Origin of the sequence: Bifidobacterium samirii, assembly GCF_003952945.1 — a bacterium.
Classification (GTDB): Bacteria; Actinomycetota; Actinomycetes; order Actinomycetales; family Bifidobacteriaceae; genus Bifidobacterium; species Bifidobacterium samirii.
In genome coordinates, this window is sequence record NZ_QXGK01000002.1 from 1 (window position 1) to 115,343 (window position 115,343).

At 65.3% G+C, this 115,343-nt stretch carries 90 protein-coding genes, 7 tRNA genes and 6 pseudogenes; 43 read left to right on the forward strand and 60 right to left on the reverse strand.

Annotated features, from left to right (window positions below):
* Positions 1-158 precede the first annotated feature (158 nt).
* From D2E24_RS01255 to D2E24_RS01265, 3 genes are all read left to right on the forward strand, one after another.
* Positions 159-1,583, forward strand: a complete 1,425-nt coding sequence (locus tag D2E24_RS01255; RefSeq protein WP_125967518.1) for an MFS transporter — start codon at positions 159-161, stop codon at positions 1,581-1,583.
* A gap of 101 nt (positions 1,584-1,684) precedes the next feature.
* Positions 1,685-1,984 (forward strand): FitA-like ribbon-helix-helix domain-containing protein, encoded by a 300-nt coding sequence (locus D2E24_RS01260; RefSeq protein ID WP_125967519.1) that lies wholly within the window; start codon positions 1,685-1,687, stop codon positions 1,982-1,984.
* Positions 1,981-2,421, forward strand: coding sequence for a type II toxin-antitoxin system VapC family toxin (locus tag D2E24_RS01265; RefSeq protein WP_125967520.1), 441 nt, complete (start codon positions 1,981-1,983; stop codon positions 2,419-2,421). Before D2E24_RS01260 ends, D2E24_RS01265 begins: the two co-directional genes overlap by 4 nt.
* 89 nt (positions 2,422-2,510) lie before the next feature.
* Here D2E24_RS01265 and D2E24_RS10760 read toward each other — a convergent pair.
* From D2E24_RS10760 to D2E24_RS01275, 3 genes and pseudogenes are all read right to left on the reverse strand, one after another.
* A pseudogene (locus D2E24_RS10760) lies at positions 2,511-2,744 on the reverse strand (ABC transporter C-terminal domain-containing protein); the annotation flags it as partial.
* Between the two features lie 161 nt (positions 2,745-2,905).
* Positions 2,906-4,700: pseudogene (locus D2E24_RS01270) on the reverse strand (ABC-F family ATP-binding cassette domain-containing protein); the annotation flags it as partial.
* A 51-nt stretch (positions 4,701-4,751) separates the two neighbouring features.
* A complete protein-coding gene (locus D2E24_RS01275) occupies positions 4,752-5,477 on the reverse strand; it encodes a type 1 glutamine amidotransferase (RefSeq protein ID WP_125967522.1) in 726 nt (241 codons plus the stop codon).
* 116 nt (positions 5,478-5,593) lie between these two features.
* On the opposite strand from D2E24_RS01275, the gene cysS reads away from it, so the two are divergent.
* Positions 5,594-7,225, forward strand: coding sequence for a cysteine--tRNA ligase (cysS, locus tag D2E24_RS01280; protein WP_125967523.1), 1,632 nt, complete (start codon positions 5,594-5,596; stop codon positions 7,223-7,225).
* A 118-nt stretch (positions 7,226-7,343) separates the two neighbouring features.
* On the opposite strand, the gene D2E24_RS01285 is transcribed toward cysS, so the two are convergent.
* Positions 7,344-8,249 (reverse strand): cation transporter, encoded by a 906-nt coding sequence (locus D2E24_RS01285; protein ID WP_125967524.1) that lies wholly within the window; start codon positions 8,247-8,249, stop codon positions 7,344-7,346.
* Positions 8,250-8,495: 246 nt separating this feature from the next.
* Between D2E24_RS01285 and ffh the strand changes: the two genes are divergently transcribed.
* The 10 genes from ffh (at position 8,496) to D2E24_RS01335 (ending at position 17,944) form a co-directional block, all read left to right on the forward strand.
* Positions 8,496-10,139, forward strand: a complete 1,644-nt coding sequence (ffh, locus tag D2E24_RS01290) for a signal recognition particle protein (RefSeq protein ID WP_125967525.1) — start codon at positions 8,496-8,498, stop codon at positions 10,137-10,139.
* Positions 10,140-10,412: 273 nt separating this feature from the next.
* Positions 10,413-11,345, forward strand: a complete 933-nt coding sequence (locus D2E24_RS01295; protein ID WP_125967526.1) for a CPBP family intramembrane glutamic endopeptidase — start codon at positions 10,413-10,415, stop codon at positions 11,343-11,345.
* A 9-nt stretch (positions 11,346-11,354) separates the two neighbouring features.
* A complete protein-coding gene (locus D2E24_RS01300; RefSeq protein WP_125967527.1) occupies positions 11,355-12,551 on the forward strand; it encodes an endonuclease/exonuclease/phosphatase family protein in 1,197 nt (398 codons plus the stop codon).
* Positions 12,552-12,810: 259 nt separating this feature from the next.
* On the forward strand, positions 12,811-13,446 hold the full coding sequence (locus D2E24_RS10235; RefSeq protein WP_164520950.1) for a hypothetical protein: 636 nt from the start codon (positions 12,811-12,813) through the stop codon (positions 13,444-13,446).
* 205 nt (positions 13,447-13,651) lie between these two features.
* Positions 13,652-14,098 (forward strand): 30S ribosomal protein S16, encoded by a 447-nt coding sequence (gene rpsP, locus D2E24_RS01310; protein WP_125967528.1) that lies wholly within the window; start codon positions 13,652-13,654, stop codon positions 14,096-14,098.
* Positions 14,099-14,100: 2 nt separating this feature from the next.
* Positions 14,101-14,334 (forward strand): RNA-binding protein, encoded by a 234-nt coding sequence (locus tag D2E24_RS01315; RefSeq protein ID WP_125967529.1) that lies wholly within the window; start codon positions 14,101-14,103, stop codon positions 14,332-14,334.
* 8 nt (positions 14,335-14,342) lie between these two features.
* Positions 14,343-14,945, forward strand: a complete 603-nt coding sequence (gene rimM / locus D2E24_RS01320) for a ribosome maturation factor RimM (protein ID WP_125967530.1) — start codon at positions 14,343-14,345, stop codon at positions 14,943-14,945.
* A gap of 169 nt (positions 14,946-15,114) precedes the next feature.
* Positions 15,115-15,996, forward strand: a complete 882-nt coding sequence (gene trmD / locus D2E24_RS01325; protein ID WP_125967531.1) for a tRNA (guanosine(37)-N1)-methyltransferase TrmD — start codon at positions 15,115-15,117, stop codon at positions 15,994-15,996.
* A gap of 340 nt (positions 15,997-16,336) precedes the next feature.
* Entirely contained in the window at positions 16,337-16,639 is a 303-nt protein-coding gene (locus tag D2E24_RS01330; protein ID WP_206430901.1) for an ArsR/SmtB family transcription factor, read from the forward strand.
* A 111-nt stretch (positions 16,640-16,750) separates the two neighbouring features.
* Positions 16,751-17,944, forward strand: coding sequence for an NADH-dependent flavin oxidoreductase (locus D2E24_RS01335; protein ID WP_125967532.1), 1,194 nt, complete (start codon positions 16,751-16,753; stop codon positions 17,942-17,944).
* Between the two features lie 601 nt (positions 17,945-18,545).
* Here the strand turns inward: D2E24_RS01335 and D2E24_RS01340 are convergent.
* The 4 genes from D2E24_RS01340 to rpmB all read right to left on the reverse strand — a co-directional run bounded on the left by D2E24_RS01340 (position 18,546) and on the right by rpmB (position 23,805).
* The gene (locus D2E24_RS01340) at positions 18,546-19,148 is read right to left on the reverse strand and encodes a nitroreductase family protein (RefSeq protein WP_125967533.1); all 603 of its coding nucleotides are present in this window, start codon (positions 19,146-19,148) and stop codon (positions 18,546-18,548) included.
* A 763-nt stretch (positions 19,149-19,911) separates the two neighbouring features.
* Complete coding sequence (gene rsmD, locus D2E24_RS01345) at positions 19,912-20,520, reverse strand: 16S rRNA (guanine(966)-N(2))-methyltransferase RsmD (RefSeq protein ID WP_125967534.1); 609 nt, start codon at positions 20,518-20,520, stop codon at positions 19,912-19,914.
* A 10-nt stretch (positions 20,521-20,530) separates the two neighbouring features.
* Positions 20,531-23,119: an ATP-dependent DNA helicase RecG gene (locus D2E24_RS01350; RefSeq protein ID WP_125967535.1), complete on the reverse strand. Its 2,589-nt coding sequence runs from the start codon at positions 23,117-23,119 to the stop codon at positions 20,531-20,533.
* 491 nt (positions 23,120-23,610) lie between these two features.
* On the reverse strand, positions 23,611-23,805 hold the full coding sequence (gene rpmB, locus D2E24_RS01355; RefSeq protein ID WP_033494579.1) for a 50S ribosomal protein L28: 195 nt from the start codon (positions 23,803-23,805) through the stop codon (positions 23,611-23,613).
* Between the two features lie 296 nt (positions 23,806-24,101).
* Here rpmB and D2E24_RS01360 point away from each other — a divergent pair, with 296 nt between their 5' ends.
* Positions 24,102-25,172: a PfkB family carbohydrate kinase gene (locus D2E24_RS01360; RefSeq protein ID WP_125967536.1), complete on the forward strand. Its 1,071-nt coding sequence runs from the start codon at positions 24,102-24,104 to the stop codon at positions 25,170-25,172.
* 155 nt (positions 25,173-25,327) lie between these two features.
* Here the strand turns inward: D2E24_RS01360 and D2E24_RS01365 are convergent, their stop codons facing one another.
* The 7 genes from D2E24_RS01365 to D2E24_RS01395 form a co-directional block, all read right to left on the reverse strand.
* The gene (locus tag D2E24_RS01365) at positions 25,328-26,476 is read right to left on the reverse strand and encodes a helix-turn-helix transcriptional regulator (protein WP_125967537.1); all 1,149 of its coding nucleotides are present in this window, start codon (positions 26,474-26,476) and stop codon (positions 25,328-25,330) included.
* 560 nt (positions 26,477-27,036) lie between these two features.
* Entirely contained in the window at positions 27,037-28,332 is a 1,296-nt protein-coding gene (locus D2E24_RS01370) for an MFS transporter (protein ID WP_125967538.1), read from the reverse strand.
* A 603-nt stretch (positions 28,333-28,935) separates the two neighbouring features.
* A tRNA-Ala gene (locus tag D2E24_RS01375) sits at positions 28,936-29,008 on the reverse strand.
* 33 nt (positions 29,009-29,041) lie between these two features.
* Positions 29,042-29,114: transfer RNA gene (locus D2E24_RS01380), tRNA-Val, on the reverse strand.
* Positions 29,115-29,157: 43 nt separating this feature from the next.
* Positions 29,158-29,229 (reverse strand) — tRNA-Val (locus tag D2E24_RS01385).
* Positions 29,230-29,274: 45 nt separating this feature from the next.
* Positions 29,275-29,347: transfer RNA gene (locus D2E24_RS01390), tRNA-Gly, on the reverse strand.
* Positions 29,348-30,037: 690 nt separating this feature from the next.
* Positions 30,038-31,228, reverse strand: coding sequence for a pyridoxal phosphate-dependent aminotransferase (locus tag D2E24_RS01395; protein ID WP_125967539.1), 1,191 nt, complete (start codon positions 31,226-31,228; stop codon positions 30,038-30,040).
* A 295-nt stretch (positions 31,229-31,523) separates the two neighbouring features.
* On the opposite strand from D2E24_RS01395, the gene D2E24_RS01400 reads away from it, so the two are divergent.
* The 3 genes from D2E24_RS01400 (at position 31,524) to D2E24_RS01410 (ending at position 34,512) form a co-directional block, all read left to right on the forward strand.
* A complete protein-coding gene (locus D2E24_RS01400; protein ID WP_125967540.1) occupies positions 31,524-32,729 on the forward strand; it encodes a DUF2974 domain-containing protein in 1,206 nt (401 codons plus the stop codon).
* Positions 32,730-32,893: 164 nt separating this feature from the next.
* A complete protein-coding gene (locus tag D2E24_RS01405) occupies positions 32,894-33,604 on the forward strand; it encodes a TetR/AcrR family transcriptional regulator (protein ID WP_125967541.1) in 711 nt (236 codons plus the stop codon).
* A gap of 116 nt (positions 33,605-33,720) precedes the next feature.
* Positions 33,721-34,512: a mechanosensitive ion channel family protein gene (locus D2E24_RS01410; protein ID WP_420897461.1), complete on the forward strand. Its 792-nt coding sequence runs from the start codon at positions 33,721-33,723 to the stop codon at positions 34,510-34,512.
* 95 nt (positions 34,513-34,607) lie between these two features.
* Here the strand turns inward: D2E24_RS01410 and D2E24_RS01415 are convergent, their stop codons facing one another.
* From D2E24_RS01415 to murA, 11 genes are all read right to left on the reverse strand, one after another.
* Positions 34,608-35,744, reverse strand: coding sequence for a D-alanine--D-alanine ligase family protein (locus D2E24_RS01415; protein ID WP_125967542.1), 1,137 nt, complete (start codon positions 35,742-35,744; stop codon positions 34,608-34,610).
* Between the two features lie 67 nt (positions 35,745-35,811).
* Positions 35,812-36,807, reverse strand: a complete 996-nt coding sequence (locus D2E24_RS01420) for an NAD(P)H-dependent glycerol-3-phosphate dehydrogenase (protein ID WP_125967543.1) — start codon at positions 36,805-36,807, stop codon at positions 35,812-35,814.
* Between the two features lie 122 nt (positions 36,808-36,929).
* Positions 36,930-37,814 (reverse strand): lysophospholipid acyltransferase family protein, encoded by an 885-nt coding sequence (locus D2E24_RS01425; RefSeq protein WP_125967544.1) that lies wholly within the window; start codon positions 37,812-37,814, stop codon positions 36,930-36,932.
* 82 nt (positions 37,815-37,896) lie between these two features.
* The gene (locus D2E24_RS01430) at positions 37,897-38,730 is read right to left on the reverse strand and encodes an inositol monophosphatase family protein (RefSeq protein ID WP_125967545.1); all 834 of its coding nucleotides are present in this window, start codon (positions 38,728-38,730) and stop codon (positions 37,897-37,899) included.
* Positions 38,715-39,554: an ABC transporter permease gene (locus D2E24_RS01435; protein ID WP_125967546.1), complete on the reverse strand. Its 840-nt coding sequence runs from the start codon at positions 39,552-39,554 to the stop codon at positions 38,715-38,717. Before D2E24_RS01435 ends, D2E24_RS01430 begins: the two co-directional genes overlap by 16 nt.
* A gap of 139 nt (positions 39,555-39,693) precedes the next feature.
* Complete coding sequence (locus D2E24_RS01440; RefSeq protein ID WP_125967547.1) at positions 39,694-40,851, reverse strand: extracellular solute-binding protein; 1,158 nt, start codon at positions 40,849-40,851, stop codon at positions 39,694-39,696.
* Positions 40,852-40,947: 96 nt separating this feature from the next.
* Entirely contained in the window at positions 40,948-41,922 is a 975-nt protein-coding gene (locus D2E24_RS01445) for an ABC transporter ATP-binding protein (RefSeq protein WP_125967548.1), read from the reverse strand.
* 30 nt (positions 41,923-41,952) lie between these two features.
* Positions 41,953-42,795 (reverse strand): ABC transporter permease, encoded by an 843-nt coding sequence (locus D2E24_RS01450; protein WP_206430902.1) that lies wholly within the window; start codon positions 42,793-42,795, stop codon positions 41,953-41,955.
* Positions 42,789-43,550 carry a glycerophosphodiester phosphodiesterase gene (locus D2E24_RS01455; protein ID WP_125967550.1) on the reverse strand — a complete coding sequence of 254 codons (762 nt, stop codon included), beginning with the start codon at positions 43,548-43,550 and terminating at the stop codon, positions 42,789-42,791. The genes D2E24_RS01450 and D2E24_RS01455 overlap by 7 nt, the downstream gene beginning before the upstream one ends.
* Before the next feature lie 307 nt (positions 43,551-43,857).
* Complete coding sequence (locus D2E24_RS01460) at positions 43,858-44,136, reverse strand: Lrp/AsnC ligand binding domain-containing protein (protein ID WP_125967551.1); 279 nt, start codon at positions 44,134-44,136, stop codon at positions 43,858-43,860.
* Positions 44,137-44,333: 197 nt separating this feature from the next.
* On the reverse strand, positions 44,334-45,680 hold the full coding sequence (murA, locus tag D2E24_RS01465) for a UDP-N-acetylglucosamine 1-carboxyvinyltransferase (protein WP_125967552.1): 1,347 nt from the start codon (positions 45,678-45,680) through the stop codon (positions 44,334-44,336).
* Between the two features lie 260 nt (positions 45,681-45,940).
* On the opposite strand from murA, the gene D2E24_RS01470 reads away from it, so the two are divergent.
* A complete protein-coding gene (locus D2E24_RS01470; RefSeq protein WP_125967553.1) occupies positions 45,941-46,501 on the forward strand; it encodes a manganese efflux pump MntP in 561 nt (186 codons plus the stop codon).
* Between the two features lie 314 nt (positions 46,502-46,815).
* Positions 46,816-47,880, forward strand: a complete 1,065-nt coding sequence (locus D2E24_RS10425) for a hypothetical protein (protein WP_206430904.1) — start codon at positions 46,816-46,818, stop codon at positions 47,878-47,880.
* 12 nt (positions 47,881-47,892) lie between these two features.
* Here the strand turns inward: D2E24_RS10425 and D2E24_RS01480 are convergent, their stop codons facing one another.
* A complete protein-coding gene (locus tag D2E24_RS01480) occupies positions 47,893-48,624 on the reverse strand; it encodes a hypothetical protein (RefSeq protein WP_125967554.1) in 732 nt (243 codons plus the stop codon).
* Between the two features lie 275 nt (positions 48,625-48,899).
* On the opposite strand from D2E24_RS01480, the gene D2E24_RS01485 reads away from it, so the two are divergent.
* From D2E24_RS01485 to valS, 4 genes are all read left to right on the forward strand, one after another.
* Complete coding sequence (locus D2E24_RS01485) at positions 48,900-49,664, forward strand: winged helix-turn-helix transcriptional regulator (RefSeq protein WP_125967555.1); 765 nt, start codon at positions 48,900-48,902, stop codon at positions 49,662-49,664.
* A gap of 58 nt (positions 49,665-49,722) precedes the next feature.
* Positions 49,723-50,346: an endonuclease III gene (nth, locus tag D2E24_RS01490; RefSeq protein ID WP_125967671.1), complete on the forward strand. Its 624-nt coding sequence runs from the start codon at positions 49,723-49,725 to the stop codon at positions 50,344-50,346.
* A gap of 254 nt (positions 50,347-50,600) precedes the next feature.
* Positions 50,601-52,181: an ABC transporter substrate-binding protein gene (locus D2E24_RS01495; RefSeq protein WP_125967556.1), complete on the forward strand. Its 1,581-nt coding sequence runs from the start codon at positions 50,601-50,603 to the stop codon at positions 52,179-52,181.
* Between the two features lie 120 nt (positions 52,182-52,301).
* Positions 52,302-55,031, forward strand: a complete 2,730-nt coding sequence (valS, locus tag D2E24_RS01500; protein ID WP_125967557.1) for a valine--tRNA ligase — start codon at positions 52,302-52,304, stop codon at positions 55,029-55,031.
* A 127-nt stretch (positions 55,032-55,158) separates the two neighbouring features.
* On the opposite strand, the gene D2E24_RS01505 is transcribed toward valS, so the two are convergent.
* From D2E24_RS01505 to gatC, 8 genes are all read right to left on the reverse strand, one after another.
* Positions 55,159-55,554, reverse strand: coding sequence for a chorismate mutase (locus D2E24_RS01505; protein WP_125967558.1), 396 nt, complete (start codon positions 55,552-55,554; stop codon positions 55,159-55,161).
* A gap of 169 nt (positions 55,555-55,723) precedes the next feature.
* Positions 55,724-57,871, reverse strand: coding sequence for a transcription termination factor Rho (gene rho, locus D2E24_RS01510; RefSeq protein ID WP_125967559.1), 2,148 nt, complete (start codon positions 57,869-57,871; stop codon positions 55,724-55,726).
* Positions 57,872-58,301: 430 nt separating this feature from the next.
* On the reverse strand, positions 58,302-59,930 hold the full coding sequence (locus D2E24_RS01515; protein ID WP_125967560.1) for an NAD(P)/FAD-dependent oxidoreductase: 1,629 nt from the start codon (positions 59,928-59,930) through the stop codon (positions 58,302-58,304).
* A gap of 263 nt (positions 59,931-60,193) precedes the next feature.
* Positions 60,194-60,508 (reverse strand): DUF2469 domain-containing protein, encoded by a 315-nt coding sequence (locus tag D2E24_RS01520; protein ID WP_033494454.1) that lies wholly within the window; start codon positions 60,506-60,508, stop codon positions 60,194-60,196.
* A gap of 8 nt (positions 60,509-60,516) precedes the next feature.
* Positions 60,517-61,575: a GNAT family N-acetyltransferase gene (locus D2E24_RS01525; RefSeq protein WP_125967561.1), complete on the reverse strand. Its 1,059-nt coding sequence runs from the start codon at positions 61,573-61,575 to the stop codon at positions 60,517-60,519.
* A gap of 235 nt (positions 61,576-61,810) precedes the next feature.
* A complete protein-coding gene (gatB, locus tag D2E24_RS01530; protein WP_125967562.1) occupies positions 61,811-63,310 on the reverse strand; it encodes an Asp-tRNA(Asn)/Glu-tRNA(Gln) amidotransferase subunit GatB in 1,500 nt (499 codons plus the stop codon).
* A 27-nt stretch (positions 63,311-63,337) separates the two neighbouring features.
* Positions 63,338-64,870 carry an Asp-tRNA(Asn)/Glu-tRNA(Gln) amidotransferase subunit GatA gene (gene gatA / locus D2E24_RS01535; protein WP_125967563.1) on the reverse strand — a complete coding sequence of 511 codons (1,533 nt, stop codon included), beginning with the start codon at positions 64,868-64,870 and terminating at the stop codon, positions 63,338-63,340.
* A gap of 5 nt (positions 64,871-64,875) precedes the next feature.
* On the reverse strand, positions 64,876-65,172 hold the full coding sequence (gene gatC / locus D2E24_RS01540; protein WP_125967564.1) for an Asp-tRNA(Asn)/Glu-tRNA(Gln) amidotransferase subunit GatC: 297 nt from the start codon (positions 65,170-65,172) through the stop codon (positions 64,876-64,878).
* 986 nt (positions 65,173-66,158) lie between these two features.
* Between gatC and D2E24_RS01545 the strand changes: the two genes are divergently transcribed.
* Positions 66,159-66,974, forward strand: a complete 816-nt coding sequence (locus D2E24_RS01545; RefSeq protein WP_241222793.1) for a hypothetical protein — start codon at positions 66,159-66,161, stop codon at positions 66,972-66,974.
* Positions 66,975-67,238: 264 nt separating this feature from the next.
* On the opposite strand, the pseudogene D2E24_RS10765 reads toward D2E24_RS01545, so the two are convergent.
* The 5 genes and pseudogenes from D2E24_RS10765 to D2E24_RS01565 all read right to left on the reverse strand — a co-directional run.
* Positions 67,239-67,523 (reverse strand): annotated as a pseudogene (locus tag D2E24_RS10765) (TrmH family RNA methyltransferase); the annotation flags it as partial.
* A 101-nt stretch (positions 67,524-67,624) separates the two neighbouring features.
* Positions 67,625-68,135, reverse strand: a pseudogene (locus D2E24_RS10770) (RNA methyltransferase); the annotation flags it as partial.
* 113 nt (positions 68,136-68,248) lie between these two features.
* Complete coding sequence (locus D2E24_RS01555) at positions 68,249-68,962, reverse strand: type I phosphoribosyltransferase (protein WP_241222794.1); 714 nt, start codon at positions 68,960-68,962, stop codon at positions 68,249-68,251.
* Positions 68,963-70,315, reverse strand: a complete 1,353-nt coding sequence (locus D2E24_RS01560; protein ID WP_125967567.1) for a DNA recombination protein RmuC — start codon at positions 70,313-70,315, stop codon at positions 68,963-68,965. It abuts the gene before it with no gap.
* Between the two features lie 94 nt (positions 70,316-70,409).
* Positions 70,410-70,691: a metal-sensitive transcriptional regulator gene (locus D2E24_RS01565; RefSeq protein ID WP_125967568.1), complete on the reverse strand. Its 282-nt coding sequence runs from the start codon at positions 70,689-70,691 to the stop codon at positions 70,410-70,412.
* A 200-nt stretch (positions 70,692-70,891) separates the two neighbouring features.
* Here D2E24_RS01565 and D2E24_RS01570 point away from each other — a divergent pair, with 200 nt between their 5' ends.
* Positions 70,892-73,579: an HAD-IC family P-type ATPase gene (locus D2E24_RS01570; protein ID WP_125967569.1), complete on the forward strand. Its 2,688-nt coding sequence runs from the start codon at positions 70,892-70,894 to the stop codon at positions 73,577-73,579.
* Positions 73,580-73,695: 116 nt separating this feature from the next.
* On the opposite strand, the gene clpB is transcribed toward D2E24_RS01570, so the two are convergent.
* From clpB to rpsF, 11 genes are all read right to left on the reverse strand, one after another.
* The gene (clpB, locus tag D2E24_RS01575; RefSeq protein WP_125967570.1) at positions 73,696-76,365 is read right to left on the reverse strand and encodes an ATP-dependent chaperone ClpB; all 2,670 of its coding nucleotides are present in this window, start codon (positions 76,363-76,365) and stop codon (positions 73,696-73,698) included.
* Between the two features lie 502 nt (positions 76,366-76,867).
* Entirely contained in the window at positions 76,868-77,689 is an 822-nt protein-coding gene (locus tag D2E24_RS01580; protein WP_125967571.1) for a fumarylacetoacetate hydrolase family protein, read from the reverse strand.
* A gap of 76 nt (positions 77,690-77,765) precedes the next feature.
* Positions 77,766-78,581 (reverse strand): YggS family pyridoxal phosphate-dependent enzyme, encoded by an 816-nt coding sequence (locus D2E24_RS01585; RefSeq protein ID WP_125967572.1) that lies wholly within the window; start codon positions 78,579-78,581, stop codon positions 77,766-77,768.
* Positions 78,582-78,686: 105 nt separating this feature from the next.
* Positions 78,687-79,727 (reverse strand): glutamyl-Q tRNA(Asp) synthetase, encoded by a 1,041-nt coding sequence (locus tag D2E24_RS01590; RefSeq protein WP_125967673.1) that lies wholly within the window; start codon positions 79,725-79,727, stop codon positions 78,687-78,689.
* Between the two features lie 65 nt (positions 79,728-79,792).
* Positions 79,793-80,719, reverse strand: coding sequence for a DUF3152 domain-containing protein (locus D2E24_RS01595; protein ID WP_125967573.1), 927 nt, complete (start codon positions 80,717-80,719; stop codon positions 79,793-79,795).
* Positions 80,720-80,835: 116 nt separating this feature from the next.
* Positions 80,836-81,567: an MIP/aquaporin family protein gene (locus D2E24_RS01600; protein WP_125967574.1), complete on the reverse strand. Its 732-nt coding sequence runs from the start codon at positions 81,565-81,567 to the stop codon at positions 80,836-80,838.
* Between the two features lie 156 nt (positions 81,568-81,723).
* Positions 81,724-81,797, reverse strand: a tRNA-Lys gene (locus D2E24_RS01605).
* Between the two features lie 668 nt (positions 81,798-82,465).
* Entirely contained in the window at positions 82,466-82,912 is a 447-nt protein-coding gene (gene rplI / locus D2E24_RS01610) for a 50S ribosomal protein L9 (RefSeq protein ID WP_125967575.1), read from the reverse strand.
* A gap of 19 nt (positions 82,913-82,931) precedes the next feature.
* The gene (gene rpsR / locus D2E24_RS01615) at positions 82,932-83,180 is read right to left on the reverse strand and encodes a 30S ribosomal protein S18 (protein ID WP_125967576.1); all 249 of its coding nucleotides are present in this window, start codon (positions 83,178-83,180) and stop codon (positions 82,932-82,934) included.
* 107 nt (positions 83,181-83,287) lie between these two features.
* On the reverse strand, positions 83,288-83,929 hold the full coding sequence (locus D2E24_RS01620; protein WP_125967577.1) for a single-stranded DNA-binding protein: 642 nt from the start codon (positions 83,927-83,929) through the stop codon (positions 83,288-83,290).
* Positions 83,930-84,009: 80 nt separating this feature from the next.
* Positions 84,010-84,306: a 30S ribosomal protein S6 gene (rpsF, locus tag D2E24_RS01625; RefSeq protein WP_125967578.1), complete on the reverse strand. Its 297-nt coding sequence runs from the start codon at positions 84,304-84,306 to the stop codon at positions 84,010-84,012.
* Positions 84,307-84,528: 222 nt separating this feature from the next.
* Here rpsF and D2E24_RS01630 point away from each other — a divergent pair, with 222 nt between their 5' ends.
* The 3 genes from D2E24_RS01630 (at position 84,529) to rlmH (ending at position 87,420) form a co-directional block, all read left to right on the forward strand.
* Entirely contained in the window at positions 84,529-85,542 is a 1,014-nt protein-coding gene (locus tag D2E24_RS01630; protein ID WP_125967579.1) for a ribose-phosphate diphosphokinase, read from the forward strand.
* 186 nt (positions 85,543-85,728) lie between these two features.
* Positions 85,729-86,907, forward strand: coding sequence for a UDP-galactopyranose mutase (gene glf / locus D2E24_RS01635; RefSeq protein WP_125967580.1), 1,179 nt, complete (start codon positions 85,729-85,731; stop codon positions 86,905-86,907).
* Between the two features lie 33 nt (positions 86,908-86,940).
* A complete protein-coding gene (gene rlmH / locus D2E24_RS01640) occupies positions 86,941-87,420 on the forward strand; it encodes a 23S rRNA (pseudouridine(1915)-N(3))-methyltransferase RlmH (RefSeq protein ID WP_125967581.1) in 480 nt (159 codons plus the stop codon).
* A 162-nt stretch (positions 87,421-87,582) separates the two neighbouring features.
* Here rlmH and D2E24_RS01645 read toward each other — a convergent pair whose 3' ends face one another.
* The gene (locus D2E24_RS01645; RefSeq protein ID WP_125967582.1) at positions 87,583-88,224 is read right to left on the reverse strand and encodes a hypothetical protein; all 642 of its coding nucleotides are present in this window, start codon (positions 88,222-88,224) and stop codon (positions 87,583-87,585) included.
* A gap of 512 nt (positions 88,225-88,736) precedes the next feature.
* On the opposite strand from D2E24_RS01645, the gene D2E24_RS01650 reads away from it, so the two are divergent.
* The 6 genes from D2E24_RS01650 (at position 88,737) to D2E24_RS01675 (ending at position 96,350) form a co-directional block, all read left to right on the forward strand.
* A complete protein-coding gene (locus D2E24_RS01650; RefSeq protein ID WP_125967583.1) occupies positions 88,737-89,153 on the forward strand; it encodes a glycerophosphodiester phosphodiesterase in 417 nt (138 codons plus the stop codon).
* A 313-nt stretch (positions 89,154-89,466) separates the two neighbouring features.
* Positions 89,467-89,554: transfer RNA gene (locus D2E24_RS01655), tRNA-Ser, on the forward strand.
* 122 nt (positions 89,555-89,676) lie between these two features.
* On the forward strand, positions 89,677-90,216 hold the full coding sequence (locus D2E24_RS01660; RefSeq protein WP_125967584.1) for an AlbA family DNA-binding domain-containing protein: 540 nt from the start codon (positions 89,677-89,679) through the stop codon (positions 90,214-90,216).
* A gap of 15 nt (positions 90,217-90,231) precedes the next feature.
* Positions 90,232-91,233 (forward strand): winged helix-turn-helix transcriptional regulator, encoded by a 1,002-nt coding sequence (locus D2E24_RS01665; RefSeq protein WP_164520951.1) that lies wholly within the window; start codon positions 90,232-90,234, stop codon positions 91,231-91,233.
* Between the two features lie 593 nt (positions 91,234-91,826).
* On the forward strand, positions 91,827-94,148 hold the full coding sequence (locus D2E24_RS01670; protein ID WP_164520960.1) for an LTA synthase family protein: 2,322 nt from the start codon (positions 91,827-91,829) through the stop codon (positions 94,146-94,148).
* 72 nt (positions 94,149-94,220) lie between these two features.
* Positions 94,221-96,350, forward strand: a complete 2,130-nt coding sequence (locus D2E24_RS01675) for a glycosyltransferase (protein ID WP_241222795.1) — start codon at positions 94,221-94,223, stop codon at positions 96,348-96,350.
* 91 nt (positions 96,351-96,441) lie between these two features.
* Here D2E24_RS01675 and D2E24_RS01680 read toward each other — a convergent pair.
* From D2E24_RS01680 to D2E24_RS01690, 4 genes and pseudogenes are all read right to left on the reverse strand, one after another.
* Positions 96,442-96,924 (reverse strand): annotated as a pseudogene (locus D2E24_RS01680) (ABC transporter ATP-binding protein); the annotation flags it as partial.
* A complete protein-coding gene (locus D2E24_RS10775) occupies positions 96,866-97,066 on the reverse strand; it encodes a hypothetical protein (RefSeq protein WP_420897462.1) in 201 nt (66 codons plus the stop codon). The gene D2E24_RS10775 and the pseudogene D2E24_RS01680, both read right to left, overlap by 59 nt.
* A 296-nt stretch (positions 97,067-97,362) precedes the next feature.
* Positions 97,363-98,739 carry an ABC transporter ATP-binding protein gene (locus D2E24_RS01685; RefSeq protein WP_241222796.1) on the reverse strand — a complete coding sequence of 459 codons (1,377 nt, stop codon included), beginning with the start codon at positions 98,737-98,739 and terminating at the stop codon, positions 97,363-97,365.
* The gene (locus tag D2E24_RS01690) at positions 98,736-99,560 is read right to left on the reverse strand and encodes an ABC transporter permease (RefSeq protein WP_206430907.1); all 825 of its coding nucleotides are present in this window, start codon (positions 99,558-99,560) and stop codon (positions 98,736-98,738) included. The genes D2E24_RS01685 and D2E24_RS01690 overlap by 4 nt, the downstream gene beginning before the upstream one ends.
* A gap of 308 nt (positions 99,561-99,868) precedes the next feature.
* Between D2E24_RS01690 and D2E24_RS01695 the strand changes: the two genes are divergently transcribed.
* The gene (locus D2E24_RS01695; protein WP_125967588.1) at positions 99,869-102,094 is read left to right on the forward strand and encodes a glycosyltransferase; all 2,226 of its coding nucleotides are present in this window, start codon (positions 99,869-99,871) and stop codon (positions 102,092-102,094) included.
* 289 nt (positions 102,095-102,383) lie between these two features.
* On the opposite strand, the pseudogene D2E24_RS01700 reads toward D2E24_RS01695, so the two are convergent.
* Both D2E24_RS01700 and D2E24_RS01705 read right to left on the reverse strand, forming a co-directional pair.
* Positions 102,384-103,659 (reverse strand): annotated as a pseudogene (locus D2E24_RS01700) (IS3 family transposase); the annotation flags it as partial.
* 180 nt (positions 103,660-103,839) lie between these two features.
* Positions 103,840-105,900, reverse strand: a complete 2,061-nt coding sequence (locus D2E24_RS01705; RefSeq protein WP_125967590.1) for a hypothetical protein — start codon at positions 105,898-105,900, stop codon at positions 103,840-103,842.
* A 961-nt stretch (positions 105,901-106,861) separates the two neighbouring features.
* Between D2E24_RS01705 and D2E24_RS01710 the strand changes: the two genes are divergently transcribed.
* Positions 106,862-107,806 (forward strand): glycosyltransferase family 2 protein, encoded by a 945-nt coding sequence (locus D2E24_RS01710; RefSeq protein ID WP_125967591.1) that lies wholly within the window; start codon positions 106,862-106,864, stop codon positions 107,804-107,806.
* A gap of 75 nt (positions 107,807-107,881) precedes the next feature.
* Here the strand turns inward: D2E24_RS01710 and D2E24_RS01715 are convergent, their stop codons facing one another.
* Together D2E24_RS01715 and D2E24_RS01720 are read right to left on the reverse strand one after the other, a co-directional pair.
* The gene (locus tag D2E24_RS01715) at positions 107,882-108,451 is read right to left on the reverse strand and encodes a PIN domain-containing protein (RefSeq protein WP_125967592.1); all 570 of its coding nucleotides are present in this window, start codon (positions 108,449-108,451) and stop codon (positions 107,882-107,884) included.
* A gap of 29 nt (positions 108,452-108,480) precedes the next feature.
* On the reverse strand, positions 108,481-108,990 hold the full coding sequence (locus D2E24_RS01720) for a helix-turn-helix domain-containing protein (RefSeq protein ID WP_125967593.1): 510 nt from the start codon (positions 108,988-108,990) through the stop codon (positions 108,481-108,483).
* 346 nt (positions 108,991-109,336) lie between these two features.
* Here D2E24_RS01720 and D2E24_RS01725 point away from each other — a divergent pair.
* From D2E24_RS01725 to D2E24_RS01750, 6 genes are all read left to right on the forward strand, one after another.
* Positions 109,337-109,412: transfer RNA gene (locus D2E24_RS01725), tRNA-Lys, on the forward strand.
* Positions 109,413-109,775: 363 nt separating this feature from the next.
* Entirely contained in the window at positions 109,776-110,054 is a 279-nt protein-coding gene (locus tag D2E24_RS01730; protein WP_125967594.1) for a glutaredoxin family protein, read from the forward strand.
* Between the two features lie 487 nt (positions 110,055-110,541).
* Positions 110,542-111,267, forward strand: a complete 726-nt coding sequence (locus D2E24_RS01735) for an MptD family putative ECF transporter S component (protein WP_125967595.1) — start codon at positions 110,542-110,544, stop codon at positions 111,265-111,267.
* Between the two features lie 238 nt (positions 111,268-111,505).
* Positions 111,506-112,261 (forward strand): energy-coupling factor transporter transmembrane component T family protein, encoded by a 756-nt coding sequence (locus D2E24_RS01740; protein WP_125967596.1) that lies wholly within the window; start codon positions 111,506-111,508, stop codon positions 112,259-112,261.
* The gene (locus D2E24_RS01745; RefSeq protein WP_241222797.1) at positions 112,258-113,907 is read left to right on the forward strand and encodes an ABC transporter ATP-binding protein; all 1,650 of its coding nucleotides are present in this window, start codon (positions 112,258-112,260) and stop codon (positions 113,905-113,907) included. The genes D2E24_RS01740 and D2E24_RS01745 overlap by 4 nt, the downstream gene beginning before the upstream one ends.
* 566 nt (positions 113,908-114,473) lie before the next feature.
* The gene (locus D2E24_RS01750; RefSeq protein ID WP_125967597.1) at positions 114,474-115,235 is read left to right on the forward strand and encodes a hypothetical protein; all 762 of its coding nucleotides are present in this window, start codon (positions 114,474-114,476) and stop codon (positions 115,233-115,235) included.
* Positions 115,236-115,343: the final 108 nt, after the last annotated feature.

Genomic DNA, 115,343 nt, shown 5'->3' on the forward strand with positions numbered 1-115,343 from the left:
CTGCCGCTTCGTCGCCATGCTGATCCTGTCTTCCATAAGACAAGCCAAACAGGACCGATACCGTTCGCGCTCATTCCCGATGAGGCACCACCACACCCTACGCGCTCAAAAAACGTGAGGCACGTCGATCACCCTGTACCCGCAAAGAAAGGCGTATCATGACCGCATCATCTACATCATCCGCACCATCCTCATCATCCATCCAATCCACCACCCAATCCGCGGATGCCGACACCCCCACCGCCGCACGCGCATCCCTGTGGCGCAACGGCCGCTATCGCGCGTGGTTCGCCGCGGACACCGCGTCGGCCGTGGGCGCGGCGATGAAGGGCTTCGCGATCTCCCTGACCGCATTCGCACTCAGCGGGTCGCTGCCCGCCGCGGGATGGCTCGGCACCGCCGCCGTGATCGTCTCGCAGGTCGCGCAGACGGTCGGCGGTACGCTCGTCGACCGGCATGAGCGCCGTCGGCTCGTCATCGTCAACGCGCTGTGCGGCGTCGTCCTGTGGGGTGCGGCGGCCGCGCTCATGACGGCCGGGCTGATTACGTTCCCGCTGTTCGCCGCGATCGCGCTCGCAGCGTCGACCGTCAACGGCCTGCTGGGCAATGCGACCGATGCGATGCTGCGCTCCCTGCTGCCGATCGAGGATTATCCGCGTGCGCAGGCGCTCAATCAGGGGCGTGATTCCGTGGTCGCACTGGCGGGTTCGCCACTCGGCGGCATGCTGTACGCGGTCGCCGCGTGGATGCCGTTCGCCGCCGCGTCGCTTCTGTACGCGGTCTCCGGCGCGGCCGCCATCCGGATGCAACGGGACGATCCGCGACGCGCCGGCCTCCCGGATTCGCGCCCGACCGCCAGCTGCGACCGCGCGCCGTCCGGTGCACCCGATTCCGGTACACCCGATTCCGGTACACCCACCGACGAGGAGGCTCCGGCGCCGACCGCCGCCCGCACGTCGTTCCTCGCCGATTTTCTCGACGGCTGGCGGTGGACGCTGCGCCGGCGCACGCTGATGCTCATGTGCGTCATCGTCGCGCTGCTCAATTTCGGCGTCAACGGCGTGCTCGCCACGATCGAACTGCAACTGGTGGGCGACGGCGTCGTCCCGGTGCGCATCGGTTTCGTCAGCACGGCGATCGGCGGCGGCATGCTCGCCGGCGCGGCGCTGGCCGGACTGATCGCCGACCGCGTGCCGGTGGGCCGCGGCCTGATCGTCACGTCGGCGCTGTGTTTGGCAGCGTTGGCGCCGATGATGGCCACGCACGCATATCCGGCCATCCTTGCGTCCACGATCGCGCTCGCACTGCCGATGCCGACGATGAACGCGCTGCTGGTGGGGTTCGTGTTCGCGAAGGTGCCGGCCGACATGCAGGGCCGCGTCGGTTCGGCGAGCGACCTGCTGTCGATGCTGCCGACGCTGTTCTGCTCGGCGATCGTCGGTTCGCTGCTGCCGGCCGTCGGATTCCGTACGACGACCGGCGTGTTCCTCGCCGCGCTCGCCTGCAATCTGGCGATCGTGCTGGCGGACCGTTCCGTCCGGCGGATTCCCGCGGCCGACCGATGGCCGCAGGTCGATCTGTAGGATGTGCCGGCCTCGCCGACGATGGCCGCCTGGCGACGTTCCGACTGTTGTGCTAGCATAATGCTAGCACAATTGACGCGATACAGCCGAAGGGGGTTGCGATGAGCGCGGAAGAGACGACCGGCACCATCACCATCAGGAAGGTGCCCGCGGATTGCATAGCCAAGCTCAAGGAGACGGCGAAGAGCCACAACCGTTCGATGGAGTCGGAGGTGCGGTCGGTGCTGGAGGATTACGCAGCAGGCGTCCTCGCACGGCATGAGATCAGGACCACGAACTTCTACGAACGACTGCGCACGTTCATGGAGGAGGAGTCCATCGAAGGGTTCTCCGAAGAGGAGTTCCCCACGCCCGCACGCGGCGACGAACCCGAACGCGACCGGGAGGTGTTCGGCGCATGACCGGGATCATCCTCGACACCAACGTCATCAGCGAACTGGTACGTCCCCGACCGTCGGCTTCGGTGCTCGACTGGTTCTCGCACACGGATTCCCGTCAGCTGGCGACCACATCCATCACCGTCGCGGAACTGTTCTCCGGCATCCGGCGCATGCCGGAGGGACAGCGCCGACGCCAACTGGCGAAGGCCATCGACTTCGCATTGCTGCCGCTGCTCGACAGCATCCACCCGTTCAACGCCACCGCCGCGATCGAATACGCCGAGGTCCGGGATATCCGGGAACGGGCGGGCCGTCCGATCGGCGTGCAGGATGCGATGATCGCAGCGATCGCACGCTCGCAGGACGCGGCGCTTGCGACGCGCAACGTCAGGGATTTCGAGGGCACCGGCGTCACCGTCGTCGACCCGTGGCATCGCACGGATGCCGACGCGCGGTGACGGATGCGGACTCCGACTCCGTCGTCGTAGCCCGCATTCCGATCCCGGCGAACCGGCGACCCGCGCCGATCCGCCGTCGATCCGCCCGATCAGCCGAGCTGTTCGGACAGCTCCATCCACTCCATCTCCAGTTCGTCGGATTCGTCGGCGACGGCCTGGAGCTGCTGGTTGAGGTCGTTGAGGCCGGCGTAGTCGCTTGGATCGTGCGCAGCCATGCGTGCCTCCAGTTCGGCCTTGCTCTCCTCCAGTCGGGCGAGCTTGCGTTCGATGGCGGCGACGCGCTTGCTCGCGTCGTGGAACGCCTTGCCGGTCAGCTTCGGTTCGCCGGCCGACGCCGCCGACGCCGAAGCACCCGAAGCGCCAGCCGACGCGGCACCCGAAGCAGCCCCGCCACTGTTGCCCCGACCGCCCGCAGCCGACGCCGACCCGCCCGCACCCGTGGACGGCGAGTACGTCATCTCCGGCAGCGGCTTGCCGGCCTTGATCATCTCGGTCATGTCGAGATAGTCCTGCACGCCGCCGGGCAGGTGGCGCACCTTGCCGCCGATGAGTGCGAACTGCTGGTCGGTGACGCGTTCGAGCAGGTAGCGGTCGTGCGACACGACGATCAGCGTGCCGGGCCACGTGTCGAGCAGGTCCTCCATGACGGCCAGCATGTCGGTGTCGAGGTCGTTGCCGGGCTCGTCCATGATGAGCACGTTCGGCTCGTCGAGGAGGATGAGCAGCAGCTGCATGCGGCGCTTCTGTCCGCCGGACAGGTCGCGGATCGGCGTCATGAGCTGCGCGGATTCGAAGCCGAGCCGTTCCATGAGCTGGCCGGGCGTCACCTCCTTGCCGTCCACGATGTAGCTCGGCTTGTAGCGCGACAATACTTCCTTGATCTTGTACTTGCCGAGCTTCTCGAGTTCGTCCAGCCGCTGCGAGAGCACGGCGAACTTCACGGTCTTGCCGATGTTGACGCGCCCCTGGGTGGGGGTGATGGTCCCGTCGAGCAGTTTGAGCAGCGTCGACTTGCCGGCGCCGTTCGCGCCGACGATGCCGAACCGGTCGCCCGGGCCGATCAGCCACGTCACGTCGTCGAGGATCGTGCGGCCGGATACGGTGACGCGCCGCGCCGCCGACGTGACCTCCGGTTCGACGGACTCCTCGGTCACGCCCTGCCGGCGCGCCCGCTCCTCGGCTTCGCGGCGCGCCTGTTCGGCCGCCTCGATCGCCTCGGGGATGCCCGCGTCGACGAGGCGCGGGTCGGCCATCGTGTCGACGGCCACCTCGATCGAACCGTGGATCTGCGGTTCGGCGTACATCGCGTGCACGACGTCGACGCGCGACGCGGAGTCCTCGAGCGCGGCCGCGTCCGGGTCGACGGCGGCCATACCCTGCGTGCGGGTGAAGATCTGGGTCACGTCGACCAAGTCGACGACCTGCTTGCCGAGGCGCGACGTGGCCATCTGGCGCAGTTCGATCGAGTTGCGCACCGGCGGCACGTCGGCGATGAGCGCCTTGGCGGCCTTGACGTGGAACTTCTGCTTGGTGGAGCGTGCGCGGGCGCCGCGCGTCAGCCATGCGAGCTCCTTGCGGGCGAGGTTGCGCCGCTTCGTCTCGCGCACGTCGGCCTGACGGTCGCGTTCGACGCGCTGGAGCATGTACGCCGAATAGCCGCCTTCGAACGGGTCGATGACGCCGTCGTGCACCTCCCACATCGACTCGCACACCTCGTCGAGGAACCAGCGGTCGTGGGTGACGAGCAGCAGCGCGCCCTGCCCCTTCGACCAGCGGTTCTTGAGATGTTCGGCGAGCCAGTGGATCGTCACGACGTCCAGATGGTTGGTGGGCTCGTCGAGCGCGAGGATGTCCCAGTCGCGCAGCAGCAGCCGCGCCAGGTCGGCGCGTCGGCGCTGGCCGCCGGACAGGGAGCCGATGGTCGCGTCGAGCGAGATGCCGCCGAGCAGCGCCTCGACGATCTCGCGCGAACGCGTCTCGGCCGCCCACTCGTAGTCGGCACGGCCCTCCAACGCCGCCTGACGCACCGTCGCGTCGTCGTCGAGCGGGTCACGCTGGTCGAGCATGCCGAAGGTGAGGCCGTTGCGTTTGGTCACGCGCCCCGAATCGGGTTCCTGCGTGCCGTTGAACAGGTGCAGCAGCGTCGACTTGCCGTCGCCGTTGCGGCCGACGATGCCGATGCGGTCGCCTTCGAAGACGCCTTGCGTGACGTCGGTGAAGATGGTCTTCGTGGCGAAGGCGAGCGAGACGTGTTCGAATCCAATATCGTAAGTCGGCATAGGGCACTAACTTAGCGCCACCACCGGGCATCGCCGGCGTCGCGCCGACCGTCAGCCGAGCGTGCGCGCGTACGAGCTGCAGCGGGCGGCGAATCCGGAGAACACCTGGTCGGCGAGCGGCTGCAGCGCGGCGTCGTGTTCGGCGAACGCGTCGCGCAGCTGCGACTTGGATCCGCCGGCGGCCTTGAGCTCCTTGACCATCGACGGCTCGTCGAGCCACTCCTCGAGGATCGCGCGCGTCACCTCCAGATGGAACTGGACGCCCAGCGCCGATCCGAAGCGGAACGCCTGCACCTTGGTCGACTGCGAGCGCGCGAGCAGCTGCGCATCCGACGGCAGGCCCACCACGTCGTTATGCCAGTGGAGCACGTCGAGCTGCTTGTCCCACATGGACAGGAAGTCGTGCTTGTCGACGCGTTTGATCGGGCCGAAGCCGATCTCCGGCGCCTCGCCGCGACACAGCTTCGCGCCCAGCGCCGTGGCGACGATCTGATGGCCCAGGCACACGCCCAGCACCGGCTTGCCGACGCTGATGGCGGCCTTGGCGAGCTTCGCCTCCGCCTTGAGGCCCGGATACTTGTCGTAGTCGAGCGCGCCCATCGGCCCGCCCATGATGACCACGCCCGCCACTTCGTCGAAATCGGGCAGGTCGGGTTTCTTCTTCTTCGCGATCTCGAGCGTCTGCGTCGCCAGCCCGTACTCCTCGAGGTTCGTCAGAATACGCCCCGGCTTCTCCCACGGGACGTGCTGCAGAATCAACACTTGCGGCTGCGTCATGGGGTCCATTGTGTCACCACCCGCGTAATTCGGGCAAAACCGCGCTTCACCGTACGGTCCCGGCCACGCGGCCGGCGGCGGCCGGCTTTGTCGTGCAACGCTTCTACGCTTGCCCTATGACGCAAGCCCAAGAACCGCAGAATTCCAACACTTTCGCAAGCCGTCAGGTCGCGCGCGCGGCCGCCGGCCTGCGCCTGTACGATACGGCAAGCCACACGGTCGAGCCGTTCGCGCCGATCCGTCCCGGCCAGGTCGGCATGTACGTGTGCGGCGCGACCGTGCAGTCGTCGCCGCATATCGGCCACATCCGCGCCGCCGTCGCGTTCGACGTGGTGCGCCGCTGGTTCGAACGGCTCGGCTACCGCGTCACGTTCGTGCGCAACGTGACCGACATCGACGACAAGATCCTCGACAAGGCCGCCGCGGCCGGCCAGCGCTGGTGGGAGCGCGCCTACCTGTACGAGCGCGAGTTCACCGCGTCGTACGATACGCTCGGCGTGCTGCCGCCCGCCTACGAGCCGCGCGCCACCGGCCACATCATGGACATGGTCGCGCTGATCGAACGCATCATCGCCAACGGCCACGGCTACGTCGTGCGCGGCGAGGACGGCGAACCGACCGGCAACGTGTACTTCGACGTGGCCAGCTGGCCGCACTACGGCGACCTCACGCACCAGAAGCAGACCGCCGCGGCCGGGGACGAGGCGGCCGCCGTCGCCGACCGCATGGGTCCGAGCGTCGACGCCGCCGGCGACGACAAGTACAATCCGGTCGACCCGGCCGACCTGTCGCCCGACAAGCACGACCCGCGCGACTTCGCCCTGTGGAAGGCGCCGAAGGACACCGATCCGCTCGACGCGCGCTGGAGCACCCCGTTCGGAGTCGGCCGTCCCGGCTGGCACATCGAATGCTCGGCGATGAGCCACCGTTATCTCGAAGGCATGTTCGACATCCACGGCGGCGGCCTCGACCTGCGTTTCCCCCACCATGAGAACGAGATGGCGCAGACGCGCGCCGCCGGCTACGATTCGGCCGCGCACTGGATGCATTCGGCGTGGGTGACCGCCAAGGGCGAGAAGATGTCGAAGTCGCTGGGCACCGGCCTGTCCGTGCCGAGCGTCCTCGCCGGCAATCCGGCGTGGGTGGTGCGCTACGCGCTCGGCTCGGTCCAGTACCGTTCGATGCTCGAATGGTCCGATCAGGCGCTCGTGGAGGCGCGCGCCGCCTACGACCGCGTCACGAACTTCGTGGACCGTGCCGGCGCCGCGCTGAGCGGCCAGCCGTCGCGCGACGAGATCGTCGCCGTGGGCGCGGACGATCTGCCGGCCGACTTCGTCGCCGCGATGAACGACGACTTCAACGTGTCGGGGGCGAACGCGGCGGTCTTCTCCGCCGTGCGCGCCGGCAACACGCTGCTGTCGCAGCTGGCCGACCGCGCCGACGCCGACGCGGCGCGCGCCGAACTGCGCGATGCGCTCGTGGCCGTGCGTGCGATGCTCGATACGCTCGGTCTCGACCCGCTGGCCGAACCGTGGACCGCCGGCGGTTCCGGCGCCGGCGCGTCCGGCGACGACGGCGGCCGCGAGCATGAAGTGCTGGACGCGCTGATCGGCGAGCAGCTGACCGCCCGCGCCGAAGCGCGCAAGGCGCGCGACTTCGCCAGGGCCGACGCGATCCGCGACGCCCTGAACGCCGCAGGCATCGCCATCGAGGACGGCCCCCAGGGCAGCACCTGGAGCCTCAAGTAAGGACCCGCAACCCCCGCGAACCCCGCGGACGGCATGATCCGATCGGATGAAGGCCGTGGTCCGTATGTCGCTTTCCGGCATCCGGACCACGGCCTTCATCATTGCGGTCGCCGGACCGTCAGTCGAAGACGAAGTCGACGTCGACGATGTGGAGGCGGTGGCGCAGCTCCGCCTCCAGCGCGCGCTTGCGGTCGACCAGGTCGGCCACGTCGATCGTGGCGCCGGTGCCGGCCAGATACACGTCGACCGTGTAGTTCATGCCGGTCTTGAAGATCAGCGTCCGCTCGTACTCGGTGTCGGCGGGCAGGTGGCGCAGCGCGGCGGCTTCGACGAACGCGTTCGTCTCGTCGTCGTCATGGACGCCGCCGACGAGCTCCACGAACGCGTCGCGCAGCACGCCGATCGGCTCGCGGATCGTGCACGCCACCAGCGCGACGGTGATGAAGAAGTCGCCGGTGTAATGCAGGAACGCGAGCGCCCCGTCGTCGGGCAGGATCATCAGCGCGACGGCGACCGCGCCGATGCCGAACGACATCGCGCCGTCGACGAGCGTGCTGTTGCATTCGGCGGTGAGCATGGTGCTGGAGTTGCGGATGGTCCGGTTCTCGCGCGCGTAGTACAGGTACAGGCCGAGGCAGATGGCGACGGTGGCGATCTCGTAGACGACGACGGGGCCGGTTTCGATGCGGGTGCCTTCGCCCAGCACGAACCAGTCGTAGGCGACCTGGCTGACGTCGACGAGCGAGAACGTGAGGAGTGCCATCGTGAACATGGCCTTGGCGATCGCGTAGATCGGTTCGAGGGCGAACATGCCGTTGGGGAAGCGTTCGGTGACGCGCACGGTGCGCGTGGACAGGTAGACGGCGATGAGGCCGGAGGCGACGGATATCGCGGTGAACGAGAAGTCGAGGAACATGGCCTTGAGGCCGGTCATGAAGAACACGGCCATGCCGGCCGCGACCTGGATGGTGTTGACGATGATGCCCACGGTGAGGGCTTGGCGTTCGATGCGTTTGTGCTGCATGGGCGGGCCTTCCGTATTGCACGGCATGTCTGCGTCGGTCCGGTGGGAGCGCACGGCAGTCTGCGTATAGGTGGTGTCCAGGAATCCGAGATGGTGTGGCTACGATGTCAGAATCCGCGGAATCGTTTGCGTCTCCCATCCTACCGGATGCGCGGCGCGTCCGCCCCGCCGCTTCCGCCGCTTCCGCCGACGGCATAGCCGGCGGAAGGCCCGGTTTTCCCGCGTGGCGGCTAGACTCTGGGCATTATGGCAGCATTTAGTTCTCTTACCGACCGGTTCTCGAATGCGTTCAAGCATCTCAAGAGCAAAGGCAAGCTTTCCGAAGCGGATATCGACGGTACGATCCGTGAGATCCGCCGCGCGCTGCTCGACGCCGACGTGGCGCTCGACGTGGTGCGCTCCTTCACCTCCCGCGTGCGCGAGCGTGCGCTCGGCGCCGAGGTGTCCGATGCGCTCAACCCGGCCCAGCAGGTCGTCAAGATCGTCAACGACGAGCTGACCGACGTGCTCGGCGCCGGCGTGGACCGTCCGCTCAACTTCGCGAAGAACCCGCCGACGATCATCATGCTCGCCGGCCTGCAGGGCGCCGGCAAGACCACGCTGGCCGGCAAGCTCGGCTACTGGCTGAAGGATTCCGGCCATACGCCGCTGCTGGTCGCCGCCGACCTGCAGCGTCCGAACGCCGTCACCCAGCTGCAGGTCGTGGGCGAGCGCGCCGGCGTGCCGGTGTACGCGCCGGAGAAGGGCGTGCAGTCCGACGGCGGCGACGCCGTGTCGATCCCGGGCCTGACGACCGGTGATCCGGTGAAGGTGGCGCGCGATTCGATCGCGCTCGCCAAGCAGAAGCTGTACGACACGGTCATCATCGATACCGCCGGCCGTCTGGGCGTCGACGAGGAGCTGATGAAGCAGGCGCGCGACATCCGCGACGCCGTGCAGCCCGACGAGATCCTGTTCGTCATCGACGCGATGATCGGCCAGGATGCGGTGCAGACCGCGAAGGCGTTCGACGAGGGCGTGGACTTCACCGGCGTGGTGCTGTCCAAGCTCGACGGCGACGCGCGCGGCGGCGCGGCCCTGTCGGTCGCGTCGGTGACCGGCAAGCCGATCCTGTTCGCGTCCAACGGCGAGGGATTGAAGGATTTCGAGGTCTTCCACCCGGATCGCATGGCCTCGCGCATCCTCGACATGGGCGACATCCTCACCCTGATCGAGCAGGCGCAGAAGCAGTTCGACGAGGAGAAGGCGCGTGAGGCCGCGGCGAAGATGGCCGAGGGCGAGTTCGGTCTCGACGATTTCCTGGAGCAGCTGCAGCAGGTGCGCAAGCTCGGTTCGATGAAGTCGCTGCTGGGCATGATCCCCGGCATGGCGGCCCATCGCAAGGAGCTGGAGCAGTTCGACGAGCGTGAGATCGACCGCACCGAGGCGATCATCCGTTCGATGACGCCCGAGGAGCGTCGCAATCCGAAGATCATCGACGGTTCGCGCCGCGCCCGCATCGCCTACGGTTCGGGCAACACCGTGTCGGCCGTCAACGGTCTGCTGCAGCGGTTCGAGCAGGCCGCGAAGATGATGAAGCGCATGTCGAACAAGGCCGGCATGGGCGGCATCCCCGGCTTCGGCGGCCCGGCGATGGGCGGCGGCAAGAAGGGCAAGGGCAAGAACAAGAAGAAGGGCTCGTCCAAGTCCGGCAATCCGATGAAGCGCGAGGCCGAGGAGAGGGCGCTGCGCGACAAGCTCGCCGGCAAGTCCGGTTCGACCGGCGGCTCCGCGTTCGCGAAGAAGCCGCAGAATCCGGCGCTTCCGGCCGGCCTGCAGCAGGCGCTCGACGCGAACGGCGGCGAACTGCCGCCGAACTTCGGCGCCGGCCTGGGCGGTCTGCTCGGCTGACGGACACGTCTGTGCGCCCGATGTCGTAAGCAGGTGCACAGACGTGTCCGAAACGTCACGATGCTCGCGCAATCCAGCGGTGTGCGCGAGCATCGTGACGTTTCGGACACCGTAACCCTCACATTCCTCGCGCACACCATGCGATCGCGCGAGCGTTGTGAGCCTGCGAAGCAGTCTTCGGAACCGATTCATCGGCGCGTAATATTCCCGCGATACATTGCACCCGGTCTAGGGGAACGCCGCATCATGCGGCGACAATGAACGGGGGTAACAATGGCAATCGAACACGAGCATCATCGTGAGCATCACGGAGCGGTCGCGACGGCCGATACCGGGCTGCAGCGCCTCCGATCGGCCGTCATCGACGAGCTGCGGATCGACCGTACCGGGCTGAAACAGGCGGACCGACCGCTTCGGGCCGCGGCGGTCATCGTGCCGCTGATCATCCTGTTGTTCGCAGCCGGCCTCGGACATGCTGTCGTCGCGTCCATCGAACAGCTCCTGTCCTATACGCCGGACGACACCTTGCAGTACACGACCGTCGACATCAACACGCAGACGGAATATCTCGTCGGCTATCTGCTCCGCTACAACATCCCCGGCCTGCTCGGATGCGTCGCCATGATGCTGCTGCGCCGCCATCCCAAGCCCGCCTGTCCGCTCCGGATCCCCGCCTGGACCACCGAGGTGAAGACGTTCTTCGTCGCGTTCGCCGCCATGATGGCCGGCACGACCATGATGACGTGGGCCGCGACCGTCCTCCACGTCCAGATGGTCAACCAGGCCACCGTTCCCATCGGCGACACCGCCACGATGCTGGTATTGCTCGGCAGCGCGACCGCCGGCCTCATGGAGGAGCCGATCGCACTCGGCGTGGTCGCCGTCGGCCTGCGCCGATGCCGCGTCCCGTGGCCGGCCGTCGCCGCCATCGCGGCGCTCATGCGCGTCAGCTACCACCTGTACTACGGGTGGGCGGCGCTCGCCATCGCGATCTGGCCGGTCCTGTTCGTCATGATCTACCGTCGCACCGGTGCGATCATGCCGTTGATCGTCGCGCACGGCGTCTACGACGTAATCCTGACGGGACAGCAGCTGCACCCCTACACGCTGTTCGCCGAGCCGCTGCTCGACGCGCTCGCCGTCATCGGCGTCGCGATCGCCGTGGTCACGGTGCTTCGCAAGGCGTTCACACCGGTCACGGCATAATAGGGGCTTGTGACTGTTGTGCTGATCGTACTGATGATCCTGACCGCCGTATGCGCGGCGTGGGCGGCGCTCGCGTGGCTGCCCGCCGGCGCCGACCTGCATATGCCGCTGCCGTATCTGATCGCCCTGATCCCGTTCCTGTGGATTCCGATGGTCGTCGTCGCCGTCGCGGCGGCCGTCGCCGGTTGCCCGGCGTGGGCCGTCGTCGCGCCGATCGTCGTCGCCGTCGCGTCGCGGGCACGGCAGGCGCGCTATCTGGCACGATGGCGCGGATTCGGCGGATCGCCGTCACGTCGCCGCCGGCGCGTCGATGACGATGCGATGGGCGACGACGATCGGTTGTCCGGTGTCGACGATGGTGTCGGCGGCGATAGTGCGGCCGATGCGGCCGTATCCGGCGACGATGCGCGCGCCGCGGCTGCGCTCCGCGCACGCATTCGTGAAACACTGCGTGAAAACGCCGTCCATGAGCGGGAGACCGCGCAGGACGTGCTCGGCCAGCGCGCGTCGGCAGCCGCGTCGTTCAACGTCATGACCGTCAATTGCCGGTTCGGCCGGGCCGACGCGAAATCCATCGTCGGCGCGGTGCTCGCCCGCGACATCTCCGTCCTCGCCCTGCAGGAGCTCACGCAGGAGCTCGTCGACGCGCTCGACGCCAACGGACTCGACCTGCTGCTCCCCTACCGTCGCCTCGGCAAGGCGCGCGACAGCGACAACGGCGGATTCAACGGCATCTGGATGCGCGTCGACCCGAAGGAATCCACGTCGTCGATCATCGACATCCCCGCCGCCGACCTGCCGGCCGCAACCATCCAGATCGACCCGCAGCGCGACATCACATTCGTCTCCGCCCACCCCAAGTCGCCGATGCGCAGCCTGCAGGACTGGTCCGCCGGCATCATCGGACTGGGCGGGCTCGCCCGGCGCGACGGGCGGCGCGAACGCGACATCACCGTCATCCTCGGCGACCTCAACTCCGGCATCGACCATCCGAGCTTCCGCACGCTGCTCGACGCCGGATTCCGCGACGCGAACCTGACCGTCGCACGCGGCCCCCAGCCCACGTTCCCCCGCTGGCTGCGCTGGCCGCGCATCATCCTCGACCACATCCTCGCCGACGGCGACGCCACGTTCGGCGACGTCGAATCCTTTGAAATCAAGGACACCGACCACCTCGCGCTGGCCGCCACGCTCGTCATCGACTGACAGATGCCGCAGCCAGCCGCCGCGGCCACACGGCAACACCTGATATACTTGGGCGCGGCGGCACAGTGCAGTCCAACGGAGGACATCCCCGTCACCGGGGCCGAGCATCCGGATCCTCAATAGGGGTGGGGGCCGCACGCATTGCGCGCGCCGTGAACCACCAACCTCGGGGAAGAGGCCCACCATGCATCACCACCATCCCACTGACCGCGCCGGACGGTTTCGCCGCATAGGGGGAACGCTCGCCATCGCGGCCCTGTTGCCGCTGCTGCTGGGAGGCTGCGGAACCCGGCAGACGGCCGACCCGGACGCCACCGGGGAACGCCTCGCGTCATCGCTGTCCGAATACGCGCAGCAGCTGCTCGACGAAGGCGGCGACGACATCGGCGAGACCCAACGGGCAGCCATCCAACGCGTCATCGACACCGGCGAGGTATCCAGAAGCGACTACGAAGCCGCCTACGACGGCTATACCACCTGCATGACCGACCGCGGGCACAGCAAACCCGAATTCTATACCACGTCCAACGGCGTCAAGCAGCCCTATGCCCGGGTGTCCGACGGCGAGGATACCTCCACCGAGGAGGGAATTCACAATGATGAAATCGCGTGCACAGCCATGCACATCAGTGTGATCAGCGTGCTCTATCAGGCGCAGGTCGGCAACCCCAACCTGTACTCCGACCACGACGAAGGCGCGGTCGACTGCCTCAAACGCGCCGGACTCGTCCCCAAGGACTACACCATCGCCCAATACCGCGACGACGTCAACACCATGAACCACGTCGACCCCGGCGAAACCCCCGACACCACACTCGACAGGGACGACCCCGGCGTGCAATCCTGCATGGTCACCAACGGACACATCCTCATCGGAGACCCCGCCGACCTGTAAAACAACAGCCGAGGAACCCGTCGCACGGCGTGTTCCGACAGACGCGACACGACGCGCGGAAATCCATACCGGCAGGTACAATTGCCGACGTTATTCGTGGCGATCGGAGCCCTCTAATCCCGGGCGTCACGAGGAACGAGTGGGCCGGCAAGCTGTGCCCCACACTGCAAACCGAACCACACCCCTAGTTACAAGGAGAGCCATCTTGGCAACCAAGATTCGTCTGAAGCGCATGGGTAAGAAGTTCTACGCGTTCTACCGCGTGGTCATCATGGATTCGCGTACCAAGCGCGATGGCCGTGCCATCGAGGAGATCGGTACCTACAACCCGAACACCCAGCCTTCGACCATCCAGATCGACTCCGAGCGCGCCCAGTACTGGCTGGGTGTCGGCGCTCAGCCGACCGAGCAGGTCCTCAACCTGCTGAAGATCACCGGCGACTGGCAGAAGTTCAAGGGCCTTGAGGGCGCCGAGGGCACCCTGAAGACCGTTGAGGCCGGCCCGGACGCCGCCGCCCGCGTCGAGGCCGTCGAGGCCCAGGCCCAGAAGCTGAAGGCCGCCAAGTCCGAGGCCGAGGCGAAGGCCAAGGCCGAGGCCGAAGCCGCCGCTGCCGCCGAGGAAGCCCCGGCCGAGGAAGCGCAGGCTGAGTGATCATGCTCGCACAGGCTGTGGAACACCTCGTCAAGAACATCGTCGATTTCCCCGATGATGTCTCGGTCAAGTCCCATGAGAACCCGCGCGGCGAACTGCTTCGCGTGCGCGTGAACCCGGAGGACATCGGCCGCGTGATCGGACGCAACGGACGCACCGCGAACGCGATTCGCACCGTGATCCAGGCGCTGTCCGACCACAAGGTGCGCGTCGACATCATGGACGTGCGTAGGTGACACCCGGCGTGGCGAGTCAACAACACTCTGACGGCCCTCAGCAGCGCGAGTTGCTGAGGGTCTGTCGTATCGGCCGCGCCCAAGGGCTCAAGGGCGAAGTCACCGTCCTCCCCTTCACCGACGAACCGGACTACCGGTTCGCCCCCGGCTCCGTGCTCTACACGCGCGACGGCGCCGACGAATACGTCGTCGAACGCTCCCGCACGTTCAAGAACCGTTGGATCGTCAAATTCGAAGGAATCGACGACCGCGACGCCTCCGAGGCGGCCAACGGCATCGAACTGTACGGCGAGGCCGACGACCCCGAATACATGCTCGAAGAGGACGCCTGGTATCCCAAGGACCTCGTCGGACTCGACGTGCGCCTCGCGGACGGCAACATGCTCGGACTGCCCGCCGGACAGAGCGTCGGCAAGGTCGTCGACGTGCTCGACGGCTTCCAGTCGCTGCTCAAGGTGCGGCTGGCGAACCCGGTGCGCGACCCCGACACCGGCAAGGTGACCGAGAACAGCGCGCTCGTGCCGTTCGTCGATGCCGTCGTGCCCGACATCGACCTCGACGGCGGCTATCTCACCCTCGACCCGCCCGGAGGACTGATTCCGGGACTGTGACGGACCGTGGCCGCGTGAGGTTATGGAATGCCGCAAAACCGCTGCGAAACGGTATGCCCGCCGATTCGCAGCGGTTTTCCGTATCTGATACGAGTCTTCACGTTCCCGTCGCGGGCGGCGGGGACGTGTTCGTGGGGATCCGTCTGACTTGCACTCTATAAATGCAGGTATGAAGATCGACATCGTTTCCGTATTCCCCGAATACTTCGACGTGCTCGGGCTGAGCCTGTTCGGCAAGGCGCAGGCCAAGGGCCTGGTCGAAGTCGCCGCGCACAACCTGCGCGACTGGACCCACGACGTGCATCATTCCGTCGACGACACGCCCGTCGGCGGCGGCGCCGGCATGGTCATGAAACCCGTCGTCTGGTCCGAATGCCTCGACGAACTGCTCGGCCTCGACGCGCGTGACATCAGCGAGATCATCACCGACGACGCTGCCGCGGCGGCTGCGGACGGCGAGCCGGTCATCGACGATACCGGCGACGTGGCCGCGGCACCGCGTACGGTGCTCATCTTCCCGAATCCGTCGGCGCCGCTGTTCACCCAGCAGGACGCGACGGAACTGTCGCACGCCGACCGGCTCGTGTTCGGCTGCGGACGCTACGAGGGCTACGACGCGCGCATCCCCGAGTACTACCGGGCGCAGGGCGTCGACGTGCGCGAATATTCGATCGGCGACTACGTGCTCAACGGCGGCGAGGTCGCCGTGTCCGTGATGCTCGAGGCGATCACGCGGCTGCTGCCCGGCTTCATGGGCAACGCGGAATCGATCGTCACCGAATCGTATACCGGCGAGAACGCGCTGCTGGAACACCGGCAGTACACGAAGCCGGCCACGTGGCGCGGCATCGGCGTGCCGGACGTGCTCCTGAGCGGCGACCACGGCAAGGTCGACCGGTTCCGCCGCGACGAATCGCTCGCCAAGACCGACCGGCTGCGCCCTGACCTGATCGAACGGCTCGACTGCAAGGCGCTCGACAAGGCCGACCGCAAGACCCTCATGGGTCTCGGCTGGGAGGTCTCCGGCGCGCATCCGCGTCGCCTCTCGTAGGTTTTCCGGTCTCCCCCTCTCCGTACGGATTGCGACGCAAACCGATCCCCCGGCGTCGCAACTTGCATATGAACCGGAGCGACGTTGCGGATTGCGACGCAAGCCGGGGTCGTTGCGTCGTAATCCGTACGTGAATCGGGCAGATCCTACAGATTACGACCCAAGCCGCTCCCCCGGCGTCGCAATCCGCATAGGAACCAGACAGACCTAACGGATTGCGACGCGAACCTCCCTCTCAGCGTCGCGATTCGTATGTGAATCGGGCGGGGTGGGCGGATTGCGACACAAATCCACCACACTACACATTGACATATCGAAGATTGTCGATATAATAGGAGGCGTGAATCCGACAGAAGCGCTCAAGGCACTGGCGAACGAGCATCGCCTCCGCATCATGCAGTGGCTGAAGGAGCCCAAGCGGCACTTCCACCACGATTCAGACGTCGATATGGAGCAGGTCGGGGTCTGCGTGGGCGAGATCCAGCGCGTGCTGGAACTCACGCAGTCGACCACCTCCCAGTATCTGTCCATCCTGCAGAAGGCGAACCTCGTCACGTCCACCCGCATCGGCAAGTGGACGTACTACCGACGCAACGAAGCGGCCATCGAGGAGCTCCGCGACTTCATCGACACGGAACTCTGACGGCCGCTCCCCAGACGACGCAGGTCGGTACACCACAACAGAACGACATATCGCAATATCTCAACATATTTTCGGCGCAAGCCGAACCACCATCCGAGGAAGGAACCGGACATGACCAGAACACTCACCGAACCCGTGACGCTGCGCCATGGCGCCGTCATCACCAACCGCATCGCGATGGCGCCCATGCAGACCTCCTCCGGCCGCCGCAACGGCTTCGTCTCCGACGAAACCATCGACTACTACGCGGCACGCTCGCAGGCGGCCGGCCTGCTCATCACCGAATTCCACTACGTGAGCGAGAACGGCGGCCCCTGCTACAACCCCGGCTATCCCGAGCAGCTCGCCGCCTACTCCGACGCGCACCTCGACGGACTGCGCCGCCTCGCCGCCGCGCTCAAGAAGGACGGCAACAAGGCGGTGCTGCAGATCCACCACGGCGGCTACCAGGCCGTCGGCCGCGCGCTCAGCGGCGAGGACGTGCTCGCGGTCAGCGGCGGCGACTACCCGTTCCTGCGCTACCCGGTGCGCGAAATGACCGAAGTCGAGATCGAAGACGTCATCGCCGACTTCGGCCGCGCCACCCGACGCGCCATCGAGGCCGGATTCGACGGCGTCGAGATCCACGGTGCCAACCATTATCTGCTCCAGCAGTTCTTCTCCGCCACATCCAACCGACGCACCGACCGTTGGGGCGGCTCGCTCGAGGCGCGCATGCGCTTCCCGCTCGCCGTGGTCGACGAGGTCATGCGCGTCGTGGACGAGCAGGCGCCGGACGGGTTCATCGTCGGCTACCGCATCAGCCCGGAGGAGCTGCACGACGACCAGGCCGGCTACACGTACCGCGAGTCCATGCAGCTCGTCGCCGAGATCGTCAGGCGCGGACTCGACTACATCCACCTGTCGCTGTGGCACGGCTACGCGTCCGGCCCTGCCGACACGGACGAATCATACGCCGCACTGTTCCGCCGCGTGCTGGACGACGAGACGAAGCTCATCGTCGTCGGCAACGTGTTCTCCGAGGAAGCGGCCGCCGACGCGATCGCCAACTACGGCGACCTCATCGCGGTGGGACGCGGCACGCTCGTCGACCCGCGGTTCGCCGCCAAGGTGATGGACGGCCGCGGCGACGAGATCCGCCACGAGATCACGCCGGAGGCGCTGGCGGAGACGGCGTGGACGAGCGGCCTGCACGAGGCGTTCACGCGCGGCGACGCGCTGGGCCTGCAGCCGCTGCCCGGCGGCGAGTCGATCCGTCACCTGCACACGGGCCGATACGACATGAAGGGCCTGTTCCGCAAGTAGTCGCCGGACGGGGCGCAGGGACAGATCCGCGGACGGCTGTGGGAAGATTCGCACATTGGGAGTCTTCCCACAGCCGTAACTCGTACGCGAACCGTACGAACCTTACGAATTGCGACGCGAATCCACGGTCCAGCGTCGCAATCCGTAACAGACCGGTTGACGACATACAGATTGCGACGCGAACAGGTTCCGCCACGTCGCAATCTGCATACAAACGGGGCGACTCGTACGGATTGCGACGGATTGCGACGCAAACCGGCCTCCCCGCGTCGCAATCCGTACAGGCTGATGAACGGCATACAAGTCATAACAAGTCACGACTCAAAACGGTCTCTCCGCGTCGCAATCCGTATGCGAATCGAGTGGAACTTACTGATTGCGACGTAAACCGGCCTCCCAGCGTCGCAATCTGCAACAAACTGATTGATGGCATACAAGTCACGACGCAAACCGGCTGTCCAGCGTCGCAACCCGTCGCAACCCGTATGGAATCGGCCCAAAATATGCAGAATGCGACGCACGGGGAGACTCACCTCACCCGATGCGTCGCACGCTGCTGCCGTCATGGTCGCGACTCACGCGAACCGCGACCGGCGCCGGCTTACAGGCCGAAGACCTTGACGCGGTCCTCGACCGGCTGCTTGTCGACCGGACCGGCGGGCTGGGCGACGGTGCCGAACGGCATCTGGGCGAGCAGCGTCCAGTTCGACGGGATGCCGAACGCGGTGGCGACGGCCTCGTCGATCAGCGGGTTGTAGTGCTGAATCGTGGCGCCCAGACCCTGCTCGGCGAGCGCGGTCCACACGGCCAGCTGGAGCATGCCGGCGGCCTCGGACGCGAAGCGCGGGAACGCGGCGGCGTAGGTCGGATAGTCGGCCTGCAGCTGGGCGGTCACGTCGACGTCGTCGAAGAAGAGGACGGTGCCGTGGCCGGCGGCGAACGAGTCGATCTTGGCGGACGTGGCCTTGAATGCCTCCTCGTCGGCGACGACCTTGCGCAGCGCGTCCTTGACGATGCCCCACAGCTTCTGGTTCTCGTCGCCGAACAGGACGACGGCGCGCTGCGGCTGCGAGTTGAAGGCGCTCGGCACTTCGCGCACGACGTCCTGGACGAGCGTGACGATCGCCTCGTCGGCGATCGGCGAGTCGGCGGTCAGCGCGTACTGCGAACGACGGGCCTTGAGCTGGTCGATGAACTGGGTCATGATGTCCCTCCCGGTGAGGTGGCCGCCGCGCGGACGGCCGGTACAGATGTCCTACCGCAGGTATCGAAGCGCAGCGATATTGCTTGCCTGAAATATCTCAGCACTGCAATATCTCACTTCGATATATGCGTTGGATTCACTCTAAGCCCGCCTCCACCCGGCAACACCCAGATTTCACCCAACGAAAAATGTGACCAACGCCACGTCGTTCGCTCGCGCCGCCTTCGACCCGGTGAACGTGCAGATTGCATCCAACGGAAAAGCGCCCAACGCGCCACACTACGTCTACCGGACCCCATCCGGGACATCCACATGGCGGTGCCTGCGACGCGACTCCGCCCCGCAGGTGCCGGGCGTCATCCCATCGGCGGATCCTCACCCGACTTTCTTGCATACTGAGGGCAGATTCCCGGCCTTGCACAGTGCTATACGGCGGACTGAGGGCACTTGCACTTCCCCTACACCTGCCATACCCCTTGGCCCTTGGCCGAATGTCGCGCCGTATGTGACGGTTGCGGAGAGTATGCCTGCCCTCAGTTTGCCGTATAGCACTGCGCAAACCTCGGAATCTGCCCTCAACTCGCGAAATACCCTCAGCACGGATTGGCAATGGCGTTCCAGCCACACCGATATGATCCGGCAAGAACTCATGACCACAAACGCCGCTCCCCGCTCCCGTAAGTGTTGAACGTCCATGTCAGACGTTCGCCGCTGAGATGTCCGACATCCGGCTGCCCAAGTCCGGACATCCTTACTCCGCCATCTACTCCGACACCTCGCCCGGCGTTTCGGACTCCTCCTCGCCGCGTTCGATGTAGAACACGGCGGTCTCGCCGTAGTCGCGGCGTTCGGAGATCTCCCAGCCTTCCGGCGGGGTCGGGTCGTCGGAGCGTACGGAGCGTTCCAGCATGATCACCGTGCCGTCGCCGGCCAGTCCGCCGGAGGCGAGTCCGGCGAGCAGCGCGTCGCAGGCGTCGGTGGCGAACGCGTACGGCGGGTCGATGAGGATCACGTCGAACGGTCGCGCGTCGCCCGCGTCCACGTAGCGTTCCGCCTTGGCGCGGATCACGCGCGCGCTCATGCCCGTCTCCCACGCGCGATGGTGCTTGAGCGCGGTGAGGGTCTTGGCGACGAGCGCGGCGGCCGGCCCGTTGGCTTCCACGGCGACGAGTTCGCGCGCGCCGCGGCTGAGCGCTTCGACGCCGAGAGCGCCGGTGCCGGCGAACAGGTCGAGTACGCGCGCGTCGTCGAGGACGCCCCACGAGTCGAATCGGGAGAAGATCGCCTCCTTGGTGCGGTCGGTGGTGGGGCGGGTCACCGACTTGGGGGTGGTCAGCGCCACGCCTTTGAATCGTCCTGAAATCACTCGCATGGGCTTGACTCTAGTTGGACGTGAGGAACGTCTCGTTGCCGCGCGTGAAGTCGAGGACCGCGCCGGCGAGCTGCGTCTCGCCGTGCAGGTCGGGGTCGGCGGCGAGCAGTGCGGCGGCCCGCGTGCGCGCGTCGGCGATCAGGTCGGCGTCCTTGACTACGCGCAGCAGTTTGAGGCTGCTCTTGCCGCCGGACTGCGCGTCGCCGAGCACGTCGCCGGCGCCGCGGAATTCGAGGTCGGCCTGAGCGATTTCGGCGCCGTCGAGCGTGCCTTGGATGACGCCCAGTCGTGCTTCGGCGGGTGTGGCGGGTTCGGCGCGCGAGATGAGGAACGCCCAGCTGTTGGTGCCGCCGCGGCCGACGCGTCCGCGCAGCTGGTGGAGTTGGGACAGGCCGTAGCGGTCGGCGTCGAAGATGACGATGCAGCTCGCTTCGGGCACGTCCACGCCGACTTCGATGACGGTGGTGGCGACGAGCACTGGCGTGTCGCCGTCGGCGAACGACGCCATGACCTGCTGTTTGGTCGCGTCATCGTCGCGTCCGGTGAGCGTGGCGAAGCGGATGCCGGCGAACTGCGGCAAGGATTGCAGTCGGGCGGCGATCTCACTGACGGCGTGCAGCGGCGGGCGGGTCGGCTGGTCGGTGACGCCGGCTTCGAGTCCGGCGTACGCGTCGGATTCGTCGTACACGCCGATGCCGTCCGCCGTGCCGTCGTCGGCGGCTGCCGCGCGTCCGTCGGGGGCGTCGTCGGCATCGGGGTCGGTGTCCGGGTCGATGCGCGGGCACACGATGTACGCCCGCTCCCCCGCGTCGATGCGCCGGCGCAGGTGCGCGAACATGCGGCCCATCGTATGCGAGTCGGCTTCAGGTACGACGACCGTGCGGATCGGTTTGCGTCCGCCGGGCAGTTCGGTCAGCCAGGAGATGTCGAGGTCGCCGAACCAGGTCATCGCGGCGGTGCGCGGGATGGGGGTCGCGGTCATGACCAGCAGGTGCGGGCTGCGGTCGCTTTTCGCGCGCAGCGATTCGCGCTGTTCGACGCCGAACCGGTGCTGTTCGTCGATCACGGCGAGCGCGAGGTTGGGTGCCTGGAACGTCTTGGAGAACGCGGCGTGCGTGGCGACGACGATGCACGGCGTGCCGCTGGCGGTCTGGGCGAGCGCGCGGCGGCGTGCGGCGAGCTTCATGCCGCCGGTGAGCAGGATGACGGGGATGTCGGGGATGTCGCGCGCGTGCGGGTCGGCGGCGCGGCCGGTCCGGCCGGCGGCGCGGGTGCCGGCGGAGACAACGGTGTCGCCGCCTTCTCCCCCGTCGGCGGGCGCGCCGAGTGCGGCGATCATGCGGCAGATGGTCGCGTGATGCTGTTCGGCGAGCACCTGCGTGGGCGCGACGAGCACGGCCTGCCGGCCCGATCCGACGGCCTGGAGCATCGCGGCGAGCGCGACGACGGTCTTGCCGGAGCCGACCTCGCCCTGCAGGAGGCGCTGCATGGGCCGGTCGGCAGCCATGTCGGCGGCGATGTCGTCGACGACGGCACGCTGGCCGGCGGTCAGGTCGAACGGGAGGGAGGCGATGAACCGGTCGCGCAGCGCGGTGTCGGCGCACGGTTCGGCGGCGCTGTCCTGCGCGTCGCGGCGGGCGCGCAGGAGCGCGGTCTGGCAGATGAACGCCTCCTCGTAGCGCATCGTGGCGATCGCACGGTCGAATTCGGCGGTCGTGTCGGGGTCGTGGATCGCTGCGAACGCGTCGGAGCGGTGCATGAGCCCGCGTTCGGCGCGCACCCGTTCCGGCAGGATGTCGGGCAGGACGGCCGCGGATGGGACGGGACGCGGCCGCAGCGCGTCGTCGTCGGCGAAGCCGGCGGCGGCAGACGCGCCGGGCGCGGACGGGCCGGCCGGATCAGCCGGGCCGGCCGGACCGGCGCCGTCGTCCGCACCGTTACCGTCGGCGAGCGCCCGCAGGAAGCCGACGATGGTCTCGTGGATGTGGTCGCTGGAGATGCGGGACGTGGCGTGGTAGACGGGTCGCGGGCGACAGACGCGTTCCAGGCCGGTGCGCACGTCGTCGGCATCGTGGCGCAGCGACGAGGTGGCGGGGATGAACATCGCCGACTCGCCGCCGGCGGCGTCGGCTCCGCCCACGGATTGGGGTGCGACGGTCACGATCTGCGGGTGGGTGAACTGGAGTCGTCCGTTGTATTCGCTCGGCTGGCCGGCGATGACGACGGTCGCGCCGACGCGCAGTCGCATGGCGGTCCAGTCGATGAACGATTTGCGGCCGGAGAAGAACACGAGTTCGGCGCTCGATCCGGGGATGCGGCGGCTCGCGGCGAACGCGGCGTCGTCGACGGTGGCGACGAGGCGGAATCCGCGGCGGCCGTTCATCGGGATGACGCGCGATTCGCGTACGACGGCGGCGAACGCCATCGCCTCGCCGACGCGTGCCTCGCGCAGCGCGCGGGCGGGGACGGGCGGGCTGACGCGGAACGGATAGTAGGTCAGGGCGTCGCCTACGGTGACGATGCCCAGTGCCTTGAGCGCGCCGACGCGCCTTTTGTTCGTCAGGAGCGACGATACGGAGGTGTCCATCGTAATGCCCATGGGGCACCATTGTGGCCGTTCGCGCCGACAGCGGCCGCAGCGGTGACGTAGTGGGGCGCTGCCACGAGGCAATCGGCCTTGTGAGGGGAAGAATCAGGCCTTGCATGCTTCTTTCGGTCTTCTGAGGGGATGGTCCGTCCGGAGATCTTTGGCCGTATCGGGTCTTTTTGGGTCTTTTCGGCTGGAAACCCTTGGCTTTCGGCTCTCGGCCCGGGAGAGGCTTTCCCCTCAGATGGCCGGAAGAAGCGTGCAAGGCCCTCATTTCTCCCCTCAGATCGGGAATTCATGCTGATTCGACCGGCAGAAGGAACAGCATGGCCCTCACACGCCGTAATGCGAGGAGCCGCGTCAGAACGCGTGCAGACCGCAGTCCGATCGGGCCGTCGTTGCGGATGAAGCATGCCGACGGCATGATGCAGTCGACCGGTCCCGGAAACACAAAACCCCGGGAATCTTGCGATTCCCGGGGTTTAAGCTTGCTATCTCGCGATTCACGCGGCCACGCGCTGAACCTTGCCAGCCTTCAGGCACTTGACGCACACGCGAAGGCGGACGTTCTGGCCGTCGACCGTGGTGCGAACCGGCTGCAGGTTCGGGCGGAAGGTGCGCTTATTGCGGATATGCGAATGCGAAACGGTGAAACCGGTCTGCGGTCCCTTGCCGCACACTGCGCAACGAGCTGCCATGTTGGACTCCCTATAATGTTCTTTGACTTGCAAGTCTTGCATTCGGACGCACCTGGTATGGCATGCCCGAACACACAACTTCCCCACTATACCGCGAGGCCGCGGACAATGCAAACGTCACCCGGATCCCGCCGCCCTTCCGACCCTGCGCACGCCGCCCCTGCACGTCCGGCTCCCATACGCTCCCATACGGAATCATCCCCAGTGACCATTGCCGCGTTCAGGAAACGTCCATACACTTGTCGTACAACGTGAACGGGCCATCAGGCCCGACGGGGGCAATCAAGGAGGATGCCATGCTCAGTCGCATCGCGGAACGGTTCGCACGCCAGTTCGAGGAGCTCGACGGACGGCCCGACCATGCGGTCATCTCGCTCGGCCACGTGTGGGTCGACATCATGATGGGAGTCGACAGCGTACCCAAGCCGGGCGGATTCGCCGTGTCGCACGGCACCGCGGCGGCCGTCGGCGGCAGCTACCGCATCCTGCAGGCGGTCACCGGCATGGGCGTCAGGGCGCGGCATGCCGGCATCATCGGCACCGGACCGTGGGCCGACATCATCCGCCGCGACTTCGAGCGCGAAGGCATCGTGCACATCGGCCAGGACCGCATCGACGCGGATTCCGGCTTCCGGCTCGTCCTGGGCGACGAGGACGGCCGCAAGACGTTCATCGCCACGTACGGCGCCGAAGCGCAGGGCGACCATACGACGTTCGACTGCGTGGAGCCGGCCGACGGCGACGTGGTGCACATCAGCGGCAACACGCTGATGGACCATACGGCGGCCGGCGTCGACGAGTTCGTGCAGCGCGCCGGCACCGATCCGAAGGCGCGCGGCTACCAGATCGTGCTCAACCCGACCAACACGCTCTCGCTCGTCAACGACCAGCTGCTCGAGGATCTGGTGCTGGCGCGGCCCATCTGGTCGTGCAACCGTCAGGAGGCGCGCACGCTGGCCGACCGGCTGGGCGCGCCGGTCGACCCGAACGCGGGTCTGACCGTCGGCGGCGGGTTCGACCGGGCGATGACCGACCTGTGCGGCGCGCTCGGCGAGACGCTGCGGGCGCCGCTGATCGTGCGGGCCGGCGCGCGCGGCGCGTGGGTGCGCACGCCCGGCGGCGACGTCATCCACGTCGAGGGCTATCCGACGAAGGCGACGCACAAACGGTCCGCCGGTTCGTGCCATACGGGCGTGACGTGCGCGATGCTGGCGCGCGGATGGTCGCTCGTCGACGCGGTGCGCATCGCCAACGCGGCCGCGTCGCTGGCGATCCGGCGCGCGGTCGACGGCGTGCCCGTCTGCCCCGACTACGAGGAGGCGATCGAGCTGGTCGAACGCGAGGATCCGCGTCCTGCGAAGGACTGACCGTCGCGGCCGGTTCGCGCGCCGACGGTTCGCGCGAACCGGCCGAACCGGCCGAACCGTACGTATATGCGTGACGGGTGCGATCCCCATCGGATCGCACCCGTCACGCATATTCGCCGTCTCGCCGCAGGACTGCGCGCCGGCTTCGGTCCGGCCTACCGGTCGCCGCGCCGCCGGACGACCTGGATGATCAGCACCGCGATGCCGCACAGCAGGCCACCGATCGGCCACGGCAGCCAGAACAGGTTCGTGGCCGCCGTGTCTCCGGCGGCGTCCCAGTCCATCCGGCCGTCCGCGCCGATCGCGCCGGTGAACAGCAGCCACAGTCCCGCGATGGTCGCGACGAGCATGATCACGCCGCACACCGCGCCGGTCAGCACGTCGTAGAAGTCGGCGCGCCCCTCGCGTTCGTGTGCCTCCTTCTCCGCCTCCCTGTTGTAGCCGCCGATGTCCAGCATCGCGTGCAGGACGCCGCCCCATACGAACAGCGTCACACCGATCGCGCACGCCAGCAGCATGACGGCGGCCGGCCAGCCATCATCCTGTCCCAGCATGCCGTCCGCCCAGGTGGTGACGCCCACGCCGGTCATGATGGCCGCGATGCCGGCGACGACCGCGACGGCGAGACGCCGCGCGCCCGTCTCGTGATCGCGCATCGTGTAGAAGTCCTCGACGTACGGGTGGGCACGCCGGAACGCGGCGTGGCCCATGCAGGCGGGGACGATGAGGGCGAGGCCGGCGACCACGCCGACGGCGATGCATGCGAAGGTCAGCAGGTCGTTGAGCGGGCTGTCGCCCAGGATCGACGCCGTGTCGTCGAACAGGGCGGCCGCGGCCGTGCCGGCGATGATCGCGCCGACGCCGACGGCGAGACGCATCGCGAACGAGCGGCGATGCTCGTCGTAGCCGGTCACGTCCTGCGCGGCCGGCGACCCGAATGGGATGGCCGGCGTTGCCGGGCCGACGATGGTCGGATCGTCCGCATCATCATTCGCAGCATCCGCATCATCCGGCGACCCGCCACCGGATTCGCCCGCCGTCGCATCGGCTCCGGCGTCCCGACCTGAAGTGCCGGACGCCGCCGTGGACGCGCCGGACGGGCGGCTCACGTCGCCCATGACCAGGTCGTCGAGCGTGCAGCCGAACAGGTCGCAGATCATGAGCAGCTTGTCCATCTCCGGATACGCCTTCTCCGACTCCCATTTGGAGACCGCCTGCCGCGAGACGCCCAGCAGCATCGCCAGCCGCTCCTGGGTGAGGTTGCGCCGGGTGCGCAGGTATTGCAGATTCGTGCGGAAGCTCATGATGCCGTCCTTTGCTTGGGCCGGCCGCCCGGTCAGGCGCGGCCGGCCGCACCGTCGTTCCGGCGCGATGCCGTCCCGACGATGCCGTTCTCCGTGGTCGATGCTCCCATCATGCACGGCGCGCCGTGGCTGCGCCACCATCTTGTGGTTGCAGTCGGCGATGCGCCCGGAAATCGCATGCAACCAACGGTTGCATCCGCGTGATTCCAACGATATCGGGGCATTGTCAGCCGTATCGTCCACCGCAATGCCGGCCGCGCCATCAGCCGCGACGACGAACCTTCGCAACGGACGCGCGATCGCACGACCCTCGTGTCCGTTGTGAAGTCTCGCCATGCCGGAACTTCACAACGGGCACGCACGCATCTCAATTGCGTGCCGAAAAGGACGTTTGAGGGATTCCGCCGCTCACGTTCCTCGCGCAATCGGCATGCCTGCGCGAGGAACATGAGTCTTCAGGACGCCCGGATGTCACTTTGCTCGCGCAGACGTGCCGATTGCGCTGGGAACATGACGCTTTGAACGCAACGGCGGCCACGTCGCTGGCGGACCGCCGCCGCTCAGGCGCGGGTCGGGTCCTTCTGGAGCAGCAGGAAGACGAGCGCGGCGACGAGCAGCAGCGCGATCGACAGGACGCCGAGCGACGCGCTGCCGGACAGCGTCGTCGTGGTGGCCACGAGGAACGTGCCGATGATCGACGCGGTCTTGCCGAAGATGTCGTAGAAGCCGTAGTACTCGTTGGCGTGCGACTTGGGGATCAGCCTGCCGTAGTAGGAGCGCGACAGCGCCTGGATGCCGCCCTGGAACATGCCCACCAGGATCGCCAGGATCCAGAACTCGGTGGCCGAACGCAGGAAGAACGCGGCGAAGAACACGATGCACATGTACGCGACGACCGCGACGACGATCATCGGCTTGCACCCGTAGCGGCCGGCGAGACGACCGTACAGGATCGCGCACGGGAACGCGACGAACTGGGTGACGAGCAGCGCCACGACCAGCTGCGTCGAATCGATGCCCAGCTGCGTGCCGTACGACGTGCTCATCGAGATGACCGTGTTCACCGCGTCGATGTAGAAGAAGAACGCGATCATGAACATCCACAGCGGCTTGTTGCGCCGGATCGAGCCGAATGTGGAGCCGAGCTCGCGGAACGTGCCGCGCACCGCCTCGCCGAGCCGGTCGCGCGTGGCGCGGTAGTGGACCTGACGGTAGCCGGTGAGCAGCGGGATCGTGAACAGCACCCACCAGAGGGCGGTGACGACGAACGACGCGCGCGTGCACGCCTCGGTCGACCAGCCGAGCAGCGACGGGCCGCCGAAGATCAGCGCGATGCAGCCGATGAACGGGATCGTCGACCCGATGTACCCCCAGCCGTAGCCGTGCGACGACACCTTGTCCATCCGCTCGTTCGTGGTCGTGTCGACGAGCATCGAATCGTAGAACGTGAGCGAACCGTTCAAGCCGATCGTGGCGAGGATGTAGACGACGAGGAACGGCAGCCACGCCAGCGGCAGCGCCATCGCCGCGCATGCGATCGCGCCGGTGCCGAAGAATCCGATGAAGAACCGCACCTTCATGCCCTGCACGTCGGCGATCGAGCCGAGCAGCGGCATGAGCAGCGCGATCACCAGCGAGGCGATCGTCTGCGCGTAGCCCCACGCGGACACGATGTCGCCGTCGTCGGGCATGAGCGAGCTGGCGTAGATCGGCGTGACCGCGGTCGACAGCAGCACGAACGCGGAGTTGCCCACGTCGTACAGGATCCAGCGCTTCTCGCGGGCCGTGAGCCGCGCGCCGGGCGCGGGGGTCTCGACCGCCTCCGTGGGCGTCGTGCTGCGTTCGGATTGCGTCATACCACTCCTGACCTTCGTTCGTTCCATCGTAGCGGGCGACGGCTTGCGTCCGTCCGCGGGTCGGATGAACGCCGGATGAACGTTCCGCGGCGGGCTGCCGACAATCCGCCGACGGTCCGACGACAATCCGTCGACGGTCCGACAGCAGTCCACCGGCAATCCGACAACAGTCTGCCGATAGCTCGCCGACGGTCCGTCAACACCGACCCATACTTGACTAATGTACGCCGATAGTCAATTGTGGTGCTCGCCGCCGACGATGAACCCTACTACAGGCCCCTTCCCCATGTCGCAATCCACACATGAACCGCATCGATCATACGGGTTGCGACGCAGACCGGCTCCCCGCGTCGCAACTTGTACACGAGTCGGGCGACTCTTACGGATTGCGACGCGACACACGCCCGTAGCGTCGCAATCCGTATGGACATGGGATGAATGCTACGGATTGCGACGCAAAACGACGGATCAGCGTCGCAATCCGTAAGAGACGGATGATCCCACGCAACGATAGACTCGCCGACTCACGATGTCGGCCGGTCGTTGGGGAATATCGGCGGATATACGAAAGTGGCCAGTCGTTTCCGACCGGCCACTTGTCTGTGGAGCTAAGGGGATTCGAACCCCTGACCCTCTCCATGCCATGGAGATGCGCTACCAGCTGCGCCATAGCCCCAGAATTGAACCCATCACGGCGAACCGCAGGTCGTGGGCGATGTAGGAATCGAACCTACGACCCCTTCGGTGTGAACGAAGTGCGCTAGCCGCTGCGCCAATCGCCCGAGCGATGTTCAATTTGGAGACGCCGAATCACTTCGGCATCCGTGGGCGATACAAGATTCGAACTTGTGACCCCTTCCGTGTCAGGGAAGTGCGCTACCACTGCGCCAACCGCCCGGGCCTGCGCGACCGACCAAATCTCTCCGGTCAGTCGAACAATCGAGCGGACAACGGGACTCGAACCCGCGGTCTCAACCTTGGCAAGGTTGCGCTTTACCAACTAAGCTATGTCCGCAATCTGTCACCCCGTGGGGCAACGAGTGATTAATATACGCGAACCCCCACCATCACGCAAATCACGGCGTGTCGCCTGCAATTCCAACGGTTTCTCCCAGCTTTCACCGGCGTCGGACACCAACTCAATCCTCCGTTTTTCAGCCCGAACACCGGCCGAATCCTCATTTTCCCAGCGCAATCGACACGTGTGCGCGAGCAAAGTGACATCCGGACGGCCTGAACGCTCACGTTCCCAGCGCAGGCATGCCGATTGCGCGAGGAACGTGAGCGGCGGAACCGCCCAAACATCCTTTTCGGCACGCGATCGAGACACATGCGCGCCCGTTGCGAAGTTCCGGAGCGGTGAAACCTCGCAACGGACACGCAGGCCGTACGATCGCGCGCCCGCTGCGAGAATTCAGAGGAGGGAGGGCGGGATTCAGTTGCAGCCGCCGATGACGGCATCGAGCAACAACCGAATCCTCCTTTTCGGCACGCAATCGAGACGCGTGCGCGCCCGTTGCGAAGTTCCGGAGCGGTCAAACCTCACAACGGACACGCAGGCCGCGCGATTGCGCGTCCGTTGCGAAGGTTCGGCGCCGCGGAGTCGGGGCGTGGCCGGTTTCCCACCAGGATCCCCGGCGAGACCACCGGAAGGAACCGCCGGAAGGCACCACCCCGCACCCCTACAGCTACGTCCCTACACCCCCTACAGCCCGTACACCTCGTGCGCGAACCGCTCCAGCACCGGGATCGACCGCTTCACCTTCTCGGTGTCGATGCAGTAGGCCATGCGGAAGTGGCCGGGCACGCCGAAGCTGTCGGACGGCACGAGGATCAGGTCGTATTCCTTGGCCTTCATGCAGAACGCGGTCGCGTCGTCCTCGAGCGCCTTGGGGAAGATGTAGAACGTGCCGCCGGGGCGCACCACGTCGAAGCCGATGCCGGTGAGCGCGTCGTACAGCAGGTTCATGTTCGTCTCGTACACGCTCAGGTCGCTGGTCATGTCGACGACCTGCGCGACGGCGAGCTGCACGCTGGACGCGGGGCAGTTGTGGCCGGTGCCGCGGCTGATCTGCCCGCACATCGGCACGATGAGCTCGGCGTCGGTGGCGCGCGGGTTGACGGCCACGTAGCCGATGCGCTCGCCGGGCAGGCTGAGCGACTTGGACCACGAGTAGCAGCTGAGCGTGTTGTCGTAGTAGCGGCTCGGGTACGGCTGCGTGCCGCCGTCGAAGACGATCTCGCGGTATGGTTCGTCGCTGATGAGGAAGATGTCGTGCCCGTATTCGGCCTGCTTGGCGGTCAGGACCGCCGCGAGCCGTTCGAGCGTGGCGGCCGAGTAGACGGCGCCGGACGGGTTGTTGGGCGTGTTGATGAGCACGGCGGTCACGGCCGGGTTCATCGCCTGTTCGAACGCGTTGAAGTTGATCTGGAACGTGTCCGTGTCGGCGGGCACGACGGTCAGCCGCGCGCCGCAGCCGGCCACGTACGGCTGGTATTCGGGGAAGTAGGGCGCGAACGTGATGACCTCGTCGCCGGGCGCGGTGACGCAGCGCAGCGCGTGGGCGAGCGCCCCGGCGGCGCCGGTGGTCGGGAAGATGTGGTCGGCGGTGTAGTCCATGCCGAAGCGTCGGTCGAGGCTGTCGGCGATGGCCTTGCGCACGGACGGGATGCCGAGGGACGGGCTGTAGCCGTGGAGGGCGACGGGGTCGGCGTCGCGGTAGAGGGCCATGGTCGCGTCGGTGTAGGCGGGCGGGCAGGGCACGCTCGGGTTGCCGAGGGAATAGTCGTAGACGTTGTCGTAGCCGATTTCGGCGCCGCGCGCGGTGGCGTATTCGCTCAGGCTGCGGATGACGGATTTGCCGCCGAGCATGGCTTTGTAGTGTTCGTTGATCATCGGTCCTCCTTTGGCGGGTATGGTTCGTTTCTACCACCGTCGCCGCATAATCGCGCGTATCGTCCCGCCGCCGCGCATCCGGCATCGTCGGCGTCCTCGTCGGCGGCGCCGTCGCCCCCGAAACGTATGTCGGCCGCACGTCCGTCGCATGTCCGCCGCCGACGTTCGCCGTGGGCATGACGTCGCGGACGGCGTCACGGCCCCGCCGCGGCCGGTCGTTATGATGGGGTGGAATGCGCGCGCCGCCGTGATCGGCCGCCGCGCGCTGACGGGCATCTGACGAAGGGGGCCGGTGATGGGCAATATCGTCGATTACGTGCGTACGGAGACGCGCCGGTTCGCCACGGTGCCGTTCGGCGCGGCCGACGCGCTGGTCCTGTCGCTGCTGGTGTACGACGACGTGCCCGACGAGGTGCCGCGTCTGGATAATCTGTCGGCCCGCTACGGGTCGCTGCCGCGCCGGCTGCGCGCGTTCGACGTGCGTCGGCCGCTCGCGTCGCTGCGCGCGCTGCGCCGGCCGCCGTATGCGGGGATGACGCTCGAATCGGCGGACGACCTGCTGCATCAGGGCGTGGTGACGCGCGACCATGACGTGAACGTGGTGAGCATCGTCGATCCGCAGGTCACGCATGACTTCTACCGTGCGGCCGCGGCGAATCCGCGGTTCGCGTCAGTGGAGATGAACGCGTTCTACGAGCGTTTCGACCCGCGGGCGCAGACGCAGTTCGCGGCGCTCACCTACCGGCTGCCGGACGGCACGCTGGCGATCGCGTTCCGCGGCACGGATGATTCGCTGGTCGGCTGGAAGGAGGATTTCAACATGGCCTTCCAGTATCCGGTGCCGGGGCAGGTGTCGGCGGCGGATTATCTGACGCGCGTGGCGGCCCTGTGGGACGGGCCGATCGTGCTCATGGGCCATTCGAAGGGCGGCAATCTGGCGGTGTATGCGGCGATGAACGCGCCGGATGAGGTGCGCGAACGCGTGCGCACGGTCTATTCGCTGGACGGTCCGGGGTTTCCGGCGGACGTGGTGCATGGCTGCGAGTATGCGCGCGTGCGCGACCGGATCGTCAAGATCGTGCCGGATTCGTCGGTGATCGGCATGGTGCTGGAGACGCCGGAGCGCTGCACGGTCGTCAAGTCGGACGTGGAGGGGCTGATGCAGCATTTCGCGTTCTCGTGGCAGATGCGCGGCGGCGAGTTCGTACAGGTGGAGGATCTGGCGGCCAGCTCGCACCTGTTCAACGAGTCGTTGAACCGTTGGATGGCGGATCTGACGCAGGAGCAGCGCGAGCATGCGGTGGATGCGATGTTCTCGGTGATGGCCGCAAGCGGCGCCGACAACATCGGCGACATGGTCGAGGCGGGTCCGAAGGCGATTCCGGAGATGCTGGGCGCGTTCGTCGGGTTGAGCGGCGAGGACCGGCGCAACATCACGCAGGCGATGATGATCCTGCTGACGGCGGCGTTGGCGCGCAATACGAAGGTGTCGCGCCGCTGACGGCCGCGTCGGCGACCGTCGCGCCGGCATACGTCACGGCGTCACTGCGCCGTTGACGGCCGCGGCGTCCACGCCGGCGGCGTAATTGCGACATCATGTCGAATATCCGACTATCATAGGTGGGCGGATAGCCGACCCCGGCACGTACGGAAAGGAGCGCCGCCATGCCACGCCCACGCAACGATTCGGAGCTGCTGCCCGCCAAGGACCGTATGGAGAACGCGTTCTGGGAGCTGCTCGCCGACCGCGAATACCGCAGGATCACCGTCACCGACATCGTGCGCGAGGCCGGCGTCAACCGCAATTCGTTCTACTACCATTACAGCGGCCTGCCGGAGCTCGCCGATTCGGCCATCATGCATCTCATGCAGCAGGCGCGGCCTGCGATCCCCGGCCCGGATTCCGACCCGGGCGAGACGTGGCGCGCCAACATGGACGAGGCGATGCGCGACCCGGCCGCACGACAGCGCATCGGTCGTCTCGCGCTCATCGCCGGCCCGCACAGTTCGCCCGAGCTCGTCGACTCGCTGCGCGACTTCGGCCGGCTCACGCTCGTCGACACGCTGCAGGTCGACCCGGAGCGCGTCGACCTGAAGACCGAACTCATGCTCGACTTCACCGTCGGCGGCCTGCTCGCCGTGCTGCGGCGCTGGCCGGAGCTGTCGGACCGGATCGAACCCGAGGACCTGCTCAACGAGGATCTGGCGATGCTCGCGATGGGCCTGTGCCTGTCGATGTCGAAGGCCGACATGCTCTCCTCGTGGCGGCGCATCTTCCGCGACGACGTCGCCGGAGCGGCCGGCCCGTCCGCCGTCATCGACACAGCCGACGCCGACACCGCCGCCGTCCGACCGCAGAAAGGCACCGACGCATGACCGTCCTCCCCCACGCCGTCATCAGCGGCGCCATCAACAGCGCCATCGTCAACGCCGCCGCGGCTCTCGCCGACGGCGACGACTCCACCGACGTGACGGCCGACGTCACCGACGCGATGACCGGCGAGATGAGCGCCGCGATGCGCTGGCTGACCGCCAACGCCGGCCGCATCATCTTCCTGCTGGTCGTCGCGTTCGCCGCGTGGGCGGTGACGCGCGTGCTGGGCCGTCTGCTGCGCAAGGCGCTCGACCGCACCAGCATCCCCAGCGCGTCGATCTTCGTGAACATCATGCGCGTGCTCGTGTGGGCGTTCGCCGTGTCGACCGTGCTGCAGCCGGTGTTCGGCATCAACCCGACGTCGCTGATGACCGCCCTCGGTGTCGGCGGCATCGCCGTGTCGCTGGGTCTGAAGGACACGATCGCGAACGTGATCGGCGGCTTCACGATGATGTTCGGCAACGTCATCCAGCCCGGCGACCGGGTGACCGTCGCCGGCACGACCGGCGTCGTCAAGGACATCACCTGGCGGCAGACCGTCGTGCGCGAGCGCAACGGCAACGAGATGGTCATCCCCAACGCGGTGATGAACTCGGCGTCGCTCGCCAAGCTCGACCCGAGCAACGAGTGTCTGGTGACGGTCCCGTTCACCGCGAAGGGCGGCGGCGATGCGGACGCGATCGCCGCGCGCATCGTCGATGCGGTGCAGCGGGCGACCGACGAACGCGGCCTCGCCCTGCCGGGGTCGACGCCGGTGGTCAAGTTCACCGGCTTCTCCCCGTACGGCATCGAAGGCCAGGTGCTCGTGTTCGCCGCCGACGGCGTGCTCCATTCGACCGTGCGTGACTGCGCGGCCCGCGCGATCGCCGGCGCCGACTTCCTGGAGCAGCGCGCCGCCGTCGGCGCCTGACCGCCGACGCCCTCCTGAATGTCAGTGGGCCCCTCCGGAATCTCCGGAGGGGCCCACTGCGTTACGTGCATAACGTGCGTGACGTACGCGCCTGACTACTCGGTCACGCCGTCGATGAGCGTGGTGATGAGCGTCGTGTAGTCGATGCCGGTCGCATCCCACGCCTTCGGATACATGGAGATCGGCGTGAAGCCGGGCATCGTGTTGATCTCGTTGACCATGATCTCGCCGTCGGGCGTGACGAACGAGTCGACGCGGCTCAGACCCATGCCGTCGACCGCCTCGAACGCGCGCACCGCGATGTCGCGCACGCGTTCGAGCACGTCGGCGGGCGCGTCGGCCGGCACTTCGACATGGCTGGCGTCGGCGTCCATGTACTTGCTGTCGAAGTCGTAGAACTGGTCGTCGCCGCCGGCGCGACGGTCGAGCACGATCTCGCCGGGCAGGCTGGCGCGCGGCGTCTCTCCGGCCTTGTCGCGCAGCACCGCGCATTCGATCTCGCGCGCGTCGATGCCCTGTTCGATGAGGATGCGCCAGTCGTGGCGGCTCGCCTCGAGCACGGCTGCGGCGAGTTCGGCCGCGTCGCCCTCATGCTCGACCTTGGTCACGCCGAAGCTGGAGCCGGCGCGCGACGGCTTGACGAACAGCGGGTACGCGAGTCCCGCCTCGGCGATGCGCGCCATCAGCGCAGGCATGTCGGCGGCGAATCCGGACGCCTCGTCGTAGCCGCGCGCGTCGATGGTGATGCCGGGGGCGACGGGGATGCCGGCGGCGGCCAGCAGCGTCTTCGTGTAGTGCTTGTCCATGCACGCGGCGGAGGCGAGCACGCCGCAGCCCACGTACGGCACGCCCATCATCTCGAACAGGCCCTGGATGGTGCCGTCCTCGCCGTACGGGCCGTGCAGCACGGGGAACACGGCGTCGATGTGGCCGAGCGATTCGAGTGTGCCGTCGGCGTTACGGGCGAGGAAGCCGTCCTTGCCGAGCGCGATGTCGAGCACCACGCGGCGGCTGCCTTCGGTCGCCTCGACGACGGGCAGTCCGTCCGCGAGGTTCCATTCGCGCGGGTCCTCGCCGTCGACGATCCACTCACCGGTCTTGGTGATGCCGACCGGCACCGCTTCGAACCGGTCGGCGTCGAGCGCGCGCAGCACGCCCGCGGTCGAGATGCAGGAGATCGAATGCTCGTCGGCCTTGCCGCCGTACATCACCACAATGCGCTTCCTGGCCATAAGGGTCCTTGCCCATCCTTCCTTCCGTCGCGCCCGCCGTCCCGGCGGACCGTTTCCGTCAGTCAGACTACTCCTCGGTGACGTCGCCGTCGAACAGCAGGGCGAGCATCTCCTGGCAGGAGATGCCGTCGGACAGGACGCGGCTCATCGCGGAGGCGAGCGGCGTGGCGACGCCCAGCTCGCGGCCCAGCGCGACGACCGCGTCGGTGGTCGGCACGCCTTCGGCGACGCCGTTGCTCGCGGCGGTCGCCTCCTCGACGCTCATGCCGCGGCCCAGGTTCGCGCCGAACGTGTAGTTGCGGCTCAGCGGGGAGCCGCACGTGGCGATCAGGTCGCCCACGCCGGCCAGTCCGCGGAACGTCTTCGGGTCGGCGCCCGCCGCCTCGCCCAGCGCGGTCAGTTCGGCCAGGCCTCGCGTCTCGATCATCGCGGCCGTGTTCTCGCCGTAGCCGGCGCCGCGCGCCATGCCGACGGCCAGCGCGACCACGTTCTTGAGCGAGCCGCACATCTCCAGGCCGATCACGTCGGTCGTGACGAACGCCTTGAAATAGTCGGTGGTGCAGGCGGCGGCGACCATGCGCGCATTGTCGAGGTCCGCGCATGCGACGACCGTGGCGGCCGGCTGACGGTCGGCGATCTCCTTGCTCAGGTTCGGTCCGGACACGGCGGCGAAGCGGTCGGCCGGCAGGTCGAGCGCCTCGCGCACCGCCTCGTCCATACGCTTGCCGGTGGTGCGTTCGATGCCCTTCATCAGGCTCACGACGACCGCGTCGTCCGGGATCAGACCCTTGAATTCGGCGAGGGCGACGCGCGCGAACTGCGCGGCGATCGCCACGACGACGATCTTCGCGCCGGCGACGGCCTCGGCACGGTCGCCGGTGGCGGTCATGTTGTCCGGAAGACGGTCCACGCTGGGCAGGCGCACCGCATTGTGGTGACGGTCGCGGATGCCCTCGACGATCTCCGGTTCGATGGCCCACATCGTCACGTCGTTGCCGGCGTCGGCCAGGACCTGGCCGAAGGCGGTACCCCATGCGCCTGCACCGAGCACTGCGATTTTCATATGACTCTCCTTACTTCAGACCCGCATGGGGTGCTGTGTTCCTGCCTCACGACCGCCGTCGCACGGCGTCGCCCGGCCGGCGGCCCCACCGGACCGTCGTCCTTGTATTCGTCTACGTTCCGCTACGCCTTGACGCGCTTCATCTGACGGTAGTCCCACACGCCGTCGGGCGCGTCCTCGCCGCGGATCTCGGCCATGATCTCGGTCATGCGCACGCGGATGCGTTCGGTGAGTTCGTCGGCGAGCGCCGCGGGCGGCTCGTCGCCCCACTGGTCCTGATCGGCCAGCAGGTCGGCGTAGTCGAGGCGCGTGTCGTAGCACATGACGACGTTCTTGCGCGGCCACGGCCACCAGTGGTTGATGCTGGCGGCACCCCAGGTGACGGCGCAGAACAGCGGCACCTGGTGGCCGAGTCGGCGTGATGCTTCGAGGGCGATGACGCCGACGCCGTTCTTCATGCTCATCGGCCACTTCTTCGGGTCGCGGGTGACGGTGCCTTCGGGCCAGACGGTGAGCGGCCGGCCGGAGGTGAGGATGGAGATGGACGTCTCCTCGATCTGGCGGGCCTTGCCGCTGCGGCGCGGCACGGGCTGCATGCCCACGAGCCGGAACCATTTTCCGATGAGCGGCCATGAGGCCATTTCGGCCTTGGCCATGTAGCGGGGGCGGCGGCCCATGTGGAAGAGGCTGGCCATGGGCACGAACACGTCGAACATGGTGACGTGCGTGGCTGCGGTGATGAACGGCCCGTCTTCGGGGATGTTCTCCAGGCCCCAGGCGCGGGTGCGGCAGCTGGCGTTGAAGACGACGTCGACGCCTGTGAGGAGGCGGCGGGTGGCCTTGGGGTTCTGCGCGTCGATCTCGGCCTGGTTGAACCGGCGGTCGGCGCCGGTGGGCCGGTCGCGCATCGGGTCGACGAGCCGGTGGCGTTGCGCGAGCGCGACGACCTGCGCGTCGGACAGTGGTTCGACCGCGGAGCGCGGCGACGGTTTTCCTTTGGATGCCATGCGCCCCATTGTAGCGGCGTCCGCCGTCGCCGCCGCCCTTACGCGCCGCTCGGACGGTGAGGTGCCGCTCCGGATTACGCGCTCACTTCAAATGGGGCGCCTTGAGATTCAGCAGAGCCTGCACCACCGACGCGGAACCGGCGATCACGCCGGTATTCATCTGATGGGCGATCGGCCTGCCCTGATAGTCGACCATGATGCCGCCGGCCTCGGTGATCAGCAGTTTCGCGGCGGCATAATCCCACAGTTTGACGTTGTTCTCGCAATATGCGTCAACACGCCCGGCAGCCACCCACGCCATATCCAACGTAGCCGATCCGCTGCGGCGGATATCAGCGCAATGGTCGAACACCGAACGCAGAACCGCGAAATTCCTGTCCACATCCGCGGGTTCACGGTCATACGGCGACGTGCCGACCGCCACCAGCGATTCGCTCAGCTCGCGGTCTTTCGCCACGGACAACGCACGGTCGCCGAGAAATGCGCCGCATCCGAGGCACGCCGTGAACATCTCCCCCGAGAACGGCTGAAACACCACGGCCATCACCGGCTCGCCGCCGTCCAACAGCGCCAACGAGATGGCGCTGAATCGATAGTCGTGAATCAGATTGGTGGTGCCGTCGATGGGGTCCACCACCCAGCAGGGCCGGCCGAGGTCCGCATCCTGCTCGTGGCGTTCCTCGCCGAGGAACTGCACTTGCGGGTACATATGGGCCAGCTCCGTGCGCAGAAACGTCTGAATGCCAAGATCGACGCGCGTCGCATAGTCCGCCCGACCTTTGACGACGATCTCGTGCGCACCGGCCACCGTAATGAGGTCCGCCGCGCGATGAACCAAATGGCATAGAGCACGCAGCGACACCGTGCCGCCGCCCACGATCATTTCACGGTCGAGACAACTCACTTCTTCTCCCATTCGCTGTCTTTCATGTTGGTATAGATGTACACGACCGCCGAAGCCGCGCACAGCAGGAACATAATGGTCGAGAGAGCCGCCGCCTTGGGATAATCGCCATAGCTGTTGAACTGGTTGAACAGGTCCACGCCGAGCAGTTTGGGCGCGTTGGGGCCCATAAGGTACGGGGTGGTGAACGAGCCGACGTTCGTCATGAACACGAACGTGGATGCGACAAGCGCGTCCTTATAGGTCAATGGCAGAATAATCGTCCGGAAGATCGTCCATCTGCCGGCACCGACATCGCGCGCGCTTTCGATGATCGAATCCCGCACGCCGCCAAGTGAAGCCGCAATGATCATCGCCGCAAACGGGATGTTGAACCACAGGTTCATCAGAACGACGCCGTTGGCGCTGTACATCAAACCCGGCTTGGCGTTGATGCCGAACAGCAGCATCAGACGGTTGATGAACCCGGAATCCCGCACGACGGCGATCATCGCATACACGGCCACCATGCTCGGCACGAAACGCGGCAGCAGATACAGGAATCCGATCGCCCGCGAAAACCAGCTATGTGTGAAACGCAGGTACAGGGCCAGCAGATAGGCCGAAACCACCGCCAACACGACCGTAACCAGGCAGATCACCAGCGTGAACCCGATGTTGGCGAGCTCGTTGCGATCGGTGAAGAAGTACACGTAGTTGCTCAGCGTGAACCCGCCGTCCTCCCCTTCAAAACTCTGCGCGACGCCGTTGACGATCGGGTAAGCGACGGTAAGCATGGCCACGAGGAACGCCGGAATGACCAGCAGGTACGGAAACCATTGTTTGGTGTTTTTCATTGTTGCTCCGATTGGATTGCATACGGATACATACGTGCACGCCCGCGGCCCGGCGTAGCTTCAGCTCGGAACACAGCGGGCATGCGCATCACGATGGCCGTCGAATCACCCGGTTCGACGCTTCGGCGGCCATGTCGGCTCAGTTCAGCGTCGCGATCCGCTCATCCCATTGCTTGTTCAGATCGTCGGTCAACGAGCCGATGCTCGCGGTACGGAACGTACTGGTGTCAAGGCCGTCGATCAGCTTGACCTTGTCCTTGTCGAGCTTGGCGGTGTCGACGACCGGGATGGCGGACATCTTGTCGAGCAGGATGTTCTGCGCTTCGTCGCTGACCATGAAGTCCATCACCGCGTAGGCACCGTCGGTGTGGCTGCCGATGCTCGGGATGGCGAGGGACGCGAGGGTTCCGGTGAGCGCGGGGGCGATCTGCGCGATCTTGACGGATTCCGGCAGCGTGCCCATCTGCTTTTGCTGCAGGTACATGTCGGCCCATGTCGGGATCATCGACACCTCCTTGTTGGCAAGCAGGTCAAGGGCACCCTGATTCTTGTTCGGATACACGACCTTGCCGCCCGACTGGTACATTGAGGAGTTCAGGTCCTTCAGCACGTCAAAGCCCTTGTCCCACTGCGATTCCCACTTCGAATCGCTGGAGGACAGAGCTTCCTCGGGCATCTGGTTGTACAGCGCCGTCAGCACGAAGGATTGTCCGGCACCACCGGTGGACGGAGAGTTGTATGCGAACTGTCCCGGGTGCTTCCTGATCCACGTGTACAGATCGTTGGCGGTCTTGGGCACGTTCTTGACCTTGTCGGAATCGTAGGCGAGCACGACGGTGGTGCCACGGTACGGCAGCAGCCGATCAGCGCCCTCCTCGGAGTTCTTGGCCTTGATGTTGCCGTAGTTGGAGATCTTGGAGGTGTCGAGCTTGGTGAAGATGTCGTCACCGCCCTTCTCCACGTATGCGCCGTAATCGCTGTTGTTGAGATCCACCAAATCGAAGTCGATCTTCGTCTTGCCGGCCTTCTTGGCGGCGACGATGCGATCCTGCAAGCCCTGACCGCCCGTGCCGGACATGATGAATTCGACCTTGAGCTGGTACTTGTCGCCGTACTCGCTCTTGTTGAACGCCTGACTGATGGATTCGTACGCCTGGCGCATGTTATCGGAACCGGTGGCCCACAGCGTCACGGTCTGCTTGGTTCCGGCGGCGGACGCGGAGCCGCAGCCGGCGACGCCCGCGAGCGCCGCGACTGCGACCGCTGCGGCGATGATCTTCCTGATTGTACTGGTCATGGTTGTCTACTCCTTGTGCACTGTGTTTTCTGAGGTCTGATTGATGAGGATGAAGCGGATCATCGGCGACCACGGCGGATGCCGTCCGTCGGGCCGTCACGCGGCATGCTTGTAGGTGCGTGCCTTCATGAACCGGTAGCGGATATCACCGCCCTCGTGAAGGTCGGCGAAGTCGTCTTTGCGCAGGAACGCCTTGAGATCGCCGTGCTCGGTGCTGGAGATGAGCACTTGGTTGTAGTGACCCATGTTCATCACGCCGACGACTCGGCCGCCGAACGGTTCGTCCGGCCCGATTGCAATGTCTTCGGGGCGTACTGCGATCGTCTCGCCCTGCCGTTCGATCATGTTCATCTCGCCGATGAATCCGGCCACGTATTTGGTTGCCGGACTGTCGTAGATCTCGCTCGGCGTGCCGATTTGTTCGAACGCGCCCTTGCGCATCACGACGATGCGGTGCGAAATCGACATTGCCTCTTCCTGATCGTGGGTCACGAAGATCACGGTGATGTTCAGGCGGGACTGGAGTTTGCGCAGCTCCTCACGCATCTGCATGCGAATCTTGGCGTCCAGCGCGGAGAACGGCTCGTCGAGCAGCATCACGGACGGCTTGAGCAGCAAAGTGCGCGCGATGGCGATGCGCTGCTGTTGGCCGCCGGACAACTGGCTCGGATATTTCTTCTGCACGCCCGGCATCTTGATCATGTCGAGCACGCCGTCGATGTCGGCGGAGATCTGCTTCTTGCCTACTTTGCGCAGTTTGAGCCCAAATGCGAGGTTTTCCTCCACGGTCATGTGCGGCCACAGGTTGTAGCTTTGAAACACCATGCCGGTGGGGCGTTTCTCCGGAGGCAGGTTCGTCACATCCCGCCCGTCGATGATGATGCTGCCGGAATCGGCTCGTTCGAATCCGGCGATAGTACGCAGAATCGTGCTTTTGCCGCAACCGGACGGACCGAGCATGGTGAGGATCTCGCCTTCATGCACATCGAGGTCGATATGTTCCACGCCGTCGCCGTTGGGGTAGGTTTTCTTCAGATCGCTGATACGGACTTTGGTCGAAGTGTCATTCATTGGTTGTTTCCTCTGTGATGGGCCTTGCGGTCATTTCATGTTGAATCCGCCAGCCATCGCCTCCGGGCTGATGAACCGACGCAGGCAATAGATCAGGATGATCGACGGGACGATCAGGAAAATCGCGAACACTGCGCCGGCCTGCACCGGGTAGTCCAGGATGATGCCGTACATTTCCACAGCCATGGTTTTGATCGTCGGCATGCCGACCAGCAGCGTGCCCTGGTTTTCCTCGAGGGACCCGAGGAAGGTGTAGATGCAGGCCACGGCGATGCCCGGCATGGCCATCGGCATGGTGACGCGCAGGAAGGTCATGAAGGGCGAAGCGCCGACATCGCGCGCGGCTTCTTCCTGGCTGGTGTGGATGGTGCGGAATGCGCCGGCGGGTAACCAGACCATGAAGATCATCGTGTTGATGATGTGGATGATGATCACGCCCGGCATGGTGCCCATCAGATCGAATTTGTAGAACAGCAGGCCGATGGACGTGTAGATGCCCAGCTTCGGGAACGCGTTGGTGAGCAGGAAGGAGAACATGAACATCTTGCGGCCCTTGAATTGGAAACGCGAAAGCGCGTATGCCGCGGGTATGCACAGTATCAGTGAAATCACCGTAGTCAGCACCGCGATCACCAACGAGGTGGCCACGGATTCCATGAGCTCGTTCTGCGAGAACACGAACCTCCACCATTTGAATCCGAATTTCGTCGGAAGCGCGTAGGGAACCTCGTATTGGTCACCGAAGGCAAGCACCACCATATGCATCAACGGACCATAGAAAAACAGTAGAAACACCACGAAGAGGACGAACTGCAGGAACTGCCCCCTTCCCACGGCATAGTAGAAACGCTTCGGGTTGAGATATTTCAGCACGTCTTCAGCTCCATGCTCATGGCTTGGTGAGGCAACCGTGTCGTGAGATTGAATACGCCGGCGTTCATGAATCGGCGTTGCGCGCATGGATCGTCCACCGTCCATACCGACAGCGGCACGCCGCGGGCGGCGCATTCGTCCATTCGCGCCGGAGTCATCACCCGATAGTTGATGTTCAAGGCGGCCACCGGCGCAGACAGGCAGTAGTCCAGCAGTGCGGCCCAGTTATCGTCGTCGGCGCATGGGAGAGTCATCGCTTCAGCGGGCAGGCCAGCAGGTTGCGAGGCCCCCACTGCGAGGTTGGCGAATCGTTCGGTGCCGCTGTAAAAATCGGGAATGAGATTTTCCGGATTGTAGAGCACTCTGGCGCGAGACCCGTCGCCGTCGCTGCGGACGCATGCGGTCGGACACACCGTGCCGGAGAATATGACACGTTCGGCGATTCCGGCCCGGTCGGCCAAGTCCAGCACCGACCGTTCCAGTCCGTTCTCTTTGAGATCGCAGTTGATGGCCGCACCTTGCGGGAAGTCGGCCATCGCTGCGAACAGGTCGGCGAGCAGCACCGTGCCATGACCATCGGAGGTTTCCGGGTGATCATGCCCCAAGCACAGATCGCCATGCTCATCGCGACGCACGTCGACTTCCAGACAGTCAACGCCGCCTGCGATGAACGCATCGAAGAATTCCCGAGAATTATCGGGTGTTCCCTCGCTGCCGCTATGTGCAGTAATCATCATCGTCGTACTCGTTTCCATCGTGTTTCCATGAACCACGCTCAGATGTAGTGCGTTAAGAAAACATGAGGTAAAACGATTGACGAATGGCGGATAAACTCTACCTGATGTTTGCGTTACTTTGCAGCCGTCTCATTGCGACGCTCATCCGGAATACCGCGCGGACGCCGTATTCCGCACCGCATACCGGGAAATAGCCGACACTCCACCTCACCATACGGTTTTAAACTGCCCGACAATACCGCTCACGCCGGGCGTTTTGACGAACGACTCACGGTTGGTGGCGTCGCGCACGTCGGCGGCCACCGGCAACGGTGCGCGCCGACGGTCAGTCCACGCCGAGGTCGTAGGCGGCGGCCTCGTCGCTGGCGGAGTACTGGCGGAACGCCATGAGGGTCTTGGTGGCGGTCACGCCGTCGACCTTGGCGATGCCGTCGGGGATGACGCGGGTCAGGTCGTCGAAGGCGGGCGTGGAGACGACGGCGACGAGGTCGACGTCGCCGGCGACCGAGTAGACGTCCTTGACGCCGTCGAGTTCGACGATGTGCTGTGCGGCTTCGGAGATCTTGTTCGCTTCGGTGGTGATGAGGACGATGGCGTCGGCCATGATGGGCTCCTTCGCTGGGTTCGGTTGCCGCCCGCCGGTTCCGTGCCGCCGGATTCCGCGGGCATGTCACGCCCGATTATAGAGTCGCGAAGGCCGGCCCGACGGCATGGTCCCATGCCTCGAACCGGCCTTGCGCAGGGTTTCCGTCAGCGTCGGGCCGCACGCGAATGCGACGGACGCGGTCGCCGATCGACCGTCTAGTCGAAGTCGGCGCCGAGCGCTTCGAGCTTGCCGCGGAAGTCGGCGTAGCCGCGGTCGATCAGGGAGATGCCGTGCACGTTCGACGGTCCCTTCGCGGCCAGCGCGGCGATGAGGTGGCTGAAGCCGCCGCGCAGGTCCGGCACGTCGATGTCGCGGCCGGTGAGCGGGGTGGGGCCGAAGATCACGGCCGAATGCTTGTGGTTGAGCTGCTGGAAGCGGCAGGGCAGCGAGCCGAGGCATTCGCGGTACAGCTGGATCGTGGCGCCCATCTGCACGAGCGGCTTGGTGAAGCCGAAGCGGTTCTCGTACACGGTCTCGTGCACGATCGACAGGCCGTTGGCCTGGGTGAGGGCCACGACGAGCGGCTGCTGCCAGTCGGTCATGAAGCCGGGGTGCACGTCGGTTTCGAGGGCGACGGGCTTCAAATCGCCGCCCGGATGCCAGAAGCGGATGCCCTTGTCGGTGATGTCGAATTCGCCGCCGATCTTGCGGAACACGTTGAGGAACGTCATCATCTCCGGCTGGGTGGCGCCCTTGACGAAGATGTCGCCGTGGGTGGCGAGCGCCGCCGACGCCCAGCTGGCGGCCTCGATGCGGTCGGTCAGCGACGTGTGCGTGTAGCCCTTGAGCTCCTTGACGCCTTCGATGCGGAACGTGCGGTCCACGTCCACGGAGATGACCGCGCCCATCTTCTGCAGCACGGCGACCAGGTCCATGATCTCCGGTTCGGTGGCCGCGCCGGACAGTTCGGTCCTGCCTTCGGCCAGGACGGCGGCGAGCAGTGTCTGCTCGGTCGCGCCGACGGACGGGTACGGCAGGTGGATCTTGGCGCCCTTGAGGCCGTTGGGCGCGGTGATGTGGATGCCGTCCTTGTGTTCCTTGTCGACGGTCGCGCCGAGTTTGCGCAGCGTGTCGAGATGGAAGTCGATGGGCCGTCCGCCGATCGCGCAGCCGCCGAGGGCGGGGATGAACGCCTCGCCGAGGCGGTGCAGCAGCGGGCCGGAGAACAGGATCGGGATGCGCGACGATCCGGACAGCGTGTCCACGTCGGCGACGTCGGCCAGCTGCACGTTGGTCGCGTCGATGGTCACGACGCCCTTGTCGCCGTTGACGTCCACGTCGACGCCGTGCAGGCGCAGCAGGTCCGACACAACGTGCACGTCGCGGATCTCCGGCACGTTGCGCAGCACCGACGTGCCGGGCGCGAGCAGCGCGGCGACCATCGCCTTGCTGACGAAGTTCTTCGCGCCGCGCACCTTGATGGTGCCGTTCAGCGGCTTGCCGCCCTCGACGTGCAGCACGTCTTCCTTAGGATCCCTGGCCACGCCATCCCCTTTCGACATTCCGGCCCCGCCTTGGGGCCGGTCCTTCAGCTACCGACAAGTTTGCCACAAGGTGTGTGGCGACGCGGTGAAAAGCGCCGTGGGCGCAGCGGGTGATACGCTGTCAACCGTAATCGAAACGACATGCGGACAGTATTCGCTGGGATTCAAAGCCGGTTTCCGCCGGCAGTCGATGTCGGGACCCCTAGGCGTAGGCGGGACCGAGGGACCCCGTCGAGGCCCATCCCGCGGCTTCGTGGGATGAACCCCCTATCACCGTTATGCTGCAGATTCTTCTCATCGCCGTATCCGTGTCCATGGACGCCTTCGCCGTCGCCGTCGGCAAGGGCCTGACCGTGCGCCGCGTGCGCGCGCTCGACGCGCTGAAGACCGCGCTGTGGTTCGGCGGGTTCCAGGCGCTGTTCCCGATCCTGGGCTTCTTCACCGCGTCCCTGTTCAGCCGTTATGTGACGGCGATCGACCATTGGATCATCGTCGGTCTGCTCGCGTTCATCGGCGCCAACATGATTCGTGAGGCGTTCGGCGAGGACGAGGAGAATGCGAGGGAGACAGCCAAATTCGACTGGCGTCACATGCTGCCGCTCGCCGTGGCGTGCAGCATCGACGCGTTCGCCGTGGGCGTGAGCTTCGCGTTCATGGAGGCCCATGTGTGGGCGTCGGCGGCCGTGATCGGCGTGACGACGGGCCTGTTCTCCGCGGCCGGCCTGTACATCGGCCGCGCGTTCGGCGCCCGCTGGCAGAAGCCGGCGCAGATCGCCGGCGGTGTGGTGCTCATCGTCATCGGCGTCAAGGTGCTGGTCGAGCATCTCGGTCTGATCTGACGGGGGGGGGTCGGGGAGTTGTCCCTGTACTCCCGTACGCCTGTACTTCTGTACGCCCGTATCACATATCGCAGTCGCCGCCGTCACGCCCATGCGTGTGACGGCGGCAACGTGCGTATACGGGCATGCCTCCGATCGTGTCCAGCCTCCGCCCCGGTTATCCACATCGCCGCGGATACGGCCGAAATCGTCCACATCGCGCCCATCCACATATCCACATCCTTCCGGACTCCCGTTGCCGGCACCGGACGCACGCCCGTACAGTGGCCCCACCTGCGCGGATACCGATGTCCGCGCCCAGCGAAGGAGCCATCATGTACGCACACAAAGTCGCCCTCGGCGACGGGCCGGTCAACCCCGACGAACCAGCGTTCCTCGACACGCACCACATCTACGAATGGGTCCGCAGGGAGGATCCCGACGGGTGCGACGAGGCGCGGCGCACGTTCTACCGCGAAGTCAACCTGAACCCGTTCAAACGCCATCCGGACAACGAGCTGCGCATGGTCGAGTGGATGTTCTGGGATTGGCTCGCATTCGACTGGCGCACGGAGGACGGCCTGTCGCCCTACCGGCGGATCGCCCGCACGCTGCACGACAACGACGCGGGCCTGGACGACCGTGATTGGCTCGACGTGCAGGAGACCGACGACACGCAGTTCCTGTCGATGTTCTGGATCAAGGAGGCGGACGCGGCCAAGGGGCGTCTCGTGCTGGAGGATGTGGCCGACGAGGGCCGCGAATACCTGATCCCCATCCCCCAATGCGCCGCCCGCTACGACGGGGCGCACGGCGGCACGGTCATCACCCGCATCGCCAAGGTCCGCGGCGCGTGGCGACCGTTCTCGATACGACTGTATGAGAGCCGCCGTCCCGATACACCCCACGCCAGGAAGGTGCTCCTCGACAGCTTCCGCCACTATCATCCCGACTCGGCCGGCTGGGTGCGTTTCCTCTACGGCCGAGCCAAGGACACTGGCCTCGACTGGGAGGATATGGAGGCGCTGGTGCACGGCCGCCCCGATTGGCGGCAGGCACTGCAGCGCATCATCGACGAGCACCGGCCGCAGTACGCGTACTGTCCCGACCCGTCCGCATACATGGATCCGACGGACTTCATCGACTATGAGATGCACGGCGGCCACGGGGACCGGCGGCCCGGCCGACGCCATCTGGATTGCATCGACGTCGTCGACTGCGTGAACGTCCCCGACTATCCGGACGGACTGGAGGACAGCTTGGAGGACATCGCGCAGGACGGCCCCGGCACAGACCGCGGCGACGCTTCATCGCGCCGCCGCGGTCCGGGGTTCCTCGACTATCCGGACCTGCCCGACCTGCCGGACGTCACCGTCCGCGACGACGCCGACGGCAGGTGAGCGGCCGGACCGTCACACGATCGCGACGATCAGCGCCGCCACCGGCACGGCGGCGCCGCACAGCATGACCGGCAGCACGCCCATGCCCAACTCGGGGTGCAGCGCGCCCTCCTCGGCGTCCATGCCGGTCAGCCAGGTCGCGCCGGCCACGGCGAACACGACCGCGACGCCGACCAGCGCCACGCACGCCACGATCCATACCGCGCTCATCGGCCCGGCGAATCCGGCGGCGAGCAGGCCGGGCAGGAACCACCAGCCGGTCGCGGCGATCATCGCGATGCCGTCGAGCACGCTGTGCGACAGGCCGCGGATCAGGTTCGAACGCTCCTCGCGCGCCATCTGACGGCCGAACGAGACGACGACGAGCACGACCAGCAGGCCGCCGACCGCCGCGAACCACGCCTCCACGTCGCGCAGCGCCGCATCGCCGCCGTCGCCGAACAGCATCCACCCCAGTCGGGGCGACGCGCACGCGAACGCCGACGCCACGCCGCACGCCAACGCCACCACACGGCCCGGCACGCCGTCGCGCAGCGGCGTGCAGCGGGCGAGCACGCCCATCAGCGCCACGGCGACGACCAGCATCGGCCACGCCATGCGCGTGTCGGACATGCCGGTCAGCGCGGCCAGGGCCACGCCGGCCACGGCCAGCACGGCGTACGCGGCGCCGGTGGCGAGTAGACCGCGCGTGGCGCCTTCCTGTGCGGCGGCCTCGCGTGCCGCGTCCTGCCTGTTGTCGCCCATCGCTCCTCCTTATGCCGCCGGTCCGCGCCGGCGTTCTCGTCATAGGTGACCGGCCCCGCGGCGGATGCGGTCCGGTCGGCTTCGCTCAATTCTAGCGTCGGAACGGCCGTCCCCGGCCTGCCGGGGACGCATGCGGCCGGGAGCGGCGCCGTCCGGCGGGAAACGGTTCGGCCACCGTATCTCGTCCACATCGTGCGCGTACAATGAGCCGGAAGCGCCGCAGGCGGTACCATCGGGCGCGGCCGGGCTTCTCCCCGGCGTTCGAAGGGGGTGGCATGACCGATCTCACGTTGATGACGTTCGCCGTCGATCCGGCGTCCGTACTGCCGTCGCTGGCCCTGCTGTCGCACCGCGTGCGCGTGCTGCCGATGGATGCGGCGAGTCTGATCCGCATGCCCGAGCAGACGATCCTGTTCCTCGACGCGCGCGACGATCTGGCGTCGGCGAAGACGCTGTGCAATCTCATCCAGGCGTCGGGCCTGTCCACGCCGATCATCCTCGTCATCACCGAAGGCGGCTTCACGGTCGTCAACGCGTCGTGGGGCGTGGCCGACGTGATCGTGTCCACCGCCTCCCCCGCCGAGGTGGACGGCCGTCTGCGGCTGGTGATCGGCCGCGGGGCGGCGGCCGCGGCCTCGTCCAAGGGTTCGGCCGACGCGTCGGCGGACGTGGACGGGCAGATCCGTTCGGGCGACCTGATCGTGGACACGAACGGCTACACCGCGTCCCTGCACGGCCATCCGATCGACCTGGCGTACAAGGAGTTCGAGCTGCTCAAGTACCTGGTGCAGCATCCGGGCCGCGTGTTCACGCGCGCCCAGCTGCTGCAGGAGGTGTGGGGCTACGACTACTACGGCGGCACGCGCACGGTCGACGTGCACATCCGTCGCCTGCGCGCCAAGCTCGGCGGCGAATACGAGCATCTGATCGGCACGGTACGCAACGTCGGATACCGGTTCGACCCGCCCGAGGACGAGGACGACGCCGACGGGTCCGCCGAAGCCGCCGCGCACGACGGAGCCGCCGATGGCCGCCGCTGACCATCCGGACTGGCCCTCCCGCCCGGGCCGCGAGTCGAAACGCGCGCGGCTCGCCCGCATGCACGACGAATACGCGATCCTGTGCGACGTGTTCCCCACGCCCGAATGCGCGCTGCATTTCAGCAACCCGTTCCAGCTGCTCGTCGCCACCGTGCTCAGCGCGCAGACCACCGACAAGCGCGTCAACTCCGTCACCCCGGCCCTATTCGCCTCCTACCCGGACGCGGCCGCGCTCGCCGCCGCGAACCCCGAGGACGTGGAGGACATCATCCGCCCGCTCGGCTTCTACCACGCCAAGACCCGGCATCTGCTGGGACTCGCGCACGCGCTCGACCAGCGCTTCGACGGCGAGGTCCCGCACAGCATGGACGAGCTCACCTCCCTGCCCGGCGTGGGACGCAAGACCGCGAACGTGGTGCGCGGCAACGCGTTCTCGATCCCCGGATTCCCCGTCGACACGCACGTCATGCGCGTGACCGGCCGGCTGCGCTGGCGCACCGACTGGCACATCGCCAAATCCGACCCCGTCGCCGTCGAACAGGAGATCTGCGCCTGCTTCCCGCCCGAGGAATGGACCGACCTGTCGCACCGGCTCATCCTCCACGGCCGCGCCACCTGCCACGCGCGAACCCCCGACTGCGCCGCCTGCCCCCTCAACGCCACCTGCCCGTCCGCCGTCTGACACAGCGATTCGCCGAGTGAGGGGAAGAATCGGGGCCTTGCACGCTTCTTTCGGTGATCTGAGGGGACCGTCACGCCGGATAGTTCCCGTCGCATCGGGCCGTTCCGGCCGGAAACCCTTGCCATCCGGCCCTCGGATCAGAGGAATCCTTCCCCTCAGTCGGCGAAAAGAAGCGTGCAAGGCCTTGATTCCTCCCCTCAGATCGAAAAATCAGACGCACCGCCCGTCACACCCACCCGGTTAGACTGGGGCGCATGCATAGGCGGACAAGCAACTCCCTGCGATCCTGGCTCATCTTCATCGCCACGGCCACCGCGCTCAGCGTGATCGTCGCCGTCGTCTGGTCGTCCCTCGGCCGCGCCGGACTCATCCCCGACCCCGACCTCAGTCAGGACCGCGCCGCCGTCATCGGACTCACCGACGCGCCCGACACGCTCGACATCCGCACCGACAGCGACCCCGCCGTCGAACGCGCGCTCCTCGGCAACGTCTACGAGACGCTCCTCGACCGCGACGACGACAACAAAGTCGTCGCCGGACTCGCCAGCCAATGGACCGTCTCCGACGACGCGCTCACCTACACGTTCACCATCCCCGAAGGACTCACCTTCTCCAACGGCGACACGCTCGACTCATCCGACGCCGTCTGGTCCCTCCAGCAGCTCGTCGAACACCAGTACGTCGGCCACGACGGCCTCGACGCACTCGCCGGCGTCACCAACCCCGACCCCACCACCCTCGTCCTCACCCTCAGCCGCCCCGACCCCACGATTCCCCGCACCCTCACCGGCCGTGCCGGCATCATCCACGACGCCGACGCCACCGCCCAGCGCGCCATCGACGTCCCCGGCAGCGGCCCGTTCACCATCGAATCCTTCACCCCCGGCGAACGCATCGAACTCGCCGCCAACCCGCATCACCACGGCGACGCGCCCGCCAGCGGCCACATCACCATCCGCTACCACGCCGACGCGACCACGCTCGCCGACGCGCTGAAGAACGGCGACGTCGACGCGGCCGCGCCCGCCGACCCGACCGACGCCGCGGCGCTCGCGTCCGCGCTCGGAGGCAGCGACGGCAGCAGCGACGACGACGCCGACGGCAACGCCGACGGCGGCTCGTTCACGATCGCCGACGGCACGTCCACGTCGGAGACGATCCTCACGTTCAACCACGAAGGCGAGTCGATCCTGTCCGACGAACAGGTGCGCCGCGCCGTGCGCTACGCGATCGACAACGCGTCGATCGCCGCCGCGCAGCCGGACGCCGTCGCCGCGCTCGGCGGGCCCATCGGACCGTTGGAGGACGGCTACGAGGACCTGACCGGCGCCTACCCGTACAATCCCGACACGGCCCGCGGCCTGCTGTCCTACTTCTACGCGAACTACTTCGGCACGCTCGACCTGCTCGTGCCCACCGAATACGCCGACATGGGCAATACGATCGCCGGCCAGCTGGGCGCCGTGGGTCTGACCGTCACCGTCGAGACGCTCGACAAGGCCGAAGTCGAACGCCGCGTCACCGAAGGCAGCTACACGCTCGCCGTCACCACGACCGACGGCGTCGACGACACGTCCGTGTACGCCACGTCCGACAACGTCATGCACTACACGAGCGGCACCGTCCAGCAGGCGTGGAAGGCGGCGATGGCGGCCACCAGCCAGCAGGACTACGAGACGCTGCTGCGCGCGTATGCGGCGACCGTCGGCAACGACGCGCCCTGCGACTGGCTGTACGCCCGCAAGACGACCGTCGCCATGCGCGCCGGCGTCAGCGGCCTGACCGCCAACATGGCCGACCGCCGGCTACCGCTCGCCAAGCTGCTGGCGCAGTAGGTTCCGGACGGCCGCCGGCGGCGCCGCCCGCCCGACCGCCGGAACCTGCGGGAACCCGCCGAAATCCGCCCGGTCCGCCCGGCCGACCCCCTGTCGCCGAAGCCTCATAAAATCGCGCGTATGAGCGAAAGCACCATCATCAACGCAAATCTGACCCCGCTGCCCGACAAGGTGGGCGTGGACGGCCTCGAGGACAAGTGGCGCGCCTGCTGGGACGAGCAGGGCACCTACAAGTTCGGCGGCACCCGTGACCGCAAGGCCGTGTATTCGATCGACACCCCGCCGCCCACCGTCTCCGGTTCGCTGCACGTGGGCCACGTGTTCAGCTACACCCACACCGACATCATCGCGCGATTCAAGCGCATGCGCGGCTACGACGTCTTCTACCCGATGGGCTGGGACGACAACGGCCTGCCCACCGAGCGCCGCGTGCAGAACTACTACGGCGTGCGCGTCGACACGTCCATGCCGTACGATCCCGACTTCGTGCCCCCGTTCGAAGGCACCGACGGCAAGAAGATCGACGCCAAGGACCAGGTCCCGATCTCGCGCCAGAACTTCATCGAACTGTGCGAGAAGCTCACCGCGCAGGACGAGAAGCTGTTCGAGGCGCTGTGGCGCAAGCTGGGCCTGTCGATCGACTGGTCGCAGACCTACCACACCATCGGCGAGCATCCGCGCCGCGTCGCCCAGAAGGCGTTCCTGCGCAACCTCGCCCGCGGCGAGGCCTACCAGCAGGATGCGCCGGGCCTGTGGGACGTGACGTTCCAGACCGCCGTCGCCCAGGCCGAGCTGGAAAGCCGCGAATACCCCGGCTTCTACCACAAGGTCGCGTTCCGCTTCGAGGACGGCACCCCGATCTACATCGAGACGACCCGCCCCGAGCTGCTGGCCGCCTGCACCTCGCTGATCGCCCACCCGGACGACGAACGCTACAAGCCGTTCTTCGGCAAGGAGGTCTACTCCCCGCTGTTCCGCGTCAAGGTGCCGATCCTCGCGCACCCGGCCGCCGAAATGGACAAGGGCGCCGGCATCGCCATGTGCTGCACCTTCGGCGACGTGACCGACGTGCAGTGGTGGCGCGACCTGAAGCTGCCGACCCGTTCGATCATCCAGCGCAACGGCCGCATCGTCATGGACACGCCGGACTGGATCGAGGACGAGGCCGGCCGCGCCATGTTCGAGCAGACCGCCGGCAAGACCACGTTCTCCGCCCGCAAGATCATCGTCGACGCGCTGCGCGAATCCGGCGATCTGGACGGCGAGCCGACCCCCACCAAGCGTATGACGAACTTCTACGAGAAGGGCGACAAGCCGCTCGAGATCGTCACCTCCCGCCAGTGGTATCTGAAGAACGGCGGCACCGACGCGGCGCTCAACGCGCAGCTCATCGAACGCGGCAAGGAGCTGGACTTCCACCCCGACTTCATGCGCGTGCGCTACGAGAACTGGGTGCACGGCCTCAACGGCGACTGGCTGATCTCCCGCCAGCGCTTCTTCGGCGTCCCGTTCCCGCTGTGGTATCCGCTGGATGAGCACGGCGAGCCCGACTACGCGCATCCGATCACGCCGAGCGAGGACATCCTGCCGATCGACCCGACCATCGACGTGCCGGCCGGCTACGATGCGGCGCAGCGCGACGTGCCCGGCGGCTTCACCGCCGAGCAGGACATCATGGACACGTGGGCGACCTCGTCGCTCACCCCGCAGATCGTGACCCGCTGGGCCGAGCCGGGCGAGGACAACGAGGCGCTGTTCAACGCGACGTTCCCGATGGACCTGCGTCCGCAGGGCCAGGACATCATCCGCACCTGGCTGTTCTCCACCGTTGACCGCGCACATCTGGAGAACGGCTGCCTGCCGTGGGCGAACGCCACCCTGTCGGGCTGGATCCTCGACCCGGACCACAAGAAGATGTCCAAGTCGAAGGGCAACGTCGTCGTGCCGAACGAGCCGATCGAGAAGTTCGGCGCCGACGCGGTGCGCTACTGGTCCGCCGCGGCCCGTCTGGGCCTCGACGCCACGTACGACGAGGGCCAGATGAAGATCGGCCGCCGCCTCGCCATCAAACTGCTCAACGCCACCAAGTTCGCGCTGGCGATCGGCCGCGAGGACGAGAACCATCACGTGGGCGCCCCGGCGACCGCCGCCTGGGATCCGGCCGACGTGACCGAGGCGCTCGACCGCGCCGCCATGTCCCGTCTGGCGCTCGTCGTGCGCCAGGCCACCGAGGCGCTGGAATCCTACGAGCATTCCAAGGCGCTGGAGGCGATCGAAAGCTACTTCTGGCAGTTCTGCGACGACTACATCGAGCTGGTCAAGAACCGCGCGTACGGCACCGCCGAATCCACCGGCCATGTGCCGGGCGAGGCCGCGATCCGCTCCGCCCGCACCGCGCTGGGCCTCGGCCTCGACGCGTTCGCCCGCCTGCTCGCCCCGTACCTGCCGTACGCGGCCGAAGAGGTGTGGAGCTGGATGCACGCCGACGCCGGTTCGGTGCACCGCGCCGCCTGGCCGGATGCGACCGTGTACGAGGCCGCCGCGGGCGACGCGTCCGCCGACCTGCTCGACCACGCCGGCGAGGCGCTGGCCGCGCTGCGCGGCATCAAGTCGAAGGCCAAGGTCTCGATGAAGACGCCGATCCTGTCCGTCACGCTGGGCGCCGCCGACGACGTGCGCGCCGCGCTCGAATCCGCGATCGACGACATCGCCGAAGCGGGCCGTGTGACCGGCGCGATCGAGTTCGCCGCCCCGGCCGCCGCCGAAGGCGACGCCGACGCGGCCGCCGACGCCGTGATCGGCGTCGTGGCCAGCGAGCTGGGCGAGCCGCCGGCGAAGAAGGCCAAGTAAGGCGCGTTTCGGTCTGACCTAGCCCGATACGCGCAAGGAGGGGGTCCATTCCGATGGAATGGACCCCCTCCTTGCGTTTGCAGGACCGGCATCGTCCCGGCGACCGTCGCAGCCGGACCGGCGACGATCAGGCGAACACGTCGAGCACGCCCGGGTCGCCGCCGGCGTCGGCGATGCGCTGGTGACGCTTCTTCGCCTCGGTGACGACGAACTCGCGGTAGATCTCGGCGATGTCGGGGTCGAGGCCGGCGTCGACGGCGAGACGGTGCAGCCGTTCGATCTGGTATTCCTCGCGCTTGTAGTCGGCCGGCGCGAATCCGGCGCGCGCCTTGAGCGCGCCCACCTGCGTCGTGTACTTGAACCGTTCGGCCAGCAGCGCGATGATGGCCATGTCGACGTTGTCGATGGACTGGCGAAGCATCGTGATCTTCGCCACCTCCAGCGCCGTTTCGGGATGCTCCTGCGCCTGCGCCGAGTCGATGGTCGACTCGCGCCAATCATTGTTGGTATCGGTATCGCTCATACGCCCAGCCTACCGTGCCCGTGCAACCGACGACGTCGTCACGCGGTGTCGGGGACGCACTCCCCCGCCGGGCGTGACGGCGGCGTGACGGTGCCGCAACGGCAAGGGCCGGGCTCCGATTCCGTCGTGGGAATCGAAACCCGACCCTGTGCACGTGGCGTCACGCGGCTCAGTTGCCGTTGACGGCGCCGCCGCCCTGCTGCTGGACGATCGCGGCGAGGAAGTCGCGGTTCGTCGGCGCCTTCTTGAGGCGCGGCACGAGCGTCTGGTACGCCTGTTCCGGCTCCATGCCGCCGAAGAGGCGACGCAGGCGGTAGATGATCGGCAGTTCCTGCGGGTTGGTGATGAGCTCCTCGCGGCGGGTGCCGGACGCGTTGATGTCGATGGCCGGGAAGAGGCGCTTGTCGGCCAGTTCGCGGCTGAGCTTGAGTTCCATGTTGCCGGTGCCCTTGAACTCCTCGAAGATCACCTCGTCCATCTTCGAGCCGGTCTCCACCAGCGCGGACGAGATGATGGTCAGGGAGCCGCCGTTCTCGATGTTGCGGGCCGCGCCGAAGAACTTCTTCGGCGGGTAGAGGGCCTGCGCGTCGACGCCGCCGGACAGGATACGGCCGGAGGCGGGGGCGGCGATGTTGTAGGCGCGGGCGAGGCGGGTCATGGAGTCGAGCAGCACGACCACGTCCTGGCCGAGCTCCACGAGTCGCTTGGCGCGTTCGATGGCGAGTTCGGCGACGGTGGTGTGGTCGGATGCGGGACGGTCGAAGGTGGAGGCGATGACCTCGCCCTGCACGGTGCGCTGCATGTCGGTGACCTCCTCGGGACGTTCGTCCACGAGGACGACCATCAGGTGCACCTCCGGGTTGTTGGTCGCGATCGCGTTGGCGATGTTCTGCAGCGTGATCGTCTTGCCGGCCTTCGGCGGGGAGACGATGAGGCCGCGCTGGCCCTTGCCGATCGGCGCGACGATGTCCATGATGCGGCCGGTGAGCTTGTTGGCGGTCGTCTCCTGCTTGAGGCGCTCCTGCGGGTACAGCGGGGTGAGCTTGCTGAACTGCGGACGGTCGGCCGCCTCCTCGACGCTCATGCCGTTGATCGTGTCGATGGACTGCAGCGGCACGAACTTCTGGCGCTGGTTGCGGCGGTCGCCTTCGCGCGGCGTGCGGATCGTGCCCTGCACGGCGTCGCCCTTGCGCAGACCGTACTTCTTGACCTGGCCCATCGACACGTACACGTCGTTGGGGCCGGGCAGGTAGCCGGAGGTGCGCACGAACGCGTACGAGTCGAGCACGTCGACGATGCCGGCGATCGTGACGACGTCGTCCTGCTCCTCGCGGCGCATGTCGCGCGCGGGACGTTCGTCGCGCTCCATGCGCTCGCCACGGTCGGCGCGGTCGTCGCGCATCGTGCGTTCGGTGCGGTCGTTACGCTCGTCGAAGTCGCGGTCGCGGCCGCGCATGCGGCGCTGATGACGGTCGGTGCGTTCCGTACGGTCGCCGCGCTCGTTGCGCTCGTCGCGGCCGGCGCGTTCGGCGCGTTCCGCGTTGCGCTCCGCACGGTCGGCGCGGTTGCGGCTGCGACGGGTGAATTCGCGTTCCATCGGCTCGTCGCCGGCGGTGTCGCGCTTCGGTTCGCGCTGGTCGGGCAGGGTGGCGAGGATGTCGTCGAGGTCGCGCACGACGTCGTCGGACGGCTGGTCCATGCGGCGGCGACGGCGCATCTGGCCGTCCTCGCCGTCCATGTCGCGGCGGCGGCGCTGACGGTCGTCGTCCAGCGGCTTGCGTCGGCGTTCCGCACGATCGCCGGTCGGCGGCAGGCCGAGGTCGCCGAGGAGGGCGGCTCCGGCGGCCTCCTCGTCGCGGCGCTGGCGGCGCGGTCGGGTTTCGGCGGGCAGTTCGATGGCCGGCTGGTCGGCGGCGATCGCCTGCTTGATGGAGTCGGCGCGGTTGCGACGGATCTTGCGCAGCGGCTGCTCCTCGTCGGAGGTCTCCTTGACCGTGGCGGGCTTGTCGGCCGGCAGCGGCAGGTCGATGACCGGCTCGGCGGGGGCCGTGGTTTCAACGGGCGTGGTCTGCGCGGGCGCGTCGGTGCGCTCGGGCTGGGCGGCGGCTGCTGACGACTCGGTCTTCGCCGGCTTGGCGGTCGTCTTGGGGGCGCGCACGGTGACGCCTTCGGGGGCCTGGCCGCCGGATCGCGCGGCCTGCAGGGTGGCGAGCAGGTCGGGCTTGCGCATCGTGGACGTGCCGCGCAGGCCCATCTGCTTGGCGAGCTCCTTGAGCTCGGGGAGTTTCATATCCTCAAGATTCTGGCTTGTTGCCACTCGTATACCTTTCCTCGAGCAATGCCGGGCCGGGCCGGACTCTGCGCTAAGAATGATTGCGGCCATCGCCGCGACAGATCGTCCGGCGCACTCCATGCGCCCGGACTCCGCAATACTGTACAACCGCACGGCGACCAACACGCTGGAATACGCGGAAAGCCCGCCGCACAGGCGACGGGCTTTCGATTCAGCGCAGTTCGGATGACGTTCCGTCATCCGTCTGTCCGGGAAAAGTAGATAACGCGTGCGGCAGGAGCCGTCCGAAGCCGAAGGCGTACGAAGGTACGTCGAGCGCTGAGGAAAGGCTTCTGACGCTCCGTTATCTACTTTTCCCAGGAAAAGGAATCGACGCGTGCGGCATCAAGGCGCACCGAGGGAAGGCGTACGAAGGTACGTCGACCGAGGAGCAACGCAGATGACGCTCCGTCGATTACTTTTCCTCGTGGTAGGACTTTTCGGTGTTGACGGACCACACGTTCTTCTTGGACGTCTTGCCGGTCTTGATGTTGGAGACGGCTTCGATGGCGGTGGCCATGGAGTGGTCCATGTTGTTGTAGTGGTGCTGGCCGTTGCGTCCGACGCAGTAGAGGTTGCCGAAGGAGTCGAGGTATTCGACGAGCTCGTCCATCTGGTCGTAGGTGTCGAAGTAGGCGGGGTATGCCTTCTTGACCTTCTCGCGGTGGGTGTCGAGGACGTCGGCGGGGCTGGAGATGACCTTCATGCGCACCATTTCGTTGATGGCGAACTTGACGCATTCGTCTTCGGTCATGTTCCAGAAGGAGTCGCCTTCGTCGCAGAAGTATTCGAGGCCGATCCAGACGGTGTCGTCGACGTTCTGGACGAGGTAGGGGCTCCAGTTGTTGAACACCTGGATGCGGCCGACGGTGAAGCCGGGGTCCTGCACGTAGATCCAGCAGTCGGGCACGATCGGCGGGTTGCCGAGGGTGGGGATGGTGGTGGTGTTCTTGAGGCGCAGGCGCTTGACGAGGAGGCCGACGGTGACGAAGTCGCGGTAGGGCAGGCCGTTGGCGATGCGGCTCATGTCGGCGGGCACGACGTGCGCGGCCGGCTTGGCGGCGACCGTGTCGTCGGTGGGTGCGCCGGCTTCGTCCATCGCGTTGACGAGGTCCTTGATGGGCATGGTGGAGATGAACTGGTCGGCGGTCAGCTCGGTGCGTTCGCCGGCGGCGTTCTCGTAGACGACGGCGCTGATGCGGCCGTCCTGCTGGCGCACCTCGACGACGTTCGCGTCGGTGAGGACGGTGGCGCCGGCGGCTTCGCAGCGCTTCTCGACGGTCTCCCACAGCTGGCCGGGACCGTACTTGGGGTACCAGAACTCCTCGATCAGGGAGGTTTCGACCTCGCTGTTGGAGCGCTTCTTGGGGCTGAGCTTGGCGAACGCGTTCTTGAGCACGCCGAGCACGCTCAGGCCCTTGACGCGCTGGGCGCCCCAGTCGGCGGAGATCTGGGAGGGGTGACGTCCCCACAGCTTCTCGGTGTAGCCTTCGAAGAACATCGAGTAGAGCTTGCGGCCGAAGCGGTTGATGTAGAAGTTCTCGAGGTTGTCCTCGGGGAGCTTGTGGAACATGGAGGCGAGGTAGCTGAAGCCGGCCTGCATGGTCATCGTGAAGCCCATGGCCTTGAACGTGGCGGGCTTGAGGGAGATCGGGTAGTCGAAGAATCGGCCGCCGTAGAAGATGCGGGAGACGCGGTGGCGCTTGAGCATCACTTCGTCGGTGACTTCGGGGTCGGGGCCGCCGGGTTCCATGTCGTGTTCGCGGCCGAGCTTGCGGTCATCGTAGCTGGGGGCGCCCTGCAGCGGCAGCACGTCCTTCCACCAGTCCATGATGCGCGTGTCCTTGGAGAAGAAACGGTGGCCGCCGATGTCCATGCGGTTGCCGTTGTGCTTGACGGTTCGGGAGATGCCGCCGAATTCGCGGGTCGCTTCGAGCACGGTCACGTCGTAATTCTCGGCGCCGCCGTCCTTGACGAATTCCCAGGCCGCGGTCAGACCAGCAGGACCGCCGCCGATGATCACTACGGATTGTTTCCGGGTCACTTGGTTCTCCTTATAACGAAATCAGGGACAGCTTACCGCATGGCCGGGAAGCGCACATCGGTTGCGTGCGGTTTGCACACAATCGGCCCATCGGCGTGGCCGGCGGGCCGACCGGCGACGGCCGCGACGGCGGATGCCGGACCGTCGGCGCGGTCGCGGGGGCGGCCGCGGATACGCGAGGACCCCGCCGATCGCCGTCAGCGGGGTCCTTCGTCGGGTCGTACCGGCCGGCCACTCCTACCGGGTCCGGCCAACCGCCGAACTCAGTGGATGTCGTCCGGAATGTCGATGTCGGTCTTCTGCACTTCCTCGACGTTCACGTCCTTGAACGTGACGATGCGCACGTTCTTGACGAACCGGCTGGGACGGTACACGTCCCACACCCATGCGTCGGTCAGCTGCACGTCGAAGTAGACGTCCTGGCCGGCCGACCGCACGTTGAAGTCGACCTTGTTGGCCAGATAGAACCGTCGTTCGGTCTCCACCACGTAGGTGAACAGCTTGATGACGTCGCGGTACTCCTTGTACAGGGCGAGTTCGGCGTCGGTTTCGTAGTTGTCGAGATCCTCGGCGCTCATGTTCTCCTTCAGTCCTCTTCCGTGTCGCGTTTGCGGTTCATGCCCAGATTCCGCCACCAGGCGGTCTTCGAGGGCTTGCGCTGCTCGTTGGGGCCGTAATACCAGTTCGATGTCTCGTTGCCTGATGCCTTGTCGTCGGCCGACGATGCGATCGCCTCGTCGGCAGCGGCCTGTCCGTCACCGGACGATGTCGCGCGGCCGGCATCCGGCGCCGGGCGTCCGTCCGACGCATCGGCAGCGGCGACGGATGCGGATGCGTCGGCGACGTCCTGCCGTATGCGGATCGCGACGGAATGCTCCTTGGCGGCCAGCGCCTCGCGCACGCCCGGATTGTCCTCGATCACGTGCATGCCGAACGCGTCGAGCGAGCGGATCGGATCGTACTCGTCGAACAGCGTGTCGAGCACGTGCAGGTCCTGGTACTTGCCGTTCTCCGCGTCCCACAGCGCGTCGCGCGACGTGCCGGACAGCGAGAATCCCAGCGACTGGTACACGGACAGCGAGCGCGTGTTCTTCTCCGGGACGGCGACCCAGATGCGGTGCATGCCGAGGCCGGCGGGCGTGGGCGCGAAACCGTACGTCATGACGCGCGGCATCATGTCGCGCGAATAGCCGCGGCCGCGGTAGTCCTTGCCGAGCAGCACCTGGATGCGGGCGGATCGCGCCCATCCGTCGATGTCGATGAGGAACACCATGCCGATGACGTTGCCGGTGGATTCGGCGTCGGTCTTCCCGTCCGCGTCATGGTCGGCGTCGGTGAGCACCGCCCATGCGATCGTGCGACGCGATTCGGGGTCGCCCACGCCGGATTCCGACGCGGCCTGACCGTTCGCCCAGGCGACCGAGCGCCGCACCCACGCGTGGACGACGGCCCGCTCGGACTGCTCGTCCTTGCCGGTGATGCGCGAGGCGTTGTAGTAGGCGTCCAGTTCGTCCAGACGCGGCAGGTCCTCGATCGTGGCCGGGCGCAGATGCACCATCTCGCCCTTGATCGGGGGAATGACGATTCGCGCGGGAAGCTCGCGCGGCGTTTCCTGATCGAACAGCGGATCGGCGTTTTCAGACATTCGTTCGTCCCTCAGATTGGTCTTCGGTTCAAAGTCGGTACAGAAGATATCCTACCCGCCTTACCGTTGGCTGGGAAAAAGACGAACGACCCGAGTGTTGCCGGCCGTGCGTCGCGCGCATCGCTCCGGAGCGGATACGCGGACGGGCCGGCGGGATGGATGCCCGCCGGCCCGTCATACGTCCGGTCCGGACGGCCGCCGCAACGGCACGGCCGGACCGATTCAATCAGCCGGATCAGCCCTTGAGCTTGGCCATGACGACCTTGGTGACGGCCTTCGCGTCGGCCTGGCCGCGCGTCGCCTTCATCACGGCGCCGATGATCACGCCCATCGGCTTCATGTTGCCGCCCTTGAGCTTCTCGACGACGTCCGGGTTCGCCTCGAACGCGGCGTCCACGGCCGCCTCGATCGCACCCGAATCCTCGACGATCTTGTAGCCGTGCTTCTCGACGACCTCGGACGGGGTGCCCTCGCCGGCCAGCACGCCGGAGACGGTCTGCTTGGCCAGCTTGTCGTTGAGCTTGCCGTCGGCGATGAGCTTCTCGACCTCGGCCACGTCGGCCGGGGTGATGGCCAGCTCCTCCAGGGAGACGCCCTTCGCGTTGGCCTCGCGGCTCAGCTCGCCCAGCCACCACTTGCGCGCGCCGGCGGCGGTCGCGCCGGCCTTGACGGTGTCCTCGATCAGGTCGAGCGCGTCCGCATTGATGATGTCGCGCATCTGCAGGTCGCTCAGGCCCCACTCGGCCTTGAGACGGTTGCGGCGCTCGCGCGGCATCTCCGGCATCTCGGCCTTGAGGCGTTCGATGCGGTCCTTGGTGATGTGCAGCATGACCAGATCCGGATCCGGGAAGTAGCGGTAGTCGTCCGCATCGGACTTGACGCGGCCGCCGGCGGTGGTCTGCGTCGCCTCGTCCCAGTGGCGGGTCTCCTGCAGGATCTCCTTGCCCTCGTCCAGACGGGCGGCCTGACGGCGGATCTCGTACTGGATGGTCTTCTCGATGCCGCGGAACGAGTTCACGTTCTTGGTCTCGGAACGGGTGCCGTACGGCGCGTCCGGGCTCGGGCGCAGCGACACGTTGACGTCGGCGCGCATGTTGCCCTGCTCCATGCGGGCGTGGGAGATGTTCAGCGCGCGCACGATGTCGCGGATCGCGCGCATGTACGCGCCGGCGATCTCCGGAGCGCGGTCGCCCGCGCCCTCGATCGGCTTGGTGACGATCTCGATCAGCGGCACGCCGGCGCGGTTGTAGTCGACCAGCGAGTGGTCGGCGCCTTCGATGCGGCCGTCGGCGCCGCCGACGTGCGTGTTCTTGCCGGCGTCGTCCTCGATGTGGGCGCGCTCGATCGGCACGCGGAACACGGTGCCGTCCTCCAGTTCGACGTCGAGGTAGCCGTTGCCGTTGGTCGGCTTGTCGTACTGGGAGATCTGGTAGTTGCGCGGCATGTCCGGGTAGAAGTAGTTCTTGCGGGAGAACTGGCTCCACTCGGCGATCTCGCAGTGCAGGGCGAGGCCCAGCTTGATCGCGTAGTCGACGGCCGCCTCGTTGAGCACCGGCAGCGAGCCGGGCAGGCCCAGGCTCACCGGGGTCAGCTGGCTGTTCGGGTCGCCGCCGAAGCTCACTTCGGCCGGGCAGAACAGCTTGGTGGTCGTGGACAGCTCCACGTGGGTCTCCAGACCGAGCACCACATCGTACTTCTTGGTGGCGTCGGCGTACTTCATCAGTTTTTCAGCCATGTGCGTTGCTCTTTTCTCGCGATGTGTTCACTCGCCCAGCCACGGGGTGGTCAGGGACTGCCAGATCGGGCCGTTCCAGGCCTCCTCCAGTGCGGCTTCGAGCGCGGCGGCGGGCTTGTACATGACCTCGTCGCGCTGCTGCGGGGCGATGAACTGGATGCCGGTGGGCAGGCCGTCGTCGGACAGGCCGGCCGGGATGCTCATCGCGGGCACGCCGGCGAGGTTCGCCGGGATCGTGGCGATGTCGTTCATGTACATGGCCAGCGGGTCGTCCATCTTCTCGCCGAACTTGAACGCGGTGGACGGGCTGGTCGGGGAGATCAGCACATCGGCCTGCTCGAACGCCTTGTTGAAGTCGTCGATGATCAGCGTGCGCACCTTCTGCGCCGAGCCGTACCACGCGTCGTAGTAGCCGGCGGACAGCGCGTAGGTGCCCAGGATGATGCGGCGCTTGACCTCGTCGCCGAAGCCGGCCTCACGGGTGTAGGCCATCATGTTCGCGGCGGTGGCGGGCACGCCGGCCGGCGGCATGACGCGCATGCCGTAGCGCATGCCGTCGTAGCGGGCCAGGTTCGAGCTCACCTCGGACGGCATGATGATGTAGTACGCGCCCAGCGAGTACGCGAAGTGCGGGCAGGAGACCTCCACGACCTCGGCGCCCATGTCTTCGAGCAGCCTGACGGCCTCGTCGAAACGGGCCTGCACGCCCGGCTGGAAGCCTTCGCCGCCCAGCTCCTTGACCAGGCCGACCTTGAAGCCCTTCAGATCGCGCTTGGCGCCTTCCATCGCGGCGGCGACCATCGGACGCGGACCCTCCGGGATCGACGTGGAGTCGCGGCGGTCATGGCCGCCGATGATCTCCTGCAGCATCGCCGAATCGAGCACGGTGCGCGTGACCGGGCCGATCTGGTCGAGCGAGGACGCCATCGCGATCGCGCCGAAACGGCTCACGCCGCCGTAGGTCGGCTTGACGCCGACGGTGCCGGTCAGGGCGCCCGGCTGACGGATCGAGCCGCCGGTGTCGGTGCCCAGCGCCAGCGGCGCCTCGAACGCGGCGACCGCGGAGGCCGAACCACCGCCGGAGCCGCCCGGCACGCGCTCGGTGTCCCACGGGTTGTGGGTCGGGCCGTACGCGGAATGCTCGGTGGACGAGCCCTGCGCGAACTCGTCGAGGTTGGTCTTGCCCAGGATCGGCATGCCGGCGGCCTTGAGCTTCTCGATGACGGTCGCGTCGTACGGCGGGATCCAGCCTTCGAGGATCTTCGAGGCGGCGGTCGTGGCGATGCCCTTGGTGACGATCATGTCCTTGATCGCGATCGGCACGCCGGCCAGATGCGGCATGGCGGCCTTCTCCTCGGCGCTCTTGGCGTCGAACGCGTCGGCCTGCTCGCGGGCGATGTCGCCCGACACCTGCAGGAACGCGTGGATCGACGGCTCGGCGGCCTCGATCACGTCGAGGTGCGCGTCGACCAGCTCACGGCTGGAGACCTCGCCGGCCTTGACCTTGGCGGCCATCTCGGCCGCGGACAGCTTCACCAGTTCGTTGGTTGCATTGCTCATAAGTCTCACTCCTCACCCAGGATGCGCGGCGCGACGAACATGCCGGACTCGGTCTTCGGGCCGCCGGCGGTCGCCTCGGCCTGGGTCAGCGGGGTCTCCGGCACGTCGGGACGCAGGTACGCCTCCAGCGGAATCGGGTTGGCGGTCGGGGCGACGTCGTCGGATGCCACTTCCTGCACCTTGTCGATGGAGTCGGCGATGACGTTCAGTTCGCCCTGCAGACGGGTGATTTCCTCATCGGTGAGCGCGATTCGGGCCAGGTCGCCCAAATGCTCGATTTCTTCTCGTGTGAATGTAGGCATGCGCCTAACTATACGAGTCGTTTGTGACACGCACGAGCCGTTTTCCGTCACATTCCGGACTTCGGGATTCCCCGGCCACGCCTCCCCAACGAGAAGGATTCACGAGTAACCCGGCACATCTCATCACCGACTGCATCTCAGCGAGAAGATCTCCCGGTCAGACCAAGAGAACATCTCGCTGACTACTCCTCGGCGAGAACAATCCACTGGTAAACCCATGATTCTTCTCGCTGACAACATCCCAGCGAGAAGAATCACCGGCCAGCCCAGGGAAACCTCTCGCTGATGGCAAGTCAGCGAGAAGAATCACCGGCCAAACCCAAAACTCTTCTCACTGACAATACCCCAGCGAGAAAAATCAGCGGTTAAACCTGTCATTCCTCTCATTAACCACAGCTCAGCGAGAAGAAACCCCGACTAAACCGTAACTCCTGCTCACTGACCGCCTCCCAACGAGAGAATCTACCGGTCGGACCGGGGAATCCTCTCGCTGATGGCAGGTCAGCAATAAGATTCAGCGGGTTAAACCAGCCATTCTTCTCATTGAATACAACTCAGCGAGAAGAACCCCGACTGCCTCGGAACATATTCTCACTGACGGCTTCCCAGCGAGAAGAGCCGTCGGCTGAACCGGGGAATCTACTCGCTGTTTACGATTCAGGCAGAGAAACCCGCAGTCGAACCGGAGCGAATCCCGCTCAGAAGCGGGAATCAAAACAGATAACCATCCGTCATCATGGACTTATCCACAACCGAGTTATCCACAACACGCCGAAACCAAAGGTCTGCGTCCACATCGTCGGTTTCCCCGCAGCTCAACCCTCCATCCCCGATACCATGCGGCCATGAAGCGACATAAACTCATCGAATCCCTGAAGGACGAGGCAACCCGGGAACGCCGATGCGTCTACAGCACGGACAGCCGGTCCCGATGCGCATTGGACCGCCGTGTCACGGACGGAGAACTGCTTCGCGTCTTTCCCAACATGTACGTCTCCACGGAATACTGGCACAAGCTCACCCCGCCTGCACGTTCGCTGCATATCGCCCGTACACTGCAACGACAGCATCCGACATGGATATTCACCGGTATCACCGCAGCGACGATTCGAAGCTTCGATCATCCATGGCTGCTGCATGACGGCAGCATAGGCATACTGTCGCATGACCAGAGCAATCAGCCGACCGGGAAAAGCCTCAACCGAATCCGCCGGTTCTACACGGCACAGCCCGAGTATGACATCGTCGATGGGCTGCGTACGGCGTCGGCCGCACGCACGCTGGTGGATTGCGCGTTGACGTGCGAGTTCCGGTTCTCGTTGGCGATGTTCGATTCGGCGTTGCGGCAGGGGGTCGCGCCGGAGGAGGTGGAACGCGAGTGCGCGCGGCTGCATCGGGATTGCGCGCCGGTGTTCCGGCTGCTCAGGTACGCGGATCCGGCGCGGGAGAACGGCGGCGAGTCGCTGTCGTACGCGACGGTCGTCGACGCGCGGCTCATGCTGCCGCAGGTGCAGGTCGAGATCGTCGATCCGACGACCGGCAGGATGTACCGGGTCGATTTCCTGTGGCGGCTGCCCGACGGCAGGATCATCGTCGGCGAGCTCGACGGCGCCGCCAAGTACGTCGATCCGTCGATGACGGACGGGCGCAGCATCCACGGGGTCGTCGCCGACGAGCGGGAACGCGAGCAGGCGCTCCGACGGGCCGGCGTCACCTCCATCGTCCGGTTCACGTTCCGCGAGGTGGTGGCGGTCACGCCGTTCCTCGCCAAGCTGCGCGCCGCCGGCATCCCGCATCGCTGATCGCCCGTTGATTCCGAAGGTTCCGGCCGATTCCGAAGGTTCCGCGATCCAGGTAATTCGCCGGTCAGAAGAATCGCATGATCCCACTGAATTCAGTGATTCCGATGACTCCGTTGGTTCAGCGGCGTGACGCCGGCCGGATGATCGACGAGGCTCCCACTGAGGACATGGTCCCAGCCCGCAGGATCGCCGCCCGTGGATATGGGCGGCATCGCTCGCAGCATGATTCCGGTTCGGCTCGGATACGGCACCGGAGGAACGGGGTCAGCGGACGACGGCGTGCTGGGCGATGTAGGCGTGCATCGCGACGGCGGCCGCAGCGCCGGCGTTGATGGAGCGCACGGAGCCGAACTGGGAGATGTAGACGACGTCGTCGGCCAGGTCGAGCGCCTTGCGGCTCAGGCCGGGGCCTTCGGCGCCGAACAGCAGCAGGCACCGCTTGGGGAACGCGTACGTTTCGATCGGCACCGCGCCGGGGATGATGTCGAGCGCGATGACGCGCGCCGATTCGAGTTCGCGGATGCGCGCGTCGATCGCGGCGATGCGCGCGTAGCCGTCGTCGGCGATGCCGAGCGCGTGGGCGGTGTCCTGCGCCGGCGGTCGACCGGCGAGCACGCCTTCCTCGATGTATTCGCGCACGTCCCGGTGCATGCGGATGGCGACGGCCGCCGCTTCGGCGCGCGCCGCGGCGATCTCGCCGGCGATGCGGTATCGCCAGCATTCGACGAGTTCGGTGATGCTGGGATGGTTCTCGACGTGCTGGTACAGCTCGGTCATCAGCGCGCCCTTGCGGTTCCACTTGTGCGGGCCGACGATGTGGACGCGGCGCGCCTGGAACGCGTTGGCGGTGCGCACCATGGATCCGATGTTGAAGTCGTGCGTCCAGTTCTCGACGGCGACTTCGAAATCGTGGCGACCGCGCGCGTCGAGGTCGGCCTTGATCGCGGCGACGGTCCAGTAGCGGTAGCGGTCGAGCACGTTGCGCCGGTCGCCCTCGTCGAGCAGGGCGGTGTCGTAGCGCATGTCGTACGACGGCGACGCCGGGTCGTCGGGACGCGGCTCGCCGGGGTGGGTTTCGGCCCAAGGACCGACGCCGATCTCACGGAATTCGGGTTCGCCGGACATCTTCGCCGCCATCGAGATGGGGTTGGGAGCGTGCATGGTCGGGTGCCTTCCTGTGCGTTTTCCTATGCGGGTGCCGACGCCGGGGTCGGATGCGGTCGCAACGCCGTCATCCGCCGGTTTCGGATGGCCGGCGGATGACGGCCGCCCTGCTAGCGCAGGTCGGATTCGCGGTAGGCCTGGACGAAGGGGATCTCGCGCGAGGTGCCATCGAGCGGGTTGACGACGTCGATGACCGGGTCGGTCATGTCGACGCCTCCGATCAGCGACGCGATGGCCACGACGGACGCGCCCTCGTGTTCGACGATGCCGAAGTCGAGGCTCAGTTCGTTGCCGTTGCGCAGCGTGACGAGCGACGAGGTCTGCACGTACGACTTCTCGGACAGCCACGAGTCGAGCAGGATCACGCGCTTGCCGTCGATCGACGGGCCTTTGACGGACGGGTAGACGAAGTCCATGACGAAGCCGTCGAGGTCCTCGCCGCGGGAGGCGGCGGCCTGGATCATCGCGCTGACAAGCGGCACGGCGGCCGCGGTGAGGGCGCCGACCGCGTCGAAGTCGTCGACGGAGTAGCCCTGCTCCTCGAGCGTGTCGAGCAGGATGTGGCCGACGATGGACGCGCCGCGGTGGTCGAACGTCACGGACGACAGCTCGCAGAACGGGCGGCCGTCGAGTTCGGCGCGCAGCAGTCGGGCGAGCTGTTCGCGCGGTTCGAGCATCTCGAACGGGGTCTGCGGCTCCGCCGCGGCCGCGGCATCGGAGGCTCCGGCATCGCCGGCAGCGGCGGCGACGGTCGCGCGGAAGGTGGGTTCTTCGGTCTTGGTCTGTTCGCTCATGGTGCCCAGCGTATCGTCGTGTAGGGTCATTCAGTCCTCGCTCTCGTATTGCGCTTCGGGCGCGGTGAGCTCGCGCACGTCGCCCTTGCCGGGTTCGATGATCTCGACGGGCGCGATGACCTTGCCCGCGTCGATCTTCTGGAGCTTGCGCGCGGTGACGAGCACGCGCGATTCGAGCGACGTGGCGAACTGATTGTATGCGCCGACCGTCTTGGTGATGGCCGCGCCGAGCTTGGTGGCCCGCTCCCCCAGGATCGCGAAGCGCTCGTAGAGCTCGCGCGACAGGTCGAACAGCTTCTTCGCGTCGTCGGTCAGGCTCTGCTGCTGCCAGGCGTAGGCGACCGACTTGAGCACGGCCCACAGCGTGACCGGCGAGGTGAGCGCCACCTTGCGGGCGAACGCGTCGTCGAGGAGCGTGGGGTCGGTTTCGAGCGCGGCCTGCAGCAACGCCTCGTTGGGGATGAACGCGACGACGAAGTCGGGGGCCGTCTCGAACGCGTTCCAGTACGCCTTGTCGCCCAGCACGCGCACGTGCTCGCGCAGCGCCTTGGCGTGCGCGCGCAGCAGGTCGTCGCGGCGGGCGAGCTCGTCCGCCGGAGCGGTCTCGGGGATCTCGCAGGCGCGCTGGTAGTCGGTGTACGGCACCTTCGCGTCGATCGGGATGGTCTTGCCGCCGGGCAGGTGGACGACCATGTCGGGCCGCTGCGTGCGGCCGTCGTCGTCGGCGACCACGACCTGCGTGTCGAAGTCGACGTGTTCGAGCAGGCCGGCGGATTCGACGATGTTGCGCAGCTGCGCCTCGCCCCATGCGCCGCGCACCTTGTTGTTGCGCAGCGCGGACGACAGCGCGCTGGTCTCCTTGTCGAGGCGCGCCTGCTGTTCGCCCAGTCCCTTGAGCTGTTCGCCCAGCGCGCCCATCTCGCGCTTGCGCCCCTCCTCGATCTGCGTGACCTTGCTCTGCAGCGCGTCAAGGTTCTTCTGCACGGGGGCGAGCGCCGCGAGCACCTTGCCCTGCTCTTCGATGGCCTGCGCCTGTTCGTCGCGCCGGCGCGCCTCGTCGGCGGCGGCGCGTTCGCGTTCGCGTTCGATGCGCAGCCGTTCGTCCTTGCGCGCCTGGTCGAGCTGTTCGGTGACGAAGGCGAGCTGGCGTTCGAGTCCTTCGACGCGCGCGCCGGATTCGCTCAGGCGTGCGGTCAGGTCGTTGACCTGCGCGAGCGCGTCGTCGCGCTGGGATTGGACGAGGGCCAGTTCGCCGGACTGTTCGCCGCGCGTCTCCTCGCGCCCGCGGGCACGTCCGGCGGCGAGTCCGCCGGCGGCCCCCAGTGCGGCCGCGAGCGCCATCGCCGCGACCAGTACGATCATCGTCAGCATGTTTTCGAACATACGTTCTATTGAATCCCACGCCGGCGACGTCCGCGTGTCGCCTTGGGCGGCCTTGGAACCGACGGCGCGGAGGCCGCGCGGACCGGAATCGCGCTCAGGATCGGACGAGCCGTGCGATGGCGCCGGACGCTTCGGCGAGCTTCTCGTCGGCGACTTCGCCGCCGTCCGCGGCGGCCTGGCGCACGCAGTGGTTGAGGTGGTCGTCGAGCAGCAGCAGGGCGACGGATTTGAGCGCGGACGTGGATGCGGAGATCTGGGTGAGCACGTCGATGCAGTACCGGTCGCCCTCGACCATCTGCTCGATGGCGCGCACCTGCCCTTCGATGCGGCGCAGCCGCGCCAGGACCTTCGCCTTGTCGTCGCCGTATCCGTGCATGCCGTCCCCTTTCGTCCGTGCGGATTCGACTATCTCATAGCCGCATGTCCCGACGACGCGCACCGGGGCATCGGAGTACGCCGCCGCTTCCGATGCGCGCATCGCGAACACCGCCCATTATACCCCCCGGGGGTATATGGTATACACTTGGAATCCACAGACATCACCTAACGCAGCAAACAGCAGAGAGGAGGGAGACGATGCCCATCGACCCGACCGTCGCCGCCATCGCGATCATCGCGGCCATCGTCGTCACCGCGGCGATCGCATGGTTCTTCTTCGCCCCCAGGAAGGGCGCCGCCGCGACGATGACCGACGGCAGGCAGACCGCCGTCGTCACCGTCAAGGGCGGCTATTCGCCGTCCGTGATCGACATGCGCGCCGGCACGCCCATCACGCTCACGTTCGACCGGCAGGAGACCGGCGAATGCACGTCGCACGTCGTGTTCGGCGACCTCGCGCTCGACGCCATGCTGCCCGGCAACCAGCGCACCGACGTCACGCTGCCCGCGCTGCCGGCCGGCGACTACCCGTTCGCGTGCGGCATGAACATGGTCCACGGCCTGCTGCGCGTCACCGGCGACGGACCCGCCGACACGGCCGCCGCCGACGCGACCGCCGCAGCCCCGGCATCCGCCGCGACCGCACCCTCCCCCGCCGCCGCGCCCGCCGACCCGCTCGACGCGGAACGCCGCGAAAGCGAGGAGCGCGCCCGCGAGATCCGCCAGCTCACCCGGCTCGTCGTCATCGGCGCCGTGTTCACGCTGCCGGTGTTCGTGCCGATGATGCTCATGCCGATCCTCCACGACGCCATCCCCGCATGGCTGATGAACCCGTGGCTGCAGGCCGCGCTCATCACGCCCGTCATGGTCTACTGCGGCGCGCCGATCCACCGCGTCGGCTGGGCGGCGCTCGCCCACCGCGACCCGGACATGAACTCGCTGGTCGCGCTCGGCACGACCGCCGCCTACCTGTACAGCCTGCTGCTGTGCGCCGCGCCGGGCCTGTTCCCGGAAGGCTCGCGCGAACCGTACTTCGAATCGGTGGGCGTGGTGATCACGCTCGTGCTCGTCGGCCGTCTCATGGAGACGAAGGCGCGCGAAGGCACCGGCAAGGCCGTGCGCTCGCTGATCGGCCTGCGTCCGCGCATCGCGCACCTGCTGTCCGTCGGTGCCGCCGGCAACGCCGGCAACACCACCGACGCCGCCGCGACCGCCGACTGGCGAGACCCGTCGCGGTCGCGCGACGTCGACGTCGACGACGTGCGCGCCGGCGACCTGATCGTCGTGCGCGCCGGTGAGCGCATCCCCGTCGACGGCGTGGTCGTCGCCGGCGAGGCGAGCGTCGACGAGTCGATGATCACCGGCGAATCGAAGCCGGTCGTCAAGTCGGCCGCCGATGCCACCGCGGCGACCGGCACCGCATCCGCGGACGCGACGCTGACCGGCGCGACGGTCGTATTGCGCGGCTCGCTGCTCATGCGCGCCACGCAGGTGGGCGGCGACACGGTCCTGTCGCAGATCGTCGCGATGGTGGCGCGCGCGCAGGCGACCAAGGCGCCGGTGCAGCGGCTCGCCGACCGCATCGCCCGCATCTTCGTGCCGGCCGTGATGGTCGTCGCCGTGTGGACGTTCGCGCTGTGGGCGGCGTTCGGCGCCGAGCCGCGGCTCGCGCACGCGCTCGTCACCGCGGTGAGCGTGCTCATCATCGCCTGCCCGTGCGCGCTCGGCCTAGCCACGCCGCTGTCGGTGACGGCGGCGATGGGCCTGGGCGCCACGAACGGCGTGCTCGTCACATCCGCGAAGGCGCTGGAGCAGGCGCGCGCCATCCGCACGGTCGTGTTCGACAAAACCGGCACGATCACGCGCGGCATGGTCGACGCGGACGCGGCGGCCGACGCGCCCAGCTACGCGCACGACCCGGTCAAGGACGGCTCGCGCGAGGCGGTCGCCGCGCTGCGGGCCGCCGGCATCCGCACGGTCATGCTGTCGGGCGACAAGGCCGGGACGGCGGAGCGCATCGCGCGCGAGGTCGGCATCGACACGGTCATCGCGCAGGTGCGCCCCGACGGCAAGGCGTATTGGATCCGGCGTCTGCAGGCGGCGCGCGACGCCGACCCGCAGGCGCGCGCCGAGATCGGCGACGTGCCGGACGGTCTGATCGCGATGGTCGGCGACGGCATCAACGACGCGCCGGCGCTCGCGCAGGCCGATCTGGGTCTGGCGATCGGCACCGGCACGGATGTGGCGATGCAGTCGGCGGACGTGACGCTCATGAACGGCGACCTGCGCGGCGTGCTCAAGACCATCAACCTGTCGAACGCGACGATGCGCAACATCCGCGAGAACCTCGCGTGGGCGTTCGGCTACAACATCATCGGCATCCCGATCGCCGCCGGCGTGCTCTACCCGGTCACCGGCTGGCTGCTCAGCCCGATGATCGCCGGTCTGGCGATGGCGTTCAGCTCGACGTGCCTCGTGCTCAACGCGAACCGGCTGCACCGGGTGCGCATCGCCGACGACGCGCTCGGCATGCCGTCGCGCGTCGGACGGTCGGGCGTCGGGCAGGCGGCCGCCGGCGGACCGGCCGGCGGCGACGCGCCGGAGCCGACCGTCATCGTCGACGAGCGCACGACGATGGCACACTTGGAGACGGGTGCGACATGCCACGCCGCGCCGCACGACAGCAAGGAGAACCATATGGACATGCACATGATGCACGCGGCGACGCCGATGGACGGCGAGACCGCCACCGACCCGGTGTGCGGCATGACCGTCGCGGTCAACGCCGAGGCGATCACCCGCGAGCACGAGGGCCGCACGTACTACTTCTGCAACGAGCACTGCGCGGTCAACTTCATGAAGGCCCCGCAGATCTTCCTCTCGTAGTTCACCCGCCCAGAGCGACGCAAGGTGGGCCCCGGAACCACGACGGTTCCGGGGCCCACCCGTATTTCCGACCCTCGATCGACATCGCCCGATCCGGCGTCGGCCGCGCCCGCCGGCTACGCGGCCGGCTCCGTCTCCTCGACCGACAGCGTCAGATGCTCGCCGCCGTCCACGTCCGCATGGTCGACGCGCACGGTCTGGCCGTCGTGGACGCGGCCGGCCAGCAGCATGCGGGCCAGCTGGTCGCCGACCTCGGTCTGCACGAGGCGGCGCAGCGGACGCGCGCCGTACGCCGGGTCGAAGCCGGTGTCGGCGAGCCAGCGGCGGGCCGCGTCGGTCACGTCGAGGCGGATGCGACGCTCGGTCAGACGCGACGCGACCTGCGCTACCTGGATGTCGACGATGCCGCCCAGCTCGTCGCGCGTCAGCGGCTGGAACACGACCAGCTCGTCGAGACGGTTGACGAACTCGGGCTTGAAGTTCGCGTGCACGGCGTCCATCACCGCGCGGCGCTTCGCGTCCGCGTCCAGATCCGGGTTGACGAGGAACTGCGAGCCGAGGTTCGACGTCATGATCAGGATCGTGTTGCGGAAGTCGACGGTACGGCCCTGGCCGTCGGTCAGACGGCCGTCGTCGAGCACCTGCAGCAGCACGTCGAACACCTCCGGATGCGCCTTCTCGACCTCGTCGAACAGCACCACCGAATACGGGCGGCGACGCACCGCCTCGGTCAGCTGGCCGCCCTCCTCGTAGCCCACGTAGCCGGGGGCGGCGCCGATCAGACGAGACACGCTCGACTTCTCCATGTACTCGGACATGTCGATGCGCACCATCGCACGCTCGTCTTCGAACAGGAAGTCGGCGAGCGCCTTGGCGAGCTCGGTCTTGCCGACGCCGGTGGGGCCGAGGAACAGGAACGAGCCGGTGGGGCGGTTCGGGTCGGCGATGCCGGCGCGCGAGCGGCGCACGGCGTCCGCGACGGCGGCGACGGCCTCCTTCTGGCCGATGACGCGCCTGCCGAGCGCGTCCTCCATGGTCAGGAGCTTCTCGTTCTCGCCCTGCATGAGGCGACCGACGGGGATGCCGGTCCATTCGGCGACGATGCGGGCGACGGAGTCGGCGTCGACGTGGTCGGGGACCATCGGCTCGCCGGGCGTGCCGTCCGCGTAGGCGTCGGAATCGGCCGCGGCTTCGCCGGACGGGCCGGCCGCCGCGCCCGCACCGTCGGCGCGTTCGGCCGCGTCGAGCTGCTTCTGGATCGCGGGGATCTCGCCGTAGAGGATGCGCGACGCTTCGGCGAGGTTGCCTTCGCGCGTGTACCGGTCGGCCTTGACGCGCAGCGCGTCGAGCTGGGCGCGCAGGTCGCCGATCTTGTTGCGGTCGGCCTTCTCGGCGTCCCAGCGGGCGGTGAGGCCGGCGAGGCGCTCGCGCGCGTCGGCCATTTCGGCCTGCAGCTTCTCCAGACGTTCCTTGGACGCGGGGTCCTCGGCCTTCTTGAGCTGCATCTCCTCCATTTCGTAGCGGGTGACGAGGCGCTGGAGCTCGTCGATCTCCTCGGGGGACGAGTCGAGTTCCATGCGCAGGTGGGCGGCGGCCTCGTCGACCAGGTCGATGGCCTTGTCGGGCAGCTGGCGGCCGGAGATGTACCGGTTGGACAGGGTGGCGGCCGCGACGAGCGCGTCGTCGCCGATGGTGACCTTGTGGTGGGCCTCGTAGCGCTGCTTGAGGCCTCGCAGGATGGCGACGGTGTCCTCGACGCTCGGCTCGCCGACGAACACCTGCTGGAAGCGGCGTTCGAGGGCCGGGTCCTTCTCGATGTTCTCGCGGTATTCGTCGAGCGTGGTGGCGCCGATCATGCGCAGTTCGCCGCGGGCGAGCAGCGGCTTGAGCATGTTGCCAGCGTCCATCGAGCCTTCGGCCGCGCCGGCGCCGACGACGGTGTGGATCTCGTCGATGAACGTGATGACCTGACCGTCGGCCGACTTGATCTCGTTGAGGACGGCCTTGAGACGCTCCTCGAACTCGCCGCGGTACTTCGATCCGGCGACCATCGAACCGAGGTCGAGGGAGATGAGCCGCTTGTTCTGCAGCGTGCTGGGCACGTCGCCGGCGACGATGCGCTGGGCGAGGCCTTCGACGACGGCGGTCTTGCCGACGCCCGGCTCGCCGATGAGCACCGGGTTGTTCTTGGTGCGGCGCGACAGGATCTGGATGACGCGGCGGATCTCCTGGTCGCGGCCGATGACCGGGTCGAGCTTGCCTTCGCGCGCGGCGGCGGTCAGGTCGGTGGAGTACTTCTCGAGCGCCTGATACGTGCCTTCCGCGTCGGGGCTGGTGACCTTGGCGCCGCCGCGCACGCCGGGCACGGCCTTGCGCAACGCCTCGGCGGTGACGCCGGCCCGCTTGAGGATGTCGGCCGACTGGTTGGGTTCGGCGGCGGCGATGCCGATGAGCAGGTGTTCGGTGGACACGTAGTCGTCGCCCATCGTGCGCATCTCCTGTTCGGCGCGTGCGATGGCGGCGCTCAGCTGACGGCTCGCCTGCGCCTGGGCGGTGGTCGATCCGCTGGCGCTGGGCAGGCCGACGAGCGCGCTGCGCACGGCGGCGCCGACGGCCTGCGGGTCGCCGCCGGCCGCCTGGATGAGCGGTCGGATGACGCCGTTCTCCTGACGCAGCAGCGCGTCGAGGACGTGCAGGGTCTCGACCTGCGCGTTGCCCGCGGCGGACGCGCTCTGGATCGCGTCGCCGATCGCCTGCTGGGCCATGGTGGTGAATTTCTGCTCCATATCAGCCTCCGGTTCCACGCCGTCGCATCCGGGCGGGGCGGGGTGCCTCGCGGGCGGCGGCGTATTCGTGTTCTGCACTGCTCAACCGAACCGTCACCCATTCTATTCCCAAAACTTGAGTCCACCACACTCAAGTTTCATCAATCCGCGCGTTTCGCGGGTGCCATCAGCAGCGAATCAGACCACAATCGAGCCACGACGCATACGAATCCCGACGCAACACACCCCGCCAGCGTCGCAATCCGCACAGCAATCCCCCATCACATACAGAACACGACGAAAACCGGTCATCCAGCGTCGCAATCCGCAAGTAAACCGTCCGTCACATGCGAATCCCGACGCAACACACGCCCCCAGCGTCGCAATCCGCACATCAGCAGCCCGTCACATACAGGAAACGACGCGACAGGCCCCTTTCCGGGACCGGCGAAATGCCGGCATCCGGAAAGGGGCCTGTCGAAGACGGGGAATCGGCCGGTCGAAACCGGCCGGATGGCCGCCGTCAGCCGCGCACGACCACGTTGCGCAGCGAGCCGATGCCGTCGACGATCACTTCGGCCTCGTCGCCGGGGCGCAGCGAACCGGACGCGTTGGGCGTGCCGGTGAGGATCACGTCGCCCGGCAGCAGCGTCGAGAACGAGGAGATCGCGGCGATCTGCTCGGCCATGCCGTGGATCAGGTTCGCGGTGGTGCCGCTCGCCTCGGGCACGTCCTCGCCGTTGAGACGGAACGAGATGGCCGCGTCGCGCCAGTTGAACTCGTCGCGCGTGACGATCCACGGGCCCAGCGGGCAGGACGTGTCGAAGCCCTTGGCGCGCGTCCACATCGGATCCTTGCCCTGCAGGTCGCGCAGGGTCACGTCGTTGACGCAGGTGAAGCCGAGCACGTGGTCCATCGCGTCGGCGGCGGACACGTTCTTCGTGATGCGGCCGATGACCGCGGCGACCTCGGGTTCGAAGTTCATGTCGTCGCTGTAGGAGGGGAACACGATCGGATCGTCGGGGCCGATGACCGACGTGGACGGCTTGGTGAAGATCATCATGTCCTCGGGCGCGTGCGCGATGTCGGAATGGCCGGCCTCGTGCATGAAGCGGGCGTGCGCCTCGTAGTTCTTCGCCAGGCCGAACACCTTGGACGGGATGACGGGGGCGAGCAGGCGCACCCCTTCGGCGTCGACGGCGTAGCGGTTGCCGGTGGGCGAGACGGCGCCGGCGCCCAGCGGGTAGCCGTCGAGTTCGACGAGATAGTCCTTGCCGTCCGACTCGTCGGTCTGGACGAACGCGTAGCGGGGGGTGCCATTCATGGCGAAACGTGCGATTCTCATGCGCCCCAGTCTACCGTCGCCGCGCTACGAGCCGCAGGCCCGCCGATCCGCCGATTCCACCGCCGGCGGATCGGGGTCAGATGAAGGCGCGTTCGCCGAAGATGCCGGTGCCGACGCGCACGATCGTCGCGCCTTCGGCGATGGCGAGCGCCAGGTCGCCGCTCATGCCCATCGACAGCTCCGCGCATCGTGCGGTGCCGGGCAGTCCGGATGCGGCGATCCGGTCGCGGGTGCGGCGCAGGTGGGCGAATCCGGCGCGGATGGCGGTTTCGTCGTCGGTGTGCGCGCCGATGGTCATCAGGCCGCGCAGTTCCAGTCCGTCGAGTGCGCCGATCCGTTCGGCGAGCATGATCGCCGCATCCGGGTCGCAGCCGGATTTGGAGGCTTCGCCGGATTCGTTGACCTCCAGCAGCACGCCGATGCGGATGCCGCGCGCCGTGGCGCGTCGGGCGATCCGTTCGGCCAGTTCGATCGAGTCGACCGATTCGATGACGTCGGCGGACGGCAGCACCTTGCCGATCTTGTTGCTCTGCAGCTGTCCGATGAGGTGGAAGGGGATGTGCATGCCGGCGCCGTCCGTGGGAGCGGCCGCGCCGAGCGTATACCCGCGTTCGGCGCACAGCCGGGTCAGCCCGTTCGCCTTGGCGACGATCTCCTGCGGCCGGTTCTCGCCGATCATGCGCACGCCGGCGTCGATGGCGGCCATGATCTCGCCCACGTCGCGGGTCTTGGTCGCGGCGAGCAGCCGTACCGTCGACGGGTCGCGTCCGGCCGCGGCCGCCGCGTCGGCGATGCGGTCGAGCGTGCGGTGCACGCCGTCGCCGATGGCGCGTGCGCGCGCCGCGTCGATCGTCTCGTTGGACAGGTCCTTGTGGTCCATGTATGCCGTCATGCCGCTCCCCTCGTTCCGTACGCGCCCATAGTAGCGCGCCCGCCGACCGTCCGGCATCCGCGGCTCAAGCGGTTCAAGCGGTTCGCCGGTCCCGGATCGAACGGTTCAGCGCACGTCGAACGGGTCGTCGGGAACGCGGCGGTCGGTCAGGTCGGCGGCGGGCGTCGTCCAGTCGAATCCGTCGAGCAGGTCGCGCGCGTCGCACGGGTCGGGCGTGGGTTGCAGTCCGAGCAGCCACGCGCAGTAGCCGACGACCTGCCGCGCGGTCACGCCGCGAGCACGTAGCACGCCCATGTCGAGCGAACGTTGACGCTTGGCGAGACGCACGCCGGCCGCGTTGTCGACGAGCGGCAGGTGCGCGAACGCGGGCGTCGGCGTCGGCTTCGGCGACGGGCGATCGGCGCCGGAGACGAGGCCGCGGATGTACAGCTGGAGCGCGGTGGATCGCAGCAGGTCGCGCCCGCGCACGATGTCGGTGACGCCCATGTCGAGATCATCGACGGTGACGGCGAGCTGGTAGGCGAACAGGCCGTCGGCGCGTCGGATGACCGTGTCGCCCAGATCGCGCGCCAGACGGAACGTCTGGGCGCCGTACATGCGGTCGTCGAAGCGGACGATGCCGCCATCCGCGTCGTCGGGCATGGCGAGCCGCCACGAATGCTGCCGTCCGGCGGCGAGCCGGGCGCGCACCGCGGCGGGGTCGTCGCGCATGAGCCGACGGCAGGTGCCGGGGTAGACGACGAAGCCGTCGCCCTCGTTGGGCGCGGACGCGGCGCGGATGTCGGCGCGCGAGCAGAAGCACGGGTAGACGAGCGGCATGCCGGCGGCGAAATCGCCGGAACCACAGTCCTCCTCACCGTCGCCGCACGACTCCGTCCGCCCGCGCAGCGCGTCGAGCACCTGCTCGTAGCGGTCGAGCCGGTCGGACTGGTAGACGGGCTCGCCGTCCCAGTCGAGGCCGAGCCACGTCAGATCGTCCATGATCCACCGGTCGGCGTCGGGCAGCACGCGCGGCCGGTCGATGTCCTCGATGCGCAGGATCATGCGCCCGCCGCGCGCACGCGCCGACAGCCATGCGGCGAGCATCGCGTACATGTTGCCCAGGTGCATGCGTCCCGACGGCGTGGGCGCGAACCGTCCGACCACGCCGGTCCCGGCAACGGTGACGTCCCCGGATCCGCAGCCGACGCCGAGGCCGACGTTCTCCCCCGTCACGCGATCCACAGCTCACCGTCCAACGGCCATTCGTTGCCGACGCAGCCGTCGAGCCCCATCGACTGCTCCTGCATGAGCGGCGCGGCGGCCCCCGGCGCGGCGCACCACGTCTCGTTGTCGATGTGACCGAGCCGGTGGCCGACCTCATGGTTGATGACCATCGTGCGGTAGCGCGCGAGCGTGCCGCCGGCGCCCAGCCACGTGTCGGTGCCGCCGTTCCACCGGTCGGCGTTGACGATCACGTCGTTCCCCACACGGCAGCTGTACTCCGTGGAGCAGCCCAGCGAGTAGTCGGTCATGCGTTCGGCCTGCGCGAGGATGATCGCCATGTCGGCGCTCGCGCACGCGTCATCGGCGATCTGGGTGAACACGGCGCCGGCGCGCGTCCATCCGCGCGCGTCGTTGAGCGTCTCGTACACGGTGTTGGCGAACGCGACGGTGGAGCCGACGTCGCCGTTCGTCGCGATGCAGTAGGTGAACGTCGTCACGCCGTTGCCGCTCGCCTCGGCGGCGGCGGTCGCGCGTTCCATGATGGCCGCGCGTTCGGCGTCGGTCAGCGGCTGGGCCGTCGCGTCGGCGGCGTGGACCGCCTTGACGCCGAACGGGTCGTCCTCCGACGTGCCGTCGGCGTCGGCGGCGTCACCGTCGGACTTGCCGTCGTCGGTCTTCTTCCCGTCGTCCGACGCGTCGGCATCGTCGGCGCCGTCCGTCTGTCCGTCGCGGCCGTCGGCGGCCGCCTGCGCGGCGGACGGCGCGTCGTCGGCGCCGCGGGCCGCACCGATCGCCCCGACGGCGGTCACCGTCGCCGCGATCGCATAGATGAGCGCCAGCAGCGCGACCGCGCCGATGATGGCGCGCCGCAGCACGTACTTGCGTTCGCGGCTCACGTCGACCCGTCGACGGGACGCCCTGTGATCAGCCATGATGGTCCTTTCGATAAATCCTCATCCGGGCGACGCCGATGTCGCCGTTGCCATGATACGAAAACCGATACGAAAAAGCCGGCGTCGATCGCTCGAACGCCGGCAGGGCCGAAAAATCAGCCGAAGAAGATGCAGAACATCCACGCGCCGATGATGGCGCCCACGATCGGGGCGACGACCGGGATCCACGCCTCGCCCCAGCGCGACGCGCCCTTGGACGGAATCGGCAGGACGGCGTGCAGGAGACGCGGCATGAAATCGCGGGCCGGGTTCAGGCCGGGGCCGGTCGGGCCGCCCATGGAGGTCACCAGACCCCACACGATGAAGCCGACCACGATGGACGCGGCGGCGTGGTCGTTCTCGCCCCACGGCAGGGAGAGGCAGCACAGGGCGCCGAACACGAGCACGAGGGTGCCGAACAGCTCGTTGACGAAGTAGTTGACCTTGTCGTTGTGGGCGTCGGTGGTGCAGAAGGTGCCCAGGATCGCGTTGGCGTCCTCGGTCTCCTTGTAGTGCGGCCAGTAGGTGATGTACACGATGAACTGGCCGACGGCCGCGCCGAGCAGCTGGGCGATGATGTACGGCAGGACCTGGTTCCACGGGAACATGCCGTTGACCGCCTGGGCGATGGTCATGGCCGGGTTGATGTGCGCGCCGGAGACGCCGCCGAACATGAGCACCGGGATCATGACGCCGAAGCCGTAGCCCATGGCGATGTTGAGCCAGCCGGCGTGATGGCCCTTGGTGTTCTTGAGTTCGACGTTGGCGACCGCGCCGTTGCCGAAGATCATGAGGAGCGCCGTGCCGAAGAACTCGGCGATCAGCTTGGTGACGAGGGTGTATTCCACTGCGGTTCTTTTCTCTCTTGCCGTGTGGCCGGGACGCGCGGGCACGGTCGTGCCGGGCACGATGTGCGCCGATGCGCTCGGCCGGATTGGGTGGTTGCGGCCGATCTGGCCACGATACGAAAAAACCCGCCGTAGTGGCGGGTTCTTTCGTTGGGGTGCCCCCTCAGGGATTCGAACCCTGGACACGCTGATTAAGAGTCAGCTGCTCTAACCAACTGAGCTAAAGGGGCGTTGGTCTTCGCGCTCTTGGCTGTCTGCCTGAGCACGAGAGATAAATATACTCAGATTTACTCAACGCGCAACTCACGGCGTGTCGCCTGTATTTCCAACGGTTTTCAGATTCGCAATACCACCACTCCGACACCCTTCGGAAGCATCCCCATCATCCCGATTTCCGATGCTTCACATTTTCTTCACGCATATGGAGCATCTGTTCGTTCATCCGCCCCATTTCCACGTCACCTGATGCACGTCGTCGGTGCATCAGCCGGTCCGGCTAGGCGGATTGCGACGCAAGTCATTCGTTATGCGTCGCAATCCGCACGGGAACCGCCGTCCCCACACAGACGACGACGGAAATAACCCTCCTTGCGTCGCAATCCGCATACGGAACGTCCACCCCATACAGGTCCCGACGCAAACGGCCCCGTCAGCGTCGCAATCCGCATGTGATTTCACCCGTCCATACCGATTGCGACGATGGCGGCCTGATTGGCGTCGGGATTCGCATATGTGATGCGTACGGATATGAAAAACCCTCCTTGCGGCGCGTGCCGCGAAGGAGGGTTGATGCTTAAGCTCAGACCGGCCCTATGGGCGGTTCAGTCTGGATGGTCCGGCCGATCGTCCGGCCCGACGCCACAGCGGCGTCATGACAGGACGGCCTGCCGGGGCCGGATCACTCGGCGACGACCTTGACGGTGAAGGACGCGACGATCTCCGGGTGCAGGGTGACCTTGACCGGGAACTCGCCGGTGGTCTTGATGGCCTCGACCTCGATGTTCTTCGGGTTGACGGAGACCTTGTCGGCCAGAGCGAGGGCGATCTTGTCGGCGGACACGCCACCGAACAGCTTGCCGGACTCGGACACCTTGGCGGCAATCTCGACGACGGAGCCCTCGATGAGCTCCTTGCCGGCGACGGCCTCCTCGCGGGTGGCGACGGCCTTGGCCAGACGGGCACGCTTCATGGCCTCGATCTGGGCGGCGGCACCCTTGGACCAGGCGAAGGCCAGGCCCTGCGGGACCAGGTAGTTGCGGGCGTAGCCGGCCTTGACCTCGACGACGTCACCGGAGTGACCGAGGTTGGCGACGGTGGCGGTGAGAATGACCTTGGTGTTAGCCATGTTCTTCTACCTCTCTCAATCAGCGGCCGGAAGTGGCGTACGGCAGCAGGGCCATCTCGCGGGCGTTCTTGATCGCCTTCGAGATCTCGCGCTGCTCCTGCACGGACACGCCGGTGATACGACGGGAACGGATCTTGCCGCGATCGGAGATGAACTTGCGCAGCAGCGCGACGTCCTTGTAATCGATCTCGGTGACCTTGGCGGCCTTCAGCGGATTCGGCTTCTTCTTGAACGGCTTGACCGGCGGTTGCGGCCTCTTGCGGGACATGATGTTCTCCTTTAAAACGTTAGGTTATTCGCTTCGTAGGCGGGCGGCGCACCTGCGCCGCCTCGCGTCGTCGGCGCCGATGACGTCGACTGATGGGTAGGCCCGGCTCAGAACTCCGGCTCGTCGGAGGCGCCGAAGTCGGTGCCGCCGCCGAAGGTCGAGAATCCGTCGTTGCCGGTGTCGGGGGTGCTCCACGGGTCGACCGCGGGCGCCTGCTGCTGGACGGGGGCCTGCTGCATCGCGGGAGCGCCACCGGAGTAGCCGGCGCCTCCCTGATAGCCGCCCTGGTATCCGGCGCCGCCGGAATAGCCGGCGTTGCCGAATCCGTTGCCGCCCTGCGCGCCGCCGAAGCCGCCGTTGCGGCCGGCGAAGCCGCCCTGGCCGCCGGAAGTGCGGGTGACCTGGGCGGTCGCGTAGCGCAGGGACGGGCCGATCTCGTCGACCTGCATCTCCACCACGGTGCGGGTGGAGCCGTCCTGGGCCTGGTAGGAGCGCTGCTGGAGTCGGCCCTGCGCGATCACGCGCATGCCCTTGGACAGGGACTGGGCGCAGTGGTCGGCCAGGTCACGCCATGCCGAGCAGCGCATGAACAGCGCCTGACCGTCCTCGAACTGGCCGGTCTGGCGGTTGTAGTTGCGCGGCGTCGAAGCGATGGTGAAGCTCGCGACGTTCGCGCCGGAACCGGTGGTGCGCAGCTCGGGGTCGGCGGTGAGATTGCCGACCACGGTGATAATCGTTTCGCCTGCCATGACGTTACCTTCCTGGATGCCTATCCGGCGTTGCCGCGCCGGTGACGTGCCTACGTGGTTCAGCTTGCGCTGAGGGAAGCTTACTTGGCGTCCTTACGAAGGATCTTCGTACGGATCACGGACTCGTTGAGGTTGAGCACACGGTCGAGCTCATCGCTGGTAGCGGGCTCGCAGGTGTAGTTCACCACGACGTAGTTGCCTTCGGTCTTGCCGGCGATCTCGTAAGCGAGCTTGCGGCGTCCCCAGATATCGGTGTTCTCGACGGAACCACCTTCCTTGGTGACGAGCTCCAGATACTGCTCGGTCAGCTTCTTCAGACCGCGCTCATCCAGCTCGGGATCGGCAATGAACATCAGTTCGTACTTATGCGCAGACATCACCCACCTCCTTCGGACTATTCGGCCACGGACGTTCCGTGGCAGGAGTGTGTTCACGCGTCGCCCGTCCTGAGGCGGGCAACCTGTACAGACTATCCCGGGCGCCGGACTTTGCCGGGCGCGCCGCATCCTGCGCCGTTGTTATATTGGACTACGGCTTCCTAGCGGCCACTGACCCCATATATAGACCCGCTTGAGACGAAAGTGAAAGGCGCACCTGACATGTCGGCGATTCTCGAAGGCACCCCGGATAAGCGACTCGCGCTGGTGACCGGCCGCGCATACCCGGAACTGGCCACCGAAGTGGCGAAGTACATCGGCACGGAGGTGCTGGAGACCACCGCCTACGACTTCGCCAACGGCGAGATGTACGTGCGGTTCACCGAGCCGGTGCGCGGCGCCGACGTGTTCGTGCTGCAGTCGCACGCCGAATCGATCAACAAGTGGATCATGGAGCAGCTGCTGATGATCGACGCGCTCAAGCGCGCCTCCGCCCGCTCCATCACCGTCGTCGCCCCGTTCCTCGGCTATTCGCGCCAGGACAAGAAGCATCTGGGCCGCGAGCCCATCACCTCCCGTCTGATCTTCGACCTGTTCCGTTCCGCCGGCGCCGACCGCATGATGACCGTCGACCTGCACGCCGCCCAGGAGCAGGGCTTCTTCGACGGCCCGGTCGACCATCTGACCGCCACGCCGGTCCTGCTCGACTACGTGCGCGGCACGCTGCCGCTGGAGAACGCCACCGTCGTCTCCCCCGACGCCGGCCGCATCAAGGTCTCCGAGCGCTGGGCCGCCAAGCTCGGCAACCTGCCGCTCGCGTTCATCCACAAGACCCGCGACACGACCCGTCCGAACTGCGCCACCGCGCACGGCATCATCGGCGAGGTCGACGGCCGTGACTGCATCGTCGTCGACGACATGATCGACACCGCCGGCACGATCTGCGAGGCGGTGCGGACGCTGCGCAACGCCGGCGCCGCGTCCGTCACGCTCGTCGCGACCCACGGCCTGCTGTCCGGCCCGGCGATCGAGCGTCTGCGCGACTGCGGCGCGCGCGAGATCATCGTCACCGACACCGTGCCGGTGCCCGAGGAGAAGCGTCTGCCGAACATGACGGTCCTGTCGATCGCGCCGCTGCTGGCCGCCGGCATCCGCTCCGTGTTCGAATCCAGCTCCTTCACGAACCTGCTTGAAGGACTGCCGTCGGACATGCGTCCGCGCAACATCTACGCCTGATTCATCCGACTTCCGGTCCGAACGGCCGGTGCCGACGAACGCATCGTCGACGCCGGCCGTTCGCATTTCCGGGACGGCGGGGCGCCTGGCCCGTGCCGCTCGATGCCGCCCGCACCCAGGTCACCTTCCGGCTCGTGCGCTAGACTGTCAGGCGGAAACAGCACATCCCCAATGAAAGGTTTCACCATGGCGGAAGCAATGCAGTATCCGGATCTGGTGGTGGTGGGCGCCGGCCTGTTCGGCCTGACGGTCGCCCAGCAGGCGGCGGAGCGATGCGGCGCGAGCGTGCGCGTCATCGACATCCGCGACCATATCGGAGGCAACGCGTACTCGTACTTCGACGAGGAGACCGGCGCCGAGATCCACAAGTACGGCGCGCACCTGTTCCACACGTCCAACGCGCGTGTGTGGGAGTACGTCAACCGCTTCACCGAGTTCACCGACTACGTGCACCGCGTCTACGCCACGCACGACGGCGAGGTGTACCCGCTGCCGACCAACCTGGGCACGATCAACCAGTTCTTCCGCGCCCACTACACGCCCGCCGAGGCCAAGGCGCTCATCGAGGAGCAGGCCGGCGAGCTGGCCGGCACCGACCCGCAGAACCTCAACGACAAGGGCATCCAGCTGATCGGCCGCCCGCTGTACGAGGCGTTCATCAAGAACTACACCGCCAAGCAGTGGCAGACCGACCCGGCCGACCTGCCGGCCGACATCATCAAGCGTCTGCCGGTGCGCTACAACTACGACAACCGCTACTTCAAGGACACGTGGGAGGGCCTGCCCAAGGACGGCTACACCGCGTGGATGGAGCGCATGGTCGCCGACCCGCGCATCGAGGTGTCGCTCGGCGTCGACTTCTTCGACGAGTCGCAGCCGTTCAACAAGGCCGCGCTGCAGGCCGCCGGCGTGCCGGTCGTCTACACCGGCCCGATCGACCGCTACTTCGACTATGCGCTGGGCGATCTCAAGTGGCGCACCGTCGACTTCAAGGAGGTCCGCTACGACGAGGACGACCACTTCGGCTGCCCGGTCATGAACTTCTCCGACGCCGACGTGCCGTACACGCGCGCCATCGAGTTCAAGAACTTCAACCCGGAACGCCGCGAGCAGCAGAATCACGAGAGGACCGTGGTGTGGGAGGAGTACAGCCGCTTCGCCGAGCGCGGCGACGAACCGTACTATCCGATCAACACCGAGGCCGACAAGGCGCTGTACGAACGCTACGCCGAGCTGGCCGCCGCCGAACCGAAGACCGTGTTCGGCGGACGTCTGGGCACATACAAGTACTACGACATGCACAACGTCATCGACACGGCCCTGACCGCCTTCGACGAGCAGGTCCTCCCGCTCATCGCCGACTGACGCCGCACAGCCCGTAGAAGGACGACGCACGCCATGCAGATCGACATCATCGCCGTAGGCAAGGTCAAGGAGGCCTACCTGCGCGACGCCATCGCCGAATATTCGAAGCGGATGGGACGCTACTGCCGTCTCAACGTCATCGAGGTCGCCGACGAGAAGACGCCCGACCACGCCTCCGAAGGCGTGGAGCGTCAGATCCGCGCCAAGGAGGGCGAGCGCATCGCCAAACACCTGCGCGACGGCGCGTACGTCATCGCATTGGCGATTGACGGCGCGATGCTCTCCTCGGAGGGCCTCGCCGCGCGCATCGACGAACTGGGCGTGCGCGGCGTGAGCCATATCCAGCTCGTCATCGGCGGGTCGATCGGTCTGGACGATGCGATTCTGCGACGCGCCGACTTCAAGCTGAGCTTCTCCAGGATGACATTCCCGCATCAGCTGATGCGCGTCATTCTGCTCGAGCAGCTCTACCGCGCGTACAAGATCAACGCGGGCGAGCCGTACCACAAGTAGGCGCGGCGCAACGGGCGGGATGACCGTCCCCGATACGGCGGTCGACGCGACGACATGTCGCGTCGACCGCCGTCGTATGTCGACGCGGCGCAACGGGCCGCGGCGTTCCGACTGGGTGCCGTCCGGCTGTCCTCCGACCGCTGAATCGGTTACGTTCGGCAGTCAGTCGTCGGGATGCAGGACGCGGTACTGCGACGACCATCGCATGCGCGGAGCCGGCGTCACATGCACGGTGCCGGCCGCGGCCATCGGCGAAGCGGCGGTGATCACGGTCGATGCGACCGCCGGCATCGCGCCCAGCGTCGGCGGATTGCCGTCGTGTGCGGCCGCAGTCGCCGCGTGATTGACGTGGATGACGCGCGACGAGCGCTCCACGCGCACGCGTTCGCCGGTGTCGACGTCCTCGTCGGCCGGCGATGCCGACGCGGCCGGCGATGCGGCGACCCGTACGACGGGCCCGGTGATCGGTCGGATGCGCCCCGTATTGCTGGGGAAGAAGCTGGGCGGGGGGACGGGGATCGTGGTGCGCGATCGCAGGCCGTCGCCGGACGCGGCTCCCCCGTCTGCGGTGTTTCCGGATGCTCCGGCGGGGTCCTCCATCGTCGCCGACGCGGTCGCGGCGGCCAGGCCGGCCAACGCCGCCGATCCGGATAGACCGGCCATCTCGGCGACGTCGGACGCTCCGACGAACGGGTTCCCGGCGACGACGGTGTCGTCGGGGTCGACGTCGAATGGGGAGACGACGATCGGGCAGGTCGCCATCATGGCGTCCGCATCATCGGACGGTTCCTCGGCTTCGGCCATATCATCTCCCTCGCAGTGAGACTCGTCTCAACACCTTGTACGAGGCTATCGCCACGTCTCCCGAAGTTGGCGCCGACACGGCGTTTCATACGCAACCTCCGCACACCCGGGGCGGTTTTGCGAGGATGCGGGCTGAGGCAAGCCGCGACACGCCGAGTCGGACAGCAAAACGAACATGACTGATGTTCGTTTTTGTCACCAGCGAACATTGCACCCGCGCAATTGATTTCATTGGGACATTACGGCGACAGTCAGCTCCTCCAACGATAGAAAGCGCACATTCACAAGGATTTTCGCACATCAAAACCGTGATAGCGTTATCCCCGTCACCAAACAGGACAAGGCAATCCTCCGAATATCGGCACGACATGACGGTGTGAGAACACACACAGTCATGTGCGATTTCGGATCCGCACACCGGAACCGAGGGCCCCCGCGACCCGCCATCCGGCGAGGGAACACGCCACCCGACCCATCGCGCCGTCACCGGCGCACGACCATAAGGAACAGTCATGGCAGACAACAAGGTCATCACCGTCAACACCGCGATGTTCGGCGAGGACGCCGATGCGAAGACCGCCGCAGCGAACAAGGTCGCCCGCGAATTCGGCATCGGCGACGAGGCGCTGGCCGCCGTCGAGGACTTCAAGCAGGCGCTCACCGACCACAACGCCTGGGACCTGCCCTTCATGGGCTACGTCAACGAGGACGGCTACGGCTACGCGTACGTGCCGGACCAGGCCATCGCCCCGCCGCACTGGGACGCCCATCAGGCGTTCAAGAACCTGCCGACCGACGTCCAGACCGCGTTCGCGATCCGCATGCTCTTCACCCACCGCGACGTCGACCGCTACGGCGCCAACATGTACCTGCACTACGAGCGCGGCTTCACCATCCGCTTCGAGGGCCCCGGCTCCAACAACTACTGATCGGACCGGTCCGGGGGTGGGGCGGGCGGCCATCCGCCCCACCCCGGAAAACCCACGCGTCGGGTGTGCCGTCGTCAATGGCGCCGACGGCACACCCGGCGCCCCGATCCCCACCGCATGTCGACGCGATAGCAGCCCGCCGGACCCTAGGACAGCCGGCCGTCACATGCCCGAATCCGCCCAGCAACCACCCGACAACCACCCGACAACCATCGCGACACGCCCGAAACACACGCCGATTTGGCATATGCGATGACTGCCGCTATTCTTTTCTAATTGTGTGCTGAAGCGTTCACGCAGAAGCAACACGAATGGAGGATTCGCCTAGTGGTCTATGGCGCACGCTTGGAAAGCGTGTTGGTGTAACAGCCTCACGAGTTCGAATCTCGTATCCTCCGCCACCAAGGCTTCCGGCGACGGAAGCCTTTTTCGTTTTCCCGACAGCGACACTGGAGTCAGGTCACCCCGAAAGGTGCGACCGCATCCGATACACTGGTTGTCACACGGCCGGCAAGGGGAAGACATGAATGCAACGGAACTGGAATCCATACTTGGTCAAGGAGAAGGCGTCTCCATCGAGTTCAAGCGCTGCGGAGTCCAGCCCGAGGCGGATGTGTTCGAAACGGTATGCTCCTTCAACAACCGGTTCGGCGGTTCGATCTACCTTGGTGTGCTCGATGACGGCACCGTCGAAGGCGTCAATCGTTCACAGGCCATAGCCATCGAACGTAATCTCGTAAACGTGGTCGGCAATCCCAAACTGTTCAACGTCGCGCCGGCCATCGAGACCGAACGTATCGAATACGACGGCAGGCTTGTGATCCGCATATGGGTCCCCGCCGGCCCCACCGTCGTCAGTTTCAAGCATGTGATCTACGATCGGGTGGCCGATGTGGACCGCCGCATCACCAGCGAAGCGCAAATCGCACAGATGCACATCCGCAAGCAGAACCATTTCAGCGAACAGCGCGTGTACCGGTACCTCACACCATCCGATTTCAGGTTCGACCTGTTGCCGCGCGTGCGCAAGATGGCCACGTTGAAGACACCCGGCCACCCGTAGGCCGAAATGGATGACATGGAGCTGATGCGCAGCGCCGACCTGTACGGCGTGAACTACGACACCGGCGAGGAAGGGTTTAACCTTGCTGCCGTGATGCTGCTCGGCAAGGACGAGGTCATCTCGCGCATCGCGTCCGCCTATAGGACCGACGTGATTGTGCGCCGCGAGAATCTGGATCGCTACGATGACCGACTCATCGTGACCACGAATCTGATCGAGGCGCAAGCGCAGATCTCCGAGTTCGCGAAACGATACCTGCCCGACCGGTTCATGCTGGAAGGAGACCAGACCGTCAGCCCCCGTGACATCATCATCCGCGAGCTGGTCTCGAATTTGATAATCCACCGCGAATTCGTCAGTCCGTACCCTGCAAAATTCCTCATCCTCAATGACGGCATCCACACGGAGAACGCGTCCAAAGCCATCTTCCAGGGACAACTCGCCATTACCAGTTTCAAACCGGTGTCCAAGAACCCGTTCATCGCGAAGTTCTTCCGCAATATCGGTCTGGCTGACGAACTCGGCAGCGGCATGCGCAATCTGTACAAGTACTCGAAGCCCTATTCCGGCAAGGACCCCATGCTCGACGACGGCGACGTGTTCGAGGCGTTCGTCCCCGTACGCTGGGTGGAGGGCAACCTCCCCCAAGATGGTATGACTGCTCATGAGGAGACCGGACATGACCCGAATGAGCAGGGGAACAACCCGGATGAGACTGTAAATAAAACTGATGCGTGGGTCAATAATGACCCTGATAACCCGAATATTGACCCAAATGACCCTAATAATGACCTTGAAACCGTAGACGACTTCGCAACACGAGAGTACATGTTGCTACGACTCATTCACGAGAATCCGGCAATCACCTACCGGCAGGCAGCGGCAATACTCAAGATTTCCGAGTCCACGGTGAAACGAACATTCCGAGCATTGCGCAACGCTAAATTCATCGAGCGTCAGGGATCCAGCAGACGCGGCTCATGGTGCATCCTCCCTCCGTCAAAGCACGTCGAATAAGTACGATGATTGGGCTCGCAAGTCTGACAAAACGTAAAAACCAACAGGGAGTATGGCGCAGGCACTGTAAAGACCGGTGTCTCGTATCCTCCGCCATCAAGGCTTCCGGCGACGGAAGCCTTTTCGTTTGCCGCCCGGCTTCACCGGCGCCGTCCCGTGCGCAACCGACCGGATGATGAACGAAGCAAGTACGATGGGTGAACTATTCCCCACGTTCGGCTACGATATGTCAGCGTGATTCGTTGGACGGCCAGCAATCGCACGACATCATCGTAGGTTTTTCGAGTTCACGGATGGGTGTAATGACGCAACGGGACGGCTTTTCCGATACGCGCGCCGGTACGGGTGCTTCCGACGAAGACACGGCGGAGGAACATCCGCAGACCACGGACAATGCATCGACGGCGCGACCGAAGCGACGCCGCAGGACGCTGCGCATGCGTCGCCGCGCGACCGCGTCGGCGAGGCGTCGCCGTCGGTCGTTCCCAGCCGACCATCATGGCGTCGTGCATATCCCCTCGCATGTGGGCGTGCACTATCGTTCCCGGATTCCGGTCACGATCATCGAATCCGCCGTGACCGACGATGCGGCGATGTCGGCCGACAACATCACAACCGCGACATCGCCGGCTACGACTGCGGATGTGGCCGAGCACGGCGACACGTCAGCCGGTACGTCAGCCGGCATGACGACGGACGCCACCACAGAATCCCTGACTGTAGACGGAACCGCGGCACGGGCCGCAGACCGGCCGCTCCTCCCCCGCATCAAGTCCGCCCTGGCCGCGGCGAAGCATACGGTCGACAGGGTAATCCGCTCGAAGCCGGTGCAGCTGGTCGCGTCGTTCTTCGGGATGCTGTGGCGGTTGTGGAAGAAGCGCATGCGGTTCTCGTATGCGAGCTATGCGATCGTGTTCGTGATGGCCGACGCGTTCGCCGTCCTGGCCTTGCAGTGGAGCGTCTACAGCGAGCCGACATACGACGATCCGGATGCGGTCGACGCGACGACGCGCATCATGAACAGCATGGCCGGCCAGCTGACGAAGTTCGTCAGCCAGATGTGGCTGGAACACCATATGACGTTCCTGCTCAACTTCCTGGCGCTGGCGATGATCTATCTGGTGGTCGTGTTCCTTACCAACCGGTTCTGGGTGGCGACGGCCGTGTTCTTTGCGGTGATGTCCGCGTTCGCGGTCGCGAACCGCATCAAGGTGGAGCTGCGCAGCGAGCCGATCATCCCCGCCGACCTGAACTTCCTGTCGAGCGGCAACGGCGGCGAGATCGCGTCGTTCATTCCGGAGAACGACTTGGCGCTGGTGACGAACGCCATCCGCATGATCATCGTGGTGACGGTCCTGTGCGTCATCCTGCAGATCCTCGACGGACGTCGTTGCGTGATTCCGTTCCACTGGTGGCGGCCGCTGCGCGACCGGAAGACCATCGGATTCAACTGCATGCGCATCGCCGCCCTCGCGACGAGCGTGGCGGTGCTGGTGTCGTTCACGTGGAATCTGAGCATTGCGGGAACATGGTCGTATGATCTAGCCAAGAAGTGGAACGACGCGCCGGTGCTGTGGAACGCGTTCGAGGATTCCCGCAACAACGGTCCCGCGATGAACTTCCTGCGTCTGTCACATTCGAAGACGATGGACAAGCCCGAGGATTACAGCAAGGAGACCATGCTCGAACTGGCGGAACGCTATGCGAAATCGGCGGACCGGACCAATGAGGATCGTGCGAACGAGCTGACCGACAGCACGGTCATCATGGTGTTGTCGGAGACGTTCTCCGATCCGACCCGCGTGCCGGGCATCGAACTGCTGGAAGACCCCATGCCGAACATTCGCGCGATCAAGGAGCAGACGACATCGGGGCTCATGCTCTCCTCCGGATTGGGAGGCGGCACGGCGAACATCGAATATCAGGCGTTGACCGGCATGAATCTCGCCCTGTTCCATGATTCCCTGCAATCCCCGTATCAGGAACTCGTCCCATTGCAGAAGAATCCGTTCTCGTTCAACCAGCTGTGGAACGAACGGTACGGGGACGAGGCTTCGGTGGCGTTCCATCCGTACCAGAAGAACATGTACCTGCGCGACACCGATTACAAGAAGTTCGGATTCAGCAAGTTCTACACGTTGGATAGCGATCCTCAGATTGCGCATCAGGATCGGGTGGATAATTCCGGATATGTCTCCGATGCCGCCGCATATCAGAGTGTGCTTGACGAACTGCAACAGCATGGAAGCGAGCATCGGTTCGTGCAACTCGTCACCATGCAGAACCATCTTCCATACAACGGATGGTATGCCGACAACCAGTTCTGGGAGTATGCCGACATATCACAGCTCGGCGATGATGAACGGTTCCAAATCGACACCTATGCCAAGGGCATCAGCATCACCGATCAGGCGACCGCTGATTTTCTGGCGCAGCTTAATCAGATGGATGAACCGATCACGGTCATCTTCTACGGCGATCACCTGCCCAGCTCGTACACCACGGCGAGCGCCGACCAGAACAACAGTCTGGTGTTGCACGAGACGGACTATTTCATCTGGTCGAATCAGGCGTCCACTTCGTCGGGGGTCAAGCTTGGTACCGCAGCGAATTACACGTCGTCGAATTTCTTCATGGCGTTGGCGAGCGAGCATATGGGCGCGAAGGTGTCGCCGTATCTGGAGATGCTCTCCGAAGTGTCCGCTGCAGTCCCGGCGATGACCCGGCTGATTTCAGGCAATGCGAACTGGGGTAATGGCAGCGCCACGTATCTGGATGCGAACGGCACCCCATTGGAATACGACGCGATGTCAGAGGAAGCCAAGCAGTTGATGGAGGATTACCGGCTGGTGCAGTACGATCTGACCGCCGGGAAGAACTATCTTCAGGACACCGACTTCCTGGTCACGCACTGATTGTGCGATGGGAACACCGATGGCCTCGCAGATCGTGCTCCTCATCTGGAGGCCTTGCATACCAATGGGTCCGTGAATGCATCCTCTCTCTTTCCTGGCCGAATGTCCGGGAAAGAGCCGGAACGCACCAGGGCACAGCAAGAAGCCGTTTGTATAATAGTGCCCATGCCGAACACCGCGACCATCAAAGACTGGGAGACCGTGAACCGGGTCGTCCTCCCCGTAAAGGATCAGAACCTGACCTTGCCGTTGTATGTGACGAATTGGCAGCCGACACGTCTGAACGACACCGTGCTCAATTCGCATCTCGATGCGAAGACCGTGGACTTCCAGTCGATGAACCGCACCGCATTCCGCCGCATCGCATCACAGGCCGTCGGATCGGCGGCGCAGGGGGCGTCTGCCGCCGTTCATGGCGAGATACTGAGGCGTCGTGCCATAGCCGTCGCACCGCAATCGCAGCTGTCGTTCTGCACGTTCTTCAACGCGTTCCCCGCCGCGTATTGGCGTCGTTGGACCCGAGTCGATCAGGTGCGGTTCCGCGGAGAGTTCACCGGCACCGGCACGGTCACAATCGTCAAATCCACCGGTCGCGGACTATATACACCTGTCACACGGATTCCGCTGACTGGAGACGGGAAGCTCCCGCAGACGGTCGAGGCAGTCATTCCGCTGACGAATCTCATCGACGGCGGATACCTCTGGTTCGATGTCTCCAATGACTCGGCGGATTCCACTCTTGTCGTCGATGCCGTCGAATGGCAGGTTCCGCTTTCCGACAAGCAGTTCATCGCATCCGGCAAGCCGAAGAGCACGCTGTCCATCGCAATCACCACGTTCAACCGTCCCTCCTACTGTCTGAACCTGCTGCGGGACATCGCAGCGGATGCGACGCTCCGCGAGCGTCTCGACACCATCTACTGTGTCGATCAGGGCAACGACCACGTGTCCGACCAGCAGGGGTACGCCGAAGTCGCCGGAGATCTCGGCACCCAGCTAACGTATCTACGCCAGCGTAATCTCGGCGGTTCGGGCGGTTATTCACGCGGCATGCTGGAATCCGTCGACGCAGGACGCAGCGATTTCGTCCTGCTGCATGACGATGACGCGATCACCGAGCCCGAGGCCGTGCTGCGAGCCCTTCAGTTCGCTGACTACACGGTTCGTCCCACGCTTGTAGGCGGCGGCATGTTCCATCTCGACAACCGTACCGTGCTGTACACGCAGGGCGAGCGGCTCGATCCGCATTCCGTGTGGATGAAGTCCTCGCTCGGCTTGGAGTACAACCATGATTTCGCCGCGAATCCTCTGCGGGAGTCACCGGAACGGCATCAGCGCATCGATGCGGATTACAACGGCTGGTGGATGTGTCTGATTCCGGTGTCCGTCATCCGGCGTATCGGTCTGAGCCTGCCGGTGTTCATCAAGTTCGATGATACGGAATACTGCATCAGGGCCAAGGAGCACGGATTCCCGACCGTCTGTCTGCCGGGTGTGGCCGTCTGGCATCAGGCCTGGCATGACAAGGATCCGGCCCGTACGTGGGAGGAGTACTTCTTCCAGCGCAACCGCTGGATCTTCGCGTTGCTGCACTGCCCGGCTCCCACACGTCGCATGATGTTCGAGATGCTGTACGGCGACTGCAACGCCGGACTCCGCTTCCTGTATTCCGCCATCCGGCTCCGCCATAAGGGCTTGGAGGATATCCTGCGCGGCCCTGATTACATCGTGTCGTCGATGCCCGGCAAGCTTGCCGAGGTCAGGCAGGAGCGAAGCCGTTTCGAGGATTCCAAGACGTCCCGGGACCTCGAAGACTTCCCGGAGCCGGCGTCGGAGTTCGTCTCACCGTCGTCCCGCCCTGTGCCGGGGCGGCGCCTTGTCCACAGCGGCGGCACCGCCATCCTCCGGGAATTGTGCGGTCGCACCGATTCTCGCAAGGTCACGCGTCCGGACGTGGCGATTCCGGCGAAGGATGCGTTCTGGAAGTCGTTCGTCGGCATCGATTCCGCGCTGGTCACGACGCCGGACGGCGATGCCGTGAGCTGGCTCAAGCGTGACGACCGTCGGTTCCGCCGCGGCATCCGCGAGGGGCTTCACCTGTCGTGGCGGTTCCTGAAGGCGTTCCCGCGGCTGTCACGCCAATACCGCGAGTACGATCTCGCCGGATTCGCCGTCTGGCGTCGCATCTTCTCCGAGGACTGATACGGCCGACGGCCGCATATGACATGGGGGCGGTGCAGTCATTTTGGACTGCACCGCCCCCATGTCATATGGCGTCTTGCAAGCTCCCCTGTCACTGCTTATGGAAGAACTCGCTGAACGTATCGGAGAACGTCTCGACCTCCACGTCCGTCTCCTGCGGTGCTGGGGCGATGCGGATATGATCGTGGTTCAGCAGCGCGTATGGGTCGCCCTTGTCGTTCCGAATGACGAAGCTGCATGCGTTGTCGCCGGTCGCGACGGCGACCATGTCCGTGAAGTCGGGATTTGTTGCGCTAGGCGTGCGTAGCGAGGTGAACAGGCGGAACTCACCGCTGTTGAACAGGTCGAGCGGCACTTGGAAGTGCACGGTGTGGTGGCCATGCCGCTTCATCTTGAACACCTTGGCGCCGGTGTCGTAGGTGATGCCTCCGCGGCGGATGTCGTTCATCGAAATCGCCAGGTAGAAGTCGCCTGGCTCATCGTACTGGTATTCCACGGCGAATTCGAACACGTCATCACTGGTCAGCATCGGCTTGGACACCGCATAGGTGCGCAGCAGCGGGCAGCGTTCGTTTGGATTGACACAGCAGCACACGGCTGATACCGCTCATCGTGATGACGAATCGCACGGAGTCGACGCGCGTCCAGAAGCGCCAATAATTGGAGGGAAAACACGTTGAGAGCATGCACGGCGAGGTACGCTGAACGGCCATCATGTAAATCTCGTCGCGCGAGGTGACGGTGAACGAGTCGGTGCGCGCGCCGCCGGCCGTGCCGAATCCCGCCACCGATCTGCGCACGAGACGCTAACTCGGACTGGTTCATCTGCCTGCATTCCAGCATCTTTCCGAGACGATGCGCGAGTCGAGCATTGTCTCGGAAAGATGCTACGTCCTCAGTCAATCGCATACAGCGACATCGTCAAATTGGCGCCGCGCGTGAGATAGACGATGTGGACCCGTCTCCCAGATACAGGATGATGCGAAGTCGGATTCGGAAGCAGCTATTGCTATCACTTTCCTTCGGTTTTCGTTCCCCCTCCGATCTGCGCCACCTTGCCGATGACTTCCACGTCGTCACCCACGTGTTCAATCTGCAGCGAACGGTTGTTAATCAACGCATAATCCCAATTGCGGGGATCACGAATCACGAACGTGCATGCGCGTTCGTCGACCGCCACGGCCACCATGTCAGTGGTATCCGGGTTAGTAGGGCTGGGCGTGCGCAACGATGTGAACAGACGAAACTCACCGTTGTTGAACAGGTTGAGAGGCATCTCGAAGTGCACGGTATGATGACCGTGTTCCTTCATCTTGAACGTCTTGGCACCAGTGTCGAACGTGATGCCGCCACGACGAATGTCGTGGAGCGCGATTGCCAGATAGAAGTCACCCGGCTCATCGTACTGGTATTCGACAGCAAAACGGAACGTATCGGAACTCTTGCACACGGCACCGGACTCGGCGTAGGTGCGCAGAATCGGGCAGTGCTCGCTCAGACCGTTCGGGTAGATGCCCTGCTCTCGCACCTTGGCCGAGGCCTTCTCTCCCTTCTTCTTCTCAGCCTCGATGTTGGCCAACGTATAGCGGTCGGCGACGGATTCGGTATTGCCGCGAGCCACAATCTCGCCGTCCTGGATCATGATGGCGTTCGTACAGTACTTCTTCACGGAACCCATATCGTGCGTCACGAGGATGACAGTCTTGGTGGGGTCCTTCTTCACTTCGGTGAAGAAGTCGTCGCATTTGCGCTGGAACGCCTCATCACCCACGGCGAGCACCTCATCGAGCACGAGGATATCGCCCTGGGCCTTGATGGCAACGGAGAACGCAAGTCGCACCTGCATACCGGACGAGTAGTTCTTGAGCTTCTGGTCCATGAAGTCCTCGAGCTCAGCGAATTCGACGATGTCGTCGTACATCGCGTCGATCTCTTCGGTGGTGAATCCCAGCAGGCAGCCGTTGAGGTATACGTTCTCACGGCCCGTAAGCTCGGGGTTGAAGCCCACGCCAAGTTCGATGAACGGCACGAGCTTGCCTCTCACGCTCACACTGCCCTTGTTCGGGTAGTAAATCTGCGAAATGATTTTCAGCAGCGTGGACTTGCCGCCGCCGTTACGACCAACGATGCCGAAGAACTCACCCTGATGCACTTGGAAGTCGATGTCCTTGAGCACTTCCTGGGTCTTGTAGCCCTTGATGCCCTTAGTCCAGTTGATGAACGCCTGCTTAAGTCCAGTGGCCTGCTCGGTGGGCAACTTGAAGGACTTGCCGACGTGATTCACGGAGAGAACTACGGGGGCGTCGACGAACGGGGTCTTGATCGACTTCAGTTCCTGCCTGCTTTCGGGGACTGTATAGTTATCGGTCATCTTCTTCTCGCTCATCACATCACCTCCGCGAACTTGCGGCTGTTCACACGGAATACATACACGCCGACCCACAGCAGAATCACCGTCAGAGCCAGCGGGATCGCCGGTACCCACCAATGATCAAACTGATTCCATACGGTCGGCTGGGTCTCCGGCGCGATGAAGTTATGACGAATGTCCTGAATGGTCTGCGCGATCGGGTTCAGCAGCTCGAATCGGGCCACCTCCGCGTAAAAACCGCCCTTATCGATTACGTAGCTCAGCGGGTAGATAATCGGCATGCCATAGAAGATGAGCTGCTGCAACACCTCCCAGATGTGCGCGATATCACGGTAGTAGGCGTACATGGTGCTGAAGATCAGCGCCATGCCAAGCGCGAGCGCCCACAACTGAAGCACGTTCAGCGGCAGCAGCAGCACACGCCACGTGAAATGCACATGATTGAAGAGCGCGAAAATCAGCACCACCACATAGTTGATGGCGAGGCTGATCATGGATCCACAGGTGGCCGACACCACGACGATGTAGTTCGGGAAGTGAATCTTACGTAGCAAATCACCGCGGTCGACGATAGCGTGCAAACCGATGGAGGTGGCTTCCGCCACGAAGTTCCACGAGCAGATGCCGAGTAGCAGCACCACGGGGTATGTGGGAGTTCCGTCGGTCATGCGCAGGAACTTGCCGAACACCATGTACATCATTGCGAACAACATCAGCGGCTTGAGCACTGACCAAGCCACGCCGAGGAATGAGCCTTGGTATCGTAATTTGAAATCAGTCTTGACCAGTCCCCGCAGCACAATCAGCGCATAGCTGTACCGGCCCTGAATTCGTTTCATCACTGTCTTCACAGCGTCCTATCGTATCAGCGAGCCGCTATAACAACAGGTGCAAGACGTTTTGATGGCCACATGGTCTGCGCATGGGTCCCGAAAAGCGGTACTCAACCCGACGATACCCATTCCTCGCCGCTGTAAGTCCAACTCCACATCCGGGTATCGCTGTTTTTTGTGCACCATCTGTGACGCCCCGGGCGGCATACGGGCTTTTTCGGCGCACGGTTCGACGCCCCGGAACAAACCTCATATTCCCCAAGCCCATGGCCGCATCTTGTTTATGTTCCCCTTATCACGGTATTATCAAAGGTATGCCCAAAATTTCGATTATCGTTCCGATTTATAATGTCGAAACCTACCTGACGCAGTGTCTTGAATCTATCCGAGTGCAGACGTTCAGAGACTGGGAATGCCTGATGTTCTCCGATGGCAGCAAGGACGGCTCACTGGACATCATGAAGTCCTTCGCCGCCAAGGATGACCGGTTCAAGGTCATCGACAAGAAGAACGAAGGCTATGGTGCCACCTGCAACCGTGGGCTCGAAATGGCGCAGGGCGAATGGATCAGCATCATCGAGCCCGATGATTTCATCGACCCGAACATGTACGCCCGTCTGCTGAGCAGCGTCTCATCCACACAGGGCACGGTCGACATCATCAAGGGCTCCTACTGGCTGTTCTACGACGGCCACGACGGCTACAAGGACGCTCTGCTCGCCCCGAACCTGTCGAACATGATGCCGCAGCGTCGCACTGAGTTCACGCTCAACGAGTTCGCTGAGCCGTTCTACCACCACCCGTCCATCTGGTCCGCCATCTACCGCAAGGCCTTCCTCAACGGTGACAACAAGGCCGGTATGACCATTCGCTTCAAACCGATTCCCGGTGCTGGCTGGACCGATAACCCGTTCTTCGCGCAGACGATGGTACTCGCCGACCGCATCTCCTGGTTGCCCGGCAAGTACTACTACTATCGTCAAACCAACCCAGGTGCGTCCTCACTGCTCAAGGACTACCGTATGCCGTTCGACCGTCTGCGTGAGATGCGCGCATTCCTCGATACGCAGGACATCTCCGATGACGTGAAACATGCGTTCTATTCTCGCGAGTTCGACTATATCACCTCCGTAATCGGCGAGTTCGGCTTCGACGACAAGGACGAGGAGATTCGCAGTCTCATCCGCGAGGTCTTCGATTCCATGAATCGCAAGGAGGTCCTGCTCATGCTCGGCCGCCTACGCCCCGAGTTCGTGGACTACTACCTTGACTTCATGGGCGAATCCTACGAGATTCACCCACACGAGCGTCCGGCGGCTCCGGAGCTATCGATCGTACTACTCACCAAGAACTCCCGCTCTTGGATTGTGGATGCGTTCGAGGCATATTCCAAGTTCAAGAACCTGCCATGCGAGTTCGTAATCGTGGACGCCGGCTCCCAGGACAGCACCGTGACCGTGGCCCGTCAGTTCGAAGTCAGGGACAAGCGCTTCACCGTGAAAGAGCTGCCGTCCGACGCCACCATGACTGAACTAGTGGACGCGGCGCTCAACGCTGTTCGCGGCACGTACACTATGTTCATTCCATCGCACTTCGTAATCGGAGAGAAGACGCTGCGTGCGGCCCTGGCTGGTGCCCGCCGAACCGGTTCCGACATCGCGTTGTTCGACATCGGCAACATCCACTGCGACTACCTGATCGAGAAGCTGATCGACAAGGGCTATGGCGCCTCCGAGTCCTACATGGATGCGCCGGAGAACAAGCGAGGACCGATCTACGGCCCATTCGCCGCGACCGATATTCCTGAACTGGTGATGGCAGTGAACCGCGACTACTCGTGGCACAAGGTGTACAACACCGCGTTCCTGAAGAACCATGACTTCAAGGCCAACGAACACGACATTACTGACAATCTGCTTGGTCTGGGCGCCCAGGCACTGCTCGCCACCGAGTCGCTGGTGTTCCTTGACCTCAAGACCGACTGGGAAATCCGCGACATCCAGCGCAAGCAGGTGGGCGGCGCGTTCTGGCTGTCGCTCGAGAAAATCATCCCTTACACCTCCGAGCCGGATATGGATATCGAGTCCGTGCTGGCCGTGGGCAAGGTGCTCCACGAGCGCGGCGTGTACGAGACGTTCGAGAAGGGCTACCTGAACATGTTGCTGAGCAGTTTCATGTTCGGCTTGCAGACCCGCTACATGCCGGAGCGCATCACCGAGTTCCTGGACACCTACCTTGACAAGGTGGCCGCCATTCTGGATATCGACAAGCACGGTGCGATGTACTTCTATGACACCGACGCGTTCAATAATTTCCAGAAAATCACGTTCGGCGGCAAGCGCACGCTGGACCTGTGGCTGGAAGAGCGTGCGCTTGGCGACGAGGACGGCATCTTTTGGAGAGACAAGGCGCTGGAGGACATCCATCGTTCCGCACGATTCCGCATTGGTGAAAACGCGGTGAACACGATGAAGCGCTTCGCTCCGTCGAGTCTTGTGGCCACGGCGCAGGAGAAAGCCCACCTCCTCAAGCGGGGCTGAACTTCACCCGGCATCGGCTCCGCACCGCCACTCCCTGCAAGGGGAAGGTGTCCGGCAACGCCAGACGGATGAGGTACCACCCGAAAAGACGATCCCCAAGGAGGCGCCCCACAAGGGTCGCCTCCTCTCATTATCCACCCTGTCATGCCTCCCTGACTTCCCCGCTACACAGACACTGTATGATAGAAGACCTCGGTTGGAGAGCCCCGAAAGCGCTCACCAACCGACAGGCAGTGCAGTAGTTCGATAGCAGTGAGGTGAAACATGCCTGTTTCTCCCAAAACCTGAAGTGGCCTGGTTTTTGTTCCGTCTCTGCTATGAGACGGCTTGTGTCGTCTGCTGTCGATAATACTCGTTCTCCACGTCCTGTGGCGTCCTGTATCCCAGCGAGGCGTGCAGGCGCTTCGAGTTGTACCACGACACCCACCGCATCGTCGCGTATTCCAGCTCGTCGACCGTCCGGTACGGCTTGTTGACCCAGACCAGCTCGCGCTTGTACGAGTTGTTCGTCCGCTCGGCCAGCGCGTTGTCGTACGAGTCACCGACCGTGCCGGTCGACGGGAGCATGCCCGCGTCCGCCACGTGCGCGGAGTACACCAGACTGATGTACTGCGATCCATGATCGGAATGGTGCACGCACCCGCCCGCACCTCCATGGCGGCGCGCCCACATGACGGCCTGGTCCAACGCCTGCAACGGCAGGTCCTCGGTCCTCATCGTCCCGGCGACCGCCCAGCCCACGATCCGACGCGCGAACGCGTCGGTGACGAACGCGACGTACGCGAACGAACCGTCCGCCAGCCTCACATAGGTGATGTCGGCCACGTGCAGACGGTTCGGCGCCGACGCGGCGAACTTGCGCTCCACCAGGTCCAGCCTGCCGCCCCTGCCCTTGGCGGGGATGGTGGTGACCGGCCTGCGGCCGCCGCGCACGCCCTGCACGCCGAGCATGCGCATGATCCGGGCGACCTGGTCCCTGCCGATCTCCTTCGGATCCCAGCCCTGACGGACGAGCTGGTGCCAGACCTTCCTGTACCCGTACACGCGCATGAACTCGTCCTCCCTGATCATGAGGATGTCACGTGCCAGCGCCTCGTGCCGCGCCGTCATACGGCTGGGCGGGCGGCGTTTGAACATGCGGTAGCCACGCTCGGTCAAAAACCCGCAATCCAACGCGCCCGACAGGACCCTGCAGATCGGCCCGACCCCGAAACGACCCCGGTACGCGTCGATATACGCCGCCTTCAACGCCGTGTCGGGTCGAGCCTGGCCGCGAAAAAAGCCGACGCCGTCGTCAATATCTCGTTCGCCCTGCGCAGTTGCGCGACCTCCGCCCTGAGACGCTTCAACTCCGCGGCCGCCTCCTCCGCACCGGTCGCGCACTGCGCGGCGGCCGTCCGATCGGCCTTGTTCCTCCACCGGCGCAACGTCTCGGGCGAAATGCCCAGACTCTGCGCGACCGAGGCCACGGCTTTCGTCTCCGACGAATGATTCGCACGCGACTCCTCCAAGAGCCTGAGCGCCTTCGCCTGGAACTCCTTCGTATAACGAGTCTTTCCGGTCATGTTCCTAGTCTCCCATCAATGAGGTAAAACACGGAACAAAAACCAGATCATATCACTGTGCGATGTCATATCTTAGCGTGCCCATGCGCCGATTATCGCGCACACGACTGATTAGAGTAAACACGTCCCAGCCATGCTGGGGATATGTGTTTATACAGCATCTCAGCCATGTACCTCCATTTACGCTTGTCCAGCGTAGAATCCCATGAACCACGACTTGACGGTGAGATACAAGTCGGGATTCATATCAATCAATGCGTTGTAACGCCCAGTCGAAAAGGCTCCAAACCCGTAAATGAACACGGTGAACAGAGTGAACACGACCAGCAGAACGAGAAATGCAGCCTTCAATTGCGTGCAATCGCAGCCCCCCCGTTCAAGAACCGCAAAAGTGGATTCAATCGAGAAGATGGTCAGCATGGCCAATAGTGCGGCCAGCCATGCGAAATCACCGTGGTAGCGGTTGGTGATGCCGGCACCGGAGACGTCCACCACGGAAACCACGACAATGGCAATGGCAAGCACCCACGCAAGTCCATATACGTGCGCCTTTTTCATCGTCTTACGGAACGCGAAGAACAGCAAACCGATCAGAGCCATGGGTACAATCATGAAGTAGCCACCAAGGCCCGGCTCATTCGGGGAAGGCAACGAGTTGTTGACCGCCTGCACGAACGGGAACACACCGCCGACCGATGTCGGCTGGAACAGCTGCATAAGCCACATCGCCGGAATCTCAAACCAAGAAGGACGGACTTCAGTCATATTGAATCCGGTCAGGTTGTAGTTCGCACCGAAATCCAGCAGAGACCCAAAACGGGCGTAGTTGTACCACATCCATGGCGTGGTGGCCATGAAGAAGGGTACAAAGGCGCAAATAGTACACACGAGTCCCTTCTTGGAGAACAGTTCTCGAGTAACTGTGATTTCCTTCCAGAACAACGGGAATGCCAGCAGACATGCAATCATGAACTGTGGGCGACATCCGAGGTTGCATGCCATGAGCAATGATCCCAGGAAGATGCGTACCGAAGACAATTCGCCGGACCGCTTGCGAGAATGAATCCAGAGCAGCAGCGCACCGGCCGTGAACGCCAGCGAGGAGATGATCGGCACACTGTAGAAGTCGGTCATATAGCCAAAATAGGCAAGATTCACCGCCAGCGGAGCGAAGACCGACATCAGTAATACCATGCCCCAGGACGCAGTGTTCGCAAAGTACCGTTTGGCGATACTCGCTGCCAAGGCAATCAACAGGATAATCGAAATGACACCCATGATTATGATGGCCAGAGATGTAGGCATCCACTGTCCGGTGAGTGCCTTGAATGGAACGAACATCAGCAGAGCGGGAAGCGCACCAAAGTACGTGTAATACTTGCCATTGAAGAAGGCGTAGTCCCAGAACACGGGAGCGTTCTCCGAACCAAAGGTGTAACGTGCAGTGAAATCGTAAGGATTCGCCATGTGCGCAAGCTGTGGATCCACTGGCAAATCCAGATATAAATGCCCGCTCAAGAAAGCATCCGCCAAATGCTGGTACTGGTTCGGATCGATCCAGTGATTGAACGTCGGATTAAAACTCGGTTCATCAGAGCGCACAAAACCACACAGAAGAATAAACACGATACACGACAGAACAGCTAAAGCACTAAGAGAAATTTTTTGCCTATTATCAGACCAATCAAAGAGAATATGATACAGTGGAGATTTAGGGCGGAAATATATCACAAAAGCCCCAATAGCTAGCATTATAAAGATTCGAGCAAAACTAATAGTGAATGGAATCGTTGCATTATACTTAATGTCGTCGAAAGAGACACGCTCTCCGACTTTTCCTTTGAAATATACTCTTGTGGAACTTGTAGCAACTCCTGGAAGCATGGCATATTGCGTAACGGAAGATGAGGAGTACGAGAGCACTTCGGAAGAGGGATCATACCAAACACCCTGCGCCGCGCTCTCCCACCTACCACCTTTAAACACAAAGACTGAGTAATCGGCCTTTTCTTCCTCCGTCATCTCCGAAGAGGAAATTCTAATGGTCTCTAGTCTTGGATACACTCCGTCATTCTTATTGATAGGGATTTCCACGAATGCATCATCGGAATTATTGATTTCAAAAGAATTGTTTCCATTTTTTTTCAGCCCAGATCCAACAACCATACTGCCGACACTAACTTCGTCATGGGATGTCGTGCGCCAATAAGCAAGATTAAAAACAAATGTTTCAGCAATCATAATGAGGATGATAAGGGCGAACCATCGAAGGATATTATTTCTATTCATATGTTTCATCAAACAATAATCTTTCTCAAAGCAGTCCATCTTTCAATTGGCCTAATATTACCAGTTTGCAAAGACGTCATAATTCCGATGAAAGGCTTTTACTCGGAAATTTTACGACAGAATCAAAGAAGTCAGATGAGCGATGTTAAAGAATGGATCGAGCTCCGACCTCCGCCTAACGCGTGACGCTCAAAAGCATTGAGAACACCAACGACCCCCTCTGATAGACGTGCAAACGACCCCTCTGATAGACGTGCAAGTTCAAGGAACGCCTGCGCATAATCTTTCGACAGGACATGGACGAGACCACACTCCTGTTACGTCAGTGGGGATTGAACCGTTTCTCTCGGGCAGCCCGAGATTCGTCTCGCTCGTCGAGAAAATCGCACAACACCACTCCGACATGCTGCGTGCCATACGTAGAGGCCTGCCCAACGTCCGTCTGGAGGCCGCGAGCGACAGAGTCAAGACTACCATCAGTATGGGCTACGGGTACTGCAATCTCGACAATCTCATCGGGTCTGGTCATGCCCAAATGAAGCGGGTTCAATCTCCAACTCGCCGGAAGCCAATAACCAGTAACCCAGCCAGTGATTCACACCCCACGCACGCACCCGAAGAGCCTCTTTCTTTCACACACCGAATGAAACCGTACGGACCCTACGCGCCAAAACCGGAAGAGCTCGGAACCCGCACAAAGCTTGGAGATAGGCTCCTTTCAGAGGCGGAATCATCGACAACCGAGGAAGTGAGGGACAGACGTGCAAAATCCAAGCGGCTAACTCATATGGACTCATGTAAAATCACCAACTCCGAGAACAGAAGAGAGGCGGCCCAAAGTCTGCGACGATGCCATAAAAGCCAGAAAAGTGCCACAAGGCCTCGGACCATCACGGCGGCTATAGTGTTATCTATGACTGAAAAGATCGAGAACCCGACCGTTGCCGTGCTGCTGCCCTGCTACAACGAGGAGGTGACGATCGGGAAGGTGGTGCGCGACTTCCGCGCCGCACTGCCCGACGCTACCGTATACGTGTACGACAACAACTCGACCGACCGGACGGCTGAGATCGCGGCGGCGGAGGGGGCCGTCGTACGTAAGGAACCCCGTCAGGGCAAGGGCAACGTGATCCGCGCCATGTTCGAGGATATCGACGCGGACGTGTACGTCATGGCCGACGGCGACGACACGTACCCGGCCGACGCGGCACCCGACATGGTCGCCAAGGTCGTCGAAGGCTACGACATGGTCATCGGCGACCGTCTGAGCTCCACATACTTCCAGGAGAACAAGCGCCCGTTCCACAACTTCGGCAACCGGCTCGTCCGCGGATCCATCAACGGACTGTTCGGCGCGCACGTCACCGACATCATGACCGGCTATCGCGCGTTCAGCTTCACGTTCGTCAAGACCTACCCGGTCCTGTCGCGCGGCTTCGAAGTCGAGACCGAGATGACCATCCACTCGCTCAACAACAACCTGCGACTCTACGAGATGCCCATCCAGTACCGTGACCGTCCCGAAGGCTCCGTCTCCAAGCTCGACACGGTGGGCGACGGCATCAAGGTCATGAGCACGATCTTCCGCATGATCCGCGAATACAAGCCGCTGCCGTTCTTCGGCGGACTCGGCGCGCTCGTCGGCGTCATCGGCGTGGTCCTGTGCGCGATGGTCACGATGGAGTTCATGCATACCGGCATGGTGGCGCGCTTCCCCACGCTCATCGGCGCGGTCATGCTCGTCATCGCGGGTCTCCTGCTCGCCGTCACCGGCATCATCCTCGACGTCATCGCCAAGAACGACCGCAAGACCTTCATCACCGACACGAACCGCTTCGCCTACCTGCGGCGGCACTGAAGGGGAAACAACGCGCATATGTCTAGCTTGCGGCTCTGCTGCAAGACAGACATATGCGCGTTGCCCAGTTGCCGGTTACTCGGATTTCTCGCTTAGCGCTGCGAGTACGGGATATATCTTCTTCGCAAAATCAGGCACGCCCGAACGCTGCAGCATATCCGAATAATCCTCCGGCGTCTGCGGGCGATACTTATAGCTGCAGAGAGCCGCATAGCAGATGCGTGCCACCCGGCCCGGGCTGAGATCAAACACATCCAGAAGAAAGTCGTCTGGATGCTTCAACTCCATAGGGAAATCCACAACGGACGACTCCGGGAAATCCTTAAGGTTGAATGTCACCAACGTACTCGCCGGGGAATGAACCGCTGCCGCCAAAACATGTCTATCCTTTTCATCGCATGTCATTCGCTCGACCAGCCCGTCGTATCCGCTCACCGCAGCGTCAGGGAATGCCGAATTCATCACATGAACACGTCTGGCAGCGCGTTCCGCACCAATACGTTTAGCAAGGTTGCGCTCCAGCTCATCGAGCACTCCCATCGACCAATACGGCGTATAAAAGCGTCCCTCAGCGAGCCGAAGAATCAGATCAGCAACAAGTTCGCCATATAAAGCACAGGTATCGAAGAATACGGGAAAACTCATTGCAAAATCCTTTCCTAAAAAGACCGAACCTATTCAGACTGGGAAATCAGCGGGTTATCCAGCGTCGTCAACGGATCCTCATCAGCGGACAATTCATCGAACAACTTGATATTCTTTGCATGCTGTCTCTCCGCATACTGCTGCAAATCAGCCAGCAGCACCCGACGGTGGCGGCCCACTCTCTTGCAGGGAATCTCCTCATTCTCTAGCAGCTTCACCAACGTAGGCCGGGAAATACCAAGAAAATCAGCGGCATCCTGCGTCGTCAGCTGCGTATCGTAGGGAGCAACGAACACCGCCTTGTTACGGGAAAGCTGGTCGGCTACAGTCATCAGAACGGACGCCAGTTCAGACGTCAGCGGAAGCGCATCCCGACCGGGAACTTTCAGCATGGCTACAGGAAAGTCCTCCTGTGAGGCGATTTCATCGAATTGAGCATCACAGTCAGATAGAGCTTCCTTGATATCGATAAGCTGTCTTCGATCTTCCGTATTAGGAAGATACGTAGTGGAATTTTTGGAAATACTACGCGTTGCCATAAGTCCCTCACTCACATCTTTTTTTCTTTCATGAACAGCACCATCAATATTACACGCAAACGAAATATTCGCAAATATACGTCAAGTCAACCACATCACCCAGCACATCCGAACCCGTTCCGTTTCGGAACAAGTCGAATCATTCAGGTCAGGAGGCAAGAGTGCGCTCCTCTCGCATCCGACTATGCCTCAAGAGCCGATACCAGATAGTTCGACGGACAATCCCGCATCGGCCGATACGGCACCCCGTTCATGCAGACCTTCATCTGCACACAGCCACCCCTTCGCCCCGAAACGCAACGCCGCATTTGGCGTGTTCCATACGGGCGTGTATCTTAGAGACGTTGCCCCTCTAGCTCAACGGTTAGAGCAGCGTCCTTTTAAGTCGTGGGTTGTGGGTTCGAATCCCACGGGGGGTACCATCAGACCCTTGGAAACACAGCGTTTCCAAGGGCTTTCTCGTTTTTCTCTCCGATTCCGCCTCTCCGATGGCCACCGACGAGGACACGCGCCTCCCCAGCATCACAGCTAGACGACTCAGGAGACTCCGCCCTCCCCGATATCACACCGCCACAACCCGCAGAAAACCACTATATACAGCTTCAATGTGAGATATTCGACACAATATCTAGTAGCGAACGGTCATGGGGCGTTGTATCCTAGATAGCTGTTGACAGCCGGCAACCGCATGTCGAACGACCATCGCCCAGGCCACCGGCAGCCAGCCGCGAACCCGCGCCGACGCACCCGCATCATGCAGCATCATGCACCCGAATGGAGGCCATGTGACCATCACCGTCTTCACCACACCGCAGTCCCCGCAATGCGAGGCGACCGTGGACCAGTTCGCGCGCCTCGGCATCGACATCCACACCGTCGATCTGGCCGGCAATCCGACTACGTTCGAGCAGATCCGCCGCGCCGGCTACGACCAAGTGCCGGTCGTCATCGCCCCCGACCTGTCGTGGAGCGGCTACCGCCCCGACCTCATCCACGAACTCGCCCGCCGCATCGACGGCACCTCCACCCCCGACGGCTACGCATCCGACCGTCGCCCCGCCTAACCCGGCAGGCGAGTCGCGCGGAAGTTCACGGAATGGCAGCCAGCGAGGCAAATCCAACAGCAGACCATATGAAATCCTCGCTCAGCGACCGTCAGCGAGGACGAATCACGACCAAACCACACGAACACCTCGCTGAACGGCAGCCAACGAGGCAAATCCGGGAGTAAACCATACAGATACCTCACTGAGAACCCGCCAGCGAGGAGAATCCGAGATCAACCCAAACGAATGCCTCACTGAGACAACATCAGCGAGGCAAATCGGAGATCAACCCGCACGGAAGTCTCGCTGAGCGGCAGTCAGCGAGAAGAAACCACGAGCGGATCATATAAAATCCTCGCCCAAGAATCACCTGAGAGAAGAATCGGCCCATCCGATGCGTCCCAACCGACACCGCACACAATCCCTCAATCTGAGGTATTGTGTCGGCGGCGAAACGCCGATACATTGAGGCTATTCACATATTCCCGCACCCGATGGAGTCCGTATGAGCCAGTCGAGCGACGCATCCCAGTCCGCTTCTTCCCCCGAATCCTCCGCGCCCGCCGTCCCCGCAGCAGCCGCAGCAGCCGCATCCGCCGCGACCGTGACCGCAACCACAACCGCCGCAACCCCCAACCGCAAGACCTCCCGCCTGACCGTCCCCGATCTCATCTCGATCGGCGTGTTCACGGCCCTGTACTTCGTGTGCGTCACGATCGCCACGTTCGCGAGCGCCCTGGTCGCCGGTTTCGGCACGATCTTCCTGCCGGCGGTGGCGGCGCTGATCTGCGGCTGCGTGTACATGCTGATGGTGGCGCGTGTCGGCAAGTTCGGCGGCATCACGGTGATGGGCGCCGTAGTGGGTCTGTTTCTGTTCGTGTCGGGTCATTTCGTGCTGTCGTTCGTGGCGAGTCTGGCGTTTCCGATCGTGGCCGATCTGATCGCGCGAGCGGGACGGTATCGGAGCCGTGTGGGGATTCTCGCCAGCTATGTGGTGTTCTCGTATGGTCTGACGGGTCCGATTCTGCCGTTGTGGTTCATGAAGGACGCGTATGTGGCGTCGTTGGAGGCGCGCGGCAAGGATGCGGCGTATATCGATGCGTTGTTCGCGCATATTTCGATGGGGTCGTTCGTGGTGGCGATGCTGGCGATTCTGGTGTGCGCACTGTTGGGCGGCTGGTTCGGCCAGCGTATGATGCGCAAGCATTTCGCCAAGGCCGGCATCATCTGATTCCCCGCTTCTTCCGCGCTGTCCCGCGCCTTGCCCTGCTCCCCCGCGTGACCTGAGTCCGAGTTTCCCGGCGGTTCTCGGATTCAGGTCACGCAAATCGCCCGACCAGCGTGACCTGAGTCCGAGCATCCCGGCAGTCCTCGGACTCGGGTCACGCGCCACAGCCCGTCCCTGCTCCCACACTCCACATCACCCCTCTCCACCTGTCAGAAGTCCCTTCCCAGAAACCGAGCCGCCCATGCCTCTCCCCCTCCGTCTTGACCCGCGCGCCAAGCTGTTTCTGCTGTTGGCGGCGAATCTGCTGCTGTTCTTCCATGCGGATACGCGCGGCGAACTGGTCATGGTCGGCCTGTTCCTGCTGCCGGTCTTCGCCGCGGGCCGCTGGCGCATGGGCGTGCGCCTGCTCGCCGTGTATGCGGTGCTGCTCGCATTGGGCCTGTGGTCGGATGCGGCAACGCTGGACGGGGTCGGTTCCGCCGGCGCAACCGCCGCTGCCGGCGCCACCCCCTCTCCCGCCGTCACCGCCCTGCATGCGCTGGGCATGGTTTCGGTGGGTCTGCGCATGATGCTGCCGTGCGTCATCACCGGCGCGTACGCGTTCGCGACCACGTCGGTGTCCGAGTTCGTGTGTGCGATGCGTCGCATGCGCGTGCCGGAGTCGGTGGTGGTGCCGTGCATGGTGGTGATCCGCTTCTTCCCCACGATCGCGCAGGACTACCGTCGGATCCGTGACGCAATGGCGTTGCGGGGCATCGCCGCCGGCCGGTTCGCGCTGCTGCGGCATCCGTTGCAGTCGTTGGAGTATGTGCTGGTGCCGCTGCTGATGAATGCGACGGTCGTGTCGCGCGATCTGTCCGTCGCCGCGTTGACGAAGGGCTTGGGATTGCCGGGCGCGCATACGTCGATGACGACGATCCGCATGCGCACGTTGGATTGGCTGACGATGGCGGTGGTGACGGTCCCGCTCGCCTGCATCATCGGAGGTGTACTGTGAACGATCGTATGACGGCCGGCCTGCCCGCCGGCGAACGTCCCATCATCCGGCTTGCCGACCTGTCGTTCCGCTATGCGCAGGATGATGCCCGCGACGACGGGCCCGCGGCGGCAGGTGACACACCGACCGTGCCGACCGTCCCGTCGGCGTTGCGTCGCGTCTCGCTGACGGTCCGTCCGGGCGAGGTCGTGATGCTGTGCGGGCGCAGCGGCTGCGGCAAGACGACCGTCACACGCGTGCTCAACGGGCTGGTGCCGGGGTTCTTCGCAGGCGATCTGGCCGGTTCCGCGACCGTGTGCGGCGTTCCCATCGCCGGATCCCCCGTCAGTGATTCCGCCGACTCTCCCACCGCACTCCAGCCCGACGAGGCGATCAACGCGCTGGTGCCGTTGGTCGGCAGCGTCTTCCAGAATCCGAAGACCCAGTATTTCAACGCGGATACGACGTCCGAGCTGGCGTTCCCGTGCGAGAACAGCGGTATGGAATCGGCCGGAATCGGCCGGCGCGTCGCCGATGTCGCGCGTCGTTTCGGCGTCGAACATCTGCTCGGCCGCAGCGCGTTCGCCCTGTCCGGCGGCGAGAAGCAGCGGCTGGCGGTCGCCGCGGCAACGATGCTCGGCCCGCGCGTCGTCGTCATGGACGAGCCGACCGGCAATCTCGATCAGGCGGCGATGCGCGACCTGCATGACATGGTCACCGCGTTGCGCGCCGACGGCACGACGGTCGTGATCGCCGAGCATCGGCTCGCCTGGTGCGCCGACCTGGTCGACCGCTACGTGCTGGTCGACGACGGCGCGATCGCCGGCGAATACACGGCCGCCGAGTTCGCCGCGATGCACGCCGACCGGCTCGCATCGTGGGGATTGCGCCCGCTCGACCTCACGGCGTGCCGCGCCGCACTCGCCCGGCTCCCCCGTGTCGGCGGCGACGGACCGGCCACCGGATCCGCGGCTTCCCCTTCCGCCGCACGCCCGCTGGTGGAGACGCGCGGACTGAGCGTCGGGTACCGTCGCGCGTTCACGCGCGCGATTCCCGACGTCGCGCTGCATCCCGGCGAGATCGTCGCGCTGATGGGCCGCAACGGCGCCGGCAAGAGCACGCTGGTGCGCACGCTGTGCGGGCTGATCCGACCAAGGTCGGGGCAGATCCTGCTGCGCGGCGTGCCGGCGAAACCGGCGGCGTTGACGCGCGCCGGCTTCCTCGTCATGCAGGACGTCAACTATCAGCTGTTCGCCGACGGCGTACGCGAGGAACTGCTGTTGGGCGAGGACGAATCGGATGCGGCGACGCTCGCGCGCGCCGACGCGATCCTCGATGCGCTCGACCTGACGGAGGTCGCCGACCGTCATCCGATGAGTCTGTCGGGCGGGCAGAAGCAGCGGCTGGCGATCGCGTCGGCGCTGATGTGCGACAAGGACCTGCTCGTGTTCGACGAGCCGACCAGCGGACTCGACCTGCAGCACATGATGCAGGTCGGTGCGCTGCTGCGCCGGCTCGCCGACGACGGAAAGACGGTGCTGGTCGTCACGCACGACGAGGAGCTCGCCGCCGGCTGGTGCGACCGCATCCTTGACCTCGACGGCGACGCGGATGCCGGTTCCGACGGCGAATCGCCGGCCAGCGGAGCGTCGGAATCCGCATGCTAGGCCGCCCGCTTATACAGGTAACGACGCAACACGGCGTTCCAGCGTCGCCGTCTGTATGCGGATCTTTCCCCGTGTACGAGTTGCGACGCAATACGGCCCGCCAGCGTCGCCGTCTGTATGGGAAACCTCACCCGCATACGAATGACGACGCAATACGGCACTTCAGCGTCGTCGTCTGTATGGGAAGTCCCGTTCTTATACGGATGGCGACGCAGATTCCCGCCCCGCGTCGTTATCCGTACGTGTTATCCGTACAGAAAACCACTCCCATACGAGCAATGGCGCGACACAGTGCACCAGCGTCGCAACCTGTACACGAACCTCTTCCCGTTTACAAGTTGCGACGCGACGCGCCCCGCCAGCGTCGTCGCCTGTATGGGAAACCTCACTCGCATACGAATGACGACGCAACACGGCCCGCCAGCGTCGCCGGTCGTATGCGGAGGCGGGTTCGCATACGAATGGCGACGCGAAAGAACCGCTGTCCCCACCGTCTCAGAGACGCGAACGGTACAGAAACCCGCCGCGATATACGAAAAACGACTTAATCAAGGAAGGACACGCACATGACGTTCGTGCTTGACGAATGGCTCGGCGAATGGACGAGCTTCGAGACGCTGATCGACAGCGACGACCCGTATCTGAACCGGGCGTGGGAGGAGTCGGACACGGCGCTGCGCGGCGGGAAATCGCCGTTCCGCTATATTCTGCCGTTCTTCGGCGGCAGCGCGCGGCGATTCTGGGGATGGGCGTGCCGGACCGCCGGACACGAGCATCGCGCACGCATCGGCGGATGGCGCATCACACCGCTGCCGGCCGCAGGCGATGCGGCACACGCATCCAATCTGAGTGTTTCATGTGAAACATCGCATGAAACATGCGAGCAGGCAGTCGGCCGCAGCGGCTGCGAATCAGCCGACGTCACGCAGGGATTCACGCTCGCATGGCTCGGCGCCGACGGCGAGCTGATCGGACGCCACGACTACCGGCTCGACCACATGATCGACAAGGGCCTCGAAGGCAAGCCCTGCTATATGTTCCACGCTATCGACGCGCCCGAAAAACAACGGGACCCGTTCGCCGTGCTCATCGCGATGGATCCGATGCCGTCGCGCACCGAACTCGCCGACGGCGGCCTGCTCAGCCACCTGCATTTCCAGTACGCGAGCGCCGAGTCGAAGCTGCTGAAGGGCGAGGGCCGATCCGCCCGGCTGCGCCGTCGCATGTGGTATCCGACGATGTGCGCGGCCGAGGGCGATCTGCTGGCTCGCTGCAATATCGTGCGCGCCCTGCATCAGCTTCCCGTCTGGACCGAACTGCCGCGCTGACTCCGCTGACGGGCCGACCGGGAGCGGAGCCGGCGTCATCATCCGTCAGCGGAATGCGAACACACGCGGACGCCGGGGTCGTTCGCCATGCCGAATTACGTGTCGTCT

What these genes read in the sequence shown, in the direction of transcription:
- D2E24_RS01255 (WP_125967518.1), top strand. Translation starts at nt 159, where the DNA reads ATGACCGCATCATCTACATCATCCGCACCATCCTCATCATCCATCCAA.
- D2E24_RS01260 (WP_125967519.1), top strand. Translation starts at nt 1,685, where the DNA reads ATGAGCGCGGAAGAGACGACCGGCACCATCACCATCAGGAAGGTGCCC.
- D2E24_RS01265 (WP_125967520.1), top strand. Translation starts at nt 1,981, where the DNA reads ATGACCGGGATCATCCTCGACACCAACGTCATCAGCGAACTGGTACGT.
- D2E24_RS01275 (WP_125967522.1), bottom strand. Translation starts at nt 5,477, where the DNA reads ATGACGCAGCCGCAAGTGTTGATTCTGCAGCACGTCCCGTGGGAGAAG.
- cysS (WP_125967523.1), top strand. Translation starts at nt 5,594, where the DNA reads ATGACGCAAGCCCAAGAACCGCAGAATTCCAACACTTTCGCAAGCCGT.
- D2E24_RS01285 (WP_125967524.1), bottom strand. Translation starts at nt 8,249, where the DNA reads ATGCAGCACAAACGCATCGAACGCCAAGCCCTCACCGTGGGCATCATC.
- ffh (WP_125967525.1), top strand. Translation starts at nt 8,496, where the DNA reads ATGGCAGCATTTAGTTCTCTTACCGACCGGTTCTCGAATGCGTTCAAG.
- D2E24_RS01295 (WP_125967526.1), top strand. Translation starts at nt 10,413, where the DNA reads ATGGCAATCGAACACGAGCATCATCGTGAGCATCACGGAGCGGTCGCG.
- D2E24_RS01315 (WP_125967529.1), top strand. Translation starts at nt 14,101, where the DNA reads ATGCTCGCACAGGCTGTGGAACACCTCGTCAAGAACATCGTCGATTTC.
- trmD (WP_125967531.1), top strand. Translation starts at nt 15,115, where the DNA reads ATGAAGATCGACATCGTTTCCGTATTCCCCGAATACTTCGACGTGCTC.
- D2E24_RS01335 (WP_125967532.1), top strand. Translation starts at nt 16,751, where the DNA reads ATGACCAGAACACTCACCGAACCCGTGACGCTGCGCCATGGCGCCGTC.
- D2E24_RS01340 (WP_125967533.1), bottom strand. Translation starts at nt 19,148, where the DNA reads ATGACCCAGTTCATCGACCAGCTCAAGGCCCGTCGTTCGCAGTACGCG.
- rsmD (WP_125967534.1), bottom strand. Translation starts at nt 20,520, where the DNA reads ATGCGAGTGATTTCAGGACGATTCAAAGGCGTGGCGCTGACCACCCCC.
- D2E24_RS01350 (WP_125967535.1), bottom strand. Translation starts at nt 23,119, where the DNA reads ATGGGCATTACGATGGACACCTCCGTATCGTCGCTCCTGACGAACAAA.
- rpmB (WP_033494579.1), bottom strand. Translation starts at nt 23,805, where the DNA reads ATGGCAGCTCGTTGCGCAGTGTGCGGCAAGGGACCGCAGACCGGTTTC.
- D2E24_RS01360 (WP_125967536.1), top strand. Translation starts at nt 24,102, where the DNA reads ATGCTCAGTCGCATCGCGGAACGGTTCGCACGCCAGTTCGAGGAGCTC.
- D2E24_RS01365 (WP_125967537.1), bottom strand. Translation starts at nt 26,476, where the DNA reads ATGAGCTTCCGCACGAATCTGCAATACCTGCGCACCCGGCGCAACCTC.
- D2E24_RS01370 (WP_125967538.1), bottom strand. Translation starts at nt 28,332, where the DNA reads ATGACGCAATCCGAACGCAGCACGACGCCCACGGAGGCGGTCGAGACC.
- D2E24_RS01395 (WP_125967539.1), bottom strand. Translation starts at nt 31,228, where the DNA reads ATGATCAACGAACACTACAAAGCCATGCTCGGCGGCAAATCCGTCATC.
- D2E24_RS01400 (WP_125967540.1), top strand. Translation starts at nt 31,524, where the DNA reads ATGGGCAATATCGTCGATTACGTGCGTACGGAGACGCGCCGGTTCGCC.
- D2E24_RS01405 (WP_125967541.1), top strand. Translation starts at nt 32,894, where the DNA reads ATGCCACGCCCACGCAACGATTCGGAGCTGCTGCCCGCCAAGGACCGT.
- D2E24_RS01410 (WP_420897461.1), top strand. Translation starts at nt 33,721, where the DNA reads ATGACCGGCGAGATGAGCGCCGCGATGCGCTGGCTGACCGCCAACGCC.
- D2E24_RS01415 (WP_125967542.1), bottom strand. Translation starts at nt 35,744, where the DNA reads ATGGCCAGGAAGCGCATTGTGGTGATGTACGGCGGCAAGGCCGACGAG.
- D2E24_RS01420 (WP_125967543.1), bottom strand. Translation starts at nt 36,807, where the DNA reads ATGAAAATCGCAGTGCTCGGTGCAGGCGCATGGGGTACCGCCTTCGGC.
- D2E24_RS01425 (WP_125967544.1), bottom strand. Translation starts at nt 37,814, where the DNA reads ATGGCATCCAAAGGAAAACCGTCGCCGCGCTCCGCGGTCGAACCACTG.
- D2E24_RS01430 (WP_125967545.1), bottom strand. Translation starts at nt 38,730, where the DNA reads ATGGGAGAAGAAGTGAGTTGTCTCGACCGTGAAATGATCGTGGGCGGC.
- D2E24_RS01435 (WP_125967546.1), bottom strand. Translation starts at nt 39,554, where the DNA reads ATGAAAAACACCAAACAATGGTTTCCGTACCTGCTGGTCATTCCGGCG.
- D2E24_RS01440 (WP_125967547.1), bottom strand. Translation starts at nt 40,851, where the DNA reads ATGACCAGTACAATCAGGAAGATCATCGCCGCAGCGGTCGCAGTCGCG.
- D2E24_RS01445 (WP_125967548.1), bottom strand. Translation starts at nt 41,922, where the DNA reads ATGAATGACACTTCGACCAAAGTCCGTATCAGCGATCTGAAGAAAACC.
- D2E24_RS01455 (WP_125967550.1), bottom strand. Translation starts at nt 43,550, where the DNA reads ATGGAAACGAGTACGACGATGATGATTACTGCACATAGCGGCAGCGAG.
- D2E24_RS01460 (WP_125967551.1), bottom strand. Translation starts at nt 44,136, where the DNA reads ATGGCCGACGCCATCGTCCTCATCACCACCGAAGCGAACAAGATCTCC.
- murA (WP_125967552.1), bottom strand. Translation starts at nt 45,680, where the DNA reads ATGTCGAAAGGGGATGGCGTGGCCAGGGATCCTAAGGAAGACGTGCTG.
- D2E24_RS01470 (WP_125967553.1), top strand. Translation starts at nt 45,941, where the DNA reads ATGCTGCAGATTCTTCTCATCGCCGTATCCGTGTCCATGGACGCCTTC.
- D2E24_RS10425 (WP_206430904.1), top strand. Translation starts at nt 46,816, where the DNA reads ATGTACGCACACAAAGTCGCCCTCGGCGACGGGCCGGTCAACCCCGAC.
- D2E24_RS01480 (WP_125967554.1), bottom strand. Translation starts at nt 48,624, where the DNA reads ATGGGCGACAACAGGCAGGACGCGGCACGCGAGGCCGCCGCACAGGAA.
- D2E24_RS01485 (WP_125967555.1), top strand. Translation starts at nt 48,900, where the DNA reads ATGACCGATCTCACGTTGATGACGTTCGCCGTCGATCCGGCGTCCGTA.
- nth (WP_125967671.1), top strand. Translation starts at nt 49,723, where the DNA reads ATGCACGACGAATACGCGATCCTGTGCGACGTGTTCCCCACGCCCGAA.
- D2E24_RS01495 (WP_125967556.1), top strand. Translation starts at nt 50,601, where the DNA reads ATGCATAGGCGGACAAGCAACTCCCTGCGATCCTGGCTCATCTTCATC.
- valS (WP_125967557.1), top strand. Translation starts at nt 52,302, where the DNA reads ATGAGCGAAAGCACCATCATCAACGCAAATCTGACCCCGCTGCCCGAC.
- D2E24_RS01505 (WP_125967558.1), bottom strand. Translation starts at nt 55,554, where the DNA reads ATGAGCGATACCGATACCAACAATGATTGGCGCGAGTCGACCATCGAC.
- D2E24_RS01520 (WP_033494454.1), bottom strand. Translation starts at nt 60,508, where the DNA reads ATGAGCGCCGAGGATCTCGACAACTACGAAACCGACGCCGAACTCGCC.
- D2E24_RS01525 (WP_125967561.1), bottom strand. Translation starts at nt 61,575, where the DNA reads ATGTCTGAAAACGCCGATCCGCTGTTCGATCAGGAAACGCCGCGCGAG.
- gatB (WP_125967562.1), bottom strand. Translation starts at nt 63,310, where the DNA reads ATGGCTGAAAAACTGATGAAGTACGCCGACGCCACCAAGAAGTACGAT.
- gatA (WP_125967563.1), bottom strand. Translation starts at nt 64,870, where the DNA reads ATGAGCAATGCAACCAACGAACTGGTGAAGCTGTCCGCGGCCGAGATG.
- gatC (WP_125967564.1), bottom strand. Translation starts at nt 65,172, where the DNA reads ATGCCTACATTCACACGAGAAGAAATCGAGCATTTGGGCGACCTGGCC.
- D2E24_RS01545 (WP_241222793.1), top strand. Translation starts at nt 66,159, where the DNA reads ATGTACGTCTCCACGGAATACTGGCACAAGCTCACCCCGCCTGCACGT.
- D2E24_RS01555 (WP_241222794.1), bottom strand. Translation starts at nt 68,962, where the DNA reads ATGACCCTACACGACGATACGCTGGGCACCATGAGCGAACAGACCAAG.
- D2E24_RS01560 (WP_125967567.1), bottom strand. Translation starts at nt 70,315, where the DNA reads ATGTTCGAAAACATGCTGACGATGATCGTACTGGTCGCGGCGATGGCG.
- D2E24_RS01565 (WP_125967568.1), bottom strand. Translation starts at nt 70,691, where the DNA reads ATGCACGGATACGGCGACGACAAGGCGAAGGTCCTGGCGCGGCTGCGC.
- D2E24_RS01570 (WP_125967569.1), top strand. Translation starts at nt 70,892, where the DNA reads ATGCCCATCGACCCGACCGTCGCCGCCATCGCGATCATCGCGGCCATC.
- clpB (WP_125967570.1), bottom strand. Translation starts at nt 76,365, where the DNA reads ATGGAGCAGAAATTCACCACCATGGCCCAGCAGGCGATCGGCGACGCG.
- D2E24_RS01580 (WP_125967571.1), bottom strand. Translation starts at nt 77,689, where the DNA reads ATGAGAATCGCACGTTTCGCCATGAATGGCACCCCCCGCTACGCGTTC.
- D2E24_RS01585 (WP_125967572.1), bottom strand. Translation starts at nt 78,581, where the DNA reads ATGACGGCATACATGGACCACAAGGACCTGTCCAACGAGACGATCGAC.
- D2E24_RS01595 (WP_125967573.1), bottom strand. Translation starts at nt 80,719, where the DNA reads ATGGCTGATCACAGGGCGTCCCGTCGACGGGTCGACGTGAGCCGCGAA.
- rplI (WP_125967575.1), bottom strand. Translation starts at nt 82,912, where the DNA reads ATGGCTAACACCAAGGTCATTCTCACCGCCACCGTCGCCAACCTCGGT.
- rpsR (WP_125967576.1), bottom strand. Translation starts at nt 83,180, where the DNA reads ATGTCCCGCAAGAGGCCGCAACCGCCGGTCAAGCCGTTCAAGAAGAAG.
- D2E24_RS01620 (WP_125967577.1), bottom strand. Translation starts at nt 83,929, where the DNA reads ATGGCAGGCGAAACGATTATCACCGTGGTCGGCAATCTCACCGCCGAC.
- rpsF (WP_125967578.1), bottom strand. Translation starts at nt 84,306, where the DNA reads ATGTCTGCGCATAAGTACGAACTGATGTTCATTGCCGATCCCGAGCTG.
- D2E24_RS01630 (WP_125967579.1), top strand. Translation starts at nt 84,529, where the DNA reads ATGTCGGCGATTCTCGAAGGCACCCCGGATAAGCGACTCGCGCTGGTG.
- glf (WP_125967580.1), top strand. Translation starts at nt 85,729, where the DNA reads ATGGCGGAAGCAATGCAGTATCCGGATCTGGTGGTGGTGGGCGCCGGC.
- rlmH (WP_125967581.1), top strand. Translation starts at nt 86,941, where the DNA reads ATGCAGATCGACATCATCGCCGTAGGCAAGGTCAAGGAGGCCTACCTG.
- D2E24_RS01645 (WP_125967582.1), bottom strand. Translation starts at nt 88,224, where the DNA reads ATGGCCGAAGCCGAGGAACCGTCCGATGATGCGGACGCCATGATGGCG.
- D2E24_RS01650 (WP_125967583.1), top strand. Translation starts at nt 88,737, where the DNA reads ATGGCAGACAACAAGGTCATCACCGTCAACACCGCGATGTTCGGCGAG.
- D2E24_RS01660 (WP_125967584.1), top strand. Translation starts at nt 89,677, where the DNA reads ATGAATGCAACGGAACTGGAATCCATACTTGGTCAAGGAGAAGGCGTC.
- D2E24_RS01665 (WP_164520951.1), top strand. Translation starts at nt 90,232, where the DNA reads ATGGAGCTGATGCGCAGCGCCGACCTGTACGGCGTGAACTACGACACC.
- D2E24_RS01670 (WP_164520960.1), top strand. Translation starts at nt 91,827, where the DNA reads ATGTCGGCCGACAACATCACAACCGCGACATCGCCGGCTACGACTGCG.
- D2E24_RS10775 (WP_420897462.1), bottom strand. Translation starts at nt 97,066, where the DNA reads ATGATGGCCGTTCAGCGTACCTCGCCGTGCATGCTCTCAACGTGTTTT.
- D2E24_RS01690 (WP_206430907.1), bottom strand. Translation starts at nt 99,560, where the DNA reads ATGAAACGAATTCAGGGCCGGTACAGCTATGCGCTGATTGTGCTGCGG.
- D2E24_RS01695 (WP_125967588.1), top strand. Translation starts at nt 99,869, where the DNA reads ATGCCCAAAATTTCGATTATCGTTCCGATTTATAATGTCGAAACCTAC.
- D2E24_RS01705 (WP_125967590.1), bottom strand. Translation starts at nt 105,900, where the DNA reads ATGATTGCTGAAACATTTGTTTTTAATCTTGCTTATTGGCGCACGACA.
- D2E24_RS01710 (WP_125967591.1), top strand. Translation starts at nt 106,862, where the DNA reads ATGACTGAAAAGATCGAGAACCCGACCGTTGCCGTGCTGCTGCCCTGC.
- D2E24_RS01715 (WP_125967592.1), bottom strand. Translation starts at nt 108,451, where the DNA reads ATGAGTTTTCCCGTATTCTTCGATACCTGTGCTTTATATGGCGAACTT.
- D2E24_RS01720 (WP_125967593.1), bottom strand. Translation starts at nt 108,990, where the DNA reads ATGGCAACGCGTAGTATTTCCAAAAATTCCACTACGTATCTTCCTAAT.
- D2E24_RS01735 (WP_125967595.1), top strand. Translation starts at nt 110,542, where the DNA reads ATGAGCCAGTCGAGCGACGCATCCCAGTCCGCTTCTTCCCCCGAATCC.
- D2E24_RS01740 (WP_125967596.1), top strand. Translation starts at nt 111,506, where the DNA reads ATGCCTCTCCCCCTCCGTCTTGACCCGCGCGCCAAGCTGTTTCTGCTG.
- D2E24_RS01750 (WP_125967597.1), top strand. Translation starts at nt 114,474, where the DNA reads ATGACGTTCGTGCTTGACGAATGGCTCGGCGAATGGACGAGCTTCGAG.